The 84,908-nt window shown below is 68.2% G+C and carries 79 protein-coding genes (1 of these 79 running past the window's edge); 40 read left to right on the forward strand and 39 right to left on the reverse strand.

Going from position 1 to position 84,908, the window contains the following annotated elements:
• Positions 1 to 1,989, reverse strand: the 5' portion of a protein-coding gene (locus tag RZR99_RS17585; protein WP_323121036.1) for an NADP-dependent isocitrate dehydrogenase. The gene continues 240 nt to the left of window position 1, outside the view; 1,989 of the gene's 2,229 nt are visible here — the first part of the coding sequence; the start codon lies at positions 1,987 to 1,989; its stop codon lies beyond the left edge, outside the window.
• Between the two features lie 202 nt (positions 1,990 to 2,191).
• The gene (icd, locus tag RZR99_RS17590) at positions 2,192 to 3,448 is read right to left on the reverse strand and encodes an NADP-dependent isocitrate dehydrogenase (RefSeq protein ID WP_323121037.1); all 1,257 of its coding nucleotides are present in this window, start codon (positions 3,446 to 3,448) and stop codon (positions 2,192 to 2,194) included.
• Positions 3,449 to 3,717: 269 nt separating this feature from the next.
• Between icd and RZR99_RS17595 the strand changes: the two genes are divergently transcribed.
• From RZR99_RS17595 to RZR99_RS17615, 5 genes are all read left to right on the forward strand, one after another.
• A complete protein-coding gene (locus RZR99_RS17595; RefSeq protein WP_323121038.1) occupies positions 3,718 to 4,296 on the forward strand; it encodes a pseudouridine synthase in 579 nt (192 codons plus the stop codon).
• A gap of 266 nt (positions 4,297 to 4,562) precedes the next feature.
• On the forward strand, positions 4,563 to 4,763 hold the full coding sequence (locus RZR99_RS17600; RefSeq protein WP_323121039.1) for a hypothetical protein: 201 nt from the start codon (positions 4,563 to 4,565) through the stop codon (positions 4,761 to 4,763).
• A gap of 168 nt (positions 4,764 to 4,931) precedes the next feature.
• Positions 4,932 to 5,441: a DUF192 domain-containing protein gene (locus RZR99_RS17605; protein WP_323121040.1), complete on the forward strand. Its 510-nt coding sequence runs from the start codon at positions 4,932 to 4,934 to the stop codon at positions 5,439 to 5,441.
• A gap of 228 nt (positions 5,442 to 5,669) precedes the next feature.
• Positions 5,670 to 7,784: an elongation factor G gene (fusA, locus tag RZR99_RS17610; RefSeq protein ID WP_323121041.1), complete on the forward strand. Its 2,115-nt coding sequence runs from the start codon at positions 5,670 to 5,672 to the stop codon at positions 7,782 to 7,784.
• Between the two features lie 925 nt (positions 7,785 to 8,709).
• Positions 8,710 to 9,543, forward strand: a complete 834-nt coding sequence (locus RZR99_RS17615; protein ID WP_323121042.1) for a hypothetical protein — start codon at positions 8,710 to 8,712, stop codon at positions 9,541 to 9,543.
• A 29-nt stretch (positions 9,544 to 9,572) separates the two neighbouring features.
• Here the strand turns inward: RZR99_RS17615 and RZR99_RS17620 are convergent, their stop codons facing one another.
• Entirely contained in the window at positions 9,573 to 10,418 is an 846-nt protein-coding gene (locus RZR99_RS17620) for an aldo/keto reductase (protein ID WP_323121043.1), read from the reverse strand.
• 165 nt (positions 10,419 to 10,583) lie between these two features.
• On the opposite strand from RZR99_RS17620, the gene RZR99_RS17625 reads away from it, so the two are divergent.
• Entirely contained in the window at positions 10,584 to 11,330 is a 747-nt protein-coding gene (locus tag RZR99_RS17625; RefSeq protein ID WP_323121044.1) for a GntR family transcriptional regulator, read from the forward strand.
• A gap of 9 nt (positions 11,331 to 11,339) precedes the next feature.
• On the opposite strand, the gene RZR99_RS17630 is transcribed toward RZR99_RS17625, so the two are convergent.
• A complete protein-coding gene (locus tag RZR99_RS17630) occupies positions 11,340 to 12,734 on the reverse strand; it encodes a CoA transferase (protein ID WP_323121045.1) in 1,395 nt (464 codons plus the stop codon).
• Between the two features lie 136 nt (positions 12,735 to 12,870).
• Here RZR99_RS17630 and RZR99_RS17635 point away from each other — a divergent pair, with 136 nt between their 5' ends.
• Positions 12,871 to 14,103, forward strand: coding sequence for a citrate/2-methylcitrate synthase (locus RZR99_RS17635; protein WP_323121046.1), 1,233 nt, complete (start codon positions 12,871 to 12,873; stop codon positions 14,101 to 14,103).
• On the opposite strand, the gene RZR99_RS17640 is transcribed toward RZR99_RS17635, so the two are convergent.
• Positions 14,076 to 14,399 (reverse strand): DUF2917 domain-containing protein, encoded by a 324-nt coding sequence (locus RZR99_RS17640; RefSeq protein ID WP_323121047.1) that lies wholly within the window; start codon positions 14,397 to 14,399, stop codon positions 14,076 to 14,078. The two genes, RZR99_RS17635 and RZR99_RS17640, sit on opposite strands and share 28 nt — an antisense overlap.
• 200 nt (positions 14,400 to 14,599) lie before the next feature.
• On the opposite strand from RZR99_RS17640, the gene mdtD reads away from it, so the two are divergent.
• Both mdtD and RZR99_RS17650 read left to right on the forward strand, forming a co-directional pair.
• Positions 14,600 to 16,036: a multidrug transporter subunit MdtD gene (gene mdtD, locus RZR99_RS17645; RefSeq protein WP_323121048.1), complete on the forward strand. Its 1,437-nt coding sequence runs from the start codon at positions 14,600 to 14,602 to the stop codon at positions 16,034 to 16,036.
• A 183-nt stretch (positions 16,037 to 16,219) separates the two neighbouring features.
• Positions 16,220 to 17,494: an EAL domain-containing protein gene (locus tag RZR99_RS17650; protein WP_323121049.1), complete on the forward strand. Its 1,275-nt coding sequence runs from the start codon at positions 16,220 to 16,222 to the stop codon at positions 17,492 to 17,494.
• Between the two features lie 17 nt (positions 17,495 to 17,511).
• On the opposite strand, the gene RZR99_RS17655 is transcribed toward RZR99_RS17650, so the two are convergent.
• From RZR99_RS17655 to RZR99_RS17665, 3 genes are all read right to left on the reverse strand, one after another.
• On the reverse strand, positions 17,512 to 18,117 hold the full coding sequence (locus RZR99_RS17655; protein WP_323121050.1) for a class I SAM-dependent methyltransferase: 606 nt from the start codon (positions 18,115 to 18,117) through the stop codon (positions 17,512 to 17,514).
• 141 nt (positions 18,118 to 18,258) lie between these two features.
• On the reverse strand, positions 18,259 to 19,278 hold the full coding sequence (locus RZR99_RS17660; protein ID WP_323121114.1) for a 2-dehydropantoate 2-reductase: 1,020 nt from the start codon (positions 19,276 to 19,278) through the stop codon (positions 18,259 to 18,261).
• Positions 19,279 to 19,288: 10 nt separating this feature from the next.
• Entirely contained in the window at positions 19,289 to 19,819 is a 531-nt protein-coding gene (locus RZR99_RS17665) for an Mpo1 family 2-hydroxy fatty acid dioxygenase (protein ID WP_323121051.1), read from the reverse strand.
• A gap of 83 nt (positions 19,820 to 19,902) precedes the next feature.
• On the opposite strand from RZR99_RS17665, the gene RZR99_RS17670 reads away from it, so the two are divergent.
• On the forward strand, positions 19,903 to 20,610 hold the full coding sequence (locus tag RZR99_RS17670; RefSeq protein ID WP_323121052.1) for a Crp/Fnr family transcriptional regulator: 708 nt from the start codon (positions 19,903 to 19,905) through the stop codon (positions 20,608 to 20,610).
• Between the two features lie 38 nt (positions 20,611 to 20,648).
• Here the strand turns inward: RZR99_RS17670 and RZR99_RS33340 are convergent, their stop codons facing one another.
• The 3 genes from RZR99_RS33340 to xseA all read right to left on the reverse strand — a co-directional run bounded on the left by RZR99_RS33340 (position 20,649) and on the right by xseA (position 24,007).
• Positions 20,649 to 20,849, reverse strand: a complete 201-nt coding sequence (locus RZR99_RS33340) for a hypothetical protein (RefSeq protein WP_407655467.1) — start codon at positions 20,847 to 20,849, stop codon at positions 20,649 to 20,651.
• A gap of 1,001 nt (positions 20,850 to 21,850) precedes the next feature.
• Positions 21,851 to 22,429: a superoxide dismutase [Fe] gene (gene sodB, locus RZR99_RS17680; RefSeq protein ID WP_273998841.1), complete on the reverse strand. Its 579-nt coding sequence runs from the start codon at positions 22,427 to 22,429 to the stop codon at positions 21,851 to 21,853.
• A gap of 195 nt (positions 22,430 to 22,624) precedes the next feature.
• The gene (gene xseA / locus RZR99_RS17685; RefSeq protein WP_323121054.1) at positions 22,625 to 24,007 is read right to left on the reverse strand and encodes an exodeoxyribonuclease VII large subunit; all 1,383 of its coding nucleotides are present in this window, start codon (positions 24,005 to 24,007) and stop codon (positions 22,625 to 22,627) included.
• Between the two features lie 449 nt (positions 24,008 to 24,456).
• Between xseA and lpxK the strand changes: the two genes are divergently transcribed.
• The 5 genes from lpxK to RZR99_RS17710 all read left to right on the forward strand — a co-directional run bounded on the left by lpxK (position 24,457) and on the right by RZR99_RS17710 (position 28,347).
• Positions 24,457 to 25,485 carry a tetraacyldisaccharide 4'-kinase gene (lpxK, locus tag RZR99_RS17690; RefSeq protein WP_323121055.1) on the forward strand — a complete coding sequence of 343 codons (1,029 nt, stop codon included), beginning with the start codon at positions 24,457 to 24,459 and terminating at the stop codon, positions 25,483 to 25,485.
• Complete coding sequence (locus RZR99_RS17695; RefSeq protein ID WP_323121056.1) at positions 25,466 to 25,672, forward strand: Trm112 family protein; 207 nt, start codon at positions 25,466 to 25,468, stop codon at positions 25,670 to 25,672. Before lpxK ends, RZR99_RS17695 begins: the two co-directional genes overlap by 20 nt.
• A gap of 79 nt (positions 25,673 to 25,751) precedes the next feature.
• Positions 25,752 to 26,543, forward strand: a complete 792-nt coding sequence (kdsB, locus tag RZR99_RS17700) for a 3-deoxy-manno-octulosonate cytidylyltransferase (protein ID WP_323121057.1) — start codon at positions 25,752 to 25,754, stop codon at positions 26,541 to 26,543.
• A 210-nt stretch (positions 26,544 to 26,753) separates the two neighbouring features.
• Positions 26,754 to 27,416 carry an adenylate kinase gene (gene adk / locus RZR99_RS17705; RefSeq protein ID WP_323121058.1) on the forward strand — a complete coding sequence of 221 codons (663 nt, stop codon included), beginning with the start codon at positions 26,754 to 26,756 and terminating at the stop codon, positions 27,414 to 27,416.
• 172 nt (positions 27,417 to 27,588) lie between these two features.
• The gene (locus tag RZR99_RS17710) at positions 27,589 to 28,347 is read left to right on the forward strand and encodes an SDR family NAD(P)-dependent oxidoreductase (RefSeq protein WP_323121059.1); all 759 of its coding nucleotides are present in this window, start codon (positions 27,589 to 27,591) and stop codon (positions 28,345 to 28,347) included.
• Positions 28,348 to 28,428: 81 nt separating this feature from the next.
• Here the strand turns inward: RZR99_RS17710 and RZR99_RS17715 are convergent, their stop codons facing one another.
• Both RZR99_RS17715 and murJ read right to left on the reverse strand, forming a co-directional pair.
• A complete protein-coding gene (locus RZR99_RS17715; protein WP_323121115.1) occupies positions 28,429 to 29,268 on the reverse strand; it encodes a SirB1 family protein in 840 nt (279 codons plus the stop codon).
• Between the two features lie 8 nt (positions 29,269 to 29,276).
• The gene (gene murJ / locus RZR99_RS17720; RefSeq protein WP_407655466.1) at positions 29,277 to 30,860 is read right to left on the reverse strand and encodes a murein biosynthesis integral membrane protein MurJ; all 1,584 of its coding nucleotides are present in this window, start codon (positions 30,858 to 30,860) and stop codon (positions 29,277 to 29,279) included.
• A 255-nt stretch (positions 30,861 to 31,115) separates the two neighbouring features.
• Here murJ and rpsT point away from each other — a divergent pair, with 255 nt between their 5' ends.
• Positions 31,116 to 31,388: a 30S ribosomal protein S20 gene (rpsT, locus tag RZR99_RS17725; protein WP_323121061.1), complete on the forward strand. Its 273-nt coding sequence runs from the start codon at positions 31,116 to 31,118 to the stop codon at positions 31,386 to 31,388.
• 118 nt (positions 31,389 to 31,506) lie between these two features.
• On the opposite strand, the gene RZR99_RS17730 is transcribed toward rpsT, so the two are convergent.
• Positions 31,507 to 31,827 (reverse strand): DUF3579 domain-containing protein, encoded by a 321-nt coding sequence (locus RZR99_RS17730; protein ID WP_323121116.1) that lies wholly within the window; start codon positions 31,825 to 31,827, stop codon positions 31,507 to 31,509.
• Positions 31,828 to 32,237: 410 nt separating this feature from the next.
• Here RZR99_RS17730 and argF point away from each other — a divergent pair, with 410 nt between their 5' ends.
• On the forward strand, positions 32,238 to 33,167 hold the full coding sequence (argF, locus tag RZR99_RS17735; protein WP_323121062.1) for an ornithine carbamoyltransferase: 930 nt from the start codon (positions 32,238 to 32,240) through the stop codon (positions 33,165 to 33,167).
• An 89-nt stretch (positions 33,168 to 33,256) separates the two neighbouring features.
• Here the strand turns inward: argF and murB are convergent, their stop codons facing one another.
• Positions 33,257 to 34,300, reverse strand: coding sequence for a UDP-N-acetylmuramate dehydrogenase (murB, locus tag RZR99_RS17740; protein ID WP_323121063.1), 1,044 nt, complete (start codon positions 34,298 to 34,300; stop codon positions 33,257 to 33,259).
• 143 nt (positions 34,301 to 34,443) lie between these two features.
• Here murB and RZR99_RS17745 point away from each other — a divergent pair, with 143 nt between their 5' ends.
• Positions 34,444 to 34,929, forward strand: a complete 486-nt coding sequence (locus RZR99_RS17745; RefSeq protein ID WP_323121064.1) for a YajQ family cyclic di-GMP-binding protein — start codon at positions 34,444 to 34,446, stop codon at positions 34,927 to 34,929.
• A gap of 278 nt (positions 34,930 to 35,207) precedes the next feature.
• Here RZR99_RS17745 and plsY read toward each other — a convergent pair whose 3' ends face one another.
• Both plsY and ybaK read right to left on the reverse strand, forming a co-directional pair.
• On the reverse strand, positions 35,208 to 35,840 hold the full coding sequence (plsY, locus tag RZR99_RS17750; protein WP_323121065.1) for a glycerol-3-phosphate 1-O-acyltransferase PlsY: 633 nt from the start codon (positions 35,838 to 35,840) through the stop codon (positions 35,208 to 35,210).
• Positions 35,841 to 35,949: 109 nt separating this feature from the next.
• A complete protein-coding gene (gene ybaK / locus RZR99_RS17755) occupies positions 35,950 to 36,441 on the reverse strand; it encodes a Cys-tRNA(Pro) deacylase (RefSeq protein ID WP_323121066.1) in 492 nt (163 codons plus the stop codon).
• 131 nt (positions 36,442 to 36,572) lie between these two features.
• Between ybaK and RZR99_RS17760 the strand changes: the two genes are divergently transcribed.
• Positions 36,573 to 38,123, forward strand: a complete 1,551-nt coding sequence (locus RZR99_RS17760; protein ID WP_323121067.1) for a class I adenylate-forming enzyme family protein — start codon at positions 36,573 to 36,575, stop codon at positions 38,121 to 38,123.
• A 179-nt stretch (positions 38,124 to 38,302) separates the two neighbouring features.
• Here RZR99_RS17760 and xerD read toward each other — a convergent pair whose 3' ends face one another.
• Genes xerD through queG form a run of 3 tightly spaced genes read right to left on the reverse strand, consistent with a single transcriptional unit; the run spans position 38,303 to position 41,018 of the window.
• Complete coding sequence (gene xerD, locus RZR99_RS17765) at positions 38,303 to 39,268, reverse strand: site-specific tyrosine recombinase XerD (protein WP_323121068.1); 966 nt, start codon at positions 39,266 to 39,268, stop codon at positions 38,303 to 38,305.
• Positions 39,265 to 39,735 carry a methylated-DNA--[protein]-cysteine S-methyltransferase gene (locus tag RZR99_RS17770; protein ID WP_323121069.1) on the reverse strand — a complete coding sequence of 157 codons (471 nt, stop codon included), beginning with the start codon at positions 39,733 to 39,735 and terminating at the stop codon, positions 39,265 to 39,267. The genes xerD and RZR99_RS17770 overlap by 4 nt, the downstream gene beginning before the upstream one ends.
• Before the next feature lie 56 nt (positions 39,736 to 39,791).
• Positions 39,792 to 41,018 (reverse strand): tRNA epoxyqueuosine(34) reductase QueG, encoded by a 1,227-nt coding sequence (gene queG / locus RZR99_RS17775; RefSeq protein ID WP_323121070.1) that lies wholly within the window; start codon positions 41,016 to 41,018, stop codon positions 39,792 to 39,794.
• A 17-nt stretch (positions 41,019 to 41,035) separates the two neighbouring features.
• On the opposite strand from queG, the gene tsaE reads away from it, so the two are divergent.
• Together tsaE and RZR99_RS17785 are read left to right on the forward strand one after the other, a co-directional pair.
• Positions 41,036 to 41,590 (forward strand): tRNA (adenosine(37)-N6)-threonylcarbamoyltransferase complex ATPase subunit type 1 TsaE, encoded by a 555-nt coding sequence (gene tsaE, locus RZR99_RS17780; RefSeq protein WP_323121071.1) that lies wholly within the window; start codon positions 41,036 to 41,038, stop codon positions 41,588 to 41,590.
• Complete coding sequence (locus tag RZR99_RS17785; protein ID WP_323121072.1) at positions 41,572 to 43,110, forward strand: N-acetylmuramoyl-L-alanine amidase; 1,539 nt, start codon at positions 41,572 to 41,574, stop codon at positions 43,108 to 43,110. The genes tsaE and RZR99_RS17785 overlap by 19 nt, the downstream gene beginning before the upstream one ends.
• Positions 43,111 to 43,366: 256 nt before the next feature.
• On the opposite strand, the gene RZR99_RS17790 is transcribed toward RZR99_RS17785, so the two are convergent.
• Positions 43,367 to 44,248: an EamA family transporter gene (locus tag RZR99_RS17790; protein WP_323121117.1), complete on the reverse strand. Its 882-nt coding sequence runs from the start codon at positions 44,246 to 44,248 to the stop codon at positions 43,367 to 43,369.
• A 140-nt stretch (positions 44,249 to 44,388) separates the two neighbouring features.
• Here RZR99_RS17790 and RZR99_RS17795 point away from each other — a divergent pair, with 140 nt between their 5' ends.
• Both RZR99_RS17795 and trxA read left to right on the forward strand, forming a co-directional pair.
• On the forward strand, positions 44,389 to 45,270 hold the full coding sequence (locus RZR99_RS17795) for a pirin family protein (RefSeq protein WP_323121073.1): 882 nt from the start codon (positions 44,389 to 44,391) through the stop codon (positions 45,268 to 45,270).
• Positions 45,271 to 45,325: 55 nt separating this feature from the next.
• Positions 45,326 to 46,171 (forward strand): thioredoxin, encoded by an 846-nt coding sequence (gene trxA / locus RZR99_RS17800; RefSeq protein ID WP_323121074.1) that lies wholly within the window; start codon positions 45,326 to 45,328, stop codon positions 46,169 to 46,171.
• Between the two features lie 62 nt (positions 46,172 to 46,233).
• On the opposite strand, the gene tcdA is transcribed toward trxA, so the two are convergent.
• The gene (gene tcdA, locus RZR99_RS17805; RefSeq protein ID WP_323121075.1) at positions 46,234 to 47,115 is read right to left on the reverse strand and encodes a tRNA cyclic N6-threonylcarbamoyladenosine(37) synthase TcdA; all 882 of its coding nucleotides are present in this window, start codon (positions 47,113 to 47,115) and stop codon (positions 46,234 to 46,236) included.
• A 135-nt stretch (positions 47,116 to 47,250) separates the two neighbouring features.
• Between tcdA and pdxH the strand changes: the two genes are divergently transcribed.
• The 3 genes from pdxH (at position 47,251) to RZR99_RS17820 (ending at position 50,570) form a co-directional block, all read left to right on the forward strand.
• Positions 47,251 to 47,895 (forward strand): pyridoxamine 5'-phosphate oxidase, encoded by a 645-nt coding sequence (gene pdxH, locus RZR99_RS17810; RefSeq protein WP_323121076.1) that lies wholly within the window; start codon positions 47,251 to 47,253, stop codon positions 47,893 to 47,895.
• A 144-nt stretch (positions 47,896 to 48,039) separates the two neighbouring features.
• Positions 48,040 to 49,260 carry a cyclopropane-fatty-acyl-phospholipid synthase family protein gene (locus tag RZR99_RS17815; RefSeq protein ID WP_323121077.1) on the forward strand — a complete coding sequence of 407 codons (1,221 nt, stop codon included), beginning with the start codon at positions 48,040 to 48,042 and terminating at the stop codon, positions 49,258 to 49,260.
• A 23-nt stretch (positions 49,261 to 49,283) separates the two neighbouring features.
• Positions 49,284 to 50,570 (forward strand): DUF72 domain-containing protein, encoded by a 1,287-nt coding sequence (locus tag RZR99_RS17820; protein WP_323121078.1) that lies wholly within the window; start codon positions 49,284 to 49,286, stop codon positions 50,568 to 50,570.
• 15 nt (positions 50,571 to 50,585) lie between these two features.
• Here RZR99_RS17820 and msrA read toward each other — a convergent pair whose 3' ends face one another.
• Positions 50,586 to 51,143, reverse strand: a complete 558-nt coding sequence (gene msrA, locus RZR99_RS17825) for a peptide-methionine (S)-S-oxide reductase MsrA (RefSeq protein WP_323121079.1) — start codon at positions 51,141 to 51,143, stop codon at positions 50,586 to 50,588.
• 247 nt (positions 51,144 to 51,390) lie between these two features.
• Between msrA and RZR99_RS17830 the strand changes: the two genes are divergently transcribed.
• Positions 51,391 to 51,900: a flavin reductase family protein gene (locus RZR99_RS17830; protein WP_323121080.1), complete on the forward strand. Its 510-nt coding sequence runs from the start codon at positions 51,391 to 51,393 to the stop codon at positions 51,898 to 51,900.
• On the opposite strand, the gene RZR99_RS17835 is transcribed toward RZR99_RS17830, so the two are convergent.
• Positions 51,887 to 52,387 carry an Lrp/AsnC family transcriptional regulator gene (locus tag RZR99_RS17835; protein WP_323121081.1) on the reverse strand — a complete coding sequence of 167 codons (501 nt, stop codon included), beginning with the start codon at positions 52,385 to 52,387 and terminating at the stop codon, positions 51,887 to 51,889. The genes RZR99_RS17830 and RZR99_RS17835 overlap by 14 nt on opposite strands.
• Positions 52,388 to 52,515: 128 nt before the next feature.
• On the opposite strand from RZR99_RS17835, the gene kynB reads away from it, so the two are divergent.
• From kynB to kynA, 3 genes are all read left to right on the forward strand, one after another.
• Positions 52,516 to 53,154 carry an arylformamidase gene (kynB, locus tag RZR99_RS17840; protein ID WP_323121082.1) on the forward strand — a complete coding sequence of 213 codons (639 nt, stop codon included), beginning with the start codon at positions 52,516 to 52,518 and terminating at the stop codon, positions 53,152 to 53,154.
• Positions 53,155 to 53,203: 49 nt separating this feature from the next.
• Complete coding sequence (gene kynU / locus RZR99_RS17845) at positions 53,204 to 54,454, forward strand: kynureninase (protein WP_323121118.1); 1,251 nt, start codon at positions 53,204 to 53,206, stop codon at positions 54,452 to 54,454.
• A 63-nt stretch (positions 54,455 to 54,517) separates the two neighbouring features.
• Positions 54,518 to 55,462, forward strand: coding sequence for a tryptophan 2,3-dioxygenase (gene kynA / locus RZR99_RS17850; protein ID WP_323121083.1), 945 nt, complete (start codon positions 54,518 to 54,520; stop codon positions 55,460 to 55,462).
• Between the two features lie 28 nt (positions 55,463 to 55,490).
• Here the strand turns inward: kynA and RZR99_RS17855 are convergent, their stop codons facing one another.
• From RZR99_RS17855 to mdlC, 4 genes are all read right to left on the reverse strand, one after another.
• Positions 55,491 to 56,885 (reverse strand): MFS transporter, encoded by a 1,395-nt coding sequence (locus tag RZR99_RS17855; protein ID WP_323121084.1) that lies wholly within the window; start codon positions 56,883 to 56,885, stop codon positions 55,491 to 55,493.
• A 326-nt stretch (positions 56,886 to 57,211) separates the two neighbouring features.
• Positions 57,212 to 58,138: a ketopantoate reductase family protein gene (locus tag RZR99_RS17860; protein WP_323121085.1), complete on the reverse strand. Its 927-nt coding sequence runs from the start codon at positions 58,136 to 58,138 to the stop codon at positions 57,212 to 57,214.
• Between the two features lie 9 nt (positions 58,139 to 58,147).
• A complete protein-coding gene (locus RZR99_RS17865) occupies positions 58,148 to 59,599 on the reverse strand; it encodes an aldehyde dehydrogenase (RefSeq protein ID WP_323121086.1) in 1,452 nt (483 codons plus the stop codon).
• Between the two features lie 40 nt (positions 59,600 to 59,639).
• Complete coding sequence (gene mdlC, locus RZR99_RS17870; RefSeq protein WP_323121087.1) at positions 59,640 to 61,253, reverse strand: benzoylformate decarboxylase; 1,614 nt, start codon at positions 61,251 to 61,253, stop codon at positions 59,640 to 59,642.
• Between the two features lie 103 nt (positions 61,254 to 61,356).
• On the opposite strand from mdlC, the gene RZR99_RS17875 reads away from it, so the two are divergent.
• The 4 genes from RZR99_RS17875 (at position 61,357) to RZR99_RS17890 (ending at position 66,406) form a co-directional block, all read left to right on the forward strand.
• On the forward strand, positions 61,357 to 62,268 hold the full coding sequence (locus tag RZR99_RS17875; protein WP_323121088.1) for a LysR substrate-binding domain-containing protein: 912 nt from the start codon (positions 61,357 to 61,359) through the stop codon (positions 62,266 to 62,268).
• Positions 62,269 to 62,419: 151 nt separating this feature from the next.
• Positions 62,420 to 63,811, forward strand: coding sequence for a D-arabinitol 4-dehydrogenase (gene dalD, locus RZR99_RS17880; RefSeq protein WP_323121089.1), 1,392 nt, complete (start codon positions 62,420 to 62,422; stop codon positions 63,809 to 63,811).
• Between the two features lie 96 nt (positions 63,812 to 63,907).
• Entirely contained in the window at positions 63,908 to 65,389 is a 1,482-nt protein-coding gene (xylB, locus tag RZR99_RS17885; protein WP_323121090.1) for a xylulokinase, read from the forward strand.
• Between the two features lie 69 nt (positions 65,390 to 65,458).
• Positions 65,459 to 66,406, forward strand: a complete 948-nt coding sequence (locus tag RZR99_RS17890) for a sugar-binding transcriptional regulator (RefSeq protein WP_323121091.1) — start codon at positions 65,459 to 65,461, stop codon at positions 66,404 to 66,406.
• A gap of 315 nt (positions 66,407 to 66,721) precedes the next feature.
• Here RZR99_RS17890 and RZR99_RS17895 read toward each other — a convergent pair whose 3' ends face one another.
• Positions 66,722 to 67,960 carry an MFS transporter gene (locus tag RZR99_RS17895; protein WP_323121092.1) on the reverse strand — a complete coding sequence of 413 codons (1,239 nt, stop codon included), beginning with the start codon at positions 67,958 to 67,960 and terminating at the stop codon, positions 66,722 to 66,724.
• A 115-nt stretch (positions 67,961 to 68,075) separates the two neighbouring features.
• On the opposite strand from RZR99_RS17895, the gene RZR99_RS17900 reads away from it, so the two are divergent.
• Entirely contained in the window at positions 68,076 to 68,960 is an 885-nt protein-coding gene (locus tag RZR99_RS17900) for a LysR family transcriptional regulator (protein ID WP_323121093.1), read from the forward strand.
• 20 nt (positions 68,961 to 68,980) lie between these two features.
• On the opposite strand, the gene RZR99_RS17905 is transcribed toward RZR99_RS17900, so the two are convergent.
• The 8 genes from RZR99_RS17905 to RZR99_RS17940 form a co-directional block, all read right to left on the reverse strand.
• Entirely contained in the window at positions 68,981 to 70,093 is a 1,113-nt protein-coding gene (locus tag RZR99_RS17905) for an ABC transporter ATP-binding protein (RefSeq protein ID WP_323121094.1), read from the reverse strand.
• Between the two features lie 65 nt (positions 70,094 to 70,158).
• On the reverse strand, positions 70,159 to 70,854 hold the full coding sequence (locus RZR99_RS17910; RefSeq protein ID WP_323121095.1) for an HAD family hydrolase: 696 nt from the start codon (positions 70,852 to 70,854) through the stop codon (positions 70,159 to 70,161).
• Positions 70,851 to 71,708: a carbohydrate ABC transporter permease gene (locus RZR99_RS17915; protein WP_323121096.1), complete on the reverse strand. Its 858-nt coding sequence runs from the start codon at positions 71,706 to 71,708 to the stop codon at positions 70,851 to 70,853. The genes RZR99_RS17910 and RZR99_RS17915 overlap by 4 nt, the downstream gene beginning before the upstream one ends.
• The gene (locus tag RZR99_RS17920; RefSeq protein WP_323121097.1) at positions 71,705 to 72,646 is read right to left on the reverse strand and encodes a carbohydrate ABC transporter permease; all 942 of its coding nucleotides are present in this window, start codon (positions 72,644 to 72,646) and stop codon (positions 71,705 to 71,707) included. Before RZR99_RS17920 ends, RZR99_RS17915 begins: the two co-directional genes overlap by 4 nt.
• A 106-nt stretch (positions 72,647 to 72,752) precedes the next feature.
• Entirely contained in the window at positions 72,753 to 74,081 is a 1,329-nt protein-coding gene (locus RZR99_RS17925; protein WP_323121098.1) for an ABC transporter substrate-binding protein, read from the reverse strand.
• Positions 74,082 to 74,129: 48 nt separating this feature from the next.
• Positions 74,130 to 75,482 carry a D-tagatose-bisphosphate aldolase, class II, non-catalytic subunit gene (locus tag RZR99_RS17930; protein ID WP_323121099.1) on the reverse strand — a complete coding sequence of 451 codons (1,353 nt, stop codon included), beginning with the start codon at positions 75,480 to 75,482 and terminating at the stop codon, positions 74,130 to 74,132.
• Positions 75,470 to 76,426 (reverse strand): sugar kinase, encoded by a 957-nt coding sequence (locus RZR99_RS17935; protein ID WP_323121100.1) that lies wholly within the window; start codon positions 76,424 to 76,426, stop codon positions 75,470 to 75,472. Before RZR99_RS17935 ends, RZR99_RS17930 begins: the two co-directional genes overlap by 13 nt.
• Positions 76,427 to 76,430: 4 nt before the next feature.
• On the reverse strand, positions 76,431 to 77,207 hold the full coding sequence (locus RZR99_RS17940; protein WP_323121101.1) for an L-iditol 2-dehydrogenase: 777 nt from the start codon (positions 77,205 to 77,207) through the stop codon (positions 76,431 to 76,433).
• Between the two features lie 261 nt (positions 77,208 to 77,468).
• On the opposite strand from RZR99_RS17940, the gene RZR99_RS17945 reads away from it, so the two are divergent.
• From RZR99_RS17945 to RZR99_RS17960, 4 genes are read left to right on the forward strand one after another with little or no spacing between them, the layout of a single operon-like run.
• On the forward strand, positions 77,469 to 77,933 hold the full coding sequence (locus tag RZR99_RS17945) for a Fur family transcriptional regulator (RefSeq protein ID WP_323121102.1): 465 nt from the start codon (positions 77,469 to 77,471) through the stop codon (positions 77,931 to 77,933).
• 40 nt (positions 77,934 to 77,973) lie between these two features.
• Positions 77,974 to 78,891 carry a metal ABC transporter solute-binding protein, Zn/Mn family gene (locus tag RZR99_RS17950; protein ID WP_323121103.1) on the forward strand — a complete coding sequence of 306 codons (918 nt, stop codon included), beginning with the start codon at positions 77,974 to 77,976 and terminating at the stop codon, positions 78,889 to 78,891.
• Entirely contained in the window at positions 78,891 to 79,766 is an 876-nt protein-coding gene (locus RZR99_RS17955) for an ABC transporter ATP-binding protein (RefSeq protein ID WP_323121104.1), read from the forward strand. Before RZR99_RS17950 ends, RZR99_RS17955 begins: the two co-directional genes overlap by 1 nt.
• A complete protein-coding gene (locus RZR99_RS17960; RefSeq protein ID WP_323121105.1) occupies positions 79,759 to 80,547 on the forward strand; it encodes a metal ABC transporter permease in 789 nt (262 codons plus the stop codon). The genes RZR99_RS17955 and RZR99_RS17960 overlap by 8 nt, the downstream gene beginning before the upstream one ends.
• A 133-nt stretch (positions 80,548 to 80,680) precedes the next feature.
• Here RZR99_RS17960 and fghA read toward each other — a convergent pair whose 3' ends face one another.
• Positions 80,681 to 81,529 carry an S-formylglutathione hydrolase gene (fghA, locus tag RZR99_RS17965; protein WP_323121106.1) on the reverse strand — a complete coding sequence of 283 codons (849 nt, stop codon included), beginning with the start codon at positions 81,527 to 81,529 and terminating at the stop codon, positions 80,681 to 80,683.
• A 10-nt stretch (positions 81,530 to 81,539) separates the two neighbouring features.
• A complete protein-coding gene (locus RZR99_RS17970) occupies positions 81,540 to 82,646 on the reverse strand; it encodes an S-(hydroxymethyl)glutathione dehydrogenase/class III alcohol dehydrogenase (RefSeq protein ID WP_323121107.1) in 1,107 nt (368 codons plus the stop codon).
• Positions 82,647 to 83,326: 680 nt separating this feature from the next.
• Here RZR99_RS17970 and RZR99_RS17975 point away from each other — a divergent pair.
• On the forward strand, positions 83,327 to 84,700 hold the full coding sequence (locus tag RZR99_RS17975) for a nucleobase:cation symporter-2 family protein (protein ID WP_323121108.1): 1,374 nt from the start codon (positions 83,327 to 83,329) through the stop codon (positions 84,698 to 84,700).
• Positions 84,701 to 84,908 lie beyond the last annotated feature (208 nt).

Raw genomic sequence — 84,908 nt, forward strand, 5'->3', positions numbered from 1 at the left:
ATAGAAGTGGCTGCCGCGATTGTCGAGCCCGCCTACCTTGCGCGCCGGCGACTTGTTCAGGTCCAGGAACTTGCCCGTCGCCTGATCCAGCGTCGTCGCGAGCACCAGCGCCTTCGGGTTGTGATACGCGTGACCCAGGTGTTCGAGCGATGCGGCCAACGCGAGGAATTCGCCGAGCGAATCCCAGCGGAGGAAGCCTTCCTCCACGAACTGCTGCACGTGCTTCGGCGCGGAGCCGCCCGCCCCCGTTTCGAACATGCCGCCGCCCGCCATCAGCGGAACGATCGACAGCATCTTCGCGCTGGTGCCCAGCTCCATGATCGGGAACAGGTCGGTCAGGTAGTCGCGCAGCACGTTGCCGGTGACGGAAATCGTGTCCTTGCCGGCACGAATCCGCTCCAGCGAGAAGCGGGTCGCCTCGACCGGCGTCATGATCCGGATGTCCAGCCCGCTCGTGTCGTGGTCCTTCAGGTAACGCTCGACCTTGGCGATGATCTGCGCGTCATGCGCACGGGCCGGATCCAGCCAGAACACGGCGGGCGTGTTCGACGCGCGCGCGCGATTGACGGCGAGCTTCACCCAGTCCTGGACCGGTGCGTCCTTCGTCTGGCACATGCGCCAGATATCGCCCGTCTCGACCGCATGTTCGAGCAGCACCCGGCCGGCCGCGTCGACGACGCGCACTGCGCCGTCCGCGGAGATCTGGAACGTCTTGTCGTGCGAACCGTATTCCTCGGCGGCCTGCGCCATCAGGCCGACGTTCGGCACGCTGCCCATCGTGACGGGATCGAACGCGCCGTGCTGCTTGCAATCCTCGATCACGGCCTGGTAGACGCCCGCATAGCAGCGATCGGGAATCACCGCCTTCGCATCGTACAACTCGCCGTCCGGCCCCCACATGCGGCCCGATTCGCGAATCATCGCCGGCATCGACGCATCGACGATCACATCGCTCGGCACGTGCAGGTTCGTGATGCCCCGGTCGGAATTGACCATCGCTAGACTCGGACGGTGCGCGTACTCGGCCTTGAGATCCGCTTCGATCGCACCGCGCGTGTCGGCCGGCAGATCCTTCAGCCGGGCGTAAAGGTCGCCGATACCGTTGTTCGGATTGAAACCGACTTGCGCGAGCACGTCCGCATGCTTCGCGAGCACGTCCTGATAGAACACCGACACGGCGTGGCCGAAGATGATCGGATCCGACACCTTCATCATGGTTGCCTTCAGGTGCACCGAGAACAGCACTTCCTTGCGCTGCGCATCGGCCAGCTCCGCTTCGAGGAAGCTGCGCAACGCCTTCTTGCTCATCACCGACGCGTCGATGATTTCGCCGGCCTTCACGGCCGTCCGCTCCTTCAGCACCGTCGTCGCGCCATCGGCGGCGACCAGTTCGATCCGGACGCTGCCGGCTTCGCCGATCAGCGCGGACTGCTCGCTGCCGTAGAAATCGCCGCTGCTCATGTGCGCGACATGCGCCTTCGAGGCGGCATTCCACGGCCCCATCCGGTGCGGATGCTTGCGCGCGTAATTCTTGACCGATAGCGGTGCGCGACGATCCGAGTTGCCTTCGCGCAGCACGGGATTGACCGCGCTGCCCTTGATCTTGTCGTAGCGCGCCTTGACGTCCTTGTCGGCGTCCGTCGCGACTTCTTCGGGGTAGTTCGGCAGCGGGTAGCCCTGCGCCTGCAGTTCGGCGATCGCGGCCTTCAACTGCGGCACCGACGCGCTGATGTTCGGCAGCTTGATGATGTTGGCTTCCGGCTGCGTGGTGAGCTGGCCCAGTTCCGCCAGATCGTCGGCGCCTTTCTGCTCGGGCGGCAGTTTGTCCGAGAACGCGGCGATGATGCGGCCCGCGAGCGAGATGTCGCGGGTTTCGACCGCCACGCCCGACGAGCGCGTGAACGCCTTGACGATCGGGAGCAGCGAATAGGTTGCCAACGCGGGAGCTTCGTCGGTGAGGGTGTAAATGATCTTGGGCGAGGTAGACATGTGTTTGATGCGTTGCTACGTGAAATATTGGACAGAAGAGCGCCGGCGGCAAACCGGCGGGGACGCGGTCGGATCGACCGCGGAACGGGACGCGCCGGACCGGCCGGGCGTTGAAATCGCGAATGCCGTCATGGTTCGGGACGGGCCCGGCAGCGCCGGAGCGTTGCGCGGCCGGCACTGCCGGGCCGCGCAACGGCGGGACTTACATATTCTCGATCAGCACCTGGCCGAAACCCGAGCACGACACCTGCGTCGCGCCTTCCATCAGGCGCGCGAAGTCGTATGTGACGCGCTTTTGCAGGATCGACTTTTCCATCGCGGAGATGATCACGTCGGCCGCCTCGGTCCAGCCGAGGTGGCGCAGCATCATTTCCGCCGACAGGATCTCCGAACCCGGATTCACGTAGTCCTTGCCGGCGTACTTCGGCGCGGTGCCGTGCGTCGCCTCGAACATCGCGACCGAATCCGACAGATTCGCGCCCGGCGCGATGCCGATGCCGCCTACCTGCGCGGCCAGCGCGTCGGAAATGTAGTCGCCGTTCAGGTTCAGCGTCGCGATCACGTCGTATTCGGCCGGGCGCAGCAGGATCTGCTGCAGGAAAGCATCGGCGATCGAATCCTTCACGACGATCTCGGCGCCCGTCTTCGGGCTCTTGATGCGCATCCACGGACCGCCGTCGATCAGTTCCGCGCCGAATTCCTTCTGCGCGAGCGCATAGCCGTAGTCACGGAACGCACCTTCCGTGAACTTCATGATGTTGCCCTTGTGGACCAGCGTCACCGATTTGCGATCGTTGTCGATCGCGTACTGGATCGCCTTGCGCACCAGGCGCTCGGTGCCTTCCCGCGACACCGGCTTGATCCCGATCCCCGACGTTTCCGGGAAACGGATCTTCTTCACGCCCATTTCGTCCTGCAGGAACTGGATGACCTTCTTCGCCTGCTCGGATTCCGCCGCCCACTCGATGCCGGCGTAGATGTCCTCGGAATTCTCGCGGAAGATCACCATATCGGTCTTTTCCGGCGCCCGCACGGGCGACGGCACGCCCTTGAAGTACTGCACCGGGCGCAGGCAGACGTACAGGTCGAGCTCCTGGCGCAGCGCGACGTTCAGCGAACGGATGCCGCCGCCGACCGGGGTCGTCAGCGGCCCCTTGATCGACACGACGTAATCCTTCAGCACCTGCAGCGTCTCCTCCGGCAGCCACACGTCCGGACCGTAGATCTTGGTCGCCTTTTCGCCGGCGTAGATCTCCATCCAGTGGATCTTCTTCTTGCCGCCGTAGGCTTTCTCGACCGCCGCGTCCACGACCTTGATCATCACCGGGGTGATGTCGAAGCCCGTCCCGTCGCCCTCGATGTAAGGAATGATCGGCTGATCGGAAACGTTGAGCGAGTAATCCTTGTTGACGGTGATCTTGTCACCGCCGTCCGGAACCTTGATGTGCTGATACGGCATGATCGACTCCAGTGATATGGCTGGGCTGGTGGGATTCTGCTGATAGCTGCCTGGCTCGCGACGGTGGGCGCCGGCCCCGTGCCTGCAACAGCGAGTCGCTATTCTAGCGCCCGAAGGAGGCTTGGCGGCGCGAAGGCGGGCAGCGCCTTCGGGTTCCACTCAAGTCTTATATAAGACAAAAGACTTGCCGTTCCGTATTATGCATTAAGATTCCGCCATTTGCCATAGAACGCGGCCCGCCCCGGGCCGCCCGCCGCCCGATTCACGCCATGACCCTGCTCGCTCTGAACAAGCCGTTCGGCACCATTTGCCAGTTTTCCGCGCACGAAACCCGCGCATCGCTCGGCGACTGGGTCAAGACGCCGGGGGTCTATCCCGCCGGCCGCCTCGATGCCGACAGCGAGGGCCTGTTGCTGCTGACCGACGACGGCGCGCTGCAGGCCCGGATCGCCGAACCCCGCCACAAGCTGGTGAAACGCTACTGGGCGCAGGTCGAGGGCACGCCCGACGCGGCCGCGCTGAAGGCGCTCGCGCGCGGCGTCGACCTGGGCGACTACGTGACGCGCCCGTGCCGGGCGATACCGGTCGAGCCGCCCGCGACGCTGTGGCCCCGCAACCCGCCGGTCCGCTATCGCGCGGCAATCCCGACTGCCTGGGTCGAGCTGGCGATCACCGAGGGCAAGAACCGCCAGGTGCGCCGCATGACGGCCGCCGTCGGTTTCCCCACTCTGCGGCTGGTGCGGGTCGGAATCGGCGCGCTCGACCTGTTTTCGCTCGGCCTTGCGCCCGGTGCAACGCTCGACCTGCCCGACCGGGCGCCCTGGGACGGCTTCGCGTGCGGCACATGACAGTTCCATGAAGTACGGACCGGCACGTCAACCGGGTGCAAACCTCACGCGTTAAACGACGCAGATGCCGCTCCCAGCTATCCGGCATTGGCACGAAAGCCGCAGGTTCGTCGTTTGCGCGACATCAAACTACCGGCCGGACGCCCGCAGCGCAGAGAGATTTTTTCTCAACGCGTCTGTCAACCGAAAGGTGGATGGCACCGTTAGACGACATGACTCCTATGCCGGGTCATTTGGTTAATTAACTAAAGCTGAGGAAACACAAAATGAACAAACTGATCGCCGCTCTGGTCGCTGGCCTCTTCGCAACGGCTGCTTTCGCACAAGCTTCGGCTCCGGCCGCCGCACCGGCTGCTGACGCAGCTTCGGCACCGGCTAAGAAGGCTCACAAGAAGCACGCGCACAAGAAGGCGCACGCAAAGAAGGCAGCAAGCGCCGCTGAAGCCCCGGCAGCTGCTTCGAACTAAGTAAGCAAGTTGTAATAACGCAGTCAAGAACCAGCAGTTGCCGTTCTTACGGCGTTGAAAGGCAGATCCCCGCAAGGCGATCTGCCTTTTTCTTTTTCCGCCCGTCTGATGCGTTCGCCGCCGCGCTTCGCGTACCATGCGGGTCTCGTTTCCGATAGGAGCCCCGCTGTGCGATTTTCTCCGCGCTCTTCGCTCGCCCGTCTCGTGCGAGCCGCCGCCCTCCCCGTCGCGCTGGCATTCGCCGCCGGCGGCATGCCGGCCGCCCAGGCCCAGACGGCGCAGATGCCGCCCGGCGCCAAGCAGCCGGGCGACTTCCCGCGCGTCAAGCTGCGGGCCGGCATGTACGTGATCGATGCCGCGGTCGCGGCGAACGACGCGGATCGCGAGCAGGGCCTGATGTACCGCTCCCAGCTTGCGCCGAACGAGGGCATGCTGTTCGTTTTCAACGAGAATGCGGTCCATTGTTTCTGGATGAAGAACACGCTGATCCCGCTGTCGATCGCGTTCGTCCGCGCGGACGGCACGATCACCGACATCGACGAAATGAAGGCCGAGACCACCGACAATCACTGCCCGCGCAACAACGGCGTGTACGCGCTCGAAATGAGCAAAGGCTGGTTCGCCGCGAAAGGCATCAAGCCGGGCATGAAGCTCGACGGTCTGCCGCAGCCGCAGTAACGCCCGACGGTCTCCGGCCGTGAGGCTGACAGCGGAAAGCCGGTCGCGCCAGCGCACCGGCTTTTTTTGCGCATGCGCGCCCGGTTTTTCGCCCTCCCGGCTTGATTCCGCGATCGTTACCCACATCTGCAAAAGCCACGAGCACGCGCTATGCTTTAAGTCTCGTACGAGTCGCACCGGGCTGCCATGTCGGCGGCCCGCTTCAGTCCAGAACCTAAGGAGGTTCACGTGCCCCGCAAAACCCCCATCGAGCGCTATCGGAACATAGGCATCAGCGCTCACATCGACGCCGGCAAGACCACGACGACCGAGCGCATCCTGTTCTACACCGGCGTGAGCCACAAGATCGGCGAGGTGCACGACGGCGCGGCAACGATGGACTGGATGGAGCAGGAACAGGAGCGCGGCATCACGATCACGTCCGCGGCCACCACCGCGTTCTGGAAAGGCATGGCCGGCAACTACCCGGAGCACCGGATCAACATCATCGACACTCCCGGGCACGTCGACTTCACGATCGAAGTCGAACGCTCGATGCGCGTGCTCGACGGCGCCTGCATGGTGTACGACTCGGTCGGCGGTGTGCAGCCGCAATCGGAAACGGTGTGGCGCCAGGCAAACAAGTACAAGGTGCCGCGCATCGCATTCGTCAACAAGATGGACCGGGTCGGCGCGGATTTCTTCCGCGTGCAGCGGCAGATCGGCGAACGCCTGAAAGGCGTCGCGGTACCGATCCAGATCCCGATCGGCGCGGAAGATCACTTCCAGGGCGTCGTCGACCTCGTCAAGATGAAGGCGATTCTTTGGGACGACGAAAGCCAGGGCGTGAAGTTCACCTATGAAGAGATTCCGGCGAACCTCGTCGAGCTGGCCAACGAGTGGCACGGGAAGATGGTCGAGGCCGCGGCGGAAGCGAGCGAGGAGCTGCTCGACAAGTACCTGACCGACCACAACTCGCTGACCGAAGACGAGATCAAGGCGGCACTGCGCCAGCGCACGGTCGCCAACGAGATCGTGCCGATGCTGTGCGGCAGCGCATTCAAGAACAAGGGGGTGCAGGCGATGCTCGACGCGGTGATCGACTACCTGCCGTCGCCCGTCGACGTGCCCGCGATCCTCGGCCACGACCTGAACGACAAGGAAGCGGAACGTCATCCGAGCGACGACGAGCCGTTCTCCGCGCTCGCATTCAAGATCATGACCGACCCGTTCGTCGGCCAGTTGATCTTCTTCCGGGTGTACTCGGGCGTCGTCGAATCGGGCGACACCGTGCTGAACGCTGTGAAGGACAAGAAGGAACGGCTGGGTCGGATCCTGCAGATGCACGCGAACGAGCGCAAGGAAATCAAGGAAGTGCGCGCGGGCGACATCGCGGCGGCGGTCGGCCTGAAGGAAGCGACCACCGGAGATACGCTGTGCGCCCCGTCGGCGCCGATCATTCTCGAGCGGATGGAATTCCCGGAGCCGGTGATTTCGCAGGCCGTCGAGCCGAAGACGAAGGCCGACCAGGAAAAGATGGGCCTGGCGCTCAATCGTCTCGCTCAGGAAGATCCGTCGTTCCGCGTGCAGACCGACGAGGAATCGGGCCAGACGATCATTTCGGGGATGGGCGAGCTGCACCTGGAAATTCTGGTCGACCGGATGAAGCGCGAGTTCGGCGTAGAAGCGACCGTCGGCAAGCCGCAGGTGGCCTATCGCGAAACGGTGCGCGCGGTCGCGGAGGACGTCGAAGGCAAGTTCGTCAAGCAGTCGGGCGGCCGCGGCCAGTACGGCCACGCGGTCATCACGCTCGAGCCGAACCCCGGCAAGGGCTATGAGTTCCTCGACGAGATCAAGGGCGGCGTGATCCCGCGCGAGTACATCCCGGCCGTCGACAAGGGCATCCAGGACACGCTGAAATCGGGCGTGCTCGCGGGCTACCCGATCGTCGACGTCAAGGTGCATCTGACGTTCGGCTCGTACCACGACGTCGACTCGAACGAAAACGCATTCCGGATGGCCGGCTCGATGGCGTTCAAGGAAGCGATGCGCCGCGCGAAGCCGGTGCTGCTCGAACCGATGATGGCCGTCGAGGTGGAAACGCCCGAGGATTTCATGGGCAACGTGATGGGCGACCTCTCGAGCCGGCGCGGCATGGTGCAGGGCATGGAAGACATCGCGGGCGGCGGCGGCAAGCTGGTGCGCGCCGAAGTACCGCTCGCCGAGATGTTCGGCTATTCCACGTCGCTGCGCTCGGCCACGCAGGGCCGCGCGACCTACTCGATGGAGTTCAAGCACTATGCCGAGACGCCCAACAGCGTGTCGGAAGCGGTGATCAACGCGAAGCAGGTCGACCGCCGCTAGGCGCTCGAACGCGGCGATTCCGATCGTCGTCGGCCCGTCCGGAAGCGGACGGGCTTTTTTATGCGTCGAAGAGCGGGACGTCGGCGCATGCGGCCCGTTCCGGGAGAGCGGGCCGGACGGCTCCCGGATCCTGGCCGGTCCGGCCGTCGCCCCGAATCCGGACGACGCGCGTTGCATGGCTCCCCGAGACAGAGGGATACGGTGCCGCCGACCCGACGCTCGCAGTACGAAGCCGCCGGGACCGGAAGGCAGGACGGTTCGTAGTCCTTACATCCCGCATGAAGGCAATCGTGGATCTCCGGTGGTATGCCGTTTCCCGTGCGCAGTCAGCCCGACTCGATAGCGGTTCGCCTCGCCCTGGTCCGGCATGCGATCCACTCGTCGATATCCGAACCCATTCTCCGGCATGAGCGGCGCAGGCTCTGCTCCGGTGCGGAGCCTGCGCCCCCTGTTCTTGCCGAACGGAGCGCGCCGGCAATCGTCGAGCGCACCGCGTGTATCGAGAGCGATCCGCCCGCCGCCGAACCACCGCAAGACAACCAGGATCACGAACGACACATACCGTCATCCCCCCTAGCATCGATGCCCGCGGGCCGGCCTCGCGCTTGACACTCTTACCGGCGGCTTGTGCGTGTTTCACTTCCGATACAGATTTCGTCGTTTGACGCCGCGCGGTCGGATGTCGGGTCGGCCCGCGCCATATGGATCGGGGCCGTGCGGCCGATGGCACGTTTATCGCTCTATCACCGGTGTGCGCCGGGTCGCAAGCCCGTGCGGCGCTATCCATAACCATCCGGAAACCGCTTCAGCCGATCCGCCGTGGCTCGTTCGCCGGATGTCGGCAGATTCAACGCTATGGACTCCGCACAAGCGCAGGCGTGAAGCAACGCGATCAATCAGTATCGCGGGCTCCGGGAGGCCGATCATGAATAACAGCGGATGGATCACGTATCCCTCACCCTCGCGGCGACGGCATCGCGTCGTCGTTTTCGCGCTCGCTGCGATGTCATGGTTCGTGGCCCAGCCGTCGTTCGCCCAGTCGGCCCGCGACGTGATTCCCGCGTGGTTCGTCGCACTGCAGGCAGTCGCCCAGCCCGTTTCCGTCCCCGTTCAAGTCGCTCAGAACACCGACGCCAATGCACCCAGCGCAGCCGACGATGCGGCAATGCTGTTCGCGCCGCATGCCTGCCCGGGCGATCCGGAAGCCTGCAAGATCGGACACGGCGGTGGCGGCGGCAACGGCGGTAGCGGCGGCGGTCATGGCAGCGGCGGCAGTACCGGCGGTAACACAGGCGGCAATACTGGCGGCAGCGTCGGCGCGACGGGGGGAGTCGCCAGCGGCAGCGGTCGTGGCAGCGGGTCGTCCGGAGGACATGGAAGTTCGAGCGGCGGCGGCACCTCGGGTGGTGGCACCTCGGGTGGCGGCACTTCGGGTGGCGGCACTTCGGGTGGCGGCACTTCGGGTGGCGGCACTTCGGGCGGCGGCACTTCGGGTGGCGGCACTTCAAGCGGCAGCACGTCGGGAAGCACGGGCTGCGGTTGCGGCTCACACGGGACAGGCCCGAGCGGCCACGGCGCCGGCGGCATCGGCCCGGGCGGACTCGGTGTCGGCGGACTCGGGACGGGCGGCATGGGCCCGGGCGGGCACGGTGCAGGCGGCATGGGCCCGGGTGGACGCGGCGGCGGCATGGGCCCTGGCGGACGCGGTGGCGGTAACGGCAACGGCGCCGGCGCGAACGGCGGCAACGGCGGTCATTGACGACCGGCCGCCACGCAGGGCCGTGTCCGTTACAGCATTTCCAGCGGGCGCTTGCGCCGTGGCGCGTTGAACTGCGCCTCGAGCCGCGCCAGTTCCGCGGCGCTCAGGACGAAATCGAGCGCCGCGCGGTTGTCGCGCACGTGTTCGACGCGGCCCGCTTTCGGAATCGCGAATACGCCGGGCTGTCGCAGCACCCAGGCCAGTGCCACCCGCATCGACGAGACCCCGCGTTCGCGTGCGATCTCGTCGAGCGCCGTTCCCCCGGGCAGCCGCGCGTGATCGATGGGGCTGTACGCCATCGCCGGCATCCGGTGCCGCCCGAGCCAGGGCAGCAGATCGAATTCCGGGCCGCGGCGCGCGATGTTGTAGAGAATCTGATTCGTCACGCACGCGTCGCCGCCGGCTTCGGATACCAGCTCCTGCATATCGTCGGTATCGAAATTACTGACGCCCCAGTGGCGAATCTTGCCTGCCGCCCTCAGCGCCTCGAATCCCGCAATCGTTTCGGCAAGCGGCACCGAGCCGCGCCAGTGCAGCAGGTACAGATCGAGTCGATCGGTGCGCAACCGCTTGAGGCTCGCCTCGCACGCCGCGACGACACCCCGGCGGCCTGCATTGTGCGGATACGCCTTGCTCACCAGGAACACGTCGTCGCGCAGCCCCGCAAGCGCGTCTCCCACGAGCGTCTCGGTCGCGCCGTCGCCGTACATCTCGGCGGTATCGATCAGCGTCAGGCCCAGTTCGACGCCCGCGCGCAGCGCGGCGATCTCCCCGGCGCGGCGCACCGGCCGCTCCCCCATCTCCCAGGTGCCCTGCCCGAGTTTCGGGATGGATTCGCCGTCCGGCAGGGCCACCGTGTCGAGCTTGCCTGTCATCACGTCCCTCGCGATTCTCGTGCGCGCAGGCCGCGATCTGCGGCCTTCACAATGCCCGCCAGTGTATCGGCTCGCGCCCGTGCCGCGACATGCACCGCAAAATACCGGTTAGGCCGGCGGCGCACGATGACATAAAATGGCCCAACTGTTTCCAACATGCACTCCATGAAGCCATCGACGGAAGACCGCTGGTACGATCTGCGCCCCGACCCGGACAACGACACGCCGCTCTACCTCCAGCTCGCCCGCCGGCTGGGCGACGCGATCCACGACAATCGCTGGGCGGCCGGCGAGGCGCTGCCGTCGGAACGGCTGCTGTCCGAAGCGATCGGCGTATCGCGCATCACCGCGCGCAAGGCGATCGCGCTGCTGGTCGAACAAGGCCTGATCCGCCGCACCCAGGGCGCCGGCAACTTCATCCAGCCGCGCTACGAAGATCCGCTGTCGCGGCTGTCGAGCTTCAGCGAGATGCTGAAGCGGCGCGGTTTCAATCCCAGTTCGCAATGGATCTCGCGCGACATCCAGCCGGCCAACCGCGATGAAGTGATCCAGCTCGGTCTGTCGCCCGCCGCATCGGTCACGCGCCTGAAACGGATGCGGCTCGCCGACGACATCGTGATGGCCGTCGAGGCCTCCACCTTCCCCGCCACCATCATCCCCGATCCGCAGGCCATCGGCGATTCGCTGTACAGCTATCTCGAACAGCGGGGCACGCCCATCGTGCGCGCGCTGCAGCATTTCCGCGCGGTCAATGCGAGCGACGAGGTCGCGCGCCAGATGGGCATCGCCCCGCACGACGCGCTGCTGCTGATCACCCGGATCGGCTATACCGCCGACCAGCGTGCGATCGAGCTCACCGACACGTACTGCCGCAACGATTACTACGACTTCGTCGTCGAATTGCGCAAGTAGCGCCGCGCCTCACGGCAGCCAGCACGGCGCATCGGTACCGAGCGGAACCGGCGGTCGCGCGAAGCGCGGCGGCGTGTCCGCCAGTTGCTCCGCGGGCATTGCCGCACGCACCACCCCGAACGGCGACACGACCTCGTCGAGACAATCCTGCACATCGTCGTATCGCACGTCCGGTGTCCGTTCGCCGCCGTCGATCGTGCCGAACGACTGCAGCCAGCGCCCCGTCTGCGCGAGCGACACCCGCACCTGCCAACTGCCCCCTTCCCGCGCCCGCCGCGCCAGCGCGATCATGGCGCCGCACGCGGCGAGATAGCCGCTCGCGTGATCGAGCGCCTGGCAAGGCAGATGCCTGGGCGACGACTGCCGCGCCGCGCGCTGCTCGGTCCACGCGATCCCGCTCGCCGACTGCACCAGACTGTCGAAGCCGCGCCGCCCGGCCCACGGGCCGACCTGCCCATAGGCGCTGATCGACACGCACACGATGCCCGGATGGCGCCGCGCCAGCTCCGCCGCGCCGAAGCCCCGCGCGGCGAGCGCGCCGGGGCGATAGCCCTGCAGGAATACGTCCGCGTCCGCCGCGAGCGCGTGCAGCGCGTCGCAGCCCGGCTCGTCGCGCAAATCGAGCAGCGTCGAGCGCTTGCCGCGGCCGTTGTCGATCACGAGTGCCGGAATGTTCGGCAGGTGCGGACCGTTCACCAGCAGAACCTGCGCGCCATGCTGCGCGAGCGTGCGCCCGGCCACCGGCCCCGCGATGATCCGCGTCAGGTCGAGCACGCGCGTGCCGGCCAGCGGCCGCTCGGCGGAACCGGCGCCGATGGGCCGGGGCGGCGCGTCGCCGATGCGTTCGATTTCCAGCAGCGGCATATGCTCGAGCGCGCGCGCCTGTTCGAGTTCGCCCCACTCGCGCGGCGAACGGATCAGCGCGGCGCACATGCCGGCCTCGGCCAGCGCGGCATCGAGCGCGGCGCCGTCCCAGCCGCGAATCGCTGCCGCCACCTGCGCGGGCTCTCCGCCGCTGCCGAGCACGTCGAGGATGCCCTGCAGGTGATGCGGAAAATTCGCGTGCAACTGGATCCAGCGATGATCGCGCGTCTCGTAGAACCCCGTCACCGGATGCCGCGGGTCGGGCGGCAGCCCGCCGTCCACCCGCAGATAGCGCTCGCTGCGAAACACCGCCAGCGCGCGGCGCAACGACACGGTCACCCGCTGCGCGCGACCGGTGCGCTCGCGCAGGCACTCGGCGGCGGCGAGCCCAGCCGCCGCCACGGTCGATGCGGCCAGCGCGCCGACCCGGTACACCGACGGCAACCCCGGGTCGCCGCCCTCGATGCCGACCCGCTCGAGCGCCGCCGGATCGCCGCCCACCGTACGCCACAGCGCGAATAACGCCTGTTCAGGATGCATGATCGTTTTCTCGTCGGGACACAATGGAAACGAGTCTAGAATGCGCGGTACCCGCGATCAATCTTGATCAGTTGAATCAATACATAACGAATCGTAGTAAGCCGGACCCGCGACTGCGCGTCCGCAGGAACCCGCCATGGCCCGTCTCTCCGCCACCGAAGCCGCGCAATTGCTCGGCGTCAGCCTGCCGACGCTGTATGCGTACGTCAGCCGCGGCCTGCTGCAATCGCGGCCGGACGGCGCCAGCAAGCGCCGTTCCTACGACGGCGACGAAGTACGGCTGCTCGCGCGTCGCCGCGCGGACGCGAAGCGCGCCGGCAAGGTTGCCGAACGCACGCTCGACTGGGGGCTGCCGGTGCTGGAGTCGGCGCTCACGCAGATCACGAACGGCAGGCTGCACTATCGCGGCCGCGACGCGATCGAATTGGCTGCCGCCGCGACGCTCGAAGAGGTTGCCGCGCTGCTGTGGGCGTGCCCGCCCGAGCGGCTCATGCGAGGCCCGGCTGCGTTATCCGGCCCCGGCGCCCCGCCGTGGGCCGAGTGGCTGACACTGTGGGGCGATCTTCCGCCGCTCGAACGCGCGCTGGTGCTGCTGCCCGCGGCCGCGGCCACCATGCCGCGGATCTGGGCGCAGGGCCGCGACGCGCAGCTCGATACGGCGTGCTCGCTGATGCGCGCCACGGCCGGGGCACTGGCGGGCGTCGCGCCGTCGGCCGTGCCGATTCATCGCCAGCTCGGCGCGGCGTGGGGGGTGCGCGACCGGCGAGGCGCCGACCTGTTGCGGATGGCGCTCGTGCTGTGCGCCGACCACGAGCTCAATCCTTCGACCTTCGCCGTGCGCTGCATCGCGTCGACGGGAACCCATCTCTACGGCGCGATCGCGGGCGGACTGTCCGCGCTGTCGGGGCCGCGGCATGGCGGCGAAACGATTCGGGTCAGCGCGCTGCTCGACGAAGCGGCACGCGCCGACGATCTCGACCGCTATCTCGCGGTGCGGCTCGCACACGACGAACGCGAGAGCGGCGGACGCTCGCGGTTGGCGGGCTTCGGCCATCCGCTTTATCCCGACGGCGACCCGCGCGCGGTACTGCTGCTGGACGCGCTGCGCGCGTACGCCGGCACGCGTCCGGCGTTGCGCGATGCGCTGGCGCTCGCCGCAGCCGTCGAAGCGGCGATCCTGCTGCGGCCGACCATCGATTTCGCGCTGTCGGTGCTCGAACGCACGCTCGCCCTGCCGCGCGACGCGGCATTCGCGCTGTTCGCAGCGGGACGCGTCGTGGGCTGGATCGCCCACGCGATCGAACAGCAGGCGGACGGCAAGCTGATCCGTCCGCGCGCACGCTACATCGGCACGGACGCGCCGGCCTGACCCGAGCGCGTCCGCCACGACCCGGCGCCACGCAGCGGCGCGCGCTCGCTCAGCGACGGCGCCGTCACCGCGAAAGCCAGCTCGACCTGCGCATCGCCACGTCCCGCGCCGATCCACACGCGCACACCCGGCGGCAACTCGAACGGCTGCCCCGGCGCCAGCCAGTAATCGTCGACCCGGCCTTCAACCGTCAGCCACACTTCGCCCGCCGTCACGATCAGGCGCACCGGACGCGTCGTACGCCACGCGATCGCCGGCTCGCCCTGCTCGAATGCATAGGTTCGAATCTCGCGCATGAACGCCTCCAATGTCGGCATGAGGGAGTCGATCCATTCTCATGACAACGACATGTCACCTGCCATAGACACTTCCTGACACTTCATGCCGAACTGTACTGATGAAATGGCAGACACAGCACGACACCCTGCGTATCCGGGCCGGTTTCCCTACAATGTCGGCTGCCCGCACCCCGGTGCACCCTCGCCGCACCCTCTCCATGCCTCCAGCCCCATCTGCTTGCGCCCCGAGTGAAAAATCGCTGACCGTGATGCTGTGGCTCGTCGCCACCGGCTTCTTCATGCAGACCCTCGATTCGACGATCGTCAACACGGCGCTGCCGTCGATGGCGGCCAGCCTCGGCGAATCGCCGCTGCGGATGCAATCGGTCGTGATCGCGTACTCATTGACGATGGCCGTGATGATCCCCGTGTCGGGCTGGCTCGCCGACAAGCTCGGCACCCGCCGCGTGTTTTTCAGCGCGATCCTGGTCTTCTCGCTCGGCTCGCTGCTGTGCGCGAATGCGCACACGCTGCAGCAGTTGGTCGTGTTCCGCGTGATCCAGGGCGTCGGCGGTGCGATGCTGCTGCCCGTCGGCCGGCTCGCGGTGCTGCGCACGTTTCCCGCCGAGCGCTACTTGTCCGCGCTGTCGTTCGTCGCGATCCCCGGCCTGATCGGCCCGTTGATCGGCCCGACGCTCGGTGGCTGGCTCGTGAAGATCGCATCGTGGCACTGGATCTTCCTGATCAACGTGCCGGTCGGCGTCGCCGGCTGCATCGCGACCTTCTATTCGATGCCCGACGCGCGCAACCCGGCCGCGGGCCGCTTCGACCTCAAGGGCTATCTGCTGCTGACGATCGGCATGATCGCGATCTCGCTGTCGCTCGACGGCCTCGCGGATCTCGGCATGCAGCACGCGGCCGTGCTGGTGCTGCTGATCCTGAGCCTCGCGTGCTTCGTCGCCTACGGCCTCCATGCGGTGCGGGCACCGCAGCCGATCTTCTCGCTGGAGCTGTTCAGGATCCACACGTTCAGCGTCGGCCTGCTCGGCAACCTGTTCGCGCGGATCGGCAGCGGCGCGATGCCTTACCTGATCCCGCTGCTGCTGCAGGTGAGCCTCGGCTACAGCGCGTTCGAGGCGGGGCTGATGATGCTGCCCGTCGCGGCGGCCGGCATGTTCTCCAAGCACCTGATCACGCAGCTGATCACGCGGTACGGCTACCGGAAGGTGCTGCTGTCGAACACGATCATGGTGGGACTGATGATGGCCAGCTTCGCGCTGATGCGGGACACGATGCCCGTCTGGCTCAAGGTCGCGCAGCTCGCGCTGTTCGGCGGTTTCAACTCGATGCAGTTCACCGCGATGAACACGCTGACGCTGAAGGATCTCGGCACCGGCGGCGCGAGCAGCGGCAACAGTCTCTTTTCGCTGGTGCAGATGCTGTCGATGAGCCTGGGCGTGACGGTCGCGGGGGCGCTGCTCGCCACCTTCACCGGGATGATGAAAAGCGCGACGCCGACCCACTCGCTGCCGGCTTTTCATGCGACCTTCCTGTGCGTCGGTATCATCACGGCAGGCTCCGCGTGGATTTTCGCGCAGCTCGCGCCGGACATTCGCGGCACGGCCCGCAAGACCGACCCGTCGGAACGCGCGTGAGCAAGCGGCGGACCGCGCCGTCGAACAGCCGGTCCGCGCGCCGCGCCGACGCGCGGTGCACCACGCAGGTGCAGGAACGGCGTGGGCGGGCGCAGTCGCCGCGGTCCGGGAACGGCTTTTTTGTGCACGTTTCTTGCTCGCCTATTCTGTAGGTAAACTGACAGCCTCTCACCGGCCGACATCATGAGCATGATCGACATCGATCCCCCAGGCTTCCAGCCACCGCGCCCCGTTGCGGGCGACGACGGCAACCGGCGCACCGTGCTGTACGGCGACTACACCGTGTTCAGCGTGTTCCAGCCGGTCTTTTCGGTGTCGCATCGCCGCGCGATCGGCTACCACGCGTCGCTGCGCGCGCAGGATGCCGACAGCCGCCAGGTGCCGTCGCACGAGGTGTTCACGCAGGCGGCGCGGCGCGGCGACCTGCTCGAACTCGGCCGGCTCGCCGAATCGCTGCATCTCGGCAATTTCCATGCGTTCGACAGCCATGACGAATGGCTCTTTCTGAGCCTGCATCCGGCCGCGCTGATGGACACCGTGTACGGCGACGCGCTGCTCGCGAACCTGAAGGCGCTCGGGCTGTCGCCGCAGCGTGTCGTGCTGGAAGTGCCGGAACAGGCGGGCGGCGAGACGCCCCGTTTCGCCGCGATCGTCGACGGGTTGCGCAAGGCCGGCTTCCTGATCGCGCTCGGCGGCTTCGGCGCAAAGCACTCGAACATCGACCGCGTGTGGCACCTGCATCCCGACATCGTCACGCTCGACCGCGGCATCCTCGCGCAGGCGAGCGAACATTCGCACCTCGAGCGCGTGCTGCCGGGCATGGTGTCGCTGCTGCACGAATCAGGCCAGCTGGTGCTGATGGGCGGGCTCAGCACCGAACGCGAAGCGCTGATCGCGCTCGAATGCGACGTCGATTTCGTGCAAGGGCAGTATTTCGCCGGTCCGAGCGTCGAACCGGTTCAGCCGCAGGCCGCGGCCGGCTGCATGGATACGCTGTCGGCCGCGCTGCGGCTGCGCGTCGCGGAACGCGAACGCAGCCAGGCCTCCCGCCTCGCGCCCTATGTCGCGGCGCTCGCGCAGGCGAGCGCGCTGGTCCGCGAAGGCCGGGACGTCACGCAGGCCGCCGCCCCGCTGCTCGCGCTGCCGGAAACCGCACGCTGCTTCCTGCTCGATGCGTCGGGCCGCCAGATCGGCGACAACGTGCTGCCGCATGGCCACGTGTCGCAGCGCGCGAAGCGCTTCCGCCCGCTGCTGCATTCGGAAGGCGCGAGCTGGGAACGCCGGCCGTATTTCATCCAGGCGCTGCGGGTGCCGGGGCGCGTGCACCTGACGCCGCCGTACCTGTCGATCAACGAGGCCCACCTGTGCGTGACCGCCTCGATCGCCGCGCCCGCCGCACAGGGCATGCAGGTGCTGTGCGTCGACATCAACTGGGAAGCGGCCGCGCACCGCAACTGACGCGCCGGCCGCCGCGCTCAGCCCGCCGCGCGCGCATCCCGGCGCACGATGATCCGGTGTATCCGCTTGCCGGACGATTCGCTGAGCGCCTCGTGATCGAACAGCACCGACACCGCGCCGCCCAGCGCCGAGCGCACCCGTTGCGCGTCGAACGCCGCATAGAGCCGGCCGCGCGCATCGCGCTGCGACTCGCCGTCCGTCACTCGCCAGCTCAGATACAGCACGCCGCCCGGCTGCAGCAATTCGACCAGGCGCGCCCCCGCCGCCTCGATCTCGTCGGGCGCGAGATGCATGATCACGGTCTCGCACAGCACGTTGCGAAATGCGCCGGACGGCACGCCCGCCAGCGTGGGCAGCAGCGCCGGCTCGAAACGCAGCGACGGATACCTGCGGCGTGCCTCGTCGAGCAGCGCCGCGCTGCCGTCATAGCCGAACGCATCGAAACCGTGACGCGCGAGCCACGCCACGTCGCGGCCCGCGCCGCAGCCGATGTCGGCGGTCGGGCCGGGTTCGAAATAGCGTTCGAGCAGCGCGTACATGTCGTCGGGCGGCGGCTGCTCGAACCAGTCCTGCGCATAGTCGGCCGCATGAAGGTCGTATGCGTCGAGCGTGGTGCGATCCATCGTGGGCTCCTGGTCAGTCGATGCGGAAAGAGAATCGGCAAGATCGAACGCCGCGTCGCGGCGCGAGTCCGCCCATCCTATCCAAATCGCGCCGCTCGGGCACGCTCGACAGCAATCGGCCGCGCTCGATCCGGCCGGCCGTCAGGCCCGCGCGGCGGCACGCAATTCCGCCAGCAGGGCGTCGCCGCTCCAGACCGGTCGCTCGCCGGTGCGCTCCGCCGCATGCACGAGTGCGCACAAGCGCGCATTCACGGGTGCGCCGCAGCCCGCCTGTCCGGCAAGCCGGACCACCGCGCCGTTGATCCAGTCGACCTCGGTCGGTCGGCCCGCCGTCAGATCGTCCGCCATCGACGAACGCGCGAGCGGGTCGATCGTCAGCATCCCGCGGGCGAGCCGCGCGAACAACGGATCGGGCGCGGCCAGCATGTGCGGCACCCACGCGGCGGGCAACGGCGTCAGCCGCGCGGGCCGCATCCGCAGGCGCGCGAACACCCCGAGCGCCTCCTGCTGCGCGAGCGCCAGGCAGCGCCGGTAGCTGCGCTGCGCGAGTTCCGCCTTGAGCGGCTGGTTCGCGAGCGCATTGATCGCATTGTTGAGATTGAACAGCAGCTTCGCCCACTGAACCGGACGCAGATCCGCATGGATGCGCAGCGGCAGGCCCGCGCGGACGAATTCGCCCGCAAAGTGCCGTAGCGCGGGCGCGTCCGTCGCCTCCAGCTCGCCCGCCGAGCCTTGATGAAAGACCCCGGCGCCGCGGGCAACGACGTTGAACGGCACCATGCCGGCCAGCACGGTACGGCCAGGTAGCGCCTTCGCCAGAACGTCGGCGTTGTCGAGACCGTTCTGGAAACTGACGACGACGGCGTCGCGCCGCGCCACGCGAGCCAGCGCCTCGGCCGCATCGGGCGTCGCCGCCGACTTCACGGTCACGAGCACCAGCGTGGCGTCCGCCAGCGCACCGGCGTCCGTTGCGAACGCGATCCGCTCGGGCGGCACGTGCGCCGAGCGGCCACGATAGTCGGACAGCGCGAGACCGTGCTCGCGCAACGCCGCACCGGTACGCTCGCGCCCGATCAACGCGACATCGCTGCCGCCCGCGAGCAACCGGCCGCCGAGATAGCAGCCGATCGCGCCCGCTCCGTAGATGCCGATTGCCGCCATCGGTCGCGGGTCACGCACGCACGGTAGCGCCGTGCACCGGCCCCGCGCGCCGCTCGATTTCCACACGCACCTCGTCGCGCCAGCCGATGAAGAACGCCACTTCGGCAACGATGAACAACGGCCCGACCATCAGGCCGACGAGATCGTCGACGAAAGCGGGTTTGCGGCCTTCGTAGTAGTGTCCGACGAACTGGATCACCCAGCCGACGAAGAACAGCCCGATGCCCGTGCCGAGCCACACCGCGGTCGACTGTGCGGCCAGGGTCTGACCGGCCCACAGACTGAGCGCGAGCAAGCCGCTCATCACCGCGCCGAACCGCAGGTCGAGTCTCAGGTAGAACCAGGCGAACGCCAGCATGAGGAGCAGCGCGGGGGTCAGCGCGACCGCGCCGGCCGCGCCGGCCGCGCCCAGCGCCGGGCGCGACAGCAGCACGCTGGCGGCCACGACGATCATCGGAATGCCGACCAGATGCGTCGCGACGTTGCGCGCATCGCGGTGATAGGCCGCATATTGGGCCAAGTGATCAACCAGGGTTTTCATCGCGTCTCCTTCCTTGGTGGGCGAGCGTTATCATGCCCGTCGCAGCTTCCCTTCTCTGTCAGCTACCCGACACCGCCGCGCCCATGACGTCGCCACTCGAACCCTACCGGTCCCAACTCGACACCAATCCGTGGTTCCGAGCGTTGCCCGACGCGCTGCGCGACCGGTTGATCGCGCACGCCGGGCTGCGCTCGCTCGACGCGGGACAGATCCTGTTCCGCCGCGGCGACGCGCCGTGCGGGCTGTACGCGGTGCTGGCGGGCGGCTTGACGATCGGCGCGGTCGACGCGGACGGCAAGGAAGCGCTGCTGACCATCGCCGAACCGACCACCTGGCTCGGCGAGATCTCGCTGTTCGACGGCCTGCCGCGCACGCACGACGCGATCGCCGCCGAACCCACGCTGCTGCTGCACCTCCCGCAAGCCGCACTGCAACATCTGCTCGACCGGGAACCGCACTATTGGCGTCATTTTGCGCTTCTGATGGCGCAAAAGCTGCGCATGTCGTTTCTGACCGTCGAGGCGATGAGCCTGATGCCTGCCGCACAGCGACTGGCGACCCGGCTGCTGATGATTGCGGAAGGCTACGGCGGCATCAGCGTGGGGCACACGCGCATCAGCCTGTCGCAGGAACGACTCGCCTCGCTGCTGTCGCTGACGCGGCAAACGACCAATCAGTTGCTGAAGGATCTCGCCGCGCGCGGCATCGTGCGGCTCCATGTCGGCGAAATCGAGATTCTCGATGTTCCCGCGCTTCGGCAGGCGAGCGGGTTCGGCGACGGCGCACGCTGAGCGCCGGAGCGAGCCCGCCCCGGCGCCGACTAGTGCGACTAGTGCGACTTGAGCGCGCCGACGCGCGATTCGAGCGGCTTGGCGTCGGTCACCCCCTCCCACTCCTGCATCGCGCGCCGCCGCTGCACCGGCGACATCATCAGGAACTCGTTCATCTTCAAGAGAAACTCCCGCTTGGACTTCTCGGGAAGCACGGCGAAATCGAGCAGCAGCGCCAGTATTTTCTTCGTATAACGCACGCTTTCTCCTGTTCCGGTTAGATTTTCACGCAACGCAGGGCCTCGCCGGCCCCCGCCGGTCTCCGCCTGCCGGACCGCGCCGCCGGGATCGTCGCCTCCCCCACCCGGTGCGCCGATCGCAACAACCCGCCTGACATCGTTCACTCAGCCCCTCCTATTTTTCCGGCCTCGATCATCGAAACAGCCGGTCTTCTGTGTAACGTTTGCGCACGCAATCCGAAACGGCCCCGATGATCCGTGTTGCCCCGTCCACCCCGATCCCACAGGCAGCGATGCACGATCGAACGCAGGCGACACATGGCACATGTCGCGCCTGAACCGATCCCCCTCGGAAACGCTCCCTCAAACATGAGGCGATTGCTTGACTCAAACGACTGATGTTTTGCCGGCACAATAATGCCAAACATAAATATAAAATCCAATCCATCATCATTAGTACTGGATCTAAAAAACGATAAATCAATTTAGAACAATCACCAAATCGTATTTACGTCATTTGTCGCACGATACGCGCGGCAGGTGCGAGATCACACACGCGATCCATTTCACATCGGCGGTGGCATTCCGCTACGGCGCATGCGGACGCCTTCGAACCTTCGTCGCGTCCGCCCGGAATCCACTGCGGCCAAACCATGTCGCTTCGCATCGATTCACTTTAGACATATATCAATTTCATTTAATTAAATACACGCCCTTAGTCGGATCAATAAACCCCCCATATCGCGGACACAGCGCATCGATTATCTATTCTCAATATCTGAGCGCCCGAGCGGATGCATCAAGGACCATGCGCCTCGATAGTCGATATGGAATACGAAATGATTAATCGCCGGCAGCGTTCCATCGATGCCGCCACCTACCCGGGTCCGGCCGCGGCGCGAAAAAAAACCCTCCGGCGGAGGGTTTTCCGCCTGCGGTCCGTTGAAACGGACCGCAGGCGGTCGAATCAGGCTGGCGGCTTCGCGCCGCCCATCGGAGCGGTCGCGCGGCGCCCGTGCCGCTCAGGCGAAATTCTTTGCCGCGAAATCCCAGTTCACGATGTTCCAGAACGCTTCGACGAACTTCGGACGCGCATTGCGGTAGTCGATGTAGTACGCGTGCTCCCACACGTCGATCGTCAGCAGCGGCTTCGCGTCGGTCGTGAGCGGCGTCGCGGCGTTGCTCGTCGACACCAGGTCGAGCGAACCGTCGGCTTTCTTCACGAGCCACGCCCAGCCCGAACCGAAGGTGCCGATCGCCGTCTTGGCAAAGGCTTCCTTGAACGCGTCGAACGAACCCCACTTCGCATTGATCGCATCGCCCAGCGCGCCCGTCGGTGCGCCGCCGCCGTTCGGCGACAGGCTGTTCCAGAAGAACGTGTGATTCCAGATCTGTGCGGCGTTGTTGAAAATGCCGCCCGACGACTTCTTCACGATCTCTTCCAGCGACAGGTTCTCGAACTCCGTGCCCGGAATCAGGTTGTTCAGGTTCGTCACATAGGTCTGGTGATGCTTGCCGTAGTGGTACTGGATCGTCTCGAGCGAGATGTGCGGAGCGAGCGCGTCTTCAGCGTACGGCAGCGGCGGGAGCGTATGAGCCATGGCGATTCCTTCGTAGAAGTATGTAGGGAGGGCTTGTGTTGGGTGCTGCGGAGCGTTCGATTGTAGGCGACTACGAATAACCCCGCAAACTCGCGGGCCTTTATCCGCGGTATCCGAAAGATCGACGCAGGCGCGAATGCCGGCGAAATCGCGCGAGCCCATCGCGCTGTCCGCATGCGCGTTGCGCGCCGTTCCTCAGAATGTATCCGAAAGACGCGGTTGCACGTCGGCAAGCGCGATATCGGCCGAGCCTTCCGCCAGATGCACGGTCAGACGCCGCTGCGGCTTGAGCGCCGCCGGCGCGCGCACCGCGCGGCCCGTCTGCGCATCGATCAACGCCGCGTAGCCGCGCTCGAGCGTGCGCTGCGGGCTCAGCACCTCGAGCCGCGCCGCACAGGCTGCCACGCGCGCCGTGTCACGTTCGTGACGGCGCTGCAGCGCCGCTTCGAGGCGCTGCGCGAGTCCGTCGAGCGCGCGGCGCGACTGCGCGACGTCGGGGCGGCCCCCCTGCCAGCGTAGTTGCGCAAGCGCGAAACGAGCGCGCGCGTCGCGTACCGGCCGTGCGCCCGCCGCCGCGAGCCGCGCGGCCAATTGCCGGACGTGGCTGCGCTGCTGCGTCATTCGCTCGGCCGGACTCACGAGCCGGCGGGACAGCCAGTCGAGTTGCTGCGCGCGCGCCTCGAGCATGCGGCGCAGGCCGCGCGCGAGCGCCGCCTGACGCTCGCCGAGATCGCGCAGCAGCAGCGCGCGCTGCGGGCTCGCGAGTTCGGCTGCGCCCGTCGGCGTCGGCGCGCGCAGGTCGGCGGCAAAATCGGCGATCGTGAAATCGGTCTCGTGCCCGACGCCGCTCACGACCGGCAGCTCGCTCGCCGCGATCGCGCGCGCGAGCCCCTCGTCGTTGAACGACCACAGATCCTCGATGGAGCCGCCGCCGCGGCACACGATCAGCACGTCCACCTCGCGCCGCGCGTTGGCGGCCTGCACCATCGCGACGAGCTTCTCCGCCGCGCCCGCACCCTGCACCGGTGCCGGATAGACGATCACCGGGATGTGCGGCGCACGGCGCGCGAGCGTCGTCACGACGTCGCGCAGCGCCGCGGCCTGCAGCGACGTGACGATGCCGATCGCACGCGGATGCTGCGGCAGCGCACGCTTGCGCTCCGGCGCGAACAGCCCTTCCGCCTCGAGCTGTGCTTTCAGCCGCAAGAAAGCCTCGTACAGCCGGCCCTGCCCCGTGCGCCGCACCGCCTCGACATTGAGCTGCACCTCGCCGCGCGGCTCGTACATCGTGACCAGGGCGCGCACCTCGATCCGGTCGCCCTCGCGCGGCGTGAATTCCGCGTGCTGCGCACGGCCGCGGAACATCACGCAGCGCATCTGCGCCTGCCCATCCTTGATCGAGAAATACCAGTGCCCGCTCGCGGCACGCGTGAAGTTCGAGACCTCGCCCGCCACCCACAGCAGCGGAAAGGAACGTTCGAGCATCGTGCCGATCGCCCGGTTGAGCGCGGAAACGGGGATCACGCCATCGCCGGACGGCGCGCCGCCGGGAGCGGCGAATGAGGAGTCGGATTGCATGGAGAGTCGGATGAATTCGGCCGGCCAAACGATAGACCGCGCCGGCCGCCGCGTCCAGCCGCGCGTGCGGCGCCCGCTCCGGCGCGGGAAGTGTCCACATCCTGGACGGACCGGGGACGGAGTCGTAACAAACCTCCCCAGCGCTCAGAAGATTCAAAGCAAGTACTTGAATTAACGCAAATTTTTTCGAATCCAGGGCGCTGGCGTGCCGACCGGAAGTCCATCGTGCGGGCCTGTCCGGTCGGTCGCGCCGAAGTTCTTCACAGAGTTATCCACAGCCGCGCCGCGCACCGGGAAAATCGGGGCGGACCGTGCGCGGCTTGCCGCGCGCCCGGCGGCCGCGCTAGAGTGCCGCCTTCCCCGGACGCACGGCGTCCCCCGTTTTCCCGGAGATCCTTGTTGACGAACCCGTCTCCCGCAGCGGCGCCCCGCGCGTCGCGTCCCGCCCCATGAGCGCGTCGAGCGGACTGCTTGCCCGCCTCGAGGCGCGCATCGCACGCGAGTGGCAACGCCGCGGCCCGCTGGCGTGGGCGCTGACGCCGTTCGCCGGTGTGTTCGGCGCGTGCGCGGCATTGCGCCGCACCGCGTTCGCGCGCGGCTGGAAAGCGCGCATCGATCCCGGCGTGCCGGTGGTGGTGGTCGGCAACGTGACGGTCGGCGGCACCGGCAAGACGCCGACCGTGATCGCGCTCGTCGAAGCGCTGCGCGCGGCGGGCTTCCGGCCCGGTGTGGTGTCGCGCGGCTACGGCGCGCGCATCGACGCACCGACCGCCGTCACGCCGGCCTCCACGCCCTCGGCGGCCGGCGACGAACCGCTGCTGATCGCCCGCCGCACGCTCGCGCCGGTGTGGGTCTGCCCCGACCGCGTCGCGGCGGTGCGCGCGCTGGCCGCCGCGCACCCGGAGGTCGACGTCGTCGTCAGCGACGATGGCCTCCAGCATTACCGGATGCGGCGAACGGTCGAGCTGGTCGTGTTCGATCACCGGCTTGGCGGCAACGGCTTCCTGCTGCCCGCGGGCCCGCTGCGCGAACCGCTGTCGCGACAGCGCGACGCAACGCTCGTCAACGACCCGTACAGCCGCGCGCTGCCGCCGTGGCCCGATACCTTCGCGCTGCGGCTCGCGCCCGGCGACGCGTGGCATCTCGACCAGCCGTCGCTGCGCCGCCCGTTGTCGCAGTTCGCCGGCGAGCGCGTGCTCGCGGCGGCCGGCATCGGCGCGCCGGAGCGCTTCTTCGCGACGCTGCGCGCGGCCGGCCTCGCGCCCGCCACGCGTGCGCTGCCCGATCACTACGCATTCGCCGACAACCCGTTCGTCGACGATCACGTCGACGCAATCCTGATTACCGAGAAGGATGCAGTAAAATTGGGCGCTTCCTGGCGCGATGCACGAATCTGGGTCGTCCCGGTCGAAGCCGCGCTCGATCCTCGCCTTATCGCTCTCGTTGTGGAGAAACTCCGTGGACGCTCGCCTGCTTGAAATCCTTGTGTGCCCTGTTTGCAAAGGCCCGCTCCACTATGACCGCGGCGCGCAGGAACTGATCTGCAACGCCGACAAGCTCGCCTACCCGATCCGCGACGGCATCCCCGTGATGCTCGTCGACGAGGCGCGCCAGACGGTCGAGGGCACGCCCGTCGATCCGGCCGGTCCCGCCGCCGGCCGCTGACACCGCGCGCAGTCCGCGCCGCTGCCTCACGGGCGGCGCGCCGGCGCCGATTCCGTCCCGCCCTTGTCCTGAATTTTCGATGACCACGTCCCAGCCCTTCATCGCCGTCATCCCGGCCCGCCTCGCGTCGACCCGTCTGCCCAACAAACCGCTCGCCGACCTGGGCGGCAAGCCGATGGTCGTACGCGTGGCCGAGCGCGCGCGCAAAGCGGGCGCCGAGCAGGTACTCGTCGCATCCGACGCGCAAAGCGTGCTCGATGCGGCCCGCGCGCACGGCTTCGAGGCGGTGCTGACCCGCGCCGACCATCCGTCGGGCACCGACCGTCTCGCGGAAGTCGCCGCGCAGCTCGGCTGGGCCGACGACACGATCGTCGTCAACGTGCAGGGCGACGAGCCGCTGATCGATCCGCAGCTGGTGCGCGACGTCGCCGCCCACCTGGCCGCCCACCCCGGATGCGCGATCGCGACCGCCGCGCATCCGATCCATGCGGCGGACGAAGTATTCAATCCGAACTACGTGAAGGTCGCGCTCGACGCGCACGGCGTCGCGCTCTACTTTTCCCGCGCACCGATCCCGTGGTCGCGCGACGCCTACCAGCCGCACTGGCCGAACGTCGCCGCGATGCCCGCCCCCGCGTTTCCGGTCTACCGGCACATCGGGCTGTACGCGTATCGTGCGCGGTTCCTGCGCACCTATCCGTCGCTCGCGCAAGCGCCGATCGAACAGGCCGAACAGCTCGAACAGCTGCGCGCGATGTGGCACGGCGAGCGAATCGCGGTGCTCGTCACCGCGCAAGCGCCCGAGGCCGGCATCGACACGCCGGCTGATCTCGCGCGCGTGCAGGCCCTTTTTCGGCCGGGTCCAAAATGAGCCGTGGCATAATCGGACGATTGCGCGAGCCATCGCCCACCGCCGCTTCCCCAGATTGATCTCAGCCCGCTTCGCTGCCGGCCGCCGCGTATCCGTTCCGATGCGCCGCTGTCAGACCGGCCCGCGGCGCTCGAAGGAAACCGCGAAGCCGTGCGTTGCCGATGCATCCGCGTCTCGCGCCAAAGCATTTACATACTTGGAGATATCACCATGCGTTTGATCCTGTTGGGTGCGCCCGGAGCGGGAAAGGGCACCCAGGCAAACTTCATCAAGGAAAAGTTCGGCATCCCGCAAATCTCGACGGGCGACATGCTGCGCGCGGCCGTCAAGGCCGGCACGCCGCTCGGCGTCGAGGCGAAGGGCTACATGGACGAAGGCAAGCTGGTGCCTGATTCGCTGATCATCGGCCTCGTCAAGGAGCGCTTGAAGGAAGCGGATTGCGCGAACGGCTATCTGTTCGACGGCTTCCCGCGCACGATCGCTCAGGCGGATGCGATGAAGGACGCCGGCGTCGCGATCGACTACGTGCTCGAAATCGACGTGCCGTTCTCCGAAATCATCGAGCGAATGAGCGGGCGCCGCACGCACCCGGCATCGGGCCGCACCTACCACGTGAAGTTCAACCCGCCGAAGGTCGAAGGCCACGACGACATCACGGGCGAGCCGCTGATCCAGCGCGACGACGACAAGGAAGAGACCGTCAAGAAGCGGCTCGACGTGTACGAAGCGCAAACGAAGCCGCTGATCGCGTACTACGGCGACTGGGCGCAGCGCGGCGCGGAAAACGGCCTGCAGGCGCCCGCGTACCGGAAGATCTCCGGGCTCGGCGCGGTGGACGAAATCCGTCAACGCGTGTTCGACGCATTGAACTAAGCCCGCCGCGCGACGCGCGCCGGATCGAGAACCGCCCCGCCCGGGCGGTTTTTTTTCGTCCGACCGTTCGCTTCGTGCCGCCGCCGCGCGGCGCCCCGTACAATCGATCCGGTTCCGACCGCGCCGCATGCGGTCGCCACGTCATTCCAGTCGAATAAAACAAGGAGCAAGCATGGAGATTCGAGGCAACGTCTTTCTGATTACAGGCGGCGCGTCCGGCCTCGGCGCCGGCACCGCGCGGATGCTGACCGAGGCCGGCGGCAAGGTCGTGCTTGCCGACCTCAATCAGGAAGCGGGCGAAGCGCTCGCACGCGAGCTGGGCGGCGCATTCGTCACATGCGACGTGTCGCGCGAAGCCGATGCGCAGGCGGCGGTCGCCGCCGCGACGGGGCTCGGCACGCTGCGCGGGCTCGTCAACTGCGCGGGCATCGCCCCCGCCGCGAAGACGGTCGGCAAGGACGGCCCCCATTCGCTCGATCTGTTCGCGAAGACCATCACGGTGAACCTGATCGGCACGTTCAACATGACACGCGTCGCGGCCGCCGCGATGGCCGCGAACGAACCGTCGCCGACCGGCGAACGCGGCGTGATCGTCAGCACCGCGTCGGTCGCCGCGTTCGACGGCCAGATCGGCCAAGCCGCCTACGCGGCATCGAAGGCCGGCGTCGCGGGCATGACGCTGCCGGTCGCGCGCGATCTGTCGCGCAACGCGATCCGGGTGATGACGATCGCGCCCGGCATCTTCGAAACGCCGATGCTGCTCGGCATGCCGCAGGAAGTGCAGGACGCGCTCGGCGCGATGGTGCCGTTCCCACCCCGCCTCGGCAAACCGGCCGAGTACGCGATGCTCGTCAGGCAGATCCTCGAAAATCCGATGCTGAACGGCGAAGTGATCCGCCTCGACGGCGCGATCCGGATGCAGCCGAAGTAAGCGTCCGGCCGGCACGATGAAAAACGCCTGCGCGATGCGCTTGCATCCGCAGGCGTTTTCGTTGCCGCGCCGGACGGCGGATCATTCGTCGCCGCGCTGCATCCGCTGCCGCAATTCGCCGACCTGTGCCTCGACGACCGTCGCGTCGCCCGCCTCGGGCCGCTCGCCGAGATACATCTCCAGATCCTCGAGCGCGGGCCGCAGGTAGTCGAGCCGCGCATACGCGAAGCCACGGTCGCGCACCTCGTCGAGCTGGCCCGGCAACAGGATCACCAGGCGCTGCTGGACCGCCAGCAGGCGCTGCCAGCGTTCCGTCTGCAGATAGACGGCTTTCAGGTTGTTCAGCATCCGCGCGACGATCTCGCGGCTGATCGCGGGTTGCAGGAGCGCGCGCAGCGTGCTGCTCACCGCGCCGTCCGCGCGCGCCACGTAGGGCTCGAGCATCTCGACCATCTCGGACTCCGACAGCGAATGGCCGGTGGTCGGATCGATCATCACATCGCCGGCGGGCAGGGTCACGCGCAGCAGGAAGTGTCCGGGAAACGACACGCCGCGCGCCGGCAGGCCGATCTGCTCGCACATCTCCAGGTACAGCACCGCGAGCGAAATCGGGATCCCGCGCCGGCGCTTGAGCACCATATTCAGGTGGCTGTTGTCGGGATCGTAGTAATCGTTGTGATTGCAGGCAAAACCCAGCTCGCGGAAGAAGAAGTCGTTGAGCGCGGCGACCTTGTCGCGCATCTCGATGCCGTCGGGCAAGCGCTTGCGCAGCCGCACGACGAGCGCGTCCAGCTCGGCCAGCACGCCTTGCAGGTCGAGATCGGGATACGCATCCTGCGCGAGCGACAGCGCCGCCTCGGTGAGCGGCAAGCCGTCGTCTTCCGCGACGAGCGAGCTGAAATAATCGAGAACGCGGGTCATTGGGGTCGTCATTTGGCGCGCCTTCTGAAGTACGCGTATTTGAAGCCCATCAGCCACAACATACCGAAATATAGTGCAGCAAACAAAACCAGGCACGCCCCCATCAACGCGATACGGGCCACGGGCGTCGCACGCATCGCGGTCCAGTCGAAGCTGATCGCGAACCAGTGCATCGTGCCCGCGAGCACCAGCGACGCGCCGACGAGCTGCAGCAGGAAGAGCAGCCAGCCCGACGACGGCTGGTAGATGCCGCGCCGGCGCAGGCCGAGGAACAGCAGCAGCGAATTCACGCACGCGCCGACGCCGATACTGAGCGTCAGACCCGCATGACCGATCAGCGGCACGAACAGGTAGTTCGACAACTGCGTGATCACGAGCACGCCGATCGCGATCTTCACGGGCGTCTTGATATCCTGCTTCGCGTAGAAGCCGGGCGCGAGAATCTTGATCAGGATGATGCCGACCAGCCCGATGCCGTAGGCCGATAGCGCGCGCGCGACCATCTGCACCGTGTGGCCGTCGAACTTGCCGTAATTGAACAGGGTCGCGGTCAGCGGTCCCGCGAAGAACAGCAGCGCGAGCGCGCTCGGCGCGGCAAGCAGGAAGGTGACCCGCAGCCCCCAGTCGAGCAGCGCCGAATACTCGGTCGAATCCGCGTCGACGTGCGCTTTCGACAGGCTCGGCAACAGGATCGTACCGAGCGCGACGCCCAGCAGCGCGGTCGGGAACTCCATCAGCCGGTCGGCGTAGTTGATCCACGACACGGCGCCCTGCCCGAGCCGCGACGCGATGTTGGTGTTGATGATGAGGCTCAGTTGCGCGACCGACACCGCGAACGTTGCGGGCACCATCTTCGCGAGCACGCGCTTCACGCCCGGATGGCGGAGCGCGCGCAGCGGGTTCACGCCGATCAGCGGCACCATGTCGATCTTCTTGAGCCCCGGCAGTTGCACCAGGAACTGCAGCACGCCGCCGACGATCACCGCCCACGCGAGCGCATAGACCGGCACTTTCAGGTGCGGCGCGACGAACACCGCCGCCCCGATGAACGCGACGTTCAGCAGCACGGGCGCGAACGCCGGCAGCGAAAAGCTTTTGTAAGTATTGAGCACGCCGGACGCGAGCGTCGTCAGCGAGATGAACACGATGTACGGAAACATGATCTGCGTCATCGTGACGGCCAGCGGGAACGCCTGACCGTCCGAACGCAGGCCCGACGCGACCGCGAACACGACCCACGACGCGCCCGCGATGCCGGCGACCGACAGCGCGGCCAGCGCCCACGCGAGCACGGTGGACATCGCGTCGACCAGGGCCTTGGTCGCATCGTGCCCCTTCTGGTTCTTGAATTCGGCGAGGATCGGTACGAACGCCTGCGAGAACGCGCCCTCGGCGGACAGGCGGCGCAACAGGTTCGGAATACGGAAAGCGACGTAGAATGCGTCGGTGAATTGACTGGCGCCGAACGCACGGGCGATCAGCGTCTCGCGGGCCAGTCCGGTCACGCGCGACAGCAGCGTGAAGCCGCTGACCGTCAGCAGGGCTCGGAATAGATTCATGGGGCACGTATTATACGGGCCATGCGCACTCATAAGCGGGAGCCGATGGAAAAGCCCGGCTGCCGGCCCGGTTGGATTGCCGAGCTTGCCACTCGCTTGATTTCGTTGCTATAATCGCCGGTTTCTGGGCCTGTCATATGCACAACGGCTTCGTTGGCGTGTTGCCGGCCTCGGTTAAACCAACGTTTTTTTGCGCTCCTGGGCAATCGCTCTCAGGGGTCGGATCGAAAAGCAGCGCTTGGCCGTCAGGCTCCAAGCTCTGGAAACAGGACAGGATAAGGAACCGTCATGGCTAACTCCGCACAAGCACGCAAGCGCGCCCGCCAGGCTGCGAAGGCAAACTCGCACAACTCGGCACTGCGCTCGAAATTCCGTACCGCCGTCAAGGCTGTCCGCAAGGCGCTCGACGCCGGCGACCAGGCCAAGGCAGCCGAACTCTTCAAGGTTTCGGTGAAGACGATCGACACGATCGCCGACAAGAAGATCGTTCACAAGAACAAGGCTGCTCGCCTGAAGAGCCGCCTGGCAGCCGGCCTCAAGGGCCTGCAAGCCGCGCAGTAAATCCGGCGTGCCCGCTCAGGCGGGCGGCCTGTTTCCTCTGCGATCAACAAAAAGCCCGCTGCGTGCGGGCTTTTTGCTTTGGCATGGGAAACGGCCGGAGAACTGACCGCGCGGCAGATTACTTCTGCTTGCCGTAATCCGGCAATTCGCACGCTTCCGTCACGACGAGGTTGTTGTCCTTCGCGAAGTTCAGCACGAAATCGAACGCCATCGGCTCGATATCGCGCAGACGCGAATCGAGAATCACGCATTTCGTATCGCCCAGCATCGTGGGGCGGACATAGAGCGAATATTGCAGGCGCGCATTCGGCCCGCCGGTACCCGGACCGAAACAGGACATCACCCCGGCCAAGCGCTCCGACCAATCGCTCGGCCGAAACTTTTTCCCATCTTTCGTGATGCCCTGAATGAAGTATTCGGTCGGGGGAGTTTCAGCCATGAGGGTACCCAAGTGACGGCCCAGCGGTGCGCCGGCGAACCTTCGCCTGGACACCTCGGAACACAAGGAAGAAACGGCCTCGCGCCGCTCGCGACGGACCGCGACCGCGATCCTGGGCACGACGCACCGGATGCGTGCGACGCGCCGCTTGTGTCCGGCAGACCGAGCATGAACCTTGCCCGCCGGGCTTGAGAAAACCGCGAAATTATACCGCACCGCGCCATGATTCGTCGTATCGGGCACGTCGCCGAAACGGCGCCCGGGTGCCGCCGCGCGGTCCGCGCGGTTCCAGCCGATGCTTTCGGCACGGCTCGTCAAAGCCGCGAAAATCCTTTATGCTGGCTCGAGTTACCCACACTCGACGGCGGCGCCGTCCGGCCTTCCGCCGGGTGCCCGCCGTATCTCGTTTCATGACCGCCAAAACCATTCGTCACTACCTGCAGTTCAAGGATTTCTCGCTGGAAGACTACGAGTACGTGCTCGAACGCACGGGTATCCTGAAACGCAAATTCAAGAACTACGAGACCTACCACCCGCTGCACGACCGCACGCTCGCGATGATCTTCGAGAAAAGCTCGACGCGCACGCGACTGTCGTTCGAGGCCGGCATCTTCCAGCTGGGCGGTCATGCCGTGTTCATGAGCACGCGCGACACCCAGTTGGGCCGCGGCGAGCCCGTCGAGGATTCCGCGCAGGTGATCTCGCGGATGGTCGACATCATCATGATCCGCACATTCGAGCAGGAAGTGATCCAGCGCTTCGCGGCAAAGTCGCGCGTGCCGGTGATCAACGGCCTCACGAACGAATACCACCCGTGCCAGGTGCTTGCCGACATCTTCACGTACTACGAGCATCGCGGACCGATTCGCGGCAAGACCGTCGCCTGGGTCGGCGACGCGAACAACATGCTGTACACCTGGATCCAGGCCGCACGTATCCTCGGCTTCAAGCTGCGCTTGTCCACGCCGCCCGGCTACGCGCTCGACGCGAAGCTGGTCGAGGCCGACAGCGCGCCGTTCTACGAGGTGTTCGCCGATCCGAACGAAGCCTGCAAGGGCGCCGATCTCGTCACCACCGACGTGTGGACCAGCATGGGCTTCGAGGCCGAGAACGAAGTCCGGATGAAGGCCTTCGCCGACTGGTGCATCGACGAGGAAATGATGGGGCACGCGAACGCCGACGCCCTCTTCATGCATTGCCTGCCCGCGCATCGCGGCGAGGAAGTGACGGCCGCCGTGATCGACGGCCCGCAAAGCGTCGTCTGGGACGAGGCGGAAAATCGCCTGCACGTGCAGAAGGCGCTGATGGAGTTCCTGCTGCTCGGCCGCCTGAACCACTGACCGCACACCGTCCGTCGGCGCGGCGCTCGAACGCCCCGAAAAAAAGCCTCGCCGACGCGCGAGGCTTTTTTACTCGGCCGCCGCGGCGCTCACAGACACACCGGCTCCACCTCCAGCTCGACCCCGAACCGGCCGAGCACGTCACGCCGGATCGCGTCCGCCAGCGCCAGCACATCAGTCCCCGACGCGCCACCTCGATTCACCAGCACCAGCGCCTGCCGGTCATGTACCGCCGCCGCGCCCAGCGTGCGACCTTTCCAGCCGCAGCGGTCGATCAGCCAGCCCGCCGCGAGCTTCACCTGCCCGTCCGCCTGCGGATACGAAACGAGATCGGGCTCGCGCTCGCGCAGCACGGCGAACCGCTCGGCCGAAATCACCGGATTCTTGAAGAAGCTGCCCGCGTTGCCGAATTCGAGCGGATCGGGCAGCTTCGCCCGCCGGATCGCGACGACCGCATCGAATACGTCGCGCGGCGTTGCCGCCCCGGCGTCGACCCCGCGCAGCGCCAGCTCGCGGGCGACATCGGCATAGCCGAGCCGTGGCACCCACACTTTCGGCAGACGGAACGTCACGGCCACGATCGCGAAGCGCCCGCGTCCATCCCGCTTGAAGAAGCTGTCGCGATAGCCGAATGCGCACTGCGCCGCGTCGAATTCGACGATTTCACCAGTCGCCAGCTCCACCGCCTGCAGCGAGTGGAAGCAGGTTTTCATTTCCAGCCCGTACGCACCGATGTTCTGGATCGGCGCGGCTCCGACGGTGCCGGGAATCAGCGCGAGGTTTTCCAGGCCGGGGATGTGGCGATCGAGCGTCCAGGCGACGAACGCGTGCCAGTTCTCGCCGCCGCCCGCCCGCACGTACCACGCGTGCTCGTCCTCCCGCACGACGGTTCGGCCGCGCGTCTCGTTCAGCAGCACGAGTCCGTCGAAACGACCGGTGAACACGACGTTGCTGCCGCCGCCCAGCACCAGCACCGGCAAGCCCGCGACGCGCGGGTCGCGGGCGAGCGCGGCGAACTGGTCGACCGCGTCGACCCGCGCCGCCAGCCGCGCGGTCACGTCGAAGCCGAACGTGTTGTGGGTTCGCAGCGGGTAATCGGCGAGCAGTCGGAGCGGGAAATCGGGGAGGGACATCGCAAATCGCAGTTGTGCCGGAAGGCCGTCAAGCCGGCGGCCTTGGGCAAAAGTTGGGGCGCCGGTAAAATGACGGTCGGTCCGCAATTATAGCGAGTGCCCGCGCGCGTCCGCGCGGGCCGCATGTTTTCAGGGAGAATGCCATGCCATCGTTCGACGTCGTTTCCGAAGCGAACATGATCGAAGTCAAAAACGCCATCGAGCAGTCGAACAAGGAAATTTCGACGCGCTTCGATTTCAAGGGGTCCGACGCGCGCGTCGAGCAGAAGGAACGCGAGCTCACCATGTTCGCCGACGACGATTTCAAGCTCGGCCAGGTCAAGGACGTGCTGATCAACAAGATGGCGAAGCGCAATGTCGACGTGCGCTTCCTCGACTACGGCAAGATCGAGAAGATCGGCGGCGACAAGGTCAAGCAGATCGTGACGATCAAGAAAGGCGTGTCGGGCGACCTCGCGAAGAAGATCGTGCGGTTGGTGAAGGACAGCAAGATCAAGGTGCAGGCGAGCATCCAGGGCGACGCGGTACGTGTCACCGGCACGAAGCGGGACGATCTGCAAAGCGTGATCGCGCTGCTGCGCAAGGATGTCACCGACACCCCGCTCGACTTCAACAATTTCCGGGACTGAGCGCCGAGCGCGCCGTCGTCGCCGCGCGGAATCGCTCCGGCTCGAGTCGTTCGGTTGGGCGGCGCCGGCGGCGCGGGCTGCATGGGCGCCCGCCACGCCAACGTGAGCGTCGCTCCGGCACCGATCTCGCCGAAAGCGGGTACCCGCCCGGCTCACGCAAGGCTGACGCGGGCCCGCCCACGCGGCCTTCGGCAACGCGGCCGCACCAGCGCCGGGCGTTGCACCCGCCGCTTCCCCTTTCCGTCGGCGGCGAACGCCGAACCGCCGCGCTCCGATGCCTATCGTCGCTCGCCGGCCTCGGGCGTCTGAACTTTCTTCTTGTCGCCGATCCGGCTCTCCTGCCCGGCCAGCAGCTTCGAAATATTCACGCGATGGCGCCACACGAGCAGCACGCTCATGGCGAGCACGGCCCACGCGCTCGGATTGTCGTGCGTCCCGAACAGGAATACGTCGAACACCGGCGCGAACACGGCGGCGGCCAGTGCCGCCAGCGACGAGTATCGAAAAAAGAACGCGACGATGAGCCAGGTGAGCGCGGTAGCCAGTCCCAGCACCGGATGGATCGCCAGCAGCACGCCGGCGGCCGTCGCGACGCCCTTGCCGCCCTGGAAGCGGAAGAAGATCGGGTACAGATGGCCGAGGAACACGGCAATTGCCGCGCACGCGACACCGAATTCGCCGCCGATACCGAAATGCCGGACCAGCCAGACGGCCAGCCAGCCCTTGAAGGCATCGCCGACGAGCGTGAGGATCGCCGCCGTCTTGTTGCCGCTGCGCAGCACGTTGGTCGCGCCCGGGTTCTTCGATCCGTACGAACGCGGATCGGCCAGCCCCATCGCGGCGCTGACGACGACCGCGAACGATACCGATCCGATCAGATAGGCGGCGATGGCCGCGAGCAGAATCTGCATGCGAAGGACTCTTGTTTCAACGAAAGGGTTGGACGGACGGCTCGATCGACGCAGCCGCGGCGGCGCCCATTCTACCGAAGCGGCGCGCCGCGCAGCGCGGATCGAACCCTCAGTCGACGCTCGCGCACGCCACGGCCCGCGCGTCGAGCAGCGCCGTCAGCACCCCGGGCGCGAGACTGACGAGATAGCCGCGCCGACCGCCGTTCAGATAGATCGACGGCAGCGCGAGAATGCTCGCCTCGACGTACACCGGCATCGCCTTCTTCGTGCCGAACGGCGACGTACCGCCGACCAGATAACCGGAATGGCGGTTCGCGATCTCGGGCTTGCACGGCTCGACCCGCTTCGCGCCGATCTGCCGCGCGAGATTCTTGGTCGACACCGTGCGATCGCCATGCATCAGTACGATCAGCGGCTTCGCGTGCTCGTCTTCCATCACCAGCGTCTTGACGACGACGTGCTCGTCGACGCCGAGCTGGCGCGCGGACTCGGCGGTGCCGCCGTGGTCGACGTAGTCGTACGGATGCTCGCCGAACGCGACGCCGTGACGGCGCAGGAACTGCGTCGCGGGGGTTTCGGAGACATGTCGGGATTTGCTCATCCGCGCATTTTAATTGCATGCGCCGCGATGCACTATTGTCCGTACGGTCGATTGCATGCGATCCACCGGCGTGGCACGATCGTTCGACACACTGCGGCGCCCGCTCGCCGACCCTCTTTCCCGGAGACGCCATGACCTCGAATGACGGCCTCGACGCCGCCGCGCTGCTTGCCTCGCTGCCGACGCGAATCGCCGCGCTGCCGGCCCTCGCGGCCGAACGCAATCCGCATCGCGTCGCGCTGATCGAAGATGCGCGGCAGCTCACCTACGCGCAGCTCGCCCAGGCGGTCGACGCCACGGCCGATCAGTTGGCAAGGCTCGGCGTGCGGGGCGGCGATCGCGTGATGATCGTCGCGGAAAACAGCGTCGCGCAGATCGTGCTGCTGTTCGCCGCCGCACGGCTCGACGCGTGGGCGCTGGTGTCGAACGCCCGGCTGTCCGCCGCCGAACTCGACGCGATCGCCGCGCACGCGGAGCCGAGGCTGGTCGCGTTCGTGACGGAGTCGTCGCCCGACACCCGCGCGCATGGCGACCGGCGCGGCGCGCAGCCGGCTGCCGCACTGCCGATCGAGATCGGCGCATGGTCGTATACGGTCGATTCCGCGGTACGCGCCGAGCCCGTGACGGCCGATCCGGCGCGCCAGTGCGCGGCGCTGATCTACACGACGGGCACCACCGGCACGCCGAAGGGCGTGATGCTGTCGCATCGCAATCTGCTGTTCATCGCCGCGGTCTCGAGCACGCTGCGCCGGGTCGAGCCGAGCGACGTCGCCTACACGGTGCTGCCGGTCTCGCACGTCTACGGGCTCGCGTCGGTATGTCTCGGCAGCCTGTACGCGGGCGCGACGCTGCGGCTCGCGCCGCGCTTTTCGCCGGAAGCGGTGCGCCGCGCGCTGGCGCACGAGCGGGTGACGATCTTCCAGGGCGTGCCAGCCATGCACGCGAAGCTGCTCGAGCATCTGCAAACGCATGGCCATCCGTGGCACGCGCCGCATCTGCGCTTTGCGTACTCGGGCGGTTCGCCGCTCGACGCGGACCTGAAGGCGCGCGTCGAACGCGTCTACGGCGTTGCGTTGCACAACGGCTACGGCATGACCGAAAGCAGCCCGACCATCACTCAGACCGCGCTCGACGCGCCGCGCGACGACTGCTCGGTCGGTCTCCCGATTCCCGGTGTCAAGCTACGCTTCGCGGCACCCGACGGTACTGAAGTCGCGCGCGGCGAAGTGGGCGAGATCTGGGTGCGCGGCCCGAACGTGATGCTCGGCTATTACCGCAATCCGGCAGGTACCGAGGCGGCCGTGACGGCGGACGGCTGGCTCAGGACCGGCGACCTCGGCCGGCTGGACGACGACGGCGCGCTGACGATCGCCGGCCGCAGCAAGGAGCTCATCATCCGTTCGGGCTTCAACGTCTATCCGGCGGAGGTCGAGCAGGCGCTGAACGCACATCCGGCGATCGTGCAATCGGCGGTGATCGGCCGCGCGGTCGAGGGCAACGAGGAGGTGATCGCCTTCGTCGAGCGGATGCCCGGCGCGTCGCTCGCGGCCGATGAGCTGGCGCAGTGGTGCGCGAGCCGGCTCGCGCCGTACAAACGCCCCGCGCAGATCCGCGTGCTGGATGCGCTGCCCGCCGCGTCGACCGGCAAGGTGCTCAAGCACCGGCTGCGCGAGTTGCTGTAGGGAGTCGGCCCGTGCGCGCCCGGCGGGACGGCGCGCTCAGCCGCGCGGATGATGCGCCGCGTGCAGCGTCTTCAAGCGCTCGCGCGCGACGTNCCGCGTCGACCGGCAAGGTGCTCAAGCACCGGCTGCGCGAGTTGCTGTAGGGAGTCGGCCCGTGCGCGCCCGGCGGGACGGCGCGCTCAGCCGCGCGGATGATGCGCCGCGTGCAGCGTCTTCAAGCGCTCGCGCGCGACGTGCGTATAGATCTGCGTAGTCGAGATGTCGCTGTGCCCGAGCAGCAGTTGCACGACCCGCAGGTCCGCGCCGTGATTGAGCAGATGGGTGGCGAACGCATGCCGCAGCGTATGCGGCGACAGGTGCGCGCGGATCTCCGCTTGCTGCGCATGCCGCTTGATGATGTTCCAGAATTGCTGGCGGGTCATGCCGTCGCCGCGCGCCGTCACGAACAGCGCGTCGGCTGCCCGCGCCCCGAGCAGCGGGGGTCGCGCGTCGCGCAGATAACGCTCGATCCAGCCGTGCGCGACTTCGCCGAACGGCACGAGCCGCTCTTTCGAGCCCTTCCCCATCACGCGCACGACGCCGTCGTTGAGCCCGACCTCGACGGTCTTGAGCGTGACCAGTTCGCTCACCCGGAGCCCGCTCGCATACATCAGTTCGAGCATCGTGCGATCGCGCAGGCCGAGCGGCGTCTCGATGTCGGGTGCGCCGAGCAATGCTTCGACCTGGGCCTCCGACAACGTCGACGGAAACCGCGCGGGCTGCTTCGCCGACACGATCCGCAGCGTGGGATCGGCCGCCGCGCGGTGTTCGCGCACGGCCCAGCCGTAATAGCGCCGGAACACCGACAGGCGCCGGTTCGACGACGTCGCCTTGCCGTCGCTGCGCGCGGCGATGTAGCCCGTCACCATCGACTCCGTCGCATGATCGAGACTCGTGCGATGGATCGCCGCGAGCCAGTGCGAAAACAGCTGCAGATCTCGCCGGTACGCATCGAGCGTGTTGCGCGACAGCCCGTGTTCGAGCCACAACGCGTCGCAGAACACATCGATCGACGCGCGGCTCGCGAGCGATTCGGGCGAATCGGACGCCGCGTCCAGCTCGGCGCCCGTCTCGGCGGCACGGGAAGACGGTTCGAAACGGCTCATCGGTACGGGACGCCTTCGTGCGCGAGCAGCCAGCGCTTGACCCTCAGGTAATAGCCTTCGGTGTCGCCGTTCGCGAAACCGCCGATCCCGCCCGACGCGACCACCCGATGGCAGGGGATCACCAGCGGAAAATAGTTGGCTCCGCACGCCTGGCCGACCGCGCGCGGGCCGGTGCCGATCTGTTTCGCGATCTGGCCGTAGGTGGACACGAGCCCCGGCGGAATCTCGCTGATCGCATTCCACACGCGCCGCTGGAACGCCGTACCGACCGGCGCCAGCGGCAGGTCGAAGCGCGCCGACGCGCGGTCGAAATAGCGCTCGATCTGCCGCACCGCGCGCTTCGCGAGCGTCGTGTTCGGCGCGACGCTGCGCACCGATTCCGGCAGATAGAGAATCTCGCGCACCACCGACGCATCGGTGCGGACTCCGAGCTTGCCGAACGGTGCGTCGATTACGGCGTTGAACATCGTTGTCTCCAGAAGGAAGCGGCCGGACCGCGCCGAACCGCCACTTTACGCCGCCTTCAGGCGGCCCGCAGCGCCCAGGCCACGTGCTCGCGAACCAGCGGCGACGCATCGTCCGCGCGCGCGCCGAGCGCATCGACCATCGCCGCGCGCGCGGCCGGCGAAACGCCGCCGGGCGCCGCCCGCAACGCGTTGCCAAGACCGACCGCCAGATTGCGCAGCCAGCGCTCGTAGCCGATCCGGCGAATCGCGCTGCCCTGCATCCGCTCGTCGAACTGCCCGGCGCTCCAGCCGAACAGCTCGACGAGCGACGCGCGATCGAGGCCGTGCCGCACGTCGAAATCGGCGACGGGCGCCGCCTGCGCGAATTTGTTCCACGGGCATACCAGCTGGCAATCGTCGCAGCCGTATACCCGGTTGCCGATCATGGGCCGCAGCGCCTCGGGAATGCTGCCCTTCAGCTCGATCGTCAGATACGAGATGCACAGGCGCGCGTCGACCCGGTAAGGCGCGACGATCGCGCCGGTCGGACAGGCGTCGATGCAGCGCGTGCAGCTGCCGCAGTGCGCGCCGGGCGTCTCGGGCGCGGTGCCGGGCGATACCTGCGCATCGGTCGGCAGCGGCACGTCCACAAAGATCTCGCCCAGGAAGAACAGCGAGCCCGCGTCGCGCTCCAAAAGCAGCGTGTGCTTGCCGCGCCATCCGGTGCCCGCCTTCTGCGCCAACTCGACTTCCAGCACCGGCGCCGAATCGGTGAACACGCGGTAGCCGAAGCTGCCGATTTCCGCTTCGATCCGCTCCGCGAGCGTCTGCAGCCGGCCGCGCAACACCTTGTGATAGTCGCGGCCGCGCGCATAGATCGACACGACCGCGGCTTCGGGATCGTCGGCGCGCGCCAGCTCGCGCGCCCGCCAGGCTCCCCGCGCCGCGGCATCGGCGTCGAGCGCGCCGGCCAGCGTGCCGGCCGGCAGATAGGCGAGCCGCGCGGAGATCACGCGTCGCGTGCCGGCCACAAGTTCGGCCGGACGCGCGCGTTTCGTCCCATGTTTCGCCATATAATCCATCTCGCCGTGGCAACCGGCTTCCAGCCAGGCGGCGAGCCCCGCTTCGGCAGCCGAGAGATCGGTATCGCTGATGCCGATCGCCCCGAAACCCAGTTCGCGCCCCCAGGTCTTGATGCGCAGCGCGAGCGCCGCCAGCGCCGCGTCGTCAAGACAATGCGGCGCCGCGCCGCCGCCATTCATCGACGGCGCGTCTGTCACAGCGAGTTCCGGAGTTCGGTTCATCGCGCTATTTTACGAGAATGCTCGCGAAGCCAAGCCAAACGTCATCAGGGTCCATCCTGCCCGCCGCGGTCGGCGAACGCGTCATCGCGCTCGCCGACGAAGCGGCCACCGACGCGTTCGGCCGGCGTTTCGCCCAGGCGATCGACGCGGTACGCGCGGAACTCGCCGCGCGGCATGCGTTCAACGGCCTCCAGATCCAGCTCGTCGGCGACCTCGGCGCGGGTAAAACCACCCTCGTCAGGGCGATCCTGCGCGGCCTCGGCCATGCCGGCCGCGTGAAAAGCCCGACCTACACCCTCGTCGAACCATATGCGCTCGAACGCCCGGATGGGGAACTTGAGCTGTACCACTTCGATCTGTACCGTTTTAGCGATCCGGCCGAATGGGCCGATGCGGGCTTTCGCGAATATTTCAACTCCAGCGCGATCTGCCTCGTCGAATGGCCTCAGCAGGCAGGCGCCGTACTCGGCGTCCCGGATCTCGTCTTCTCGCTCGACGTGGACGGCGACGGCCGCGTCCTCGCCGCGCGGGCGTACAGCGCATCAGGAAAAGCATGTCTCGAAAGATGTTGATCAAACCGTTCCGCTCGATCGAATCGGCGGCCACCGCGAGCCATAACTGGCGCCGCCGCCAAGTGCTGCGCGCGGGGGCCTCCACGCTGGTGCTCGCGCTCGTCGGCCCGCGCGTCGCGCACGCGTCGTCGGTGCTCGGCGTGCGCGTCTGGCCCGCCCGCGATTACACGCGCGTGACGATCGAATCCGATCAGCCGCTGCAGAATACCCAGCAATTGCTGCAAGGTCCGGACCGGCTCGTCGTCGACCTGACCGGCCTCGATCTCGACCAGGCGCTGCGCGACCTGGTGTCGAAGATCGCGCCGAACGATCCGCAGATCCAGTCGGTTCGCGTCGGACAGTACCAGCCGCATGTGGTTCGGATGGTGTTCGACCTGAAAGGGTCGGTGAAACCGCAGGTGTTCACGCTGCCGCCCGTCGGCACCTACCGCTACCGGCTGGTGTTCGATCTGTATCCGGCCGTCGCGCCCGATCCGCTGTCCGACCTGATCGCGCAGACGGAGCGCAAGGAACAGCAACTGAACGACACGGTGCGCGCGCAGCAGGCGCAGCCGCCGTCGGCCGCGCTCAACGGCCCGACCGCCACGCCGCCCGCCGGCTCGGCCGACAACAGCGACGCGTTCTTCCAGCACTTCGCGCAGAATGCGCCGTCGCCCGCGCGCCCCGCGCCGCCGGCCGCCACCCCCGCTACCCCGCCCGCACCGGCCCGGCCCGCCGTCAAGCCGCCGCCCGTGATCGCCCGCAAGGACGATGACGACAGCGACGACGCCTACGCGTTCACCGCGCCGAAGGCCGGCAAGGGCGGCACGGTACGCTTGCTCACCGTCGCGATCGATCCCGGCCACGGCGGCGAGGATCCGGGCGCGATCGGCAGCGCCGGCACCTACGAAAAGCACATCGCGCTCGACATCGCGAAGAAGCTGCGCGCGAAGATCGACGGCGCGGCGAACATGCGCGCGATGATGACCCGCGACGCGGACTTCTTCGTGCCGCTCAACGTGCGGGTGCAGAAGGCGCGGCGCGTCGGCGCGGATCTCTTCGTGTCGATCCACGCGGACGCGTTCACGACGCCGTCGGCGCGCGGCTCGTCGGTGTTCGCGCTGTCGGATCACGGTGCGACGAGCGCGGCCGCGCGCTGGATGGCGAACAAGGAGAACTCGTCGGACCTGATCGGCGGGATCAACATCAAGACCCAGGACGTGGCGGTGAACCGCGCGCTGTTCGACATGTCGACGACCGCGCAGATCCGCGATTCGATGCGCTACGGCAACTACGTGCTGAAGGAAGTCGGCGGTATCAACAAACTGCACAAGGGCTCCGTCGAGCAGGCAGGCTTCGCGGTGCTGAAAGCCCCCGACATTCCGTCGATCCTGGTCGAGACCGCGTTCATCAGCAATCCCGACGAGGAGCGCCGGCTCAACGACGACGCGTATCGCGACCAGATGGCCGATGCGATCTTCCGCGGCATCAAGCGCTATTTCGCGGCGAATCCGCCGCTCGCGCGAAGCCGGATGACCTGACCGCGCGCAGGCTTCGCCCCGCACCCGCCACGCCTCGCATGCCGCGAGGCGTTTTCGTATCGGCGCGGCACCGGCGAAAATCATCGGCGCCGGCGCGATCGCCGTGCTGCGCCGCCCGACCGGTACTCTCGCCCGTCGCCGGCTGCGTCCGCGCGAAGCCTGCCGCCCCGCCCGCGGCGACGACGTCGTCGCGTAGCCCCGCCCGCCCCGGCCTACCGGGCACGGCGTCACCGCCGACACCGCCGTCGCCGCGCGCTCACGACGTCGAGACGAAGCACCGCACGAGACGCCCGCCGAATACATTCACCGCGAGCCCCGCCATCACGAGCGCGGCGCCGATCAGTTGCGCGCTGCTCAGATGTTCGTCGAGCAGCAGCGCGGACGAGCCGAGCCCCACGATCGGCACCAGCAGCGAGAACGGCGCGACCTGCCCCGCCGGATAGCGCGACAGCAGGCGGCTCCACAGCCCGTAGCCCAGCAGCGTCGCGACGAACGCGAGATAGACGATCGCGAACACCGACCGCCCCGACAGCGACGCCAGCGCTTCGCCGATCCGCTGCGGCCCCTCGAACAGATAGGACAGCACGAGGAACGGCAGCGGCGGCACGAGGCTCGCCCACACGACAAGCGACACCAGATCGACCTTGCCGATCTTCTTCGTGACGATATTGCCGCACGCCCACAGCGCCGCCGCGCCGATCGTCAGCAGGAAGCCCGCCAGCGTCATCGCGCGGCCGCCCTGCGACGCGATCACGGCCAGGCCGATCGCGGCGATCGCGAGACCCGCCAGATTCTGCGCGCGCAGCCGCTCGCCGAGGAACGCCATCGCGAACACCAGCGTGAAAAACGCCTGCGCCTGCAGCACCAGCGACGCCAGACCGGCCGGCATGCCGACGTACATCGCGGAAAAGAGGAACACGAACTGGCCGAGCAGGATCGTCGCGCCGTAAAGAACGAGCCAGCGCCACGGGATCTGCGGGCGCCGCACGAAAAACACCGCCGGCACCGCGGCGAGGATGAAGCGCAGCGCGCCGAGCAGCATCGGCGGCACGCCGTGCAGCCCGACCTTGATCACGACGAAGTTCACGCCCCAGGCGACGATCACCACCAGCGCCAGCAACAGGTCCTTCGGGGCCATCATCGTCGTCTCCGGGAATTTTTCTGAGAAGCCGGTCATCTTACCGGCGTTGGCCGTCTCCCGCCGCCGGCGCGTCGCATGCCACGTTCGCCCGGGACCATTACAATGGTCCGCATCCCCGCCGCCCGCCAGGATCCGTCATGACCGATTCGATCAAAGCCATTCTGAAACCCCACATCCGCGACATCGGCAACCTGCAGGTGCGCCGTACCCTGCCCGCGATGGCCGCGCGCCTCGTCGGCCCGTTCATCTTCTTCGACCACATGGGCCCCGCCGACCTGCCCGCCGGCGTCGGGCTCGATGTCCGGCCGCACCCGCACATCGGACTCGCGACGGTCACCTACCTGTTCGACGGCGCGATCCTGCACCGCGACAGCCTCGGTTCGGTACAGGCGATCGTGCCCGGCGACGTCAACTGGATGACGGCCGGCCGCGGCATCGTGCATTCGGAACGCACGCCGGAAGACGTCCGGCTGCGCGGCCAGACCGTCCACGGTATCCAGACCTGGGTCGCGCTGCCGCTCGAGCACGAAACCGTCGAACCGTCGTTCGAGCACCATCCGGGCGCGACGCTGCCGAAGCTCGAACGCGACGGCGTCGCCCTCACCGTGATCGCGGGCGATGCCTTCGGCGCGGTGTCGCCCGTCACGACTTTTTCTCGCACGCTGTACGCGGCCGCGGCATTCGGCGCGGGCACCACGCTGACGCTCGACGCCGATCACGAGGAGCGCGCCGTGTATCTCGTCAGCGGCGACCTGAGCATCGACGGCACGCCGCTCGAAGTCGCGCAGATGGCGGTGCTCACGCCGGGCGCCGCCGCCGCGCTCGCGAGCACGCAGGGCGCCCGCGCGATGCTGCTCGGCGGCGCGAAGCTCGCGGGCGAACGCTTCATCGAATGGAATTTCGTCGCCAGTTCGCGCGATGCGATCGAGCAAGCCAAGGCCGCCTGGACCCGCCAGGAGATGGGCCAGGTGCCGGGCGAAACCGAATGGATTCCGCTGCCCGAACGCAAACCGCATTGAAATCGGGCCGGACGCCCGCACGTTCCCCCGGAACGCCACTTATCACGAGAACGCCATGGATACCACGCTCGCCACCTTCGAACGCGATGTGATCGACGCATCGCTCGACACCCCGGTGCTGGTCGATTTCTGGGCCCCCTGGTGCGGCCCGTGCAAGACGCTCGGTCCGCTGCTCGAAAAACTCGAGCGCGATTACGACGGCCGCTGGCGGCTCGTCAAGGTCAACGTCGACGAGAACCAGGAGCTTGCCTCACACTTCCAGACCCGCAGCATTCCGCACGTAATCGCTTTCGCGAACGGCCAGCCGGTCGACCAGTTCGTCGGCGTGCTGCCCGAGGGCCAGCTGCGCGCATTCATCGACCGCCTGCTGCCGTCGCCCGAGCAAGCCGAGCGGCACGCGGCGCAGGCCGCGCTCGCCGACGAGCGGATCGACGACGCCGCCGCGCACCTGAAGGCGGCGCTCGCGCTGAACCCCGGTTACGACGACGCGCGCCTCGACCTGATCGAACTGCAGCTCGCGCTGAATGAAGTCGATGCCGCGCACGACGAGGCCACCCGGCTTGCGCCGGCGGTGCAAAGCGGCGACCCGCGCTACCTGGCGATCAAGGCGCGCTTCGACGCGCTCGCCGCGAGCGCCGACCTGCCGCCCACCGACGCGCTCGAGGCGCAGATCGCGGCCAACCCCGCCGATCTCGACGCCCGCTTCGATCTCGCGCAGAGCCTGATCGCGCGCCGCGCGTACCAAGGAGCGCTCGAGCAGTTGTTGGAGATCGTCCTGCGCGACCGCGCCTATGGCGACGATCTCGGCCGCAAGACCATGATTTCGGTATTCGAGATGGCGGGCGATCAACCCGAGCTGGTCGCGGCATGGCGGCGCAGGTTGAGCGCGGCGCTCAACTGAACTGATCCGCCGGATCGGGAGCGTTGGTCCGGGGCGCCGGCGGGCTACCCCGGGCAGCGCCGCTACGCGTTCGCGCGAGCGGCGAGCGCCCGCAGGACATAGGCCGACGCGGCAAACCCGAAACTCGCGGTCACGCACACGCTCGACCCGAAACCCGCGCAATTGAGTCCGGCCGGACCACTCGGCGCGGCGGCGCCCGACACATCCCCCCCCGGCGCCGTGCCGGCATCGAGATCGCATGCCGCCGCCTCCGCTTCCGGATAGATCAGCGGCTCGTCCGAATACACCGCGTCCACCCGGAACTTCGACTTCGGTCCGCGCGGGAAGCCGTGCTCCTTGCGCAGCTGCGCGCGTACCTTCGACAAGAGTGGGTCCTGGATCGTCTGCGCGAGATCGTCGATCCGGATCCGGGTCGGATCGAGCTGGCCACCCGCGCCGCCGACCGTGATCAGCGGCTGCCGCCGCGCGACGCACCACGCGATCAGCGCGACCTTGGTGCGCACGCTGTCGATCGCGTCGACCACGAAATCGAAGCCGCCGCCAAGCAGACGGTCGAAATTGTCCGGCTCGACGAAGTCCTCCACCGTCACGACCCGGCAGCCGGGATCGATCCGCGCGATCCGTTCGGCCATCGCGTCGACCTTCGGCTTGCCGTAATTGCCGTCGAGCGCGTGGATCTGCCGGTTCGTGTTGCTTTCCGCCACATTGTCGAGATCGATCAGCGTCAGTTCACCGATCGCGCTGCGCGCCAGCGCTTCGGCGGCCCAGGACCCGACCCCGCCGATCCCGATCACCGCCACCTTCGCCCGCTCGAACGCCGCGAGCGCCGGCGCGCCGTACAGCCGGGCAACCCCGCCGAACCGGCGTGCGCGATCCACGTCAAGCTGATTCGATAGGCTCGGAGTAAGATCGAATTCTGTCGCAACGGCGTCGGCACGGGGCATGGCGGTAAGCAAAATGAAAGTCGTTCGACCTTCTATTTTGCCTGATCGCCGCTGAAAACATAGGCCGTCTCCACGCAGCGCAGGTTTTTCTCACCTTGGTTATACTGGCTCCAGATTGAAGCGTCCGCATAAGAAATGACGACCCTCGCCGATCTCCGCATCAACTACTCGCTCGCGTCGCTCGATGAAGCCGACGCCAATCCGAATCCCTTTCTCCAGTTCGACAGCTGGTTCAAGGAGGCGCTGCACGCGCAACTCCCCGAACCGAACACGATGACGCTCGCGACGGTCGATGCCGAAGGCCGGCCGTCGGCGCGCATCGTCCTCATCAAGGGGGTCGATGAACGCGGCTTCGTGTTCTTCACCAATTACGATAGCCGCAAGGGCCGCGAAATCGCGCACAACCCGCAGGCGGCGCTGCTGTTCTACTGGATCGAACTCGAACGCCAGGTGCGCATCGAAGGCCGCATCGAGAAGACCAGCGACGCGGAAAGCGACCGCTACTTCGCGTCGCGCCCGCTCGGATCGCGCATCGGCGCATGGGCGTCGGATCAGAGCGCCGTGATCGACGGCCGCGCGGCGCTCGAGGCGCGCGAACGCGACGTCAGCGCGCGCTACGGCGACAACCCGCCGCGCCCGCCGCACTGGGGCGGCTACCGCGTCGTCCCCGCTTCCATCGAATTCTGGCAAGGCCGCCCGTCGCGGCTCCACGACCGCCTGCTATACACCCGCGACGCCGCGTCGCCCGGCGGCTGGACGATCGCACGACTGTCGCCGTAAGCCGCTCGCGCCACGCGCCGGGCCGTTCGCCCGCGCCGGAGCGCGCGTATTTCGTGTTGCACCGGGTGGCTGTCGTCTCGCGCCTTCGGCCTGCCCGATCGAGAACTTGGCTGTATTCATTTCAACGGACAACGGAGAATCCAAATGTTCTGGGAAAAGAAGCTGGCACAGTGGGCGGACGACGTACGGGCGAAGGCGAACCTGCCGGCGCGCCTGGTGTTGTGGAACGGCCAGCAGCTCGACTTCGGCACGTTCGCCGCGCCGCAAGTGACGCTCAAGGTCAACAGCGCGTCGGCGCTGCCGCTGTTGCTCGAACCGAGCCTCGACAATCTCGGCGAGGCCTACGTGCAGGGCAAGATCGACATCGAAGGCAAGGTGTCCGACATCATCAACATCAGCTACTCGCTCGCGCGCAGCACCGTGACGAACGCCGGAAAGCTGGCGCGCGTGAGGCGCTACTTCAATCACTCGAAGACCTCGGACAGGAAGGCGATCCAGTATCACTACGACGTCTCGAACGAGTTCTACCGGCTGTGGCTCGACGAAAACATGGTGTATTCGTGCGCCTACTTCGAGAACGGCGACGAAGATCTCGCCACGGCGCAGGTCAAGAAGATCGATCACATCCTGACCAAGATCCGGTTGCAGCCCGAGCAGCGGCTGCTCGACATCGGCTGCGGCTGGGGCGCGCTCGTGCTGCGCGCCGCGCAGAAGTTCGGCGCGCGCTGCGTCGGCGTCACGCTGTCGCAAAACCAGTTCGACCTCGCTACCGCGCGCGTGAAGGCGGCGGGACTCGAGGACCGGATCGAGATCCGGCTGCAGGACTATCGCGACGTCGAAGGCCAGTTCGACCGGATCACCAGCGTCGGCATGTTCGAGCACGTCGGCCGCAAGAACCTCCCGCTGTATTTCTCGCACGTACGCGAACTGCTGACCGACGACGGCATCGCGATGAACCACGGCATCACCTCCACCGACGCCGAGAGCGGCGAGACCGCGCTCGGCGGCGGCGAGTTCATCGACCGCTACGTGTTCCCGGACGGCGAACTACCGCACATTAGCCTCGCGCTCGAGGCGGCGCAGCGCGGCGGCCTCGAAGCGATTGACGTCGAGAGCCTGCGTCGGCACTATGCGCGCACGCTCGACATCTGGACCGAGAACTTCGAAGCGAAGGCGGAGGAAGCCAGGGCGCTCGTCGATGACGAAAAATTCCGCATCTGGCGCGTCTATCTCGCCGGCTGCGCGTATGCGTTCGAACACGACGACGTGTCGATCTTCCAGATCGTGTGCCGCAAAGCCGGGCGCAGCGCGAAAACGCTGCCGTGGTCGCGGCGCTACATGTATGAACACGCGCTGCCGCGCTAGGCGGCGCCCTTTGACGACGACGCATGGGTGACGGCAGCACGCGGCGCAAACCGGCGCCAACGCAACACCAGGATGGCACCGGCAGCGCACAGCGGGACGACGGCGCGCAGTTCGATCTGTTCGGCGCGGCACTGCCCGCCGCGCCTTCCCCCCCCTCTCCCGGGCCCGGCACGGGCGGTCAAGCGGCCCGGCCCGCGTCCCCCGACCCCGAACTCCGGTCCCGTGCATCGCCACCGCGGCAAGAAGATGCCGCGTCGGTACCCGACACGCCGGCTCTACCGGGCATCGACGCGGCGCCCGCCGCCGCGCCCCGCAAGAAGGCCCGCCGGCGCGGCGTGCTGCCCGCCGTGCCGTCCGCCGACGTCATGGACGCCGCCGCCGCGCTGCCGCCGTCCGTGCGGCTCGGCACGTCATCGTGGTATTTCCCCGGCTGGAACGGCATCGTCTACGGCGACGACTATGCGCAGTCGAAACTGTCCCGGGAAGGACTCGAAGCCTACGGCGCGCATCCGCTCCTCAAGAGCGTCAGCCTCGACCGCTCGTTCTACGCGCCGCTCACCGTCGCCGACTATCTGCGTTACGCGCAGCAGGTGCCGGACGATTTCCGTTTCGTCGTCAAGGCGCCGGCGTCCGTCACCGACGCCGTCGTGCGCGGCAATCGCGGCGAGCCCGCCGGGCCGAATCCATCGTTCCTGAACGCGCAGCTCGCCGCCGACGAATTCGTGCGGCCGTGCCTCGAAGGTCTTGGCCGCAAGGCGGGCGCGCTGGTGTTCCAGTTCTCGCCGCTGCCCGATGCGCTGCTCGCCGATCCGGCCGCGCTGATCGACCGCCTGAGCGCATTTCTCGCCGCACTGCCGCCGCTGCCGGACGATCCCGACGGTCCGCGTTACGCGCTGGAGATACGCGATGCGAGCCTGCTGACGCCGCGCTTCATCCGCGCGCTGGCCACGGCGGGCGTACGCTATTGCGTCGGTCTGCACGCGAAGATGCCGGACCCGCTGCGTCAAGCAGCGGCGCTCGCGCTGCTCGACGGCGAGCCGTCCGGCCCGCTGATCGTGCGATGGAGCCTGCACAGCGGCTTCAAATACGAGCAGGCGAAGGCGAAGTACGAGCCGTTCGACCGGCTCGTCGACGAGGATTTCCACACGCGCTCGGCGCTCGCCGAGCTGGCGGCGCGCTACGTGCTGGCCGGACAGCCGGTGCTGATCACGATCAACAACAAGGCCGAAGGATCGGCGCCGCTGTCCTGCATCGCACTCGCGAAGGCCATCGCCGCCGCGTGCGCGCACCTGCGCGGCGAAGCGGCCTAGCGCCGCGGACGCGCGTCACGCCTGGCGCGATTTCAGGCGATGCGCGAACTTCTGACGGAATTTCGCGATCTTCGGTCCGATCACGGCCGCGCAGTAGCCCTGCCCCGGATTGCGCGCGTAATAGTTCTGGTGATACGCCTCGGCGGGCCAGTAATTGCCGTCCAGCGGCTCCACCCGCGTGACGACCGGATCGCTGAACACCTGCTCGTGCCCCACCTCGCGGATCACGTCGAGCGCGGCATCGCGCTGCGCATCCGAATGCGTGAACACGACCGAGCGGTACTGGGTACCGACGTCGTTGCCCTGCCGGTTCAGCTGGGTCGGATCGTGGGTCGCGAAAAAGATCCCGAGAATCTCCCGGTAGCTGATCCGCGACGGATCGAAGGTGACGTTGACCACTTCCGCGTGGCCCGTCTCGCCATCGCACACGTCCCGGTAGCCCGGGTTGCGGGTATGCCCCCCCGCATAGCCCGACTCGACGGCGGTCACGCCGTCGACGTCCAGGAACACCGCTTCCTGGCACCAGAAACAGCCACCGCCCAGCGTGGCGACTTCGCTTGCTGCTTGACTCATACCGGCTCCTTGTCCGTCCAATATCCACCTTGTCCGCCCGCCGGCAACCCGGCCGGCCGCGCCCGGCACCGCAGAACTGTCAGGTCGCCCACTCGCCGCGCCGGCATCGACGGGGTCTCAGCATCGCGCGATTCCGTTAAAATCGGGGCAACTTGCCGAATATCCAGATGATCGACCTTTCTCTTTCACACCGCTTCGCGCGCGCCTGCCGCTCCGGGCGACACTGCCGAACGCAAGCCTGCGCGCAATGAAACACGCCACTCCGCCCAACTTCGACGTCACCGCCTTCCGCGAGGCCCTCGGCCAGTTCGCGACCGGCGTGACCGTGATCACGACGCGCGCGCCGTCCGGCCAGTTGATCGGCATCACCGCCAGCTCGTTCAATTCGGTGTCGCTCGATCCGCCGCTCGTGCTGTGGAGCCTCGCGCACAAATCGGCGTCGATGCCGGTATTCCGCAGCAACAGCCATTATGTGGTCAACGTGCTGGCGTCGTCGCAGCTCGATCTGTGCAAGCGCTTCGCGACCGTCAAGGGCGACCGCTTCGAAGGCGTGTCGCATGCGGCGGGAGACTCCGGCATGCCGGTGCTCGACGGCGCGCTCGCGTGGTTCGAGTGCCACAACCGCAGCCGCTACGACGAGGGCGACCACGTGATCTTCGTCGGTCAGGTGGAGCGCTGCGGCGTGCATCCCGATGCCGGCTCGATCGCGCCGCTGGTGTTCCAGCGCGGCGGCTTTCACGGCATCACAACACTTTGAGCGCGCCGGTGCGGGCGAGCGCCACGGGCGCGCCCGCTTCGTCCTTGAGCGTCTGCAGCACGATGTTCGAGCGGATGTCCATCACCCCCGGCGCCTTGTACAGGTGGTTCAGCACGAAATCCGAATAGTGCTTGAGATTGTGCGCGAGCACGCGCAGCAGATAGTGGCTCTCGCCCGTCACGACGAACGCCCCCACCACCTCGGGCCATTCCCGCACCGCCTCCGCGAAACGCTCGTGCCAATGAGTCTGGTCGTTGCGCATCGACACCTGCACGAACGCCTCCAGCTCGAAACCGAGCTTCTCCCGGCTCAGACAGGCGCGATAGCATTCGATCACGCCCTGCTCCTCCAGCAGGCGCATCCGGCGCAGGCACGCCGACGGCGATAGCGCGATGCGCTCGGCCAGATCGAGGTTGCTGATGCGTCCCTCCTGCTGAAGAACGGCGAGAATACGGCAATCGGTGGCGTCGAGCGTAATCGCATGCATTTTTGGTCCCCGTTTCTACTCTGATTCGAATTATCTGCCAAATTGGTGGATTGTCCATGCTTATTTTGCAAGCACGTTCTGCGCGGGTTTGCCTATGATGCGAAGCAGTCAATCCGATTCGGAAACGCATGGACACGCTCTGGGACATTTCCCCCGCCATCGATCCCGCCACACCCGTCTGGCCGGGCGACACGCCCGTATCGATCGAGCGCGTGTGGCGCATGGAAGCCGGGTCGCCGGTCAATGTCGGGCGGATGACGCTGTCGCCGCACACCGGCGCCCATGCCGATGCGCCGCTCCACTACGACGCGGGCGGCGCGCCGATCGGCGCGGTGCCGCTCGACCCCTATCTCGGCCGCTGCCGCGTGATCCATTGCATCGGCGCGTCGCCGGCGGTGCGGCCGGACGACGTGCGGGCCGCGCTGGCCGACGCGCCGCCCCGGGTGCTGCTGCGCACCTGCCGTCAGGCGCCTCAGCGCGAGTGGGACAGCGCGTTCTGCGCGGTCGCGCCGGCCACCGTCGATCTGCTCGCCGCCCACGGCGTGCGCCTGATCGGCATCGACACGCCGTCGCTCGACCCGCAGGAATCGAAGACGATGGACGCGCATCACCGGATCCGCGCGCACCGGATGGCGATCCTCGAAGGTCTCGTGCTCGACGACGTCGCGCCCGGCGACTACGAACTGATCGCCCTGCCGCTCAAGTTCGCGACGCTCGACGCGAGCCCCGTGCGCGCCGTGTTGCGCGCGCTGCCCGCCGGACACTGACCGACTCGCCGATTCGCCCTATTTTCTCGACCTTCTGAACCGATCCATGATGAAAACACGTGAAGACGCGCTCGCCCTCGATCGCGACGATCCGCTCGCCCCGCTGCGCGAACGGTTCGCGCTGCCTGACGGCGTGATCTACCTCGACGGCAACTCGCTCGGCGCGCAGCCGCGCGCGGCCGCCGCGCGCGCCCAGCAGGTGATCGGCGCCGAATGGGGCGACGGCCTGATCCGCAGCTGGAACAAGGCCGGCTGGTTCGCGCTGCCGCGCCGCCTCGGCGACCGGCTCGCCCCGCTGATCGGCGCCGCGTCCGACGAGGTGGTGATCACCGACACCATTTCGATCAACCTGTTCAAGCTGCTGTCCGCGATGCTGCGCCATCAGGCCACGCACGCGCCGCAGCGCCGCGTGATCGTGTCGGAACGCTCGAACTTCCCGACCGACCTGTACATCGCGCAAGGGCTCATCGCGCAGCTCGGCGGCGGCTATGAACTCCGCCTGATCGACGACCCGGCCGACCTGCCCGCCGCGCTCGGCAACGACACGGCGCTCGCGCTGATCACCCACGTGAACTACCGGACCGGCTACATGCACGACATGCCGGCCGTCACGCAAACGGTCCGGCATGCCGGCGCGCTGATGCTGTGGGATCTGGCGCACTCGGCGGGCGCCGTGCCGGTCGATCTGACCGGCGCGGGCGCGGACGGCGCGGTCGGCTGCACGTACAAGTACCTGAACGGCGGCCCCGGCTCGCCCGCGTTCGTCTGGGTGCCGAAGCGCCACCAGGCGGCTTTCGAGCAACCGCTGTCCGGCTGGTGGGGCCATCGCGCGCCGTTCGCGATGCAACCCGGGTTCGAGCCCGACCCCGGCATTGCGCGCTTCCTGTGCGGCACGCAGCCGATCGTGTCGATGTCGATGGTCGAAACCGGTCTCGACCTGTTTCACGAGACCGACATGCACGCGTTGCGCCGCAAGTCGCTGGCGCTCACCGACGCGTTCATCGCGCTCGTCGAAACCCGCTGCGAAGGCCAGTCGCTGAAGCTCGTCACGCCGCGCGCCCACCATCAGCGCGGCTCGCAAGCCAGTGTCGAGCATCCGCACGGCTACGAAGTGATGCAAGCGCTGATCGCGCGCGGCGTGATCGGCGATTACCGCGAGCCGCGCATTCTGCGCTTCGGCTTTACGCCGCTCTACACGCGCTTCGTCGACGTGTGGGACGCGGTGGAGGCCCTGCGCGACGTACTCGCCACCCACGCGTGGCAGGCGCCGGAATTCGCCGCACGGACCGCGGTGACCTGAACGCCCGCGCATCGACCGGCGCCTCGCCCCCGCCCCCGCCCCGTTCAATCGTTGGAGACTTCCGTGAATTCTGGCCATATGCAGCCGCCCGGCAACGACGCACCGTCCGGCTGCCCCTTTTCCGGCGCGCATCCGCCGTCATCCGAAGCGCCGCACGTGCCCGCCGGCGACGGCCGGACCGATGCCGAAGGCGGCTGGCACCGCGCGCAGCTCGATTTCTCCGCGTCGATGAGCTACGGCGACTATCTGTCGCTGACCGCAATCCTCGACGCGCAGCATCCGCGCTCGCCCGATCACAACGAGATGCTGTTCATCATCCAGCACCAGACCAGCGAGCTGTGGATGAAGCTCGCGCTGTTCGAACTGCACGCGGCGCTCGCATCGATCCATCGCGACGCGTTGCCGCCCGCGTTCAAGATGCTCGCGCGCGTGTCGCGCATCCTCGAACAGCTGGTCCAGGCGTGGAACGTGCTCGCGACGATGACGCCGTCCGAGTACTCGGCGATGCGGCCCTACCTGGGCGCGTCGTCGGGGTTCCAGTCGTATCAGTACCGGCAGCTCGAATTCCTGCTGGGCAACAAGAATCCGCAGATGCTGCGCCCGCACGCGCACCGGCCCGAGATCCTCGCGCAGGTGCAGGCGACGCTCGAAGCGCCGTCGCTGTACGACGAGGTGATCCGCCTGCTCGCGCGGCGCGGCTTTCCGATCGACGCCGCGCGGCTCGAGCGCGACTGGACCCGGCCGACCGAGCACGACGCGTCGGTCGAGGCCGCGTGGCTCGCGGTCTACCGCGATCCGGACGCGCATTGGGAGCTGTATGAAATGGCCGAGGAACTGGTCGACCTCGAAGATGCGTTCCGTCAATGGCGCTTCCGCCACGTGACGACGGTCGAGCGGATCATCGGCTTCAAGCAGGGCACGGGCGGCACGAGCGGCGCGCCGTATCTGCGCAAGATGCTCGACGTGGTGCTGTTCCCCGAGCTGTGGCACGTGCGGACCGCGCTGTAGTTCGCGCGACCCGCACGTACCGACGGCATCAGGACGACGAACGCGCGAGCGCGTCGTCCGCGACAGCGTCGCCGTCGCGGCGCAAGCGCGGGATGTGCTTGCGCACCACCAGCAGCGCGACGCACACGGCGCACATCGCCGCCGCCAGCATCGTCAGGTAGGCGGCCGCTCCGCCCGCCGTGATCACGATCGCGCCCGCGAACGCGCTCAGGATCGCGCCGAGCCGGCCGAACGCGAGCGCGCTCGCCGTGCCGGTCGCCCGCACCGAGGTCGGGTAGATGTACGCGCACAACGCGTACATGGTCGACTGCACCGCATTGACGAACAGGCCGTGCGCGCCGAGACCGACGATCAGCCAGCTCGTGTGGCTGCCCGCGTCGACGCTCAGCAGCCACGCCGCGCTCGCCGCCCCGCCGACGCAACAGATCGCGAGCGGCCAGCGCGAACCGAAGCGGCCGATCGCGAATGCGCAGCCGAGCGCACCGATCACGCCGCCCAGGTTGTAGGCGGTCAGCCCGGCCCCGGCAACCGCGACGCTCAGACCCGATGCGCTCAGCATCGTCGGCAGCCAGCTGAACGCGCTGTAGACCGCCAGCAGACACATGAAGAACGCGCACCACAAAGCAAACGTGTCGCGCGCGCGACCGGCCGCGAACAGCGACCGGAACCCGCCCGATGCGCCGGTCGCCCTCGCCTCGCCGAGATCGGTGAAGGCGGTGCCGGCCGCCACCGGACGCTGCATCCGCGTCAGCAGACGGCCCAGCTCGGGCCAGCGCGCGGGACGCCGCACCAGGTAGCGCGGCGACTCCGGCAGCGCATAGGCGAGCAGCACGCCCAGCACGAGCGGCAACGCGCCGCCGATGAAGAACAGTCCGCGCCAGCCGTAGGCGGGCAGGATCTCATGCGCGAACAACCCCGCGAGCATGCCGCCGAGCGGCACACAGACGATGGTCGCGGTCACCATCACGGTGCGGCGCCGCGCGGGCGTGAATTCCGCCGTCATCGTGGTGGCGGTCGGCAGCGCGCCGCCGATGCCGAGTCCCGCCACGAAACGCAGCGCGGCAATCGTCGCCACGTCGGGCGCGAAACCGATCGCGCAGGTGGCCGCGCCGAACAGGAACACGCTGCCGATGATGGCCCAGCGGCGCCCGAAGCGGTCGGCGAACAGCCCGGCGCACGCGCTGCCGATACCCATGCCGATCAGTCCCGCCGCGACCGCGGGCGCGAACGCGCCGCGCGTGATGCCCCATTCCTTGATCAGCACCGGAATCGCGAAGCCGATCAGTTGGCTGTCGAACCCGTCCAGCACGATCGACAGCGCCGCGAGCAGCACGACCCAGCGCTGCATCGCGGTAAACGGGCCATGATCGAGCGTCGCGCCGATGTCGACGGCGAGCGGCGGCTGTCCGGGGTGCGCGCTCATGCTGACCTCCGCGCGCAATTAATATGGGGTGCGAATGAATGAGCCGAAACTCGAGCCGGGCCGGCGTGGTTGTTCATGCTGTCTCCTGATCGTTCTGGATCCGCGCGCTGTGCTGAACCGCCAGCCGATTTCTGATGAACCGTTGCTGCCGTCGCGGCCGAGGCCGCCGCGCTCGCGCGTCGCGAGCGGGGTCCGCGTCCCTGGCGGGCGACGCGGACCGGTACTGCCCGGTGCCGCCCCGCTCCGCGGCCGCACCCTGAATTTCCGGATAGTAAAACTAATTTCGATTAGTTAAATCGCCACAAACCCTAGTTCGCCGCCGGCCGTCACGCCGCCCGCGCATCGATGATGCGCACCAGCCGCATCAGCGTTTCCGTATGCGGGACCGCGATGCCCGCATCGCGCGCCGCCGCGACGACCGCGCCGTTGATCGCATCGATTTCGGTGCGCCGCCCGGCCAGCACGTCCTGCAACATCGACGGCCGGTGGCCGCGATGCTCGGCGATCGCATGCAGCACGCTGGCGCGCACCTTGCCCTCGTCGACCGCGATGCCCTGCGCACGCGCCACCGCCGCGGTCTCGGCGACGATCGCGAGCGCCAGCCGAGGGCCGTCTTCGCGCGCGCCCAACTGGTCGACCGTGCAGCCGGTCACGGTGCACAGCGGATTGAGCGCGGCATTGAACGCGACCTTCTCCCAGATCGCCGCCCATACGTCCGGATCCGCCGCGCAGTTCAGTCCCGCGCCGGTCAGCGCGGCGCAGGCGGAGCGTACCGCCGGCCGCATGACGCCGTCCGCGCTCATCAGCCGGATCGCGCCGGCGCCGTGCGAGTGCACGTGCGCCGGACCCGCGAGATCGGCCGGCCACGTCGTCACGCCGACCAGGATCCGCTCGGCCGGCACGCATTCCCGAATCGCCTCGACGTTGCCGAGCCCGTTCTGCAGCGTAAGCACGGCCGGGTTGTTCGCCAGCAGCGCACGTACGCCGTCGAGCGCCGGGCGGGTATGGAGCGACTTCGTGAACACCAGCAGCAAGTCGGGCGGCGCGCCGCCCGCCGCTTCGTCGGGGCGCACCGCGCGCAGGCCGCTCACGCGCCGGTCGCCCGCATCCGTATCGAGCCGCAGCCCATCGCGACGGATCGCGTCGAGATGGGCATCGTTGACGTCGATCAGCGTCACGTCGTGGCCGTGTTCGGCGAGCAGCCCGCCGAACAGCGAGCCCATCGCGCCCGCGCCCAGAATCGCAATCTTCATCGGTTCGCCTCAGAACGGGTAATGACGCGGCGACGTCTGCACCGTGATCCAGCGCAGGTCGGTGAACTCGGCAATGCCCGCCTTGCCGCCGAAATGGCCGAAGCCGCTGTCCTTCATCCCGCCGAACGGCATCTGCGCCTCGTCGTGCACGGTCGGCCCGTTGATGTGGCAGATCCCCGCCTCGATGCGCGCCGCGACCCGCATCGCGCGCGCCACATCGCGGCTGAACACCGCCGACGACAACCCGAACGCGTTGTCGTTCGCGCACGCGATCGCGGCATCCTCGCCGTCGACGCGCACGATGCCCTTCACCGGGCCGAACGATTCTTCCTGGTAGATCCGCATCGCGGGCGTCACATGATCGAGCAGCGTCGCGGGCATCAGCGTGGTGTCGGCCTTGCCGCCGCACAGCAGCACCGCGCCGTGCGCGAGCGCGTCGTCGATCAGCGCATTGCAGCGCTCGACCGTGCTCCGGTCGACCACCGAGCCGAGCACGACCGGCCCGTCGCGCGGATCGCCGAGCGGCAGCGACGCGGCCTTGTCGGCCAGCTTCGCGACGAAGGAATCGGCGACGCGCGCATCGACGACGATGCGTTCGGTCGACATGCAGATCTGCCCGGAATTCGCGAACGCGCCGAACGCGGCGGCGGCCACCGCCGCATCGAGATCGGCGTCGTCGAGCACGACGAGGGGCGCCTTGCCGCCCAGTTCGAGTACCGCGGGCTTGAGGTGCCGCGCGCAGCTTTCCGCGATGATCCGGCCGACCCGCGTCGAGCCGGTGAAGTTCACGCGGCGCACCGCCGGATGCGCGATCATCGCGTCGACGATCGCGCCGGCATCGTCCGGCGCGTTGGTGACGAAGTTGACGACGCCGGGCGGCAGGCCCGCTTCCTGCATCGCGTCGACGATCAGCCCGTGGGTCGCCGGGCACAGCTCGGAGCCTTTCAACACGACCGTGTTGCCACACGCGAGCGGTAGCGCGATCGCGCGCACGCCGAGGATCACGGGCGCATTCCACGGCGCGATGCCGAGCACCACGCCGGCCGGCTGGCGCACGCCCATCGCGAGCGAGCCCGGTACGTCGGACGGAATCAGTTCGCCGCCGATCTGCGTGGTCAGCGCGGCCGCTTCGATCAGGCCGTTGGCGGCCAGTTGTACGTTGAAGCCGGCCCACAGCGCCGACGCACCCGTCTCGGCCGCCATCGCCGCAACGAAGCGCTCGCGTTTCGCCTCGAGCGCCTGCGCGGCCTTCAGCAGCCACGCGCGCCGCGCGCTCGGGCCGAGCGCCGCCCACGCGCCGAACGCGGCGGCGGCCGCATCGACCGCCGCGCGCGCATCGTCGGGCGTCGCGGCGGGCGCGCGCGTGGCGACTTCGCCGTCGAGCGGGTTGCGCCGTTCGAAGGTCGCGCCGTTGCCGGCGAAGCGGCGTTCGCCGCCGATCAGCATCGAGAGGGTGTCCATCCGGGTGTCTCCTGATTCGATAAGGGAAAGCGCCGCGTCGTCACGCGATCTCGACCTCGACGACGACCGGCGTCGGCGCGTGCAGCGCCTCCTCCAGCGCGGCGCGCAGCCGGCTCGCGTCGGCCACGCGCACGCCCCGGCAACCCATCCCCTCGGCCAGCGCGATGAAATCGAGGTTCGGCAGATCGGTGCCCTGCACCGGATCGCTCGCGGCGAAGCCGAACACCGGCGCGAAATCCTGCAGCGCCGCGTAACGGACGTTGTTGAGGATCACGAACGTGATCGGCAGTTTCAGATGCGCGGCGCTCCACAGCGCCTGGATCGAATACAGGCTCGAGCCGTCGCCGATCAGGCCGATCACGCGCCGCCCGGGCCGCGCGAGCGCGACGCCGACCGCGGCCGGCATGCCGTAGCCGAGGCCGCCGCTGTCCATCGTGTAGAACGTGCCGCTTTGCGTGAACGGCAGATGCCGCTGCATCACCGACCGCGCGCTCGGTGCTTCCTCGACGACGATGTCGGCCGCCTCGCGCACGTCGGCGAGCGTCTGCAGCGCATAGGCGACGGGCATCCGTTCGCCCGGCGCGCCCGGCCCCACACGCTCGCGCGGCGGGCGCGGCGCGGGCAGCGGCCGTTCGACGGGCGCCGCCCGCGCGAGCAGGTCGCGCGCGGCGAGCCGGAGGTTGCCGACCACCGCGTCGCCGACCGGCGTCCACGCGGCGACGGCCGGATCGTCGACCAACTGATAGAGCGTCGCGCCGGCCGGCACGTGCGGACCGAAGCCTTCGATGTGATAGGTGAACGCGGGCGCGCCGAACGCGACGATCAGGTCGTGTCCCGCGAGCTGCGCGACGATCTTCTCGCGAATCGCGGGCAGGAAGCCGGCGAACAGCGGATGATCCTCGGGAAAGCTGCAGCGCCCCGACATCGGCGCGACATAGACCTGCGCGCGATGCCGCTCGGCGAGCCGCACCGCCTCGTCCCACGCGCCGGCGCGCTCGACCGCCGCGCCGATCACGAACGCGGGCCGCGCGCTCGCATCGAGCGCATCGCCGAGCTTGCCGAGCGCCTCCGGATCGGGCCGCACCGCGCGGCTCACCGCCCGCGCGGGCACCCGCTCGGCGGGCTGATCCCAGTCGTCGACCGGCACCGATACGAACACCGGGCCACGCGGCTCCTGCATCGCGATGTGGTACGCCCGCGCGATCGCGGCGGGCACGTCCTGCGCGCGCGCAGGCTCGATGCTCCATTTGACGTAGGGCTTGGGCAGCTCGGTGGCCTGCGCGGACGCGAGGAACGGATCGAACGGCAGGATCGCGCGCGCCTGCTGGCCCGCTGTGATGATCATCGGCGTCTTGTTCTTGAACGCCGTGAAGATATTGCCCATCGCGTTGCCGACGCCCGCCGCCGAATGCAGGTTGACGACGGCCGCGTTGCGAGTGGCCTGCGCATAACCGTCGGCCATGCCGACCACCACCGCCTCCTGCAGACCCAGCACATACTGAAATTCGGCGGGGAAATCGCGGAACATCGGCAGCTCGGTGGAGCCGGGATTGCCGAACACCTTGTCGATGCCGAACTGGCGCAGCAGATCGATCACGGCGTCGCGCACCGTGAAGCTTGCGCCGGGAGCGGCGAGGGGGGCGAGGTCCGTCATGCGGTGCGTCTCCTGCTTCGTTCGTGTCATTGATTTCCACAGTATCCGAGCGCGAAGCATTGTCCGATACTGTATTTTCTGCAAAAAGCCATTACGTCCCGGCATGACTTTCGATCTGCGCCAGTTGCGGGCCTTCACCACGATCGTTTCCAGCGGCAGCCTCGGGCGCGCCGCCGAGACGCTGCACGTCACGCAGCCCGCGTTGAGCCGCATCCTCAAGCGGCTCGAGGATCAGGTCGGCGCGCCGTTGTTCGAACGCCATTCGAAGGGCATGCAGCTCACCGCGCTCGGCGCGGCGCTGCTGCCGCACGCGACGCTGCTGCAGCACGAAGCCGAGCATGCGCGCGAGGAAATCGACGCGCTGCGCGGGCTCGCGAAAGGCACGATCAAGGTCGGCGCGGTCGGCAGCATCGCGAGCCTGGTGTTGCCGATCGCGATCGGTCGCGTGCTCGACCGCTGGCCGAACCTGCGCGTCGAGATCACCGAAGGCGTGTGGGACCGGCTCGCCGAGTCGCTCTTCAAGCACGAGATCGATCTCGCGCTCAGCACCCGCGTGCCGGACACGGAAGACGTGGTGGCGGTACCCGAGTGCCGCTGGGAGGACCACAGCCATGTGGTCGCCGCGCTCGATCACCCGCTGCGCCGCGACGGCGCCGCGCTCGACCTCGCCGACACGCGCGCCGCCCGCTGGGCGATCCCGCCGCGCGGCACCGCGCCGTACGAGCATCTGCGCGCGACCTTCGACGCGCAGGGCCTCGACCTGCCGAACATCGTCGTCGAAACCCGTTCGGTGACGTCGCTGAAAAGCCTCGTCGCGCACGCAGGCTTCCTGAGCTGGATGGCCGAGCCGATGTATCGCGCCGAACGCCGCGCCGGCGCGATCGACACGCTGCCGGTGCGCGGCGTGCACGCGACCCGCACGCTCACCGCGTTCCGCCGCCGCCACGGCATCCTGCCCGGCCCGGCCGCGAAACTGCTCGAACAGCTGGTGCTGCTGACCCGCGAGCCGTTCTGACACCGCTGCGCGCGCCTCGCGCCCGATGGCGCAGCGCACCATCGAAACCCGGTTTTCCCGCCTTGACTTTCGACAGCTCGAATACGATCATTCGCTCACATCAAGAGCAAATGATCTTTACGGGCCTCAAGCGGCCGCCAGGAGACACGGGATGAACAGTTCGTCCACCGCCGCGCCGATGATCCTGCATATCGGCGCCGGCTCGTTTCATCGCGCGCATCAGGCGTGGTACCTGCACCGGGTCAACGAGGCCGTGCCGCCCGCCGAGCGCTGGTCGCTCACGGTCGGCAACATCCGCGACGACCTGCGCGCGACGATGGACGCGCTCGCCGACCAGTTCGGGGTCTACACCCTCGAGACGGTCACGCCGCAAGGCGAACGCGCGTACGAGACGATCCGCTCGATCACGCAGGTGCTGCCGTGGTCGAGCGACCTCGCGGCGCTGATCGACGCGGGCGCGCAGCCGATCTGCAGGATCGTGTCGTTCACCGTGACGGAGGGCGGCTACTACCTCGACGAGCACAACCGGCTCGATCTCGCGAATCCCGATCTCGCCGCCGACCTGCAGGGCGCCCGCACGACGATCTACGGCGCGCTCGCCGCGCTGCTCGACGCGCGCCGCGCGCGCCGGGCCGGACCGGTCACGCTGCAGAGCTGCGACAACCTGCGCAACAACGGCGCGCGGTTTCGCGCGGGCATGCGCGAATTCCTCGAACGGCGCGGCCAGACCGATCTGCTCGCGTGGTTCGACGCGCATACCGCATGCCCGAGCGCGATGGTCGACCGGATCACGCCGCGCCCGACCGACGACGTGCGCGAACGCGTGCTGGCCGCGACCGGCTTCGACGACGCGTGCCCGGTGATGGGCGAGTCGTTCATCCAGTGGGTGATCGAGGACCGCTTCGCGGCGGGCCGCCCCGCGTGGGAGAAAGCCGGCGCCGAGCTGGTCGACGACGTCCATCCGTACGAGGAGGCGAAGATCCGCATCCTGAACGCGACCCACAGCTGCATCGCGTGGGCCGGCACGCTGGCCGGGCTCTCGTACATCCACGAGGGCACCCGCGATCCGGCGATCCGCCGCTTCGCGGCCGACTACGTGACGCACGACGTGATCCCGTGCCTGAGCCCGAGCCCGCTCGACCTGGCCCGCTACCGCGACGTGGTGCTCGACCGCTTCGGCAATCCGTACATCCTCGACACCAACCAGCGCGTCGCGGCCGACGGTTTCTCGAAACTGCCCGGCTTCATCGCCCCGACGCTCGCCGAATGCGTCGCGCGCGGCGTCGAGCCGGTCTCGACGGCGGTACTGCCCGCGCTGTTCCTGCGCTTCCTCGAACGCTGGGCGCAACACACGCTGCCGTATGCGTATCAGGACGGCGTGATGGACCCCGGCGTCGCGCGCGCGATCGTCGCGGCGCCCGATCCGGTCGCGGCGCTCGGCGCGCAGCGCCAGCTATGGGGCTCGCTGGCCGGCACCGCGCCGCTGCTGCAGGCGCTGCGCGCCGGCCTCGCGCGGGTCGACGCGTGGCTCGGGTCGCGCTGAACGGCGCGCGGCGCCGCGCCGTTCGGGCCGCCCTTGGCATCCCACCGGGCGCCCGGCTAAAGTAGCGGCTCCCCTCTGACGGACTGGTCACCGCTCATGTATCTCGGCATCGATCTCGGCACCTCCGAAGTGAAAGTGCTGCTGCTGGCTCCCGACGGCGCCGTCGTCGGCACGGCGGGCTCGCCGTTTTCCGTTTCGCGGCCGCATCCGCGCTGGGCCGAGCAGCATCCCGACGACTGGTGGAACGGCACCGTCGCGGCGCTCGGCGCGCTGCGCGCCCGGCATCCGGCCGCGTTCGCCGCCGTGCACGGCATCGGCCTGTCCGGACAGATGCACGGCGCCGTGCTGCTCGACCGCGCCGACCGCGTGCTGCGTCCGGCGATCCTCTGGAACGACATGCGCAGCGCCGACGAATGCGCGGCGCTCACCGCGCGCGCGCCGGACCTGCATGCGCTGGCGGGCAACCTGGCGATGCCGGGTTTCACCGCGCCCAAGCTGCTGTGGGTCGCACGGCACGAACCGGAGGTATTCGCCGCGACCGCGTGCGTGCTGATGCCGAAGGACTACCTGCGCCTGAAGCTGACCGGCCAGAAGGTGTCCGATCCGTCCGACGCGGCCGGCACGCTGTGGCTCGACGTCGCGCGGCGCGACTGGTCCGGGCCGCTACTCGCCGCCTGCGACATGAACGCCGCGCAGATGCCGCGGATCGTCGAGGGCAACGCACCGTCCGGCACCTTGCGCGCCGATGTCGCGCGCGCGCTCGGGCTCGGCGAGACGGTGGTGGTCGCGGGCGGCGGCGGCGACAACGCCACCAGTGCGCTCGGCATCGGCGCGACCGAACCGGGCGACGGCTTCATCTCGCTCGGCACCTCCGGCGTGCTGAGCGTGGTCGGCGACCGCTTCCTGCCGAACCCGGCCTCGGCCGTGCATGCGTTCTGCCATGCGATTCCGGACCGCTGGCAGCAGATGAGCGTCGTGCTGTCGGCGGCGAGCTGCCTGCGCTGGCTCTGCAAGCTGACGTCGACCGACGAGCCGACGCTGCTCGCGGACATCGCGGCGCTCGATCCGGCCCGGCTCGACGAGGCGCCGTACTTCCTGCCCTACCTGTCCGGCGAGCGCACGCCGCACAACGATCCATACGCGCAGGGCGTGTTCTTCGGCATGACCCACGGCACCGACCGCGCGCTGCTCGGCCACGCGGTGCTCGAGGGCGTCACGCTCGCGCTCGCCGACGGCCTCGACGCGCTGCGCGCGGCGGGCACCGAGGCCGATGCGCTGTCGCTGATCGGCGGCGGCGCGCGCAGCGCATACTGGGCGCAGCTGCTCGCCGACGCGCTCGGCGTGCGCACCCGCCAACACGGCGGCGGCGAGACCGGCGCGGCGCTCGGCGCGGCCCGGCTCGGCTGGCTGGCGGTGGGCGGCGATCCCGCGCAGGTGCTGACGAAGCCGCCGCTGCGCGCCGAGTACGCGCCCGACCCGGGCCGGCATGCGGCGCTGCGCGAGCGCCTCGCCGGATTCCGCACGCTGTACCGGCACGTGCGCCCGCTGTTCGAGCCGACGCGCGCGCGGCTCGCCTGACACATCGATCAGGTACAGTGTGCGCGTCACCTCCCGTTCACCGACCCGCCAGACGTTCCTTTCGCTACCGTGCCCAAGTCCTCAGAAAAACTCGATCTCGCCACGCGCGCCGCGTGGCTCTACTACGTCGCGGGCGACACCCAGAACGAAATCGCCGAAAAGCTGCAGGTATCGCGCCCGGTCGCGCAGCGCCTGGTCGCGTTCGCGGTCGAGAAGAACCTGATCCGCGTGCGCGTCGATCACCGGATCGCCGACTGCCTCGATCTCGCCGCGCAGCTGTCGAAGCGCTACGGCCTCGCGATGTGCGAAGTCGTGCCGATCGACAGCGACACGCCCGACGCGATCGACCGCAAGCTCGCGGTCGCGGGCGCGCAGGTGATGGAGCGCTATCTGAACGAAACGCGGCCGATGGTGGTGGCGGTCAGCAGCGGCCGGACCCTGAAGGCCGCGGTCGCGCAGATCGCGCAGCTCGAGCGGCCGCAGCACCGGCTGGTGTCGATGGTCGGGGCGATCGCGCAGGACGGCTCGTCGAACCGCTACGACGTCGCGCAGCACATCTCCGAGAAGACGGGCGGCAAGCACTTCCTGCTGCCCGCCCCGCTGTTCGCCGACAGCGATGCCGAGCGCGCGCAGTGGTGCAATCACCGGCTCTACCGGATCGTCGAGGCGCTGTCGGGCAATGCGGACGTCGCGTTCATCGGGCTCGGCAACATCGGCGCGCACTGCCCGCTGTATGAAGACGGCTTCATCACCGCCGACGAGCTGAAGGAAATGATCGACCTCGGCGCGGTGGCCGAGATGCTCGGGCTGCCGATCGACGCGCAAGGGCGCCGGATCGAGGCATCGACGAGCCGGCGCGTGACGAGCGTATCGCTCGACGCGCCGCCGCAACGGCCGACCATCGGCTTCGCGGGCGGCCCGCGCAAGCGGGCGGCGGTGCTCGCCGCGCTGCGCGGCGGCTGGCTGTCGGGCCTCGTCACCGACGAGAGCTGCGCGCGCGCCGCACTCGCCGACTAGCCGCGAAGCGCGGCCCCGCCGCGTCCTTCGCGACCGTCGGCGCGCGCCGCCCGAATCCGAGCCCCGTTCACGCCGATCACCGGCTCGCGCCGGTGCAAACCGCCGGAAGGAGCGGACTCAGGGATTGCGTCGAAGCGCGGCCGATGCATTCGCGGCGGATACGCCGCGACGAACGCTTCGCGCGGCGGGCAGCGCCGTGAAGAAAATCCCGGCATCGGGAAAGCGAGCGTGGCCGGCCGTCCCTCAACGCCCCGTCCGGCGACGCGCGTCGCGCAACCGGCCCATCCTCGCCCAGCCGCCCACCGTCCCGCGCGCTCACGCCGCGCATCCGCCCGGAAAGCCATGCCGACGCGCGCGCCAAGCGCCGAACCACGCCGGCACGAGCAGCACCGCCAGCACCCACGGCATCGCCCTCGCGCCGTAGCCGTCGAGCAGCACGCCGCCCGCGATCCCGCCTCCGGCGATCGCGAGATTCCATACCGTCACGATCATCGATTGCGCGACATCGGCCGCGTCGCCCGCCGCGTTCGCGGATGCGGTCTGGAACAGCGTCGGCGCGCCGCCGAACGCCAGCCCCCAGACCGCCACGCTCGCATAGATCACCGCGGGCGCCTGACTCCACAGCGCGAGCAGCACCGACGCCAGCCCGAACAGCGCGATGCTCGCGAGCGTGAGCCGCCGCAGCCCGGTGCCGATCCACACGCCGGTGATGCCGATCCCGGCGAACGACATCGCGCCGAACACGAACAGCACCGTGTCGACCTGCGCGCCCATCCGCGCGCCGGCGAGAAACGGCGCGATATAGGTGTAGAGCATGTTGTGCGCGAGCACGTAGGCGAACATCACGGTCAATACCGGCAACACGCCGGGCAGCGCGAGCACGCCCGTCACCGGGCGCCGCGCGCCGGCGGGCTGCCCGGAGAAATCCGGCAGGCACGCACGGACCCAGCCGATCAGCGCGAGCGTCAGCAGCGTGATCGCCGCGAAGGTGTACCGCCAGCCGAACGCCGCGCCGAATCCGGTGCCGACCGGAATGCCGATCGACATCGCGATCGGCGCGCCCAGCATCGCCACGGCGATCGCCCGGCCGCGCAGGCCCTCGCCCACCATCCGGCTCGCATAGCCCGCGAGCAGTGCCCACAGCAGCCCGGCCGACATGCCCGCGACGAAGCGCGCGGCCAGCGTCAGCGGATAGGACGGCGACCACGCGGTCACCGTGTTGGCGACGACGAAGCCGGCCAGGGCCGCCAGCAGCAGCGGCCGGCGCCGCATCCCGCGCGTGGCGGCGACGAGCGGGATCGCGGCGAGAATCGAACCGAGCGCATAAATGGTGACGAGCTGCCCGACCAGCGATTCCGACACACGCAGGTCGCTGCTCATCAGCGGCAGCAGGCCCGCCGGCAGCGCTTCGGTGAGGACGGTGACGAACCCGGCCATCGCGAGCGCGAGCAGGCCGGCGACAGGCAGGCGCTCGGGATGCGCGGGCGCCCCCGATGGTGATGCGGGAAGCTCGCGCCCCTCCCCGATCGATACCGGACACAACGAATCAGCCATGACGTTCCCTCGACAATGGAGCAGAGCGCTCATCTTAGGCAGCCGGCGAATCGGGAAAAACTAGGCTAGAGTTCCGGACACTACGGACCTCGATGTCCGTAATCGGAAACGGGACATGGAAAATCTGAGCGGCTTGATCGTGTTCGTGCAGGTGGCCGAAACCCGCAGCTTCGTCGCGGCCGGGCGGGCGCTCGGCATTTCCGCGTCGGCGGTCGGCAAACGCATCGCGCGCCTCGAGACGCGCTTGCACGCGCGCCTGTTTCACCGCAGCACCCGCAGCATCACCCTGACCGCCGAAGGCGCCTGCTTCCTGGAGCGCTGCCGGCGCGTGCTGAACGAACTCGACGAAGCGGAGCAGGAGCTGTCGACCACGACGCAGGCGCCGCGCGGCCGGCTGCGGGTGAGCCTGCCCGTTACCAGCTGGCTGGTGCTGCCGCTGCTCGCCGACTTCATGGCGGCATATCCGGACATCCAGCTCGACCTCGATTTCAGCGACCGGCTCGTCGACGTGATCGACGAAGGTTTCGATGCCGTCGTGCGCACCGGCGAGCCGACCGACTCGCGCCTGACGTCGCGCCTGCTCGGCACCTTCCGGACGGTGCTGGTCGGCGCGCCCGACTATCTCGCGCGGCACGGCACGCCGCTCACGCCCGCCGATCTCGCGCGGCACGCGTGCCTGCACTACCGCTATCCGAAGGACGGCAAGCTCGAGGTCTGGCCGCTGCGCGCCGCGCCCGGCGAGGCCGCCGTCGACGTTCCCGTGTCGATGGTCTCCAACAACCTCGAGGCGCGCGTGTGCTTCGCGCTGCACGGACGCGGCATCGCGTGCCTGCCCGATTTCTCAGTGCGCGGCGAACTGGCAAGCGGCGCGCTGCGCACCGTGCTCGACGACTACGTCGAAAAACGCACGCCGTTCCACGTGCTGTGGCCGTCGGGCCGGCACGGTTCGCCGAAGCTGCGCGCGTTCGTCGATTTTCTCGCGGCGCGGATGTTCGCCTGAGCGCCCGGGCGCCCGGGCGCTCAGGCCGCCAGCGCGTGCGGATGCTTGCGCGGAAATGCGCGGCCTTCCCCGTTGAACAGATGGCAATGCTCGGGCGCCGCGTGCACGCGCAGCGGCTCGCCCGCGCGATAGGTATCGAGCGGCGGGATCCGCGCGATCAGGCCGTCCGGCGCGAGCGCCGATTCCGCGTACAGGTACGCGGAATCGCCCAGCGACTCGACCGCCATCGTCTTCGCGGTGACGCCGTCCGCACCCGGCTTGCCGACCAGCAGGTGCTCGGGGCGCACGCCGACCGTCACCGCGTCGCCGACGCTCAAGCCCGCCGTGTCGACCGCCACCCGCTGGGTCTCGCCGGTTTCGAAGCGCACCAGCGCCTCGTCCGGCGCCACGGCCTGCGCGACGCCCGTCAGAAAATTCATCTTCGGCGAGCCGATGAAGCCCGCGACGAACTGATTCGCCGGCGCGTGGTACAACGCGTTCGGCGTGCCCACCTGCTGCACGCTGCCGGCGGAGAGCACCACGATCTTGTCGGCCAGCGTCATCGCCTCGACCTGGTCGTGCGTCACGTAGATCATGGTCGTCTTCAGTTCGTCGTGCAGCCGCGCGAACTCGAGCCGCATCTTCACGCGCAGCGCCGCGTCGAGATTCGACAGCGGCTCGTCGAACAGGAACACCTTCGGTTTGCGCGTGATCGCGCGGCCGATCGCGACGCGCTGCCGCTGGCCGCCCGACAGCTGCTTCGGCTTGCGTTCGAGCAGATGATCGATGTGCAGGATCTTCGCCGCCTGGCGCACCGCCTGGTCGATCTCGGGCTTCTTCGCGCCCGCGAGCTTGAGGCCGAACGCCATGTTGTCGTACAGCGTCATGTGCGGATACAGCGCGTACGACTGGAACACCATCGCGATTCCGCGCTTCGCGCTCGGCAGATCGTTGACCTTCGCGCCGTCGATCAGCAGCTCGCCGCCCGAGATGTCCTCGAGCCCGGCGATCATCCGCATCAGCGTGGATTTGCCGCAGCCGCTCGGCCCGACGAACACGACGAACTCGCCGTCCGAGATGTCGAGGTTGACGTCGCGCAGCACTTCGTTGTCTTCGTAACGCTTGCCGATGTTGCGCAGGAGCACGCTTGCCATGATTTGCCTCCGTTCCAGTGGCGCGTCGCGCGGCGGCGGCTGCCGCGCGCGACGCAATCAATCGTTCATTGCGGCTGCACCGCGCCCGTCGCGACCCAATGCGCGACCAGGCCGGGCAGTTGCCGCATATCGTCGAACACGCGTTGCGCGCCGGTGCTGCGCAGCGCGTCGATCTGCGCGGGCGACGCGTGAGCGCCGCCGATGAAGCCGAGCACCGTCATGCCCGCCGCCGCCGCGGCCGTGATGCCCGTCACGCTGTCCTCGACGACCAGGCACTGCGCGGGCGCGACGCCGAGCGTGTGCGCGGCGGCGAGATAGACGTCCGGCGCGGGCTTCGGCCGCTCGACGCTGTCGGCGCAAAACAGCCGCTGGCCGAAAAACCGCTCGAGACCGGTGCGCCGCAGCGCCCGCTCGACGTAGCGCCGGTCGCTGTTGCTCGCGCACGCGGCGCTCAGTTCGATCCGCTCGAGCGCCGCCGCGATGCCGTCGACGGCCGGGGCCTCGACGGCCGCCGCCTCGACGGCGCGGCGAATCGCGTCGACATCGGTATCGGCCAGCGTGCGCCCGGTGCGAGCGCATGCGCCGTCGAGCACGCGTTCGGTGCGCAGGCCGAGCAGCGGCATCACGACGGGCCGCGCGTCGACCCCCGGCCAGCGCGCTTCCAGCTCGCGCACCAGCACGTCGGCCGCCACCGCCTCGCTGTCGATCAGCACGCCGTCGCAATCGCAGATCAGCAGCCGTTCGAGACGGGCGGCGCTCATTTGACCGCTCCGAACGTGAGGCCGCGCACCAACTGCTTCTGCGACAGCCAGCCGACGATCAGGATCGGCGCGACCGCCAGCAGCGACGCGGCGGACAGCTTCGCCCAGAACAGCCCCTCCGGACTGGAGTAGGACGCGATGAACACCGTCAGCGGCGCGGCGTTGGAGCTGGACAGGTTGATGCTCCAGAACGCCTCGTTCCACGACAGGATTACGAGCAGCAGCGCGGTGGACGCGAGCCCCGGCAGCGCCATCGGCATCAGCAGATATACGATCTCCTGCCAGGTCGACGCGCCGTCGATGCGGCCTGCCTCGAGGATGTCGCGCGGGATCTCGTTGAAGTACGTGAAGGTCATCCACACCGCGATCGGCAGGTTGATCAGCGTGTAGACGATCACGAGCCCGGACACGGTATCGAGCAGCCCCGCGTTCTTCCACAGCAGGTAGATCGGCACCAGCACGCCGACCGACGGCATCATCTTGGTCGACAGCATCCACAGCAGCACTTTCTGCGTACGCTTGCTCGGGAAGAACGCCATCGCGTAGGCGGCCGGCACCGCGAGCAGCAGGCAGATCACCGTGACGCCCGCCGAGATCAGCACCGAATTCCACGCGAACGCGAAATAGTTGCTGCGCGCGAACACCTCGCGGAAGCTGTCGAGCGTCGGCACGAACAGCAGCGACGACGAATATGCCTGCTGCTCGGTCTTGAACGCGGTGATCGCCATCCAGAAGATCGGGAAGAACAGCAGCAGCGAGATCAGCCACGCGAGCGTGCCGGGAATGCCGCGCCGCAGCGCGCCGAACACCCCGCCCGCGCCGCGCGGTGACGATGAGATGGTGACGTCGCTCATGCTTCGTACTCCCCTTTCAGATTCTTCGCGAGCATTCTCACGAGGAAGAACGACACGATGTTCGCGAGCACGACCGCGAGGATGCCGCCCGCCGACGCGAGGCCGACGTCGAACTGCTGCAGGCCGAGCGCGTAGATCAGGTACGACAGGTTGGTGGTCGCGTCGCCGGGACCGCCGCCCGTGGTCGTGTAGATCTCCGCGAAGATCGACAGCAGGAAGATCGTCTCCATCATCACGACCACCGCGATCGCGCGCCGCAGGTGCGGCAGCGTGATGTAGAAGAACATCGCGATCGGGCCCGCGCCGTCGATGCGCGCCGCCTCCTTCTGCTCTTGGTCGAGCGACTGGATCGCGGTGAACAGGATCAGGAACGCGAACGGCAGCCACTGCCACGCGACGATCATCACCACCGCCGTCAGCGGATACTGCGCGAACCAGTCGATCGGCTGCATGCCCAGCGCACGCATCCCGGCCGCGACGAGCCCGTACACCGGGTGCAGGATCATATTCTTCCAGATCAGCGCCGACACGGTCGGCATCACGAAGAACGGCGCGATCGCGAGCAGCCGAGCGATGCCCTGCCCGTAGAACTTGCGGTCGAACAGCACCGCCATCAGCACGCCGCCCACGACCGTGATGATCAGCACCGAGCCGATCAGCGCGAGCGTATGCCAGATCGCGGGCAGGAACGACGGATCGGTCGCGAGGAAGCGGTAGTTGTCGAGGCCCGCGAAACCCTTCACGTCGGGATTCAGCAGGTTGTAGCGCGTGAACGAAAACCAGATCGTCATCGCGAGCGGAATCGACATCCACAGCAGCAGCACCGCGACGGACGGCGATACCAGCCAGCGGGCCGGCTTGCCGCGCGACGACGCGGCGGATTGCGGATTGTCGGTCATCGGCACCGAATGGGAGAGTGGGAGACGTAAGTGACGCATGATCGGGACCACCTCTTTGTCATGCGGGGGCGCGCGGCTGCACGCGTCCGCGTTGCCGCCGACACGCGCCCGCCGCGCCGGAACCCGGTGCGGCGGGCGCGCCGGCTCATTTCAGGTAACCGGCCTGGCGCACCGCGCGATCCGCGGCGGCCTGCCCCGCGGCCAGCGCCTGATCGACGCTCGTCTGGCCGGCCACCGCGCCCGCGATCGCCTGCCCCACCACCGTGCCGAACGACTGAAACTCGGGGATGCCGACATACTGCACGCCGGTGTAAGGCACCTTCTTCAGCGACGGATCGTTCGGGTCGGCCGTCTCGATCGCCTTCAGCACGAAATCGGAGAACGGCGCGGCCGCCTTGTACTCGGCCCGCTGGTAGGTGGACTGGCGAGTGCCCGGCGGCACCGATGCCCAGCCCTCATCCTTGCCGACCATCTCGACGTACTGCTTCGAGGTCGCCCATTCGATGAACTTCTTCGCGGCGTCCTGCTGCTTCGACGTCTTCGGAATCGCGAGCGCCCACGCCCACAGCCAGTGCGAGCCCTTCGGCGTGACCGCGACCGGCGCCGCCGCGAAGCCGATCTTGTCGGCCACCTGCGACTGCTGCTTGTTGTACAGCATGCCCGCCGCGACCGTCGCGTCGATCCACATCGCGCACTTGCCCGACGCGGTGAGCGTGAGGTTTTCGTTGAAGCCGTTCGAGCTGGCGCCCGGCGGGCCGTACTTCCTCAGCAGGTTCACGTAGAAGCCGATCGCCTTCTTCCATTCGGGCGTGGTCAGCTGGGCGTTCCATTTCTCGTCGAACCAGCGGCCCCCGAAGGTGTTGACGACGGTCGACACGTAGGCCATGTTCTCGCCCCAGCCCGCCTTGCCGCGCAAGCAGATGCCGTAGGTGCCGTTCGCCTTGTCGGTGAGTTTGTCGGCGAACTCGGCGATCTGGTCGTAGGTCGGCTGATCCGGCATCTTCAGGCCCTTCGCCGCGAACAGATCCTTCCGGTAGAACGTCATCGAGCTTTCGACGTAGAACGGCAACGCGTACAGCTGGCCGTTGTACGACAGGCTGTCGCGCGCGGTCTTCACCACGTCGTTCAGGTCGTAGTCGGCGGGCAGGTTCCCCATCGGCGCGAGCCAGCCGCGCTTACCCCACTGCGGCGTCTCGTAGGTGCCGATCGCCATCACGTCGAACTGGCCGCTGCCCGTCGTGATGTCGGTCGTCGCGCGCTGGCGCAGCACGTTCTCCTCGAGGATCACCCAGTTGAGCTTGATGTCCGGGTTCGCCTTCTCGAACGTCGTCGACAGCTTCTTCAGCTCGATCATGTCCGGGTTGTTGAGAGTCGCGATCGTCAGCGTCGCCGCGTGCGCGGCGAGCGCCGACGACGCCAGGGCGGCGCCCGCGAACAGGCGCGCGATCGCGGCGGTCAGCGTTTTTCGTTGCATGGCATGTCTCCTGTGATTATTGGCTTGTCGTCGGTCAAGGCAGGTACATCAACTGCGCCGCTGCATTCCGCACGCCCGCGCATAGCGCGAGATCACATCGCGGATTCTGTAGCGAACCCAGGCTTCGGGATCGTTCGCCAGCACACCGGAGCGGCGCGCGGCATACACGTCGGGCAGCCACTGCGCGACCAGCGTTTCGGGCGGCGCGCGGCGCGCGAGATTGTCGAACAGCTGCGCGACCGCGGCCGCGACGGCCGGCAGCAGCCAGTAATAGCGGATCCGGTCGCTGTAGCTGAACTGGCGCGCGAGGCGCTGCGCGGTCTCGTCACCCCGATAGTACGGCGCCCAGTGCTCGGGGTGCTCGCGCATCGCCGCGTCGATCACGTGGCGCAGCTGCGAGCGCTCCTGCACGTCGCCGTACAGCGCATCCTCGATATAGCTCAGGGCGAACAGCGCTTCGCGCAAGGCGAACGTGAGGCCGGGCCCGACCTTCAGGATCGCGAAGTGGTCGCGGACCAGCGCGGTCAGCGCGGCTTCCGTCTGGTAGTCGGTCGAATGGGCCTCGAACACGAAACCGGGCGTGGCCAGGATGCTCGCGCCGAGCGCCGCGCCCTTCGCCGGATCGTAGTCGAGCACCCGGCGGTCGTCGAAATCGACCCCCGGCTGCGCGACCACCGCGATCACCCGCGTCCACGCATCCTGCAGGCCGTGCTGCGCGAACGCACGGCGATGCGCGTCAAGCGTCGTCTTCACGCTGTCCGCGCGCGTCACCTCGATGCGCCCGATCGTGTCTCCGCCGTCGTCGTCGCCCGCCTCGCCGCCCGGCGTCGGCACCTCGGTGCCGATCACGTAGACGGGCGCGGCGCCCGTCGCCGCGGCAACCTGCTCCGCCGCCGCGCACAGCCGCGCCGCGCGCTCGGCGATCAGCGCGTCGGTCAGCGGCGCGATGTCGTCCGCGCAGGCCATGCTGGCGTCGAGATGAATCTTGGTGAAACCCGCCGCGACGTACGCGGCCACCATCGCCCGCGCTTCGTGCATCGCATCGCTCGCGCCCAGATGCCGCCACGGGTTCGGGCCGAGATGATCGCCGCCCAGCACCAGCGCCGACAGCGGAAAACCCCGGTCGCGCGCGAGCGCCTCGACGTCGCGGCGGAAATCGGCGGGCGTCATGCCCGTGTAACCGCCGCGATGATTGACTTGATTGCAGGTGGCCTCGATCAGCAGCGGCGATTCGTCGTCGCGCGCGGCCTCCAGCGCCGCATCGAGCACCAGGCGGTGCGCGCTGCAGACCGAGTAGATGCCGCAGCCCAGATGATTGCGGTTCGCCGCGAAGACGTCGTGCAGCAGCCGCGCCGTATCGCCCGCCTGCGTGCGTTCGACGGCCGGGGTCACGCCGTGCATGCGGCACCTCGCTGAGTCATGAATCGTTCGAGTTCGTCCGGACCGCTGTTGCCCTCCATCGGGCCGATGCGGGTAACCGCGAGCGCGCCGGCCGCGTTCGCGCGCCGCAGCGCCGCGTCGATCGGCAGCCCCTGCAGCAGGCTCGCGACCAGCGTGCCGCCGAAGCAGTCGCCCGCGCCGGTCGGATCGACCTCGATCACGCCGTAGCCGGCCGCCGACTGGCTGCCGGTGCGGTCGAACGCGGCGCTGCCGGCCGCGCCGCGCTTGAGCACCACGCGTTCGAGCAGCGGCCGCGTCGCGAGCAGGCTCGCGATCGCCCGCTCGCTCGCCTGCGGCCCGCAGAAGAACGGCAGATCGGCTTCGCTCGGCAGAAACAGGTGGCACGCGTCGAGCATGTCGTTCAGCGCGGCGCGCATGGGCCTGAACGCGAGCATTTCGGGGCGGACGTTCGGATCGAACGAGATCTTCGCTCCGACCCGCGCCGCCTCGATCACCCCGCGCTTGACGGCCGCGATCGCGTTGTCGCTCGTGAGCGACGAGCCCATCACGTGGAAATAGCGGCAGCCCGCGAACATCGACGCATCGACGTCGCTCGCGTCGAGCTGCGCGGACGCGCTGCCTTCGATGCTGTAGACGAACTGGCGGCCGCCGTCCGCGCGATACGCGACGAACGCGAGGCCGGTCGGGCTCGCGACCCGCCGGATCCGGCCCACGTCGACGCCGTGGCCGGCGAGCCGCGCGACGATCGCGTCGCCGAACGCGTCGCGCCCGACGCAGCCCGCATAACCGACCGGGATGCCGAGCCGCGCGGCCTGATCCGCGAAGATCGCCGGCGCGCCGCTCGGAAACGGTCCCGTGAAATCGCCCGGCGCGTCGAAGCCCTGCCCGCGCTTCACCGCGACGAATTCGGCCAGCAACTCCCCTGCGACGACGATCGCGGCCATGGCGTCAGCTCATCCAGTTGCCGCCGTCGACGTTGAGCGTCTGGGCGGTGATGTAGTCGGCGTCGGCCGACGCGAGGAACAGCGCGGCGCCCGTCAGGTCGGCGGGCACGCCCATCCGGCCGAGCGGCACCGCCTCGCCGACGAGGCGCTTCTTCTCGCCGAGCGGCCGGTTCTCGTAGCGGGCGAACAGCGCGTCCACCTGCTCCCACATCGGCGTGTCGACCACGCCCGGCGCGATGCCGTTCACGTTGATCCGGTGCTTCGCGAGCGCGAGCGCGGCCGACTGCGTGTAGCTCAGCACGGCCGCCTTGGTCGCGCAATAGTGCGACACCAGCGCCTCGCCGCGGCGGCCCGCCTGCGATGACATGTTGACGATCTTGCCGCCGCGCCCCTGCTCGACCATCCGCTGCGCGACCGCCTGCATCAGGAAGAAGAGCCCCTTCACGTTGACGGCGAACAACCGGTCGAACACGTCCCACGATTCGTCGAGCAGCGGGCGCATGTCGAACAGCGCGGCATTGTTGAACAGGATGTCGACGCCGCCGAAGCGCTCGGCGGCGGCATCGACGATCCGCGCGATGTCGTCGCGGCGCGTGACGTCGGCGCTGACCGCGATCGCGCGCTCGGGATGGGCTTCGATCAGCTGCGCGAGCGTGCCGGACGCGGGCTTCAGATCGACGAGCACGCAGCGGGCGCCTTCGTCCAGGTAACGCTGCGCCACCGCTTCGCCGATGCCGCTGGCGGCGCCCGTCAGGATCGCGACCTTGTTCTGCAATCTCACTGGCTGTCTCCGATTCGTTATCCGTTGTACTGCGAGCCGTCGGGTGAGCGAACGCCCATCAAACGATCATTTGCTCTGATTGCGATCGAATGATCGGATACGAAGCCGGTGCTGTCAAGGCGGGCAATCCCCCTTTCGATGATGCGCTGCGGCATGACGGAGCGGGTAAAGCCAGGCGGGATGGGGGCCCCGACGATGGGGGTGCGGCGGGGGCCGATACGTTATATCATCGCTGTCATCCCCGTTTCACCGGTATCCGTCATGGCCTCGACTCATCCCCTTGCCGCCCGCCTTTCCCGTGCCGACGCGTTCGCGGCCGAACACGGCCTCGCGTGGACCCCGTTGCGGCGCCAGGTCTACGAGCGAGTGCTGGCCGCGCAGCGCCCGATCGGCGCGTACGACCTGCTCGCCGAGCTGGAACCGCAGCGCGGCCGCGTGCCGCCCACCACCGTCTACCGCGCGCTCGACTTCCTCGTCGAGCACGGCTTCATCCACCGGATCGAATCGAAGAACGCGTTTTTCGCATGCTGCGAGATCGGCAAGCCTCACCAGGGCCAGTTCCTGATCTGCGAGGAGTGCGGCGAGACCGTCGAGATACCGGGCGCCGATCTGGCGAAGCAGCTGTCCGCGAGCCCGCCCGCGCACGGCTTCGAAGTCCACCGGCAGGTCGTCGAACTGAGCGGCCTGTGCGGCCAATGCAAAAGCCGGCATGCGCCGCGCACTTGAGCACCCCGGCCCATTTCAACCCGAACCAAGGATCGACCGCATGATCTCCATCGTCTCGATGCGCGCCCCGCTGCGTGCGCTTTCGCCTGTCTCCCGATGGCTCGCCGCCGGCATCGCCGCGCTCGCATTCGCGGGGCCCGCGCTCGCGCAGGGCGCGAAGGTGCAGGTGGTCGCCGCCGAGAATTTCTACGGCGACGTCGTGCATCAGATCGGCGGCGCGCGCGTCGCGGTGTCGAGCATTCTGAGCAACCCCGACCAGGATCCGCACCTGTTCGAGGCCAGCCCCAAGACCGCGCGCGAGTTGCAGCACGCGAACCTCGTGATCTACAACGGCGCCGATTACGATCCGTGGATGGCGAAGCTGCTGTCCGCGTCGAAGAACGCGCAGCGCGCGACGATCGTGGTCGCCGACCTCGTCGGCAAAAAGGCGGGCGACAACCCGCATCTCTGGTACGACCCGGCGACGATGCCCGCCGCCGCCCGCGCGATCGCCGCCGCGCTCGCATCGGCCGACCCCGCGCACAAGGCGGAGTACGACGCGAATCTCGCGCGCTTCGTCGCGTCGCTGCAGCCGATCGACGCGAAGGTCGCCGCGCTGCGTACGCAGTACAAGGGCCTGCCCGTGACCGCCACCGAGCCGGTGTTCGGCTACATGTCGGACGCGATCGGCCTCGACATGCGCAACCTGCGCTTCCAGCTCGCGACGATGAACGACACCGAGGCGAGCGCCTCCGACATCGCCGCGTTCGAGAACGACTTGCGCAAGCGCCAGGTGCGCGTGCTGATCTACAACAGCCAGGCGGAAGAGCCGATGACGAAGCGGATGCTCAAGATCGCGAAGGACGCGAAGGTGCCGACGATCGCGGTCACCGAAACGCAGCCGGCCGGCAAGACCTTCCAGCAATGGATGCTGTCGCAACTCGACGCGCTCGGCACGGCGCTCGCCACCCGCCCGTGATGACGCGCTCCCACCCGGCGCTCGAACTCGAGCACGTCACGCTGACGCTCGGCGGGCGCACGATCCTGAACGACGTGAGCCTCGCCGTCGATGCGGGCGAGTTCGTCGGCGTGCTCGGACCGAACGGCGCCGGCAAGACCACGCTGATGCGCGCGGTGCTCGGCCTCGTGCCGGCCGCGCACGGCACGCTACGCGTCGCCGGCGCGCCGGTCGCGCGCGGCAACCCGGCGATCGGCTACATGCCGCAGACGCGCAGCGCACTTGCCGGACGCCGCGTGCGCGGCCACGATTTCGTCGCGATGGCCGCCGACGGCCATCGCTGGGGCCTGCCCGGTTCGAGCGCCGCCGTGAAGGCCGACGTCGAGCGCGTGCTCGACCTGGTCGGCGGCGCCGCGCTCGCGAAGCGCCCGCTGTCCGAACTGTCGGGCGGCGAACGCCAGCGGCTGCTGCTCGCGCAATGCCTGCTGGGCACGCCCAGGCTGCTGCTGCTCGACGAACCGCTGATCAGCCTCGATCCGCATCACCAGCGCGGCGTCGTCGAGCTCGTGCGGCGCGTGCAGCGTGAACTCGGCATTACCGTGCTGTTCTCCGCGCACGAACTCAACCCGCTGCTCAACGCGCTCGATCGCGTGCTGTATCTCGGCAGCGGCGTCGCCGCGCTCGGCACCGTTGACGAGGTGATCACGAAGCCGGTGCTGTCGCGGCTGTACGGCTCGCCGATCGACGTGATGCGCGTCAACGGCCGCATCTTCGTGATGTCGGGCGACGTCGAGGTCGAGAAGCACGACCACGAACACGAGGACGACCATTCGCACGGCCATGGCGGCGGACACGGACACGCCCATCCACCCAGCGGACACACACACGATGTTTGAGTATGAATTCATGGTCAACGCGTTCGCGGCGGCGGGCATCGTCGCCGTGCTCGCGGGCGTCGTCGGCTACTTTCTCGTGCTGCGCGGCCAGACCTTCGCCGGCCACGCGCTGTCGCACGTCGGCTTCACCGGCGCGACGGGCGCGGTCCTGCTCGGCGTATCGCCCATCTGGGGCATGGTCGGCTTCACGCTCGCGGCGGGAATCGGCATGGGCGCGCTCGGCGAACGGCTCGCGGGCCGCGACGTCGCGATCGGCGTGATCCTGTCGGTCGCGCTCGGCTGCGGCCTGCTGTTCCTGCATTTCTATACGAGCTTCGCGACTCAGGTGACTTCGCTCCTGTTCGGCAACGTGCTGGGCGTGAGCCACGCGACGCTCGTGGTGCTCGCCGGGATCGGCGCGGTGAGCGTCGTCGCGCTCGCCGCGATCATGCGCCCGCTGCTGTTCGCGTCGCTGCAGCCCGAGCTGGCCGAAGCGAAGGGCGTCTCGCTGCGGCTCGTATCGGTGCTGTTCCTCGCGATCTGCGCGCTCGCGGTCGCCGCTTGCACGCAGATCGTCGGCGTGCTGCTGGTGTTCACGCTGCTGGTGGGTCCGGCCGCCGCCGCGCAAAACCTCGCGACGCGGCTGTCCACCGGCGTATGGCTCGCCGCGCTGTTCGCGCTCGGCCAGGCGTGGCTCGGCATCACGCTCGCGTATTACACCGACTGGCCGACGAGCTTCTGGATCACTGCGCTGTCGGCGCTGGTGTACGCGTTCAGCCTGCTGGGACGCCGCCGCGCGTAACGGCGCGGCAGTACCGGCGGGCACCGCCCCCGGTGCGCGGAGCGGCGCGGCCGCCGCCCCGCGAAAAAAAGCCCGAGCCGCTCGATCGAGCGGCTCGGGCTTTGTCCATTCTGCGCAACGGACTACCGCCGCCTTATCCGCACAGCACCCGCGCGTGATGGGCCAGATGGTCGGCGATGAAGGTCGAGATGAAGTAGTAGCCGTGATCGTAACCCGCGTGCCGGCGCAGCGTCAGCGGCTGACCGGCCTGCGCGCACGCGGCTTCGAACACGTCGGGGTTGAGCTGGCCGGCGAGAAACGGGTCGGCCAGCCCCTGGTCGATCAGGATGCCCGCGTCGAACTTCCCCGCCTGCCCGCGCGCGACCAGCTCGCTCGCGTCATAGCGCGCCCAGGCTTCGCGATCGGTCCCGAGATAGCCGGAAAATGCCTTCTCGCCCCACGGGCAGCGCATCGGCGCGGCGATCGGCGCGAACGCCGACACCGACCGGTAGATGTCCGGGTTGCGCAGCGCGAGCACGAGCGCGCCGTGCCCGCCCATCGAATGGCCGAAGATGCCGAGCCGCCCGCCGTCGAGCGGCAGCCCGGCCAGCACGGTCTCGCGCAGTTCGTCGACGAGGTACGCGTACATCCGGTAGTGCGCGGACCACGGCGCTTCGGTCGCATCGACATAGAAACCCGCACCCACGCCGAAATCCCATGCGTCGGTTTCGCCCGGCACGCCCGCGCCGCGCGGGCTCGTGTCCGGCGCGATCAGCGCGATGCCGTGCTGCGCGGCGAAGCGCTGCGCGCCCGCCTTGATCGCGAAGGTCTCGTCGGTGCAGGTAAGCCCCGCGAGATAGAACAGCGCCGGCACGCGGCCGTGCGCCGCCTGCGGCGGCAGGTATGCCGAGAACTTCATCGGCAGGCCGATCTGCGCCGACGGGTGGCGGTAGAAGCGCTGCTCGCCGCCGAAGCATGCGTGGGACGAAACGAGTTCGAGCATCGCCGCGCCCTCAGTACAGCACGACCGAGCGGATCGATTCGCCCTTCTTCATCAGGTCGAAGCCTTCGTTGATCCGTTCGAGCGGCAGCGTGTGCGTGATCAGGTCGTCGATGTTCAGCTTGCCTTCCATGTACCAGTCGACGATCTTCGGCACGTCGGTGCGGCCGCGCGCGCCGCCGAACGCCGAGCCCTTCCATTCGCGCCCGGTGACGAGCTGGAACGGCCGCGTGCTGATCTCCTGGCCGGCCGCCGCGACGCCGATGATGAACGACTGCCCCCAGCCCTTGTGCGTGCACTCGAGCGCCTGACGCATCGTCGTCACGTTGCCGATGCATTCGAACGAATAGTCGGCGCCGCCGTCCGTCAGCTGCACGATGTGATCGACGACATTCTCGACTTCCTTCGGATTGACGAAGTGCGTCATGCCGAACTTCTTCGCGAGTTCGACCCGCGCCGGATTGATGTCGACGCCGATGATCTTGTCCGCGCCGACCATCTTCGCGCCCTGGATCACGTTCAGCCCGATCCCGCCGAGCCCGAACACCGCGACGTTCGCGCCCGCCTCGACCTTCGCCGAGTACACGACCGCCCCGACCCCGGTCGTCACGCCGCAGCCGATGTAGCAGACCTTGTCGAACGGTGCGTCCTCGCGGATTTTCGCGACCGCGATTTCCGGCACGACGATGTAATTCGAGAATGTCGAGGTTCCCATGTAATGGAAGATCGGCTTGCCGCCGATCGAGAACCGCGACGTCGCGTCGGGCATCAATCCCTTGCCCTGCGTCGCGCGGATCTTCTGGCACAGGTTGGTTTTGCGCGACAGGCAGAACTTGCACTCGCGGCACTCGGGCGTGTAGAGCGGGATCACGTGATCGCCCTTTTTCAGCGTGCCGACGCCGGGACCGACGTCGACCACCACGCCCGCGCCCTCGTGGCCGAGAATCGCCGGGAAGATGCCTTCCGGATCGGCGCCCGACAGCGTGTAATAGTCGGTGTGGCAGATGCCCGTCGCCTTCACCTCGATCAGCACCTCGCCGGCGCGCGGCCCTTCGAGATCGACCTCTTCGACGGTGAGCGGCTCACCCGCCTTCCATGCGATCGCGGCTTTCGTTTTCATCGTGCGGCTCCTGTCAGTGACTGGGGCCGTGCCGCGCGCGGCTCTCGTCGCGCGGCACGGCGAAATGGGATGGTGCTCGGGCATGATCGCAGGCCGGCGCGCGCCACGCGTGCGCGAACCGGTCGCGGCATTGCCAAAATGCGTCATCGATGACGCATCGAGACAAGTGCGAGAGTGTAAACGCCCATCGCGAAGCCTGCTCCATCGCGACGGCAAGAACGCGATCGGGCGTACTCGTTCCAGGCAGCGGCGCCGTGCCGATGACACCGCGAAGCACCATCCGGATCGGCGTCGCGACCTCGCGCCGCGCGCGGCGGTCCGACGCTCTGTCCCCCTGTTCGCGACGGCAGCGCGCCGCCGGGCCAAACCCAGGCGAGAAAAGGCTCCGCGCGGGTAAACCCAGGGCGATTTCCGCCATGCCCGAAACCCCACTATTCCGGATCGCCGATACACACCATAAACCAGCCTATATTTGGCATGGGGGCCGGGCCATTTTTGGACGGCTATAAAACCCGGGAACCTCACTTCCGCGGCGGATCCACGATGATTTCCCTCCTTGCTCACGCCGAAACGGCATATCGATGCAGCGAAGCACGGAATAGGGCCCAGTGCTCTTGTTGCGGTCCGGCATTGCGCATAACGTCGAGTCATCCCCAAAACAAGATCATGGAGTGAGACAGATGCAATCGAACACGGCCCATCCGTGCGATGAGGTGTTGCCGTCCGGCAAGCTGTTGACGCTTGGCCTGCAACACGTCCTCGTCATGTACGCCGGCGCCGTCGCCGTGCCGCTCATCGTCGGCGGCGCGCTCAAGCTGCCGAAGGATCAGATCGCGTTCCTGATCAGCGCGGATCTGTTCTCGTGCGGCATCGCGACGCTGATCCAGACGCTCGGCCTGTGGATCTTCGGCATCCGCCTGCCCGTCATCATGGGCTGCACGTTCGCCGCCGTCGGCCCGATGATCGCGATCGGCACGAACCCCGGCCTGGGGATTCTCGACATCTTCGGCTCGACGATCGCGGCGGGGGTGATCGGCATCGTGCTCGCGCCCGTGATCGGCAAGCTGCTGCGCTTCTTCCCCCCGGTCGTGGTCGGCACCGTGATCTCGGTGATCGGGCTGTCGCTGATGGAGGTCGGGATCAACTGGGCGGCCGGCGGCGTCGGCAATCCCGACTACGGCAACCCGGTCTATCTCGGCCTGTCGCTGCTGGTCCTCACGCTGATCCTGCTGATCAACAAGTTCGGCCGCGGCTTCATCGCCAATATCTCGGTGCTGCTCGGCATGGTCGCGGGCTTCCTGCTCGCGTTCGCGCTCGGCCGGGTGAACACGGACGGCGTGTCGGCCGCGCCGTGGGTCGGCTTCGTGATGCCGTTCCACTTCGGCCTGCCGCACTTCGACCCGCTGTCGATCGCGACGATGGTCATCGTGATGTTCGTCACCTTCATCGAATCGACCGGTATGTTCCTCGCGGTCGGCGACATGGTCGACCGCCCGGTCGATCAGGAGCGGCTGGTCCGCGGCCTGCGCGTGGACGGGCTCGGTACGCTGATCGGCGGCATCTTCAACTCGTTCCCCCATACGTCGTTTTCGCAGAACGTCGGCCTGATCGGCGTGACCGGCGTGAAGAGCCGCTTCGTCTGCGCGACGGGCGGCGTGCTGCTGGTGCTGCTCGGCCTGTTCCCGAAGATGGCGCAGGTGGTCGCATCGGTGCCCGCGTTCGTGCTGGGCGGCGCGGGGATCGTGATGTTCGGGATGGTCGCCGCGAACGGCATCAAGGTGCTGTCGAAGGTCGACTTCGTGAGGAATCACAACAACCTCTTCATCGTCGCCGTGAGCGTCGGCATCGGCCTCGTGCCGGTCGTGTCGCCGGGCTTCTTCGCGAAGCTGCCGAGCGGGCTCGCACCGATCCTGCATAGCGGCATCCTGCTCGCGTCGGTCTGCGCCGTGCTGCTCAATCTGATGTTCAACGGCGTGAAGGGCGAGCAGGACGCCACCTGCGACATCCGCCGCGCCGGACACGATTTCGACGGACGGGCCGCCGACCTGCACTGACACCCCGGCACCACCCCGACGACGCGCGATTGCGCGCGGCGGATATAAAAAAAACGCCACGGAAGACTCCGTGGCGTTTTGCTTTGCCGCGATCGTTGCCGCGGCGCACGGGCCGTCCTGCGCCCGTCCGCCGCTTGCGCCGGGCGTCAGCCCGTCGTCGCGGTCTGCTGCGCGGGCGCCGGCGCTGGCGCGTCGTTGGCCCGGCCGT

This window comes from Burkholderia alba, assembly GCF_034721475.1.
GTDB classification, from domain to species: Bacteria; Pseudomonadota; Gammaproteobacteria; order Burkholderiales; family Burkholderiaceae; genus Burkholderia; species Burkholderia alba.

Excerpts from the sequence above, each read along its gene's own strand:
- RZR99_RS17855 (WP_323121084.1), bottom strand. The coding sequence starts at position 56,885 with ATGAGCGCGCACCCCGGACAGCCGCCGCTCGCCGTCGACATCGGCGCG.
- RZR99_RS17790 (WP_323121117.1), bottom strand. The coding sequence starts at position 44,248 with ATGGCCCCGAAGGACCTGTTGCTGGCGCTGGTGGTGATCGTCGCCTGG.
- RZR99_RS17895 (WP_323121092.1), bottom strand. The coding sequence starts at position 67,960 with ATGGCTGATTCGTTGTGTCCGGTATCGATCGGGGAGGGGCGCGAGCTT.
- RZR99_RS17650 (WP_323121049.1), top strand. The coding sequence starts at position 16,220 with ATGAGCATGATCGACATCGATCCCCCAGGCTTCCAGCCACCGCGCCCC.
- RZR99_RS17615 (WP_323121042.1), top strand. The coding sequence starts at position 8,710 with ATGAATAACAGCGGATGGATCACGTATCCCTCACCCTCGCGGCGACGG.
- RZR99_RS17860 (WP_323121085.1), bottom strand. The coding sequence starts at position 58,138 with ATGAAGATTGCGATTCTGGGCGCGGGCGCGATGGGCTCGCTGTTCGGC.
- RZR99_RS17595 (WP_323121038.1), top strand. The coding sequence starts at position 3,718 with ATGACCCTGCTCGCTCTGAACAAGCCGTTCGGCACCATTTGCCAGTTT.
- sodB (WP_273998841.1), bottom strand. The coding sequence starts at position 22,429 with ATGGCTCATACGCTCCCGCCGCTGCCGTACGCTGAAGACGCGCTCGCT.
- RZR99_RS17600 (WP_323121039.1), top strand. The coding sequence starts at position 4,563 with ATGAACAAACTGATCGCCGCTCTGGTCGCTGGCCTCTTCGCAACGGCT.
- RZR99_RS17670 (WP_323121052.1), top strand. The coding sequence starts at position 19,903 with ATGACGTCGCCACTCGAACCCTACCGGTCCCAACTCGACACCAATCCG.
- RZR99_RS17715 (WP_323121115.1), bottom strand. The coding sequence starts at position 29,268 with ATGACCCGCGTTCTCGATTATTTCAGCTCGCTCGTCGCGGAAGACGAC.
- RZR99_RS17830 (WP_323121080.1), top strand. The coding sequence starts at position 51,391 with ATGAAACACGCCACTCCGCCCAACTTCGACGTCACCGCCTTCCGCGAG.
- RZR99_RS17920 (WP_323121097.1), bottom strand. The coding sequence starts at position 72,646 with ATGCGTCACTTACGTCTCCCACTCTCCCATTCGGTGCCGATGACCGAC.
- murJ (WP_407655466.1), bottom strand. The coding sequence starts at position 30,860 with ATGAGTGCGCATGGCCCGTATAATACGTGCCCCATGAATCTATTCCGA.
- RZR99_RS17875 (WP_323121088.1), top strand. The coding sequence starts at position 61,357 with ATGACTTTCGATCTGCGCCAGTTGCGGGCCTTCACCACGATCGTTTCC.
- RZR99_RS17915 (WP_323121096.1), bottom strand. The coding sequence starts at position 71,708 with ATGAGCGACGTCACCATCTCATCGTCACCGCGCGGCGCGGGCGGGGTG.
- RZR99_RS17625 (WP_323121044.1), top strand. The coding sequence starts at position 10,584 with ATGAAGCCATCGACGGAAGACCGCTGGTACGATCTGCGCCCCGACCCG.
- queG (WP_323121070.1), bottom strand. The coding sequence starts at position 41,018 with ATGAACCGAACTCCGGAACTCGCTGTGACAGACGCGCCGTCGATGAAT.
- pdxH (WP_323121076.1), top strand. The coding sequence starts at position 47,251 with ATGACGACCCTCGCCGATCTCCGCATCAACTACTCGCTCGCGTCGCTC.
- argF (WP_323121062.1), top strand. The coding sequence starts at position 32,238 with ATGACCGCCAAAACCATTCGTCACTACCTGCAGTTCAAGGATTTCTCG.
- xylB (WP_323121090.1), top strand. The coding sequence starts at position 63,908 with ATGTATCTCGGCATCGATCTCGGCACCTCCGAAGTGAAAGTGCTGCTG.
- RZR99_RS17640 (WP_323121047.1), bottom strand. The coding sequence starts at position 14,399 with ATGCGCGAGATTCGAACCTATGCATTCGAGCAGGGCGAGCCGGCGATC.
- adk (WP_323121058.1), top strand. The coding sequence starts at position 26,754 with ATGCGTTTGATCCTGTTGGGTGCGCCCGGAGCGGGAAAGGGCACCCAG.
- mdtD (WP_323121048.1), top strand. The coding sequence starts at position 14,600 with ATGCCTCCAGCCCCATCTGCTTGCGCCCCGAGTGAAAAATCGCTGACC.
- RZR99_RS17935 (WP_323121100.1), bottom strand. The coding sequence starts at position 76,426 with ATGGCCGCGATCGTCGTCGCAGGGGAGTTGCTGGCCGAATTCGTCGCG.
- RZR99_RS17620 (WP_323121043.1), bottom strand. The coding sequence starts at position 10,418 with ATGACAGGCAAGCTCGACACGGTGGCCCTGCCGGACGGCGAATCCATC.
- RZR99_RS17785 (WP_323121072.1), top strand. The coding sequence starts at position 41,572 with ATGTCTCGAAAGATGTTGATCAAACCGTTCCGCTCGATCGAATCGGCG.
- RZR99_RS17655 (WP_323121050.1), bottom strand. The coding sequence starts at position 18,117 with ATGGATCGCACCACGCTCGACGCATACGACCTTCATGCGGCCGACTAT.
- kynB (WP_323121082.1), top strand. The coding sequence starts at position 52,516 with ATGGACACGCTCTGGGACATTTCCCCCGCCATCGATCCCGCCACACCC.
- RZR99_RS17745 (WP_323121064.1), top strand. The coding sequence starts at position 34,444 with ATGCCATCGTTCGACGTCGTTTCCGAAGCGAACATGATCGAAGTCAAA.
- lpxK (WP_323121055.1), top strand. The coding sequence starts at position 24,457 with ATGAGCGCGTCGAGCGGACTGCTTGCCCGCCTCGAGGCGCGCATCGCA.
- RZR99_RS17975 (WP_323121108.1), top strand. The coding sequence starts at position 83,327 with ATGCAATCGAACACGGCCCATCCGTGCGATGAGGTGTTGCCGTCCGGC.
- RZR99_RS17630 (WP_323121045.1), bottom strand. The coding sequence starts at position 12,734 with ATGCATCCTGAACAGGCGTTATTCGCGCTGTGGCGTACGGTGGGCGGC.
- RZR99_RS17900 (WP_323121093.1), top strand. The coding sequence starts at position 68,076 with ATGGAAAATCTGAGCGGCTTGATCGTGTTCGTGCAGGTGGCCGAAACC.
- RZR99_RS17730 (WP_323121116.1), bottom strand. The coding sequence starts at position 31,827 with ATGGCTGAAACTCCCCCGACCGAATACTTCATTCAGGGCATCACGAAA.
- RZR99_RS17960 (WP_323121105.1), top strand. The coding sequence starts at position 79,759 with ATGTTTGAGTATGAATTCATGGTCAACGCGTTCGCGGCGGCGGGCATC.
- RZR99_RS17770 (WP_323121069.1), bottom strand. The coding sequence starts at position 39,735 with ATGTTCAACGCCGTAATCGACGCACCGTTCGGCAAGCTCGGAGTCCGC.
- murB (WP_323121063.1), bottom strand. The coding sequence starts at position 34,300 with ATGTCCCTCCCCGATTTCCCGCTCCGACTGCTCGCCGATTACCCGCTG.
- fghA (WP_323121106.1), bottom strand. The coding sequence starts at position 81,529 with ATGCTCGAACTCGTTTCGTCCCACGCATGCTTCGGCGGCGAGCAGCGC.
- RZR99_RS17905 (WP_323121094.1), bottom strand. The coding sequence starts at position 70,093 with ATGGCAAGCGTGCTCCTGCGCAACATCGGCAAGCGTTACGAAGACAAC.
- RZR99_RS17710 (WP_323121059.1), top strand. The coding sequence starts at position 27,589 with ATGGAGATTCGAGGCAACGTCTTTCTGATTACAGGCGGCGCGTCCGGC.
- RZR99_RS17815 (WP_323121077.1), top strand. The coding sequence starts at position 48,040 with ATGTTCTGGGAAAAGAAGCTGGCACAGTGGGCGGACGACGTACGGGCG.
- RZR99_RS17660 (WP_323121114.1), bottom strand. The coding sequence starts at position 19,278 with ATGGCGGCAATCGGCATCTACGGAGCGGGCGCGATCGGCTGCTATCTC.
- xseA (WP_323121054.1), bottom strand. The coding sequence starts at position 24,007 with ATGCAATCCGACTCCTCATTCGCCGCTCCCGGCGGCGCGCCGTCCGGC.
- RZR99_RS17910 (WP_323121095.1), bottom strand. The coding sequence starts at position 70,854 with ATGAGCGCCGCCCGTCTCGAACGGCTGCTGATCTGCGATTGCGACGGC.
- trxA (WP_323121074.1), top strand. The coding sequence starts at position 45,326 with ATGGATACCACGCTCGCCACCTTCGAACGCGATGTGATCGACGCATCG.
- RZR99_RS17820 (WP_323121078.1), top strand. The coding sequence starts at position 49,284 with ATGGGTGACGGCAGCACGCGGCGCAAACCGGCGCCAACGCAACACCAG.
- tsaE (WP_323121071.1), top strand. The coding sequence starts at position 41,036 with ATGCTCGCGAAGCCAAGCCAAACGTCATCAGGGTCCATCCTGCCCGCC.
- ybaK (WP_323121066.1), bottom strand. The coding sequence starts at position 36,441 with ATGAGCAAATCCCGACATGTCTCCGAAACCCCCGCGACGCAGTTCCTG.
- RZR99_RS17925 (WP_323121098.1), bottom strand. The coding sequence starts at position 74,081 with ATGCAACGAAAAACGCTGACCGCCGCGATCGCGCGCCTGTTCGCGGGC.
- tcdA (WP_323121075.1), bottom strand. The coding sequence starts at position 47,115 with ATGCCCCGTGCCGACGCCGTTGCGACAGAATTCGATCTTACTCCGAGC.
- icd (WP_323121037.1), bottom strand. The coding sequence starts at position 3,448 with ATGCCGTATCAGCACATCAAGGTTCCGGACGGCGGTGACAAGATCACC.
- RZR99_RS17760 (WP_323121067.1), top strand. The coding sequence starts at position 36,573 with ATGACCTCGAATGACGGCCTCGACGCCGCCGCGCTGCTTGCCTCGCTG.
- msrA (WP_323121079.1), bottom strand. The coding sequence starts at position 51,143 with ATGAGTCAAGCAGCAAGCGAAGTCGCCACGCTGGGCGGTGGCTGTTTC.
- RZR99_RS17835 (WP_323121081.1), bottom strand. The coding sequence starts at position 52,387 with ATGCATGCGATTACGCTCGACGCCACCGATTGCCGTATTCTCGCCGTT.
- RZR99_RS17635 (WP_323121046.1), top strand. The coding sequence starts at position 12,871 with ATGGCCCGTCTCTCCGCCACCGAAGCCGCGCAATTGCTCGGCGTCAGC.
- kynU (WP_323121118.1), top strand. The coding sequence starts at position 53,204 with ATGAAAACACGTGAAGACGCGCTCGCCCTCGATCGCGACGATCCGCTC.
- RZR99_RS17955 (WP_323121104.1), top strand. The coding sequence starts at position 78,891 with ATGACGCGCTCCCACCCGGCGCTCGAACTCGAGCACGTCACGCTGACG.
- RZR99_RS17970 (WP_323121107.1), bottom strand. The coding sequence starts at position 82,646 with ATGAAAACGAAAGCCGCGATCGCATGGAAGGCGGGTGAGCCGCTCACC.
- RZR99_RS17865 (WP_323121086.1), bottom strand. The coding sequence starts at position 59,599 with ATGGACACCCTCTCGATGCTGATCGGCGGCGAACGCCGCTTCGCCGGC.
- plsY (WP_323121065.1), bottom strand. The coding sequence starts at position 35,840 with ATGCAGATTCTGCTCGCGGCCATCGCCGCCTATCTGATCGGATCGGTA.
- kdsB (WP_323121057.1), top strand. The coding sequence starts at position 25,752 with ATGACCACGTCCCAGCCCTTCATCGCCGTCATCCCGGCCCGCCTCGCG.
- dalD (WP_323121089.1), top strand. The coding sequence starts at position 62,420 with ATGAACAGTTCGTCCACCGCCGCGCCGATGATCCTGCATATCGGCGCC.
- RZR99_RS17945 (WP_323121102.1), top strand. The coding sequence starts at position 77,469 with ATGGCCTCGACTCATCCCCTTGCCGCCCGCCTTTCCCGTGCCGACGCG.
- RZR99_RS17665 (WP_323121051.1), bottom strand. The coding sequence starts at position 19,819 with ATGAAAACCCTGGTTGATCACTTGGCCCAATATGCGGCCTATCACCGC.
- mdlC (WP_323121087.1), bottom strand. The coding sequence starts at position 61,253 with ATGACGGACCTCGCCCCCCTCGCCGCTCCCGGCGCAAGCTTCACGGTG.
- RZR99_RS17795 (WP_323121073.1), top strand. The coding sequence starts at position 44,389 with ATGACCGATTCGATCAAAGCCATTCTGAAACCCCACATCCGCGACATC.
- xerD (WP_323121068.1), bottom strand. The coding sequence starts at position 39,268 with ATGAGCCGTTTCGAACCGTCTTCCCGTGCCGCCGAGACGGGCGCCGAG.
- rpsT (WP_323121061.1), top strand. The coding sequence starts at position 31,116 with ATGGCTAACTCCGCACAAGCACGCAAGCGCGCCCGCCAGGCTGCGAAG.
- RZR99_RS17950 (WP_323121103.1), top strand. The coding sequence starts at position 77,974 with ATGATCTCCATCGTCTCGATGCGCGCCCCGCTGCGTGCGCTTTCGCCT.
- RZR99_RS17930 (WP_323121099.1), bottom strand. The coding sequence starts at position 75,482 with ATGCACGGCGTGACCCCGGCCGTCGAACGCACGCAGGCGGGCGATACG.